Here is a 113750-nt window from a genome sequence, read left to right on the forward strand (position 1 = left end):
TCTGACGGCGCTTGTTGCTGAACTCGCTGTCGGCAAATGTAAGTTGCTGATCCATCGGTGCGTCCTCAATCGTGTGCAGCGGGCATTATCCCATGCGGCGGACTTATTCGCAGCTTCCTTAGGCGAGCAGGTCTGAAGGTCGCCCGATGCTATAGCGGCTTCAGAGGCTATCCGACCGCTGTCAGAACGGACCCGAGACCTGAATTTACTGGCAAAGCACTGGAGCAATGGGTCTATGAGAATAAGGTGAAACTGAAGCTTATATAGCCTGAAAAGCTGGTGTAAAACGGGTATATCGAGAGCTTCAATGGCAAATTCAGGGATGAATGCTTGAGCAAGCATTGGTTCGGGGGACTGCACATACCTGAAAGCTAATCAGTGAGTGGCGAATTGATTACAATGAACCAAGACCGTACTCATCACTGGGCTACCAAACTCCGCTGGAGTTTGCATCTGCGTTCTGAAAGCAGAAAACAGACTCAGCAACCAACGATATCACTAGAAGCCGACTAGATTAAATGTCGGGGGGGAGTACCGCTTCGTTCAGTCAGAAGCGAGTGCTTCACCCGTTTGAAGTCCTCAAAGTAATGGCATGTACTAGGCCTTCGTGAGGCGTTTAAACTGGACCATGTGTATCTGAAAGTTCTTCCTGGTGCTGCGACTGTTATGACCAGGTTGCCGAAATGGATCGAGGACCATAATCGCAGCCACCCATATCTGGGATTGAAAATGAAATCTACCTGGGAGTAGCGGGCGGAGCTGGCATCAAACGAATGAGGTGGTGTCCGGTTTAGCGGGACCTGCTACAAACAACAGCCGGAACGGTAAGCGCGTCGGGCAAAAGAAAGGGCCCGGCGCTCTCCCTGCGGCGGGCCCTGTCACTGACTTCCCTGTCAGTCGCTGCTTCAGTCCCGAAGCAGGCGATGAGGTACGAACTCCTGTCGTCTTGGTCACACCTTGTGAACCTCAGGGGTATAATAGGGGTGTGATATGAGCGGGTATATAGGAAAAACTCTTATATTGTCCGTGCAGACATTTAAATAATGATCTATGTCAAAACATGGGGGCTTTTCTGAGGGGGCTGCCCCGTATTCAAAGCGGCGTAGCCCACATACCTCTTCCCCTACGCTCAAGGTTTGTGGGGGCACGCACTTTGATGCCTGTAGTGGGCGGACTTGACCAAGGAAAGCTACAAAACTGAGCTAATTGAATACGCTTTGGTATGGTTTTCATGAACACACCCTGCGCGATGGTGTGCGCAGGAAGACTGCGCTTATGAATATGGCGGCTCGCCTCAAGAACCCGGCAGCAATCAAGCTGACACCGACAGCGTACATGAAAGATCGTCGCAAGCGTTCTGAGTCAGGGATTACCGATAAGACACTGAACAATGAGCTGACGTATATCCGTGCGGTGTATAACGAACTCTATGCACTGGACCAGGTGAAATACGAAAACCCTTTGGCCAAGGTGAAACCGCTCAAGTTGCAGCAGATAGAATTATCCTGGTTAACACAGGATCAGATACAGGAGTTGCTCGACGTTATCCGCTCCCGATCGGCAGGGGCGAACCCTCACCTGGAGCTGATTGTACTGGTGTGTTTGGCAACCGGGGCAAGATGGTCAGAAGCCGAGAACCTGAAACCGTCATCTGTACGGAATAGGGCAGTGACTTTTAGTAACACGAAAAACGGCAAGGTTAGGACCGTGCCTATCTCCCAGGAACTGGAACAGCGGTTAATACAGCATTGGAAAACATACGGACCTTTCACCAGTTCAATCGGTGCATTCCGCAGGGCATTGGAAAAGACGACGATAGAGCTACCCAAGGGCCAGGCAGCTCATGTGCTACGGCATACGTTTGCCAGTCACTTCATGATGAACGGCGGTAACATCCTGACACTTCAGAAGATCCTCGGACACTCCGCCGTAACAGTCACAATGCGGTATGCACACCTGTCACCTGATCACCTTCAGGATGCGGTTTCCTTTTCGCCCTTATCTAGTTTCTGAAGCCAGAACATGACTTTACCTGCTAACAACGCCATGAAAATTTGCCCCATTAAGGCCTCTGCCATAGCGAAAATCTTCAAGTCATTAGTTGGTTTGAAGTCTCCGTAACCAAGCGTTGTCCAAGTTACTACGCTGAAATAGAAGGCATCGTACCAGCCGGTATCCAGAACCTCGCCGTTGAGATCACAACAGATATTGAAGGATTTGTAGATGACAGCAAACATCGTAATCATGAAGCCAAGAGAAACTACATAGAAGTAGAGAGCCTCGAACTTGCTATCGCTTTTGAAGAATCTAACGCTACTAAAAGTAGCCAACCCTATCAGGAGTAGGAACATACCTATAAGAGCGGATATTCCTATTAAGGGGGTAATTCTGACTAGGAATAGAAGGGTTAACATAACTCCAATACATACCAGTACATCTGTGTATGTACTGAGTTGCAGTAGTTCTTTTTTCATCCTTTTGGCGGCTCCATCATCCATTGAAAAGAAGCATCAAGTTTAGCTAGCTGTAAGGACTTTCGACACTTTTTCGACACTTCTGGGATATTGTGAAGCCCGAAAACGAAAAAAGCCTGTAAAAACAGGCTTTTAACTTTTGCAATTTGGGGTGGCGTCTAACGAAAAGGTCATGCAACCATCAGATAATAAAGGATATTACTTCTTTCGTTATTTCAATATACCCCCATTTGTACCCCCAATTTGCAAGGGTGAAGTATTTTTCTGGCCAGTAGATAATCGGGTATCAAAACCACAAGCAAGGATGAAATCACCAATGGCGCACTTCGATGCGGACCAGGAAACAGTCGATAGGCTCAAAAGACTTGGGTGGAAGAAAGAATCACCGCTGGACATGGATTTGACCGGGGCAGACCGCGAGTTTTCGCCGGAACTCCTGGCGGAGATAGAGAGACTATCTTCTTCAGTGAAGGCGTCGAGGGATTCAGGGGCCAGGCTCAGAAGCCTGAAGCCTCCGGCACCATGACAAACGATAACAGGGAGGTTGCTCAGTGGCAGCTCAAGGAAGAGAACTCGCAACAGCCAGGCTGAACGATCAGCGCATTGATGATCTGCGCCGGTGGGTTGAACTGAATCGGCAGCAGAAGGCGCTTAACGAACGTCTACACGCCCAAAGCATACCCGGCCATGAAGCCAGCCAACAACTGGAAATCCTGTGGCATGGGAAAGCCCTGATTGCAGATCGGCTGTTGTCGGCGCTCGCACCCCAGTGGGTTGGTGATCATGGCAATGTGTACCTGCCGTTACCCTCTCACGTTGCCATACCAAAGGCCAACCCTGCGGATCACTTCGAGTTACCCCCGGCAGTCTGTTACCTGAAGGCCCAACCTGAGCCTGAGCGGCTGGATAATGGTTCGCCTTGTCAGCAGTGCGGTACTGTCGATGAGGACAAGCCCCGGCAATGGGTACACAACACGCTTACCGGCCACCAATACCTGTGAAGCCAGTCAGCCAGACATTAACCAGCCCGGCGTATTCGAGCGCTTCCTGAAGCGGTTGCACCTGTAGCGGCCTGATCGTCTTGCGCGTGGCCCTGTTGCGTTTGGGTGCAACGGTGTTGCGTTACTACTGGTTTCCGTGGATACCAGTCTGGATACCGATTCCGTGGAAACCTGTTTGGCAACTTGCTGGCGACCCTCTGTCACTACCCGCTGTATCAGTGGGTCGGAAATATATCCGAGCATGGCAGCCCGTGCGCCTGGGGGTGTTTCCCCTTCACAGTAGTAAGGGTAAATTCGTCACTATGGTAGCCCGTGCGCGTAGGGATGTTTCCTTCACTGGCAACAGTGTTTCCTTCATGCGCGTGAGCCTGTTAACTCCGGTGTTAACTTCAACTGTTAACTGGCCAGTACGCACCTAAATGCGTACCAGTTTTGTGCGCACTTCCCTGCGTACCTTGGTGCGTACCTTGCCCGGTTGGTTTGCATTCTACTGCGAACCTGAAGCCGCGAACCTCATTGCGAACCTTGCTCGCTGTGCCGGTCGGTACGAACTCCAATTCGTACCAAACTTGTTCGAACCTATATTCGTACTTTCACCCCTTATCGTTTTCGCTGGGGCCGGTGGGGCCACTGGGGCCGGTACTCTGTAGCCCCCGTCATTGCTGGCATTCAGGATTCAGGAAGGTGGCCCCAGTCTGGTTTCGGTACTGGGGCCACTGGGGCCACTGCTATTCGATAGCTGGCGCTGGCCTGTTGGTGGCAGTTAACACCTGCCCCCTTGAATCAGGGGGTCAGGACTTACCCCGGTCAGTCTGTGCTCAACTGTGCAAATCTGCATAGTTTCCCGTGTGCGCTGTCAGCAGGGTGCCCGATTCGTTCACCCCTCGATCATGTTTGGAGCCGGTCAAGCTGCCGGTAGGGTGTAACGTTTCGTTACCTCCTTCGAGGTCTGGTGTCGTGCCAGCAGGAAACTACCGGATAGCCGGTAGAATCTCTGAACACGGTGTTTCACCGTATCCAGCGCCAGCAGGGCGATAGCGGAATTCAGCTACCAGCAGCCATTACGGGACGGTCAACAGCTCCGGAGGTTAACGGTGCGCCAGCAGGTACGATCCAGCGCCAGCGCATTGCAGGTTGATAGCAGATAACAATGGTGATTTCTGCAACCTAATATCAGGCATGGTTTTTGATATGCGCCACAGGGCTTGTCAGTACTGCAACTGATACCGCAACAATCCATAAGTAAGCAAAAGCCGTGCCCATGATTTTTTTCTATCAATGTGCTGGTCGCCTGCAATGCTTGGTTCTGTTCATGGCAGGTATGGCCGTGGTGTTCGGTGCGAGCCTTTCAATCTGGCCCTGTGCGCTGCGTTCGCCTTTGATCCATGCGCCAGCATACCCGTAACAGATCGGCGCTCTAGTGACCTTCTGGTAACTTCCCCCATTGGGGGGAGTTGATCTCTGGTTGAATGATGGCCTGATACCGTCCCCCGTTGGGGGTTGGGCATTTGGTAACTCCCTGCGGTGAAGGAAGTTGGTCGGCTTCTTAACTTCCACCATTGGTGGATGTTGCCTGTGCTCTGATTAACTTCCGCCATCGGCGGGAGTTGGTTCCGGGCTTTTACTCAGGTTTAGGGAAAGGGCACTGCTGGATAATCAGCAGTGGTGGCAGGGCAGCGGTGTGCCGTTGGTGTGTCGATAGGTGTGTCACTGATTCGTTCCAGACCTTGTATATACTTGGCCTTCAGCGTGTCGTTTGGTGTGTCGGTGGGTGTGTTGCTGGTGTGCTGGAAGGTGTGTTGCTGTTCCACTCTTGGTCCCGTAAACACTTGGCCTCTGGCGTGTTGGTTGGTGTGTTGCCGGGATTCTGGTATCGGTCATTCAGCCTGAGGTAATGGACCGTTTACGTTATCTGGTGGCCTTGATCGGAATATAGGCAGAGGAGTTCCCGAAAACGGGTAGAGAAGTTCCCGAAAACGGGAACCTCATACCTTGGTTGGGGTGCTCCAGTACCCTCGTTAGAGTATTAAGCTGGCGCTGAATCTGCGCTGGCCTTGGGGCTGCTCAAATCTGAGCAAACCCATCCGGATTCCAAATCTGTGCGGGTCGCTCACCCGATATTTCGGGCCAATCACTTAGCTGAAAAACCGGCTCAGCCATTCACCTGAAAAATCATGCAAGTGATTGTTTTAAAGGGTTCACCTGAAAAATCAGGTCAATGGATCACTGCCATTTTCCTGTAGTGGACTGCTGCTCAAAAGTACCGATTCGGTAGTTTTGCCGTTGCGTACTGGTGGTGGCGTTATTGTCTGTTACTGGGAGGGGTATCGGTTACTCCATTGGAATACAGCCATGCGGGACTTCTTGCATTTTGACTTTGCAACATAGGGTCATGGATCGTGACCATGCTGTTTTATTGGCTATACTGTTTGTTCATCAAAAAACCAAGGAGGGCTCCGTGATCCGTATGCGTAAGTTTGTCGTTTCGCTTCTTCTTTTGATCTGTTCGGCACCAGCATTCGCTGGCTCATATTACACGTGTACGAACCCAGAAACTGGGAGCAAGATGTTCTCCAGAACACCATGTGGTGTTGATGCTGAAAAGCGTAGAGAAACCCGAGCCAATACGGCCAACCTGGATTCCGACAGGGACAGGTATGCTGCGTTAAAGGCCGAGGAGGAGCGTAAGAAGGCTGTTTTGGAACAGAGAAGAAACGCAGCTATTGAGCGCCGTAAGCAACAAGAGCAGCCTGTGGTGAGCACTGTTCCAAAGGGCATGGAAAAGGCTTGTGCTGAATTAGAGCGAAGATCAAACCGAATGGCGGACATGTCTTCGCGTCAACTTGAGCGGCTTGCGTGGTGTAGAGGCGGCCCTAAACCTGAGCCTCTGCGTACGCCACCACCCCCGAGTGTCATTACAAATTGCGACGCAGGCGGGTGCTGGGATAACCGAGGCAGGCGCTACAATCATGGCGGCGGCCCCACTCATATCAGACAGGATGGCAGGGTCTGTCAGAACATTGGTGGCATGATGCAATGCAACTGATGATTCGTGATCGTTACCGACTGATTCTCTGGCTGATCGTTGGTTGATTGGCTGGTGAAAGTTCCAGATTCACGGAACAAAGGTTCCGGCTACGCGGAACTATCCGACAGGTGGAGCAAGTCCTTTTGCTCTGGTCATCCCTGTTACTTGGTGGCTGGCAGGCCCATGCCATACTGTTGCATCAGGATCGCATCAACCATCGGCTTGCTCTTGGGATCGGCTTCCACCTTCGCCTGTGCGGCCATGAGCGCCTGCCCATAGGTCGGCATGTTGGAGTCGATGCCGCCAAGCGTTTGACCAGTGACCGGATCAACCTTGATCGTAGCCAGCAAGGGCGAACCTTCACGGTCGTAACCAACAACGCTCTGAGTCTCGACATAGTTCTTGCCGCCTTCGATTGCCTGGTAACGCTGCAACAGTGATTGGCGCTGCTGTGGCTGAAGGGTCGGATCATTCAAGCCCTGCAATATGCCCTGCAACTCCTGCTGTTGTTGCTGTGCGGTACGCATTTGTTCGGCGGTCATACTGGCGGTGTCGGCCTGCGCCTGCTGCTGGGCGAGACTTGCGGCAGTATCAATGCCTTCTGTGAGCGGGGATACTGGCACGTTGCCGCCTCTTCCACCTGTACCGCCACCCATACCCATCAAAGCACGGGCCTCTGCTGACAAGCGTGCGGCAGCCTTACTGCTGTTGTTCTGGGCCAGATACTCGGCACGATCAAGCATCTTCTGCGCTGTCTGCTGAAGGCCTTGATCTATGCCGCCACCGGCCCTGCTTGCGGCCAGCTCCTGTTCACGGCGGCTGCGGATATTGCCCTGCAACTGCCCGAGCCGGGTCATCTGACTGGCGTCACTGCGGTTCACCATCTGCAATGCGGTTTCGTAGTCACCGGCTGCAATGGCTCGCTCGAATGCGGCATTGACCACCTTGCCGGGGCCGCTCATATCCTGTGTGCGGGTCGTGTCGTTCGGTGTGAACTCGGCAATGTTGCTGCCTGAGAATGAGCGGTTGCCTTGGTCGTTCAGGCCACGGGTGATGCCATCCTCTCCGATTACAGACTTGTCAGGTTCCGGGGTGTTCGGTTGTTCCGTGACTCCTGCGCCAGTGGTAGGCTGCTTCTTTCCGGTCGCTGCGGTGCTTGGCTTCTGATCTGGGGTTGTGGCTGGCTGGTTCTCGATACCCAAAAGCCCCTTACCGAAGTCCAGCAGGCCGCCACCAACAGTCTTTGTGAAGCCAACGGGTATGTCGACAGCATCCAGAATCAGTGGGCCAGCAACGCCTGATACCGCTCGGCCTGCTGCCTGCGAGTAGTTCCCATCGTTCGCAAGCTGCTTGGCATCCTGCAAATACCCCGGCGTCAGGTCTGCAATCTTGTCTAGGTGAAGCGATCGAAGCACGTTACCGGCAAACGATCCTTTGTCCCGAGCGGGTGCCTGATTGATCGGTGTCGTTCCGGTTGCTGAGGTCAATCCCGAGTCTATGCCTCCTGTCTCACGCACCACGTTCAGCGCACCGGTGGCGGTGACTGGCGGTTGCTGTGTCTGCCCCTTCAGCCGATTGGTTTCGGTGGTCAGTGCGCCACCTACTGCCGGTGAAAGGCCAGCAGTGATGCCGCTCGGTCTGGCCGTGTTACCCGAGAAACTGCGGTTGCCCTGGGCGTTCACGGTTTCATTGATGCGAGTGACCGGCCTCGCCGGTGATTGCTGTGATGGTTGATTGAGACCGGCGTCAATGCCTTGGCTGCCCGGTGTGCTGTTCGCCTGCGGCTTGGGTGTGCTGGTCGGTCGCTGGTAGCCAGTGAATGATTTATTGCCCTGCTCGTTGGTGGTTTGTGTGAATGCGGGACCGCGTGCGCGGGTGCTTTCCGCGTGTCGAATGTCGCCATCTATAGCGCCAGATAATGCCATTGGGTATACCTTACTTTTTAATTCACGTGAGCTTTACAGAGAATGTCTCCGACAGGCTGGGATCAAGTATTTAGGCATATAAATTGAGCAGAATTATCCAGTTCAGCAGCGCCAGCAGGTTTGTGACACGGTGTCTCAAACTACCGTGATGCCGGTATTTATTGGCGCAAGTATTCCAAGACCCTTGTGAACCAAGATCTCTTCTCTAAGCGCCGTTTCGACCTGACCTGAGCGAGTGATAGCAGCTCGGGCGAGGTGAAGTCTTCATCCTTGCTGGTGTATCGAATCTCCATCATTCGGCAGGTGTCCGGCTCGAAGGTATCCATGACCGGCAAGGTGGTTGATTCCGGCTGTGGTGTGCCGTTGCTGGCGCTTTGTGTGCTGGGCTTCAGCTTTGCCTTGAGTCTCTGCCAAAGGCTGCTTGGCGGCTTCCTGTTGGGTGTTGCCATGATCGCTCCCTGATTGCGCGGTATGATCCTGTAAGGGTGCGGCAATGCGACAGGATGAGCAATAGCAGGTCAGGCTTTGGCCGGGTGCCGGGTGTGTCGGCTTTGCTGCTGTTCAGGTGTCGGCTTCTGTGTCGGGGCGAGGTGTCGGCTTACGGCATAATCAGATTTGAAATCCAGAATGGGTAAACGGAATGAGCAAGCCAACAGAAAAGCCGGAAGGCAAGCAGCAGGAACGGCAGGGCGGTGTGCGGTGCTTAACGCTCATGCTTCAGGATGAGGACCGGCAACCGGTAGAGAAGGAGGCCCCGAAACAGGGCACCCCAGACCAGCCGCCAGAACCTGAAGTGCCAGCTCGGTAAGCAATGGTCAGATTTGAAAACCAGCCATTACCGGCTTGGTCGCATTTGAAGTGTGATCAAGATCAGCAGGCCACTCTAAGCCCTGTGGCGGGCTTTCGTGTATGCGGTAAGGCCAACGATGGGGCCAACTGAAAACGGCGCTCCTGCTGGCGCTGCGGCTGATTCAGGGCCAAGGGTAGGGCCAGCAAAGGGCCAACGCTGGCAAGGTTCAGGCAAGGGCCACCATCGGCAGCCCTCCTGGGCGGTGTATTACGCGCAGTCCACTTCGTCAGGCTGCGAGGCCAAGTATGCGGCCTCATCCAGATTCAGCCCGTTGTTGGCTTCAGCCAGCAGATCGGCATGACGTAGGGTATCCAGTGAGGCGCCAGCATTACGCGCACCGATTGCCAGCCACGGCTCCAGTGCTTCCATAAATCCGACTATCTGCCCGTGGAGTGAGCCCATTTCGGTCGGCTTCAGACTATGCTGCTCCAACATGCCGGTTACTATGTGCGCCAGCGCACCACCACGGATAGCGCCGTGCTCTCTGAGGTTCTTCAGGTAAATGCGGCCCAGTGCCGTGCCGGTCATACAGCCGCCAGTGTAGCCGCCAGTCTTCGGCACCTTCCAGAACGATAGACCAACGCCATCAGCAGCAGGGCCAACGAACGGCAGCCGATGAATGGGCAACTGTTTGCGATTGTTAAACTTCAGGATCGGCGTGCCCGGCTTGATAAATGCCTGGGTGTTCAGTGCGCTGCTCATGCCTCAACCTCCTTCTTGATCTCAAAACAAGCTTGTTCCATTTCCTCAATCCGGCCCTGAAGGTCAGCCAGCAGAATTGATTGCTGCTTCTCGGTCAACTCCCCAGCACGGGATGCCAGTTGTACAAACAGGTTCATCTGCTCAAGACCGATAGCGATAATGTCCAGATTGGCAGCCGTGCGGTATGTGAAAGTGCTCTCGCTCATGCCCGAACCTCCCGAGCTGGTGCCCAGCCTACGACAACAGCGGCAGCAGGAAGCAGCCCACGGGCCTCTCTCAGGCTGAAAGCAGTCACGGTAAGGCGGTTGATCGGGTTCAGGGTAGAAACGGCGTTGAAGCGTTTCAGAGTACGCGTGCGGTGAAGTGTTGGCATGATGCCTCCGTTGTAATTTCTTCGAAGTACCCATAAACCGTATGGGTGCCGGGAGGTTCGAAACGGCTACAACAACCGCGAGCTTATTCCCCCGAAGGGTATTGTATTCACTGCCCTCCCGACTTAACGGGCTTGCGCCTTGGTCTGGCGGATTTCAGGCACAAAAAAACCAACGCTTACGGGGTTGGATCAGTCCGGTTGTATAGAGGTTTCGACGCCTCGAATCTGCAAGTTATCGGATTGACTGGTGCCGGTCAAGGGGGCGGTGATTTGCAGCCCCCTTGAAGCTGGTCCTGAATCGGGACTACCTTCAGGCTATCAAGCGGGTTCCATGCTGGAGCTGGTTCCAGATCGGAGTCAGTTACAGATCAGGCGCTGGTGCTCGCTTCAGCTTCGGGTCGAGTGCTGTACGCCAGTCGCTACCTCGCTGCCTGCGCTTCTGTACCGTTCTCCACTTCAGGCCCAGCAGTCGGGCAAGGATACCGGCAGTCTCTCGGCCCTTCAGAGCGGTCTGTTCACGCCCATTGATCTTGATAACGACCTCAATGTCGAGCTGCTTGTTCCGTGATGCCACACACTGATCCGCGTTATCTCGCATTGAGGCCGCTCCTGTTCGCTGGATGGTTGGCGGATATTCTAAGTCTGGTTGGAGCTGTCAGCCAGTGATCCAGCGCCAGCATACCCGGAAGGTTTGGCAGCAGCCGGGTAATGATCTGGTCATACCCAAACATGCTGCCGATTCTGAATCATTGATGCCCGGCCAGTGGGTCAACGTTGATGGTTGATCTGCTGCTGAGTGCCGTATGCTGATCGGGCGTCGATGTGTTTGTGCCCTTGGTAACGGTGCCCATTGTCATGCCCTCCCTATGGTAAATATATAAAGGTCACCAGTTTTTGGTGTAGTGCCCCCCCTGAAAATGCCACTTACAGCACCAGAAATTGGTGTGGTCAGCACCAGAAACTGGTGTAGTGATTCCGTTCACAGCACCAGTAATTGGTATAGCCAGCACCAGAAATTGGTACAGTGGAAATTTAAGCAACCTCCTTGAATGATCTGTACGCTGCCTTGGTCGGCGGCATATCAAGCTTGCCCCCGCACTCGTGTATTGGCTGCCATGTTAGGGCGTACAGGTGCGGACCAGCATTAAGGCCGCCAACCTTTGTCTGAACCAACAGCCCGGCGTCGATCAATTCATTCAGTGCTTTGGTGCGGGTGGCGTTCGAGTTCCAGCCTCGCTCTTTCAGCACTGATTCTGTTGCGCACAAATCACCGTTGTTGTGCCCGTTGTACTGCGCCCCAACGTCCAGCAGTAGAGCCTTTGCTGAATAGCTCAGGCCAATAAAGTCTGGATGGTTGAGCACTGCATCTGGCAATGCAAAGTGGCCCTTGTACGTAATAGACAGGCTCGACTTACCCTTGCCGGGCTTCTTGCGCCTGGTGATGGTTGCTGCCATATGTGAACCTCCCATGCAGCCGGACCCGAAGGCCCGGCTTCTCCTATCAGGCAGCGGTATCTGGTAGATGCATCTGCTGCGGTGAAAGGTGGGAAGCACGCTTCTTGGCAAGTGCAATCCGCTTGGTGAAAGCCGAACGTGCTCGCTCGACTTCGACAGCAAGTGCAGTTTCCCGGTCAGGGAGGAGGTCTGTTACCTGAACTGCATCAGCAGACACCCACGGCAGCGGTGACAGGTCAACACGGCCAAGCAGGCGATAACAGTCACCGTCACCTGAGAAGTGGGCGGTTGCGATAATCAGGCCGAAAGCTCGCATATTGGATACAGGCTTCCGGGTATCTGATACTCCCTTGAGTGAGCGGATCGGCACCCACTGCCAAGATGCTAGCGCCAGCAGAATATCGGCTTCACGCTGCGTCAGGTACACCCGGTAACCTGCATCGGCAGCAGGCGGCCAGTAAATCACCTCTCGGTAACCGGCCTTGATCTGGCGATTGTGATTCATCTCTGCGGCCAGTATCGGATTGGTGCTGCCGGTGTTCAGCTTGGCGTTATCCGGCAGGGCTTCGATCTGGTCTTTCCAAGGTAGCGGCTGCTGCAACGCATTGTGCTTAATCAGAGTGCCATCGCTCATGATGAGAACCCTCCGATTGCAGCCAGGAAAACCAGAATCAATGCCAATATCGCAGTCTCAATCAGGGATATGGTATGCTGACGTTCTTCTCGATTGGCGGTGGCCTGCTCGCAACAGGCCGTTGCTTTCTTGCTCATATCGCTACACCCCTCAGGCCACACGGTCAGTTCTGTTTGACTCAATCCACCGTTCAACATCCGACTCGAGCCAGCCAACAGAATTGGCAGACAGGCGGATAGTGGCCGGAAACTTACCGGCAGCCATCAGCCGATAAATTGTGGATCGGGAAAGGGTGGTCATCGCCTCAACTTCGCGGCGCTTGAGAATCTGAACCTTACGGCTCTGGGTGATCTGGTTGGTCGCCTTCATGGCAGTACCTCATTTCAATTCGATAAAGAGAAAAAAGTCGAAGTGAAACGGGCACGGGCGGGCCTGCCGGGGTGGTGGCTTTGTGGTCTATACCAAGGGCGATATAGGGGCGATCTGGATCAGGGTCAGGGTCGGGTTCGTCAGGGCCGCTTAATGAGCGCCCCGACAGGGTGGAGGATTTTTTTCTCGCTCTACCGGCCCTGATGCCGCGAATTTGAACAGCAAGTGATGGAATGGATACACTGCCCGATAGGCGGCTGTTGATCCTTTTGATCTGCCTGTCTCGGAACAGGTGGAGCAAACAAGCCGCTTCGAATTTTCGGCTGAGTGCCCTTGCCTTGGTGTTTCGCTGGGGAATCTTGCCGGTTAGCTCGCAAGCAAGCACAACGGCTTTCAGTGTCAGGTCTTCAGCTTCTGTCTCATTGCCAGCCCGTCTTGCTGCGTCAGCGGCTTGCTCGAGCTTGTCGATAGCCTGATATATTTCGAGGGCGGCGGCGTTTGCTTCCTGCTTCAACTGGAACAGGTGCGTTGGCAGGAACGAGCGATAGCTGTCCTCTGTCTCGGCCAGAACATCGTTTAAGAGATCTGTGTAGTAACCCATTCGATACCTGTTCGCTTATCCAGTGTTTCTGGCGTTCCCACATATGGTATGCCCGGCGCACATGAATGCAAGCATAAATATTTCCAGTGAACGAATGGCCCCAGTGGCCCCAGTGCTGCCCCAACGGTGGGGCCGGGCAGTATGGCAGTGGAACCCCAGTAAATACGGGGCTTTGAGGGGTGTGGCCCCAATGGCCCCAGTGGCCCCAGTGGCCCCACTGAAAATGGTAATGCCGTAATTGTTCGTCAGGCTGATCGGCTGCCAAAGCTGGCCCCTCGATTTAAGGGATCAGCCTGCCTGTTTGCCAAAGCTGGCGCTGATTACGTTGCTGGTGCTGGCTGCCGTGCGTAGCTGGTCCAGATAATCGGCCCAGTGTTGCATCATCTTCCGGCGCTGCTCTAAGTGCTGTGTTCGGTTGTAGCTCCTGCCGTTGGCATCCTTCACCTCATGCGCCAATTGCTGTTCGATCCACTCAACACGGTAATTCAGCACTTCATCCAGCAGGGTGCGAGCGGTGGCTCTGAAGCCGTGGGCGGTGTGTGTTTCCCGGTCGTAGCCCATGCCCCGCAAGGCAATGCGAACAGCTCCATCAGACATTGGGCGGCTGGCTCCTCGGGCGCTGGGGAATACGTACTCGCTGCGGCCTGTAATCGGTTGCAGGTTCTCCAGTATCTCGATGCTCTGCTTGGCAAGCGGGATAATGTGTTGCTGGAATGTCTTTTCGGCGGTGATCTCTATCCGCTTTTCCTCCCAATTGATCTGATCCCAGCGAACGTGGCGAAGCTCTCCGGGGCGGCAGAACCAAAGGGCTGAACACTTCAGGGCAGCGATTACAGCAGGAGTGCCGTGGTATTCATCAATGGAAACCAGCAGGCGGCCAAGCTCCTTCGGATCGGTGATAGCGGCAAAGTGGCTTTTCTTGGCAGGTTTGAGTGCGTCTTTCAGGTCGGCGCTGGGGTCACGTTCACAACGGCCAGTCACAATGCCATACCTGAATACCTGCCCGGCTACCTGCTTCACTCGATGCGCGGTTTCTACATGGCCCTTGTCCTCGATCTTGCGAAGTACCGGCAGCAGGTCGAGCGCACTGATCTCTGAAATGGGGCGGTTGCCGATTGAGCCGAACAGGTGCTTTTCCAGTGCTCGCATTGTCCGGGCTTGATGACCTTCTGATTTATCGCTCATGCGAACAGAAAACCATTCACGGGCGATCAGCTCAAAGCTGTTTTCGGCAGCAGTACGGCCTGCCTGCTTCTGTGCCTTCTTGGCTGCGCTGGGGTCAATGCCCTGGGTGAGCTGTTGTCGAGCGGAGTCTCTGAGTTCACGGGCGGCGGCCAGGCTAACATCTGGGTACACACCGAAGGCGGCCAGTTTCTCCTTGCCGTGGAATCGGTACTTCATGCGCCAGTATTTTGAGCCGTTGGGTCGCACCTCAAGATACAGCCCTTTCTCGTCAGCGAGTTTGTACTTCTTCTCTTGCGGCTTGGCGGCCTTCACTTGTCGGTCAGTCAATGGCATGGATCACCCCCTGTTCAATTCGGGTTGGGGGTATCAGTTTGGGGGTATCGCTTGTGGGGGTATCGAATGTCCCCCCGATTATACCCCCAATGTACCCCGGCTTTGCTGGGTACGGTTGGGAACCGTTGGGAACCATTATGGGCCGGAAGGCCCGTGGTTTCTAGTGTCTAGGGAAGTGTTGGGTCTGGGTGGGAAGGGTAGTTGGTGGAGGTGGCGTCCCCCTCTTTCGAACTTTAGCCGGTTTCAGGCCGTTGCAATCAGTATTATTTTTCCCTTTTACCTTCAATGGCTTATGTCCGTTTTTGCCCTTCCGATTGTCGCATCCAATAGCATGAAATAGCGCCCAATGATAAGGTTTTATGTGGGGCAGGATGTGGGGCTGATTTTAGAGTTCGATTTTCAATTATGGGGGAGGCGAAACAGTGCCCAAAAAAGCACGGGAATTGAGCGCCGCAGAGGTGCGCCGATTGACTGAGCCGGGCCGGTATCCGGTCGGGGGTGTTGCCGGTCTGCTGATGCAGGTAACGCCCAATGGTGCCCGGTCGTGGCTGTTGCGTATCAAGGTCGGGGACAAGCGCCGTGATTTTGGTCTGGGAGCCTTTCCTGATGTGTCCCTTGCTGGCGCACGTGAAAAGGCCCGTGATCTTCGGGAGCGGATCGCCGCAGGTGTTGACCCGGTTGCAGAGCGCCAGCGCCTGAGGGACGCCATACGAGCAGCGCAGGCAAAGGCCATAACCTTTGAGGAGGCCGCCCACCGTTGCCATGATGCCCGGAAGGATGAGTTCCGCAACGTCAAGCACCGGGCCGACTGGATCAACAGCCTGGAGCGCCACGCCTTCAAGCATATTGGATCGCTGCCGGTCGATACCATAGAGCTGCCGCATATCCTGGCACTGCTGGAGCCGATCTGGAAAACCAAAACCGAAACCGCCACCAGAGTGCGCCAGCGTGTTGAAACCGTGTTGAGCTGGGCCACCGTTGCAGGCCACCGCAAAGGCGATAACCCCGCCCGATGGCCCGATAACCTGGATCAACTGCTGCCCACCCCGTCCAAAATCCGCAAGGTGAAGCACCACAAGGCGTTACCCTGGCAGGACGTGCCCGGCTTTATGGTCGATTTGCGCCAGCGTGAAGGCATGGCCGCCCGTGCCCTGGAGTTCGTCATACTGACCGCCGCCCGGTCGGGTGAAGTGCGTCATGCCACCTGGGATGAGATCGACCTGGCCGCAAAGGTCTGGACTGTACCGGCTGACCGCATGAAGGCCCACAAGGATCACCGTGTTCCGCTGTCTGATGCCGTTCTGGAGCTGTTGCAGCGTACACCCCGCATGGAAGGGAGCAACCTGCTATTCACTGCTCCCCGTGGTAATGCGCTGTCTGATATGAGCATTTCCGCCGTGTGCCGCCGCATGGAGGTGGACGCCACCCCGCACGGCTTCCGGTCGTGCTTCAAGGACTGGGCACGGTCCCGCACGGCATACCCTGACGAAGTTTCCGAGCTGGCGCTGGCGCACGTTAACTCTGACGCCACCCGTGCCGCTTATGCCCGTGATGAGCTGTTGCCGCAACGTGCCCGGATGATGGCTGACTGGGCCAAATTCCTGAGCGAACCAGCGCCAGCCGGGGAGGTTGTGCCGATCAGGGGAGAGGTGCAGGCATGAGTCGGGGAAAGGTGCGCAAGCAGAGCCTGTTTTTTGAGAAGACTACCACGCCAGCCACTGAGGCTGAGGCCGCCGCCTTCACCAGCGCCAGCGCAACAGGTGCCCGTGTTGCGGATGCCTATTACGGTTGGGCTGACCAGGCCCGGCAGGTGCTGGCGCTTTATGCAGAGTGGGCCGGGGTGCAACCCGCCGTGCCTGAGTGGCTTGATACTGAATACCCGGATCATTCTTGGCACCTGATATGCCTTGTTGCGCAGGGACTACCCAAGCATGCCCCACCAGCAGAGTGCAACCTGACAGCAAGCGAGCAGCGAGCAGCTGAGGTGTTGCTGAGGCTTTCACGGGTGCAGGAAGCCGCCCGTCCGTTGGCTGACCGGCTGGAACTGGTGTTCCCGCTGATCGAGGCGTGTATATCGCTTGGAACTGAGGTCGTGGCCGCCACGGTTGAGCCATACGAGAAAAACGCAGCTATCCACCACAATGCAGAGCGCCGTCTGATCGAGTCAAACAAGGGTACGCCGGTTGGTTCACCCAATGACCGCAGGCGTGCCGACAATGACCAGCGCAACAGGGAGATCAAAAGCCTGGCCGCTGACTATATGCGGAGAGTGGGCAGCAATAGCGTCAATGGAGCAGCAGAGCATATTGCAAAAAAGCGCCCTGATTTTGGATTAAAGGCCCGGCAGCTACGCAGGATCATTGCTGAATAGAGCCACCTTCAAAAAAGTTGGCCATGCCTGATAGTGGCCAACTGCCCCGCCTTCCGATACTGGCCCCGTTGCGATTAATTAAAACGAGGTGCCTTAAATGGAAACCACCACCTATCTGACTGACAAACAAGTTGCCGCCCGTTTCGGTGTTGATAAATCAACAATCTGGCGCTGGGTGGAAAAGGGACACTTTCCGAAGCCGGTCAAGTTGTCGCCGGGCTGTACCCGCTGGCGCTTGCATGATGTGGAAGGCTGGGAAGCAGAGAAGGAGGCCGCAGCATGAGGAAGGAAGCGACCCACACCACACAGGCCGCCACCCGTTTGAAGCAGCGCAAGCATAGCATATACCCGCCACTGATCGAGGCCGGGCTGGTGCTGGCACTACTGGTTATTTGGACAGTAGGAGGGCTGGCGCAATGAGCTACGGCACAATGAGCAAACACCAAGCATTGCAGCAGCCGCTGCCCTGGCGTGACCTGATCGAGGCGCTGCCGGACAATGCCCGGCTTAATATCACCAGCACCAACCCCCTGAGCGCAGCAGAGCGCCACCGGAAGCGCCAGCAGTGCGCCGGTTACAGTCTGGCGGTCTATTACCCACCGGCTGATGATGCAGGTTTTCAGGTGTACCTGAGCCGCCGTGAAGTCGAGATACTGCTGGCGCTGATGCCTGGCAAATGGGTGCCCACGGCAACCCTTAAAGGCACTGCCGAAACCCGCCGCCCGCTGGCTACGCTTCGAGAGTTCGGCATGATTATCGCCACTTGCCACCGGCAGGGGGAGGGTGATTGTTACCGGCTGTTGGGCTGTATCGACTTGGAGCCGCTGCCGCCGGTTGTGGCCGCAGCAGTGCAGGTAATCGACCGGCTGCCGGATCGCACCACCGCCGCACGGATGGAGCGCCAGCGAGCTACAGCAGCCTTTGCAAAGCGGCTGGCGCTGATCGAGAAACGATCCGTCTATCTGAGCCCTAACCCCCCGCAGCAGTTGCCGCTGCCGGAAACCGCCGCCTGAGGATGCGCCGGGCCATAGTGCCCGGCTGGAGGTTGAACCAATGGCAGAGCGCCGCAAAAAGAAAAGCACGTTTTTGGGGATTCCTCGGCATGTGGCTCAATCGGAGCAGTTTACAAAGCTATTAGGAAACGAGCTGAGGCTGCTGATGGAGTTGCTGCTGCAATACCGTGGTTTTAACAACGGCAATCTGACAACGGCTGAGTCTGTACTGAGTAAGCGAGGATGGGCAGCAGGGTCTATCTATAACGCTTCGACTGGATTGCAGCGCAAAGGCTGGATAGTAGTGACCCGGCAGGGCTACAAGGTGCGAGGCATGGCAACGCTGGTGGCGATAACCTGGAACGGGATTGATGACCCTCCAAAGGGGGTGCGATATGACGAGGGTGTAAAGCCTTCACCCGTGCCCCTTGGATACTGGTGCAAGCACCCGGATACATGGGAGCTGATCCCCCGTTGCTTGCAGAAAAACTCCTCAAAAACTGAATAGGTCGGGCCGGTTACTCCTCAAAAACTGAATGGGTGATCTATTAAAACCGGCTGATCCATTCAAAAACTGAGGGCTATACCGGGGTTTTCGGGCTTCGATCCATTCAGTTTCTGAGAGTCTTATATAAAGCCATACCCTGGGAGGTATAACGATGAATATACGCAATGTGATAATGACCATTACCCGGCAGCAGTACAGCAGCATCGAGGGTGCCGCCGATCTGGTGCGGACAGATGTTATTGAGCTGTTGGGTGTGGAAGGGCTGGACCAGGACACCCGGACCAAGATCAATCAGTTGATGGCTGACGTTGACCAGATGTGCCAACAGATGCATTACTTGGCAGAGGTGAGTGCCTGAGGGTGCAGATGATGAGAGAGTGCCGGGAGCAATCTTCCGGCAATACTACAAAGGAGGTGTACCGTGTTGGATGAAGTGACCGTGAAAAAGCAGGCCAAAAAGCTGATCGAGGCCGGGGAATTTATGCTGGCAGTGCAGGCAATACACGAGCAGCACGAGATTGCCCAAATGGATGACGAAGGAAGCCCCTATAATGATCGTACGATTGCCGGGCTGATGAACGGCTTGAAGCTGGTCGGGGCTGAGTTGCTGTCGCAGGGTTTTGATACCCTGGAGCGGATCGAAAAGGCCCCGTCCGCCCGCTGAACGTTGCCGTGCTGGTCTGGCGCTGTTGTACCGGCTGGAGAGCGCCAGCCAACTACCCGCCCCACCGCTTCAAACTACCCGTTTTCCGGGGAGAGTGATCCCTTCACGTGCTCAAGCCCCGCCCACCTACCCAAGCGCCAGCAGCAGGCACCCACCAGGCATACCGCCACCCCTTCCGATAGAAGCCCGAAACCGGGCCGATGACCGTCACAAGTTAGAAGCAGGAATTCCGGCTACTAACTGCCCGTGCCACTTGATACCCGAAAGCCTGGGGAGTGCCCGGAACGCTTGTCCGTGGTCGATACCGGAAAACCGGCAACGCTGATGCTGATGCAGGTTGAGCGGGTGCACTGCCGCAGCAGGACGCCACCACAACGCCGTTCTGTTGCGGCTATGCTGGCGCATGGATCAGCAGCGAACGCAGCGCAGAGCGCAAAACGGAAAGCCTGTTGAACTGTTGAGAGCCTGGGGCCCCAGCACCTACCGGCAACCGCGGGACGGGAGCAACCACGCGGTTTGCGGCAGTTTTTCGGGTTTTTATGGCCGTCACCACCAGTGCAAGGCTCTAACCCGCATGGTTATTGGGTTTTAGGGTGCCGGAGGTGTCGAAGGTGCGGAAATCAACCGGCAGTGTTTTGAGTAAATTCCCTTTAATAACAATCGGTTGTGGTGTTCAAGGTGGTGAAATAGTCCCCAGATGGGCTACAGGCCAGAGAATACGGGGCTTTCAGGCGGTTCTAAACCCACGTTCTGGGGGTGCAGGTGTTGACGGGAAGGGTGCAGCCGGTTGCCGGATCGCTGGTTTTGGTTCGGTAGAGAATAGCGGCTTCGAATTGGTGCTGATTCGTTAGAGAGGCCCGGCTTCGAATTGATGCAGGTGCAGGCCGCCGCCCGATGGTTGACCGTCACCGCCGCCACCAGGACAAAACCCCTCGAATCTGAGGAGTAACACCACCGCTGCCGCCAACCGCCCAAACGGCTGAAATCGCTGGTGTAGGTGTCCGGCAGGATTGATAGAAAAATATCATGGGCACGGCTTTTGCTAAGTGCTGGATTGTTGCAGGTGAAAGCTGCCGGATGGCGCAGTGTACAGGGGAGGTCAAAAAACATGCCGGAAATCAGGTTGCAGGGATCGCAATTGTTATCCGCTATCAACCTGCAATGCGCTTGCGCTGGTATCACCCTGCTGGCGCAGGTTTGAGGGCTGGAGCTTCCGCCCGTCCCGTAATGGCTGCCGGTAGCGGAATCCCGCTATCGACCCGCTGAGAGTCGAGAAGGCCAAACTGACCGCCTGGGATTCCACCGGAAAGCCGGTAGTTTCCTGTTGGGCTGATCTACCTGTTGATGACCGTCACCGCCTTGGCAAAGCGCCAGCCGGGTGCAGGTATTCAAGTGCAGGTGTTGTGTTAAGGGAAAAACCACCGGGCTGCTACCGCTGAAAACCCGGTTTTACCACTTTTGCCAATGTGGGGCAGGTTGTGGGGTTTTGGAAAATCAGCCTTGTAAGTTGCTGATTTTATTGGATGTTTGGTGGAGGTGGCGGGTTTCGAACCCGCGTCCGCCAATCCTCTGCCTCAAGATCTACATGCTTAGGCATCTCTATTCAATTAACCCGTCGCGACCCGAGAGCCAGGGTGCTATGGGCGAGCTCTTTTAGTTTTAACCGTTCAGCTTAGAGCAAAGCATCCAGGCGATTCTGTCTCGTATGACACCGCGAACCTCTGAGTTACAGACACCTTAGAGTGCGGCGCTAGCCGACTTAAGCGGCTAGAGCGTAGTTATCGTCGTTTGCAACTATAACTGTGTGATGAGGGATTAACGAGAATCATCACGTTCTCGGCATGCACCCAAGGGTTCGTAATCAGCGTCGAAGCCAAGTCACCCCCAGATATGTAACGAGTCATTGTACCGGCATTGTAGACCGGAAGAAAGTGAAAAGGTTCAACGGGCTGCAACAGACATTTCGCGATGTTTCTGTCGATTCCAGTCTTTTTCTTTCTCGTCAGCGCGTTTGTCGTGCAGTTTCTTTCCCTTCACAAGCGCAATTTCACACTTGACCATGCCGTTCTTCCAGTAAAGAGCCAATGCTACACAGGTGTAGCCTTTGGCCTCGACGGCGGTAGTCAGCTTTTCAATCTCGCGTCGATGCAGCAGAAGCTTTCTATCACGCCTAGGCTCGGTGACAAAATGTGTTGAGGCTGAGATCAGGGGTGTGATGTGTACGCCTACAAGCCAGGCTTCATCATTTTTGAAGACAACGTATGAGTCGACCAGTTGGCCACGGCCTTCGCGCAGGCTTTTCACCTCCCAGCCGCTGAGAGACACACCGGCCTCGAATCGGGTTTCGATGGTGTATTCGTGCTTGGCACGCTTGTTCAGGCAGATGGTGTTTCCGCCGGGGGACTTCTTCTTTTTCGCCATGGCGCGATTATATAGAGCGACTGTCCGCATTGAAAGCGGGTGATATAGCTGTCCCAGAGTAATTAATCTCGTGTTTGAGCGTAGAGATGCAGCAAAAGGTTGTCACCCTTGTCCGAAATATGAACAATTGCGGTTCATGAAATTTTTAACCTGAGAGCACTATGCAGTCAAAGCAGTCTATGCACGGTTCATGGGCGAACCGTTGGATCTTCATTCTGGCAGCAACAGGATCTGCAGTTGGCCTGGGTAACATCTGGAAGTTTCCCTATATCACGGGTGAAAATGGTGGCGGCGCGTTTGTGCTGGTCTATCTGGTTTGTATTCTTCTGGTTGGCATACCGATCATGATGGGTGAAATTCTGGTCGGCCGTCGTGCCAGGCAAAGCCCGATCAACGCAGTGCGCGAAACCGCTGTGGAAGCTGGCAGGGATCCTCGCTGGGGCTTGATTGGCTGGCTGGGTGTGCTGGCCGGGTACATCATTTTCTCTTTTTACTCGGTGGTGGCTGGCTGGGTTCTGCACTACATCGCAGGTATGGGTACGGGGCAGTTTGTTGATATAGGCAGCGACCTTGCCGGTAAGAAATTCGAGTCGCTGCTGGCAAGCCCGGATCAGATGCTGATTTGGCACACTGTCTTTGTGTTGATGGTGGTCGTGGTTGTAGCAGGTGGTGTAAACAAGGGGCTGGAGCGGGCAACCAAGATCATGATGCCCGCCCTCTTCCTTTTGCTATTGGTGCTTCTTGGATACTCACTCAACAGTGGCAGCTTCGCCGAAGGCTGGTCATTCCTGTTCAGCTTTAACCCTGATGCACTGACATGGGATGCGGTACTGGTGGCTCTGGGACATTCCTTCTTTACCCTGTCGCTGGGTATGGGGGCAATTATGGCCTATGGTTCCTATATGGGTAAAAAGGATTCAATTGGCGCCACAGTCCTGACAATAGGGGTACTGGATACGGTGGTTGCACTGGTTGCAGGCTTGGCCATCTTCCCAATTGTGTTTGCCAACCAACTGGACCCGGGGGCAGGTCCCGGGCTGATGTTTATCACCCTTCCGGTTGCGTTTGGTCAAATGCCGGGAGGACAGGTCTTTGGCTTTCTGTTCTTTCTCTTGGTAGGTGTTGCAGCATGGACCTCGGCCATCTCCCTGCTAGAACCGGCAACAGCCTGGGTTGTGGAGCGTTTTGGATTCAAGCGTCTTCACGCAGCCGCTTTACTGGGCTTCATCATCTGGCTGATGGGGATTGCATCACTGCTGTCGTTCAATCATTGGGCGGATATCAAGATATTCAGCATGGGTATCTTTGATTTCCTGGATTTTATTACTGCCAATATCATGCTGCCGTTGAGTGGGTTGCTGATAGCAGTCTACGTGGGTTGGGTTTTGACACAGAGGATGACTCGCGACGAACTGGCATTGGGTAGCTCTGGTGCTTACAGTGCATGGCAGTTCACCATTCGGTTCATCGCCCCGGTTGCGGTTGCAGTGATTTTTGTGGTCAACCTGTACGACAAGCTGGCCTGAGTCGCTGATCACCATGAGGATGCTATGACACAGGTAAACCGCAGCGCTTTGGTGCTGCATTCAGCTGAGCAAATGTTCGATCTTGTAAATGATGTGCGTAACTATCCGGCATTTCTGCCTTGGTGTGCGTCGACCGATGTTGTTTCTGAGTCTTCTCAGGAGCTGGTTGCTACTCTGCATCTTGCAAAGAGCGGGCTGAAGTACAGCTTTACCACGAGAAATTTCCTGCAGCGCCCAGACTCAATGGAGATTACTTTGGTTGAGGGGCCGTTCTCGTCTTTCAGGGGTAAATGGACCTTCACCCCCCTGAGTGAGGACGCTTCGAAAGTAGAGTTGCAGATGGATTTTGAATTCAAGGGCAAGCTCACCGGGCTTGCCATGTCCAAGGTGTTTAACTCGGTGGCGACGACATTGGTCGATGCGTTTGTGATGCGTGCCGATACAGTATTGGGTCAGGAGGCGTAATGATTAGTGTCGAAGTAGCCTATGCGTTACCTTACGAGCAGAAAATCATTGCACTGCAGGTAGATGAGGAATGTACGGCCTACCAGGCTGTTGTTCGCTCTGGAATTGCTGAGCTGTTTCCCGGTGTTGATCCTGCGACCGCGTCGATGGGAATCTTCGGCAAGGCGATAAAGGACCCTGCTACGACAGTGTTGAAGGATGGTGATCGGGTTGAAATATACCGGCCGTTAATTGCGGACCCCAAGGAAGTCCGTGCTCGTCGAGCTGCTAAAATGAAAGCGGAAAAGGCATCAGAGCAAACGAAACAGGGGGGCGGGGAGTGATTCCCCGCATCGTATAACCGACTAGCGAGACTGATCCTGCGCTACCCCGGGACGAAAGTCGCCGCTAAGGCGAGTCAGCTTGCCATCTTCAAAGAAAACGCTGACCCGCTCTTGGTAACGCTGGCCATCCCCCTCCTTGATGCTGTACAGGTAGTCCCAGCGCCCCTCGCTGAAGGTGTCGCTGATCAGTGGCGTACCCATGACATAGCGCACCTGAGAGTGCGTCATGCCGGGGCGCAGCTGGTTGACCATCTCCTGAGTAACCACGTTACCCTGAGGGATATCGATCTTGTAAACGCCTGGGAACTCGGAGCAGCCGGCGATCATCAGGGCAAGTGTTGTGCTGAGAAGAACCTTTCGCATCAGTAAATGGCTTCCGTTTTCATGCCTAAACAAAGATAATGGAGTCTAACATTGCAAATCCCGAACAGCATAGTGATTGAGACCTAATATGGCACTGGAAAATCAGGAACTGCGGAAAGCCGGACTGAAGGTGACTCTGCCGCGGGTCAAAATTTATCAAATTCTCGAACGTGCCGGCGAAGGTGACCACTTCAGTGCGGAAGATATATACAAGCTGCTGATGGAGCTTGGCGAAGATGTCGGCTTGGCAACGGTATATCGTGTTCTGACTCAGTTCGAAGCAGCCGGTCTGGTGTCGCGTCATCACTTTGAAGGTGGGCATTCTGTCTTCGAATTGGCGCGCGACGAGCATCACGACCATGTGGTCTGTGTAAAGTGTGGCCGAGTACGCGAGTTTACTGAGCCCAAGGTATCCGAAATCCTCGACAAGGTTGCGGACCAGCTTGGCTTTACCATTACTGACCGTACGCTTTATCTTTACGGTGTCTGCAAGGGCGGTTGTGAAGAAGACGACAAGAAGTAGGCAACCTTGCTGTCAGCCGCTCAGGCTGACAGCATTTCTCGTGCATGCTCCATTGACGTCCGCGTAATATCGACACCGCCCAGCATGCGGGCAACTTCTTCTACCCTTTGGGCCTCGCTCAACCTTGATACCCGGGTCTGGGATGTACCTTTCTGTCCCTTTTTGCTTACAAACAGGTGCTGATGCCCTTGTGCCGCCACTTGGGGTTGGTGTGTTACACACAAAACCTGCACCCGTTCACCCAGTTCACGCAGCATCCGACCGACCACTTCAGCAATGGCGCCACCGATACCCACATCGACTTCATCAAATACCAGTGTTGGGGTGCTGGATGTCTGTGCCGTAACCACCTGTATCGCCAGGCTGATTCGGGACAGTTCACCACCTGATGCAACTTTTGCCAGTGCACGGGCTGGCTGGCCCTCGTTGGTGCTAATCAGGAACTCGACCTCTTCAAGGCCGCTAGCACTGTAGCGCTCAGTATCCAGTGGCGTCAGACACGCACTGAAACGGGCGGCAGGCATGCCAAGGGCATGCAGCTGAGCGTCCACCAAGCGGTCCAAGTGCTCGGCCTGTTGTTGCCGTGCAAGGCTGAGCTCAGCGGCGGTTTTGAGGTAGCTCTGCCAGGCCGATTCTACTTCGTCGGCCAGTAATTCAATTTCGTTGTCGGATCGGGTCAGGCCCATCAGCTCCTGCTGTAGAGATTGCTGGAACTCAATAAGCTGCTCAGGCAATAAGCGGTGTTTGCGCGCTACATCGTAGATGGCCGTCAGGCGTTCTTCCACCTCCTGCTGGCGTTCGGGGTTGATTTCTACTGCTTCCAAAAAATGACGGACCTCGCGACCGGCTTCTTCCACCTGTATCAGTGCGCTGTTAAACATTTCATTGGCCTGTTGCAGACGCGAATCTTCCGTGCCGAGCTGCTGCAGCAGCTGAAGGCAGTGATGCAACATGGACTGGCAGTTGAGACTATCATCCTCATGGCTGATATTGAGCAATTGCTGACCTGTGCTTAACAGGCTACCGGCATTTTCCAGCAGTTGCTGCTCATGTTCCAGCTGCTCCAGTTCTCCCTGCGTCAGCGCAAGTTGCTCCAGCTCTTCGACCTGGTAGCTCAATAGTTGCATGCGTGCATTGCGCTCGTCCGATACTTGGGTAAGTTGTTCAAGCTCGGCATGCTGGCGGCGCCATTTGTGGTACAGGCGGCGTGCTTCTTCAGTCAGCTCGGTATGGTTTCCGAATTCGTCCAGCAGCACCCGGTGATGATCCTTTTTCAACAGCCGTTGATGCTCGTGCTGGCCATGAATGTCGACCAGGTACTGGCCGAGTTCGCGCAGCAATGCCAGAGGGGTGGGGCGACCATTGATGTAGCTTCGACTGCGGCCTTCACGTGTGATGACACGGCGTAAATGGCATTCCTGAGGGTCACCCTCCAGGTCGTGTTCGCTGAGCCACAGCCTGGCCTGTGGGATTGTGCGGATATCAAAGCTGGCCGTGAGCTCGGCGCGCTCTGAGCCGCTGTTGACACTGTCACTGTCAGCTCGATCACCCAGGCAGAGTCCGAGGGCGTCCAGCATGATTGACTTGCCGGCGCCGGTTTCGCCGCTGATGACGGTCATCCCTCGATTCAGCTCGACTTCAAGGTCGCTCACGATGGCGAAGTTGCGAATGGTCAGTTGGGTCAGCATGATAATCACACATGGTTATTTATACAGTGTTTACTGTATAAGCCATTTGATCGATACCTGCAATCCCCAGCTGAAAAAAATCTTGCTGCCGGTTGAATCCATCTGAGAGAGCCCCATATAGATGCCATCAACGCCAATACTCAAGTGTCAGTTGGAGAGACCTGATGTCGAAAGAGCAGCAGAATCAGAATGAAGCCGTCGAGCCGGTTCAAAACGAACCTGAAGTGCTGGTCGCCGAAGGTGAAGTTGTAGAGCCAGGTGCTGCCGAAGAGACGGAAGTCAGCCTGATCCAGCAGCTGGAAGAATCCCGCGCTGAGGTTGAAGCCTTGAAGAAGGAACTGGTTGAGCTCAAACCGCGTGCGCAGGCCGAAATTCAGAACATTCGCCGTCGTGCCGAGCAGGATGTGGAAAAGGCACACAAGTTTGGTCTGGAAAAATTTGCGACAGAGTTGCTGCCGGTGGTGGATAGTCTTGAGCGTGCAATTGAAGCAAGTCAAGGCGATGAGGAGAAGGTCAAGGCGATTCGTGAAGGTGTCGAGATGACACTGGGGCTGTTCCTCTCCAGTCTGGAAAAATTCAATGTGGAGCAGCTGAATCCGCAGGGTGAAGTCTTTAATCCGGAGCACCACCAGGCGATGTCCATGGTGCCGGCAGAAGGTGTTGAGCCTAACACGGTCGTCACAGTTGTACAGAAGGGTTACCTGCTGAATGGCCGTCTGGTACGTCCTGCCATGGTGATGGTAGCAAAAGGCTGAAGCCGGAGTTGAAAAACGCGCTGCCGTACCCATATAGATGCACAACGGCTAATTGAACAGTTTTTGACCCAGTACGGGTCACAGAAAGATCGGAGTAAGACATGGGCAGAATTATCGGTATCGACTTGGGCACCACCAACTCCTGCGTGGCGATCCTTGATGGCGACAAGACCAAAGTGATTGAAAACGCGGAAGGTGATCGCACCACTCCGTCCATTATCGCCTATACCAATGACGGCGAAACACTGGTTGGCCAGCCGGCCAAGCGCCAGTCCGTTACCAACCCGGACAACACACTGTATGCCATCAAGCGTCTGATTGGCCGCCGCTATGATGACAAAGTGGTTCAGAAAGACATCAAAATGGTGCCTTACAAAATCATTGCGGCCGACAACGGTGATGCCTGGGTTGATGTAAAAGGCAAAAAGATGGCTCCGCCGCAGGTATCGGCTGAAGTGCTGAAAAAGATGAAGAAGACCGCTGAAGACTATCTCGGCGAGCCGGTCACTGAAGCAGTGATCACCGTACCGGCCTACTTCAATGACTCTCAGCGCCAGGCCACCAAAGACGCAGGCCGAATTGCCGGTCTGGAAGTGAAACGCATTATCAACGAGCCGACAGCGGCTGCGCTGGCCTATGGCATGGACAAGTCCAAGGGCGACAAGACCGTTGCCGTATACGACCTCGGTGGTGGTACGTTTGATATTTCCATCATCGAGATTGCCGATGTGGATGGTGAGCACCAGTTTGAAGTGTTGGCAACCAACGGTGACACCTTCCTCGGTGGTGAAGATTTCGACCTGGCGGTTATCAACTACCTGGCGGATGAGTTCAAGAAAGAAAGTGGAATCGATCTGCACAACGACCCGCTGGCGCTGCAGCGTCTGAAGGAAGCTGGTGAGAAAGCGAAGGTTGAATTGTCTTCCGCACAGCAGACCGACGTCAACCTGCCGTACATCACGGCTGATGCGACCGGTCCGAAGCACCTGAACGTGAAACTGACACGCTCCAAGCTGGAATCACTGGTTGAAGAGCTGGTCGAGCGCTCCATCGAGCCTTGCCGCATTGCGGTAAAAGACTCTGGTCTGTCCGTGTCCGAGATTGACGAGGTGATCCTGGTCGGCGGTCAGAGCCGCATGCCGCTGGTACAGAAGAAAGTGGCTGAGTTCTTCGGCAAGGAGCCGCGCAAGGACGTTAACCCGGATGAGGCGGTTGCCATCGGTGCTGCCATTCAGGGTGCGGTGTTGTCCGGTGATGTGAAAGACGTACTGCTGCTGGACGTCACTCCGCTGACTCTGGGTATTGAAACCATGGGCGGTGTTGCGACTTCCCTGATTGAAAAGAACACCACTATCCCGACCAAAAAGTCACAGGTGTTCTCGACAGCGGACGACAACCAGACGGCTGTGACTATTCACGTGGTACAGGGCGAGCGCAAACAGGCGAGCCAGAACAAGTCTCTGGGTCGTTTTGATCTGGCCGATATCCCACCGGCACCGCGTGGCATGCCGCAGATCGAAGTGACCTTCGATATTGATGCCAACGGTATTCTGAACGTGTCCGCCAAGGACAAGGCTACCGGCAAGGAACAGTCCATCGTAATCAAGGCCTCTTCCGGCCTGAATGATGATGAGATCGAACAGATGGTGCGTGATGCCGAAGCGCATGCCGAAGAGGACAAGAAGTTCGAGGAGCTGACCACTGCGCGTAACCAGGGTGATGCGATGATCCACACCGCACACAAGACCCTGAAAGATGCCGGTGACAAGGCGACTGCGGATGAAAAAGAGAAGATCGAATCGGCTATCAAGGATCTGGAAGAGGCGCTCAAGGGCTCTGACAAGGAAGCCATCGAGAGCAAGACTGAAACTCTGACCGAAGCGCTGTCAGCGGTGGCTCAGAAAATGTACGCCGATGCGGCTCAGGCTGAACAGGCCGGTGGCGAAGCGGGCGAAAAGGATGCCGCGGACGATGTCGTTGACGCCGAGTTTGAAGAAGTCAAAGACGACGACAAGAAGTAAGCGTTCGCGAGTGTCGATCGTTGCAGTGTGACAACGCGGGCTTCTGCCCGCGTTGTCATGTCCGGCTCTTTGGAGTCAAACCTGACGGGTCAGATTCGGATCATGGCAAAACAGGATTACTACGAACTTTTGGGCGTATCGCGCGATTCCTCCGATCGCGATATCAAAAAAGCCTATCGTCGGCTGGCGATGAAATACCACCCGGACCGCAATCCGGGCGACAAGGAAGCTGAAGACAAGTTCAAGGAGATCAGCGAAGCCTACGAAGTACTGTCGGATGCCCAGAAAAAAGCGGCTTACGACCAGTTCGGCCACGCGGGAGTAGATGGCCAGGGTGGTATGGGCGGCTTCGGAGGCGGTGGCTTTGAAGGCAACTTCTCCGATATTTTTGGTGACGTTTTTGGTGACATCTTCGGTGGAAGCGGTGGCGGACGCCGCCGTTCCAGCGTACAGCGTGGCGCCGATTTGCGCTACAACCTCGACCTGACGCTTGAAGAGGCGGTGCGCGGTTGTGAGAAAACGCTGCAAATCCCCACCTACGTCAGCTGCGAAACCTGTGATGGCAGTGGCGCCAAGCCCGGTACCAGTGCCAAGACCTGCTCCACCTGCGGTGGCATGGGACAGGTGCGGATGCAGCAGGGTTTCTTCTCGGTACAACAGACCTGCCCAACCTGCCGCGGTGAGGGTAAGGTCATTTCCGACCCCTGCGACAGCTGCCACGGTCAGGGCCGGGTGGAAAAAACCAAGACGCTGCAGGTCAAGATTCCGGCCGGTGTTGATACAGGTGATCGCATTCGACTGGCCGGTGAAGGTGAAGCCGGCTCGCATGGTGGCCCAGCCGGTGATCTGTATGTACAGGTACATGTGCGTGAGCACGCGATTTTCCAGCGTGATGGCAAGCACCTTTACTGTGAAGTGCCGATCAGCTTTGTGGATGCGGCGCTGGGTGGTGAGCTTGACGTGCCGACACTGGATGGCCGCGTCAAACTGAAGATCCCGACCGAAACCCAGACCGGCAAGCTGTTCCGCCTGCGTGGCAAGGGCGTGACCCCGGTTCGAGGCGGCAGCGTGGGTGATTTGATGGTGAAGGTAATCGTCGAAACACCGGTTAATCTGAACAGTCGCCAAAAAAAGCTGCTGCGAGAATTTGCTGATGCCACTGAAGAGGGCAACAGCAAGCACAGCCCGAAGAAACACGGTTTCTTCGATTCGGTGAAAAAGTTCTTTGAAGATATGACCTGATCATCACACAATCAGGTATATGGATACAGACCAGCGGGGCAGGTGCATGATCAGAGTAGCGGTGACCGGCGCAGCCGGCCGTATGGGAAAAACCATTATTGAGGCACTGCAACAGGCTGAGGATGTCAGCCTCAGTGCTGCCATCGTTGAGCCCGGCAGCTCACTTATCGGTGCCGATGCCGGCGAGCTGGCGGGAGTGGGCAGGCTGGATGTCAAATTGGCTGGCAGTCTGGACGATGTGGCATCCGATTTTGACCTGTTGATCGACTTTACCACGCCGGAAGTCACCCTGCAGAACCTGGCGTTTTGTGCTGCCAACGGCAAGAAAATGGTGATCGGAACTACCGGCCTGAATGAGAGTCAGAAAGAAGAGCTGAAACAGGCTGCGGAAAAAACGGCGCTGGTATTCGCTCCCAACATGAGTGTGGGAGTAAACCTTTGCTTTAAGCTGCTTGAGATCGCTGCCAAGGCACTGGGTGATGACGGTGGCTACGATATTGAAGTGATCGAAGCGCACCATCGACATAAGGTTGATGCGCCGTCCGGTACCGCTCTGCGGATGGGAGAAGTCGTTGCTGATGCGCTCGGACGTGATCTGAAGACCTGTGCCGTATATGGTCGTCAAGGGCAAACCGGTGCTCGTCCTGCAAAAGAGATCGGCTTTGAAACCATCCGGGCCGGAGATGTTGTCGGTGATCACACTGTTCTGTTCGCGACAGAAGGCGAACGCATTGAGATCACGCACAAGGCTTCCAGTCGCATGACCTTTGCCAAGGGCGCAGTCCGTGCCGCAGGCTGGTTGGGCGATAAGAAAATCGGACTGTATGACATGCAGGACGTACTGGGCCTGCACTGAACCCAACACGTTGTTGTTCCCTCTGCCCGCTCCAGTAGCGGGCTTTTTTATGCCTGCGCGCAATGTTTGTGTCACCTTGAGCTGGCATCCTGATTTCGATGCTTGCTGCGGCTGCACAGTTGGCGCTATGGTGTAGATTAATGAGGTCACTTGGCAGGGAGGCAGCATGTACAAACTCTGTTTTTTCGTCCCTGAAGCCAACTGTGAAGCGGTTAATCAGGCTTTGTTTGCAGTTGGCGTTGGCCATATCGGCGATTATGATCAGTGTTGTTGGCAATCTCTTGGTACGGGGCAGTTTCGTCCGCTTGATGGCTCCAACCCCCACCTGGGCCAGCAGCATCAGCTGGAACGAGTAGCCGAATGGAAGGTAGAAATGGTCTGCAGTGATGAGCTGATAGAGTCGGCTGTGGCAGCACTGAAGCAGGCGCACCCCTATGAGGAAGTCGCCTACGAGGTCTACCCGCTGGCCGCATTCTGAGTGTGATGGCAAATGAGAGGGAAGTCGGTGTGACACAGTTGTTGGTTCGCTACTCGCGCATTCTTGAGATCGTGGGTGATATCGTCAAAGTCCACGTGCCTGAGCCTGAAGAGGGCGAGGTTGCCGCCATCGGTTATGGCGATCTGGCGTTGATCGAAAATATCCTCGACCCCGATCAGCCTCCGTACATGGCGCAGGTGATTCAGCTGGATCGAGACAGTGTCTCACTGCAGGTATTTTCCGGCACCAAAGGTTTGTCCACCAAGGCCGGGGTTCGTTTTCTCGGTCATCCGATGCAGGTGACCTTCTCGCCGAACATCATGGGACGCGCCTTTTCCGGTTCCGGGCGCGCCATTGACGGCGGTCCCAGTCTGTCCGAAGAAACCCGTATTGAAATCGACGGCCCCACCGTCAACCCGGCCCGGCGCATTTTGGCGTCACGTATGATCCGCACCGATGTGCCGATGATCGATGTGTTCAATTGCTTGGTCGAGAGCCAGAAAATTCCCATCTTCTCGGTGGCAGGTGAGCCATACAACCGCCTGCTGGCGCAGATCGGTGCCAACGCCGATGCGGATGTGGTGGTCTTTGGTGGTATCGGCCTGATCTTCGATGACTATCACTTTTTCCGTCGCGCTTTCGAAGAGGCCGGTGTAAGCGCTCGCACCGTGATGTTCGTGCACTTGGGTTCTGATCCTACCGTAGAAGGCCTGCTGGTACCGGATATGGCGCTGGCAGTGGCCGAGCGCTTTGCCGTGGAAGAGGGCAAGCGGGTGCTGGTGTTGCTCACCGACATGACCGCCTATGCCGATGCGCTGAAAGAAGTGGGCATCTCCATGGAACACGTGCCCTCCAACCGGGGCTATATCGGTGACCTTTACTCTCAGCTGGCGCGTCGCTACGAGAAGGCCTGTGACTACAAGGGCGCCGGCTCGGTGACGATCCTGTCGGTGACCACCATGCCGGGTGATGATGTGACCCACCCGGTGCCGGACAATACCGGTTATATCACCGAAGGCCAGTTCTATCTGCATAACGGCGTGCTCGATCCGTTCGGCTCGCTGTCGCGTCTGAAGCAACACGTGATCGGCAAGGTGACCCGTGAAGATCACGGTCAGATCATGAATACCATGGTGCGCTTTTATGCCGAAGCGCGTGATGCGCAGCAAAAGCAGGCGATGTCCTTTGATCTGACCGAGTATGACGAGCGGCTGTTGAAATTTGGGGACCTGTTCCGCGATCGTTTCATGGACATCAGTGTCTCCATGCCGCTGGAGCAGGCGTTGGACCAGTGCTGGCAGACCCTGGCTGAATGCTTCAAGCCGGAAGAGCTGCTGATGAAGCAGCAGCTGATCGACAAGTATTTCCCACAGCAGCAGGCAGGCTGAATCGGTTATGGCAAAGCTGGCGCTCAACAAGAGCACGCTCAACCATGAAAACCAGCGGTTGAAATCCTTCCGCCAGTTCGTTCCGGCACTGGATCTCAAGCGCAAACAGATATTGGCGGCGCGGATGAAGTCTCGCCGTGTACTGGAGCAGCTGCAGCAGGATGAGCATCAGATCAACGCCAGTGTAGCTGAGCAAATTCCCATGCTGGCCCAGACGCGGCTCGACCTGAACAGCCTGATCAGGATTCAACGGGTTGAGCACCAGCTGGATAATCTGGTGGGCATTGAATTACCTCGCGTGGCGCGTGTTGAGCTGGACAGAGCGCAGTACTCACGACTGGCAATGCCGCAGTGGGTCGACCGTGCAGTGGATTTGATGGGCCAGATGCTTGAGCTGAAAGTGCTGCAGCAGGTTGAGCGGGTACGGCTTGAACGCCTTGAGGCGGCGCTGCAAAAAACGACACAGCGCCTTAACCTGTTTGATAAGGTCCTGATTCCCCGTACCGAGTCTAATATCCGCCGTATTCGCATCGCCCTTTCGGATGCCGAGCGTGCCGGGGTCGTGCGGGCCAAGATTGCCAAGGGGAAACGGGCCAGGGTGGCACTGCAATGAGTATTGTAACGCTGCAAAAGGCGACCCTGATCGGGTTGACCGAGGACAAGGCTCAGGTGCTGGACCAGCTGCAGGCGCTGGGGCTTGTGCATGTTATTCCGCTGCGCCATGAATCGCAGGAACCTGAGGTGGCGTTACTCGATGGTGTACACCCCGAACAGCTGCAGCAGGCTATTCGGTATCTGCTCAGTTGTCCGCAGAAGCGCAAGCAAGTGACCACGGAGCGCCATTTCAGCCTGCGACAGGTACTTGAGGGTGTCCTGAAAAATCGCAAAAAACGACTGGAATTGAACGAGCAGCGCGACTTTTTGCGCAAACGTATCAAGGATCTGGAACCCTGGGGCAGCTTTAATCTCCCCGGCGAGCAGGGCCTGTATGGCCAGCTGCTCTGGTTCTATCTGGTGCCCAATTATCGTATGCATGAGCTGGAAGGCAATGTGCTGCCCTGGGCTGTCGTGCACCGTGACAACCGCAACTCCTATGTGGCTGTAATCTCTCGAGAAGAGCCCCGCAGTAACCAGATGCCGGTACCTCGGACTCACACCGGCTCGGTCCCGCTTGAGCAGCTTGATGCCCAACTGGAAGACCTTGAAATTGAGCTGGAAGCTCTGGACGCCGAGCGCGAGGCATTTACCCGTTGGTTGTATCTGCTGCAGCGTTCACTTGCCGGCAATGAAGATGAGGCCGAGCGTGAAGAGGTCAGTCGGCAGACGCTGGATACTGAAGAGGTGTTTGCGCTGCAGGGTTGGTTCCCGGCGCAGCAGCAGGACGCACTGGAAAGCTTTGCCCGCCGACAGGGGCTGGCGCTGGTGGTTGAAGCACCTGCCGAAGACGATCTGCCGCCCACGCTGTTACAGAACCCTGATCGCATCTCCGGCGGCGAGGATATTGTCCGTTTCTACCAGATGCCGGGTTACCGCAGTTGGGATCCATCGCGGGTGATCTTTTTCTCGTTTGCCATCTTCTTTGCCCTGATCATCTCGGATGCCGGCTATGCGCTTCTGTTGGCAGCGGTGCTTGGATTTTATTGGCGCCGCATGGGCGAAAGTGCCACCGGTCGCCGTCTGCGGGCGCTCGGGGTAACGCTCACTCTGTTTTCAGCTGCCTGGGGTGCGCTGGTGGGCAGCTACTTTGGTGCCGCTCCGCCTGAACAGCTGGAGGGTTTGAAGCTGTTTGATATGAATGATTTCGACAGCATGATGAAAATATCAGTGATCATGGGAGCCGGGCACCTGGTCTTGGCAAACCTGATTACGGCCTGGCGCAGTCGAGGCAGCACTGTCATGTTGGCCCCGCTGGGCTGGATTGTACTGATTCTGGCCGGTGTTAGCGCCTGGCTAAGGCAGCAGGTCGATATTGAATGGGCCATGCTGGCCGCGGGCGTGCTGGCGATTCTGCTCTGCTCCAGCCATCGTCCATGGCAGGGGGCGAAGAACTGGATGTGGCGGCTGATTGATGGCCTGATGGCCTTGACCGGACTGTCAAAAATGTTCGGTGATGTACTCAGCTATCTGCGTCTGTTTGCACTTGGGCTGGCCAGCGCTTCGCTGGCCATCACCTTCAACCAGCTCGCCAGCGACGTTGCGGCTGCCGTTCCCGGCATGGGGCTGCTGCTGGAGGTGTTGATCCTGTTGCTGGGGCACCTGCTCAATTTTGTACTGGCCGTTGTCAGTGGTGTGATTCACGGACTGCGGTTGAATTTGATCGAGTTCTACAACTGGAGCCTTGCGGACGAAGGCTACGCATTTCAACCTTTCACCAAGCGGGAGGTGAACCCTTGGACAACCTGATACTGGCACTGGGATGGGCGGGGCTGTATGGCCCCATGGCATTGGGTGCTATTGGCAGCATCATTGGCTGTGCACTGGCGGGGCAGGCTGCCTGCGGCGCGCTGCTGGAAACGGAAACCGGACATGGGCGATACGTCGGCATTGCCGCCATGCCATCGTCACAGACCATTTATGGCATCGTGGTGATGTTCTCGCTTAACCGTGAGGTGAATATCGACAATGCGCCGGGTCTGTTTGCCGTTGGCATTCTGGCGGGTCTGGCGCTGCTGTTCAGTGCGGTCCGGCAGGGGCAGTGCTGTGCCAGCGCGATCAACGTTTCCAAAATCAAGCCGGAAATATTCGGTATGTCGATTGCGCCAGCCGCCATAGTGGAAGGCTTTGCCGTGTTTGCCTTCATTTTTGCTCTGGTGATCAGCGCCGGCATTCCGGCCTGAGGAGGTAGACCATGACCGAGCAGGTTAAGGGCCATGCAGCATCCGGCGTTGAAGAACTAATCGAGCGCCTGCGTGAGCAAGGCGTCGAGCAGGGCCAGCAGCGTGCAGCCGAGCTGATAGAAGAGGCCGAGCATCGCGCTGACTGGCTGTTGCAGCAGGCGCGTCAGGAAGCGGATGAGCTCAGGCGCAAGGCGCATGACGAGGCTGAGCGCATGAAGCGTGCCGGCGAAGATGCATTGAAAATGGCCGCTCGCGACATGAATCTGCAGGTGCGTGAAATGCTGTCACGCACCTTTGCCGACCGGGTGAAGCTGCTGATCAGTGAGCAACTGGACAGCCATGCGTTCATGCGCGAACTGATCCGTGAAGTGGTACTGCAGGCCTGTGGTGATGCTGATCTGGCCAGTATGGAGAAGATGGACCTGCTGTTGCCGGCTGATTTTATCGGTCTGGAAGAGCTGCGGCGTCATCCTCAGGCCTACAGGGCCAGCCAGCTGAGCCAGTATGTGCAGGAGCAGCTCAGCGTGTTGCTGCGCGAGGGGATAGTACTGGATACCCATGATGGCAAGGGGATCAGGATTCGGACCAATGGCGAGGCTACCGAGATAGACCTGAGCGACCGTGCGCTGGCAGAATTGCTGCTGCGTCACCTGCAGCCACGCTTCAGAGCGATACTGGAAGGGGTGATCCGCTAGTGTCCTCGTCTTCCTACTACACGCTCATTCCTGCACTGCCGGCCTTGCCGGCACGCATGGATCAGCTCAAGGAGCTGCCGATCTCGATTCTGCAGTTGGAAAAGCGGCTGGGCATGCTCGAGGCAGCGGATCAGCGGCAGCTGGCACTGGCGCTGCGCCTGTTTCAGCGTGAGCGTGATGGTGATGAAGAGTTGTCGGACCGGGATGAAGTCCAGCACTGGCAGCAGGAACTGTCACAGATTCAGGACCACACGCTGAAGCAGTTGCTGGAGCAGCACCTAATCTGGCGTACCCTGATTGCCGCTCAGCGCTATCGGCTGGCGGGGCAGTCGGAGGGTAATGGGTTTCAGGGCTTCGGTGATTTGGTGTGGCTGATACGGCGCCACTGGCAGGAGTCCGACTTTTCCCTTGGCGGGCGTTTTCCATGGTTGGTTGAAGCCCAGAGTATGCTTAAAAAGGGTCAAAGTGCTGAGCTGGAGCAGCAGTTGCTGGTCTGGTTCTGGCAGCAGCTGCGTGAGCTTGAGCAGTGTAACCCCTTCAGTTTTACCGCGGTGGCCGCCTACCGCCTGCGCTGGTCGATTGCCGAATACCGGCTGCGCTGGCAGGGTGAGCAGGCGCAGGAGCAGTTCAGCCGGCTGGTAACCAGCGCGTTGGCAGGATTCAAACAGGATGAGACTCTCCACTCAGTGACAGAGGCAGGATAATGAGTTCAGCGAATACCGTGACCGCACGTGTAACCGGCGTGCATGATGATATTGTCAGTATCCGCATGCTGCGTGATGCAGAGGGAGAGTTTTACCCTCTGACCAAAAATGAAGTGGTACTGATCTGTCCGCAGCGGAGTGAGGCTGGCCGTACGGAAAAGCTGCAGGCCGAAGTGCTTCGAGTACGCCATGGCGAGGCTGATGTGCAGGTGTTTGAGACCACGCGTGGTGTGGCCATCGGTGATGCGGTTGAGCAAACCGGACAGATGCTGTCCGTAGCGCTGGGGCCGGGCCTGCTGGGGCAAGTTTATGATGGCTTGCAGAATCCGCTGGAACTGATCGCCGGCCAGCACGGCTTTTTTCTGCCGCGTGGCTTGGCCGTTGACGGTATCGATCAGAATCAGAAATGGTCGTTCCAGCCAGTGGTTAAAGTGGGTACCCGGGTCAAAGCCGGTGATCTGCTGGGACGTGTGCCTGAAGGCAAGTTCAGCCACAAGATTATGGTGCCGTTCAATTTGCGCGGCGAAGCAGAAGTCAGCTGGGTGCAGGAGGGCAGCTTCAGTGTTGCAACCCCGGTGGTTCGGCTGCGGCTGGCTAATGGTCAGGAGCGTGAAGTCAGCATGCAACAGCGCTGGCCGGTGCGTGTACCGGTTAACCGTGATCTGTTGCGCGAAGGCTACAACCAGCGGCTGTTTCCACAACAGCCCATGCTGACCAGCATTCGCCTGATCGACACCTTTTTTCCGGTGGCGCTGGGTGGTACTGCCTGCATCCCCGGCCCCTTCGGTGCCGGCAAGACGGTATTGCAGGGACTGATTTCGCGCTACTCCAACGTCGATATCGTGGTGATCGTGGCCTGCGGCGAGCGCGCCGGTGAGGTGGTGGAAACCATTACCGAATTTCCCAACCTGCCCGACCCGCGTGGCGGTACGCTGATGGACCGTACCGTTATTATCTGCAACACCTCATCAATGCCGGTGGCTGCCCGCGAAGCATCGATCTATACCGGTATTACCATCAGCGAATACTACCGTCAGATGGGCTATAACGTACTGGTCATTGCGGACTCAACGTCGCGCTGGGCACAGGCTATGCGTGAAACGTCAGGCCGCCTTGAAGAGATTCCCGGTGAAGAGGCTTTTCCTGCCTATCTTGACTCGGCCGTGAGAGCACTTTACGAAAGGGCGGGTATGGTGCAGACCAACGACGGCAGTACCGGTAGCCTGACGCTGATAGGCACCGTATCGCCCGCAGGCGGTAACTTTGAAGAGCCGGTGACCCAGTCCACCCTGCGTACGGTGAAAACCTTCCTCGGCCTCAGTGCCGAGCGCGCTTACAAGCGTGCCTATCCGGCGGTGGATCCGCTGATCTCCTGGTCACGCTATCTGGATCAGTTGGAAGACTGGTTTACGCGCGAGCTGTCCGACGGCTGGGTCGGGCAGGTCAAGCGCATGATTGAGCTGATCCGTGACGGCGAACAGGTTCAACAGATGATGCAGGTAACCGGTGAGGAAGGGGTAACCCTGGACGATTATCTGACTTTCCAGAAGGCTCAGTGTCTGGATCAGGTGTATCTGCAACAGGATGCCTTCGACGACGTCGATGCTTCCACCTCGCTCAGTCGTCAGCAGGAGTTGTTCGGATTACTGGTGCGCTGTCTGGACCACCCGCTGAAGCTGGAGGAAAAGGAGCAGGTGCGTGAGCACTTTGTCCGCCTCAGTGGTCTGTTCCGCAACCTGAACTACAGCCGCCAGGACAGCCCCGACTACACTCGATTCCTGCAGGAGATCGAGATGGTCGGCCTTTCGGCGGCAGGATAATCAGGGTTTGAGCAGCAGGCTGTCGGTACCGGGCTCCATCTCAATATGGCGCAACGGGAAATGGTTCTCGCGCCGGTCCGCAAAGTAAAAGCGCAGGGCGTTCCGAATGGTGGTAAAAGCCAGCTGGTCCCAGGGGATTTCATCTTCACTGAACAGGCGGCTTTCCAGCGTCTCGTTACTGATGCCGAATTCGGGGCGCTCCAGTTCTGCCAGATAAATCAGCTGCACCTGATTGACATGGATAATGGATGTCAGCGTGTAAAGCTGCTTAAGCTGCACCCTGGCCTGGGCCTCTTCCAGCGTTTCCCGCAGGGCGGCCTGCTCGGTGGACTCGCCGTTTTCCATAAACCCGGCCGGCAGCGTCCAGTAGCCATAGCGTGGCTCGATGGCGCGGCGACACAGCAGCACCTGGTCGCCGTACACCGGCAGGCAGCCGGCGATGATGCGCGGGTTCTGGTAATGAATACGACCGCAGCTTTCGCATACGTGTCTTGGTCGGTTGTCGCCTTCGGGTACTCTCAAGCTAACGCGTTCGCCGCAGTGGCTGCAGAAGTTCATTGGCGGTGCCTGTTCCGGTTCAGAGTTGGCAGGGTAACGTCCCGCAATGGCGGGGTGCAAGCAGGGTCGCTGATGCCTGTCGTGCAGGGTATTATAGTGATCCCGTCCACAAATGGATCGTTTCATGTCTGACCCGCTTCACCAACTGCGTCATCGCTTGCAACGACATCGCCCCTGGCGGCTGCGTACGGTTGGGCGTGAAGCCGGAGTGCTGCTGGCGCTCACGGATAGCGCCGACCCGGAAGTGATTGTAACCCTGCGTTCGCCCTACCTTTCTACTCACAGTGGAGAGATGGCGTTTCCTGGTGGCAAGCGAGATCCTGAAGACCCTGATTTGCTGGCAACCGCGCTGCGCGAGGCTGAAGAAGAAATTGCCCTGCCGCCGGGACAGGTTGAAGTGATCGGCTCACTGGGGCAAGTTGTCTCAAAACACCTGTTGCAGGTGACCCCTTGGGTGGGAGTGATTCCATCGCGTCTGCCGCTGGAACCCAATCCCGGCGAGATTGACAGCATCCATCGGGTACCACTCAGCTACCTGCTTGACCCGGCCAACCGACGCCTTGATCAGATCGATTTTGCCGGCAAGGTGCGCTACGTACCCGCCTGGCACTGGCAGGGTGAGGTGATATGGGGTCTGACAGCCTATATTCTGGCGGAGCTGCTTAATGTGGGTTTTGATGCCGACATTCCGATGCGGCCCCGCCCCGAACACCGCGAGACCGAGCATGAATAAATATGCCGATGAAAAACCGGTGCCGAGCCCCTGTGTCAGTGTGTGCGCACTGGGTGAGGGTGATATTTGCATTGCCTGCCACCGCAGCGGCGAGGAGATCAGCCGCTGGGGGAGCATGAATAATGACGAGAAGCGGGCGGTCTGGGCGCTGATTCGGCAGCGGGAACAGGGTGAGATGCTGTGATCTCGCCAGAGTTTAGAAGCTTTCCAGGGCCTTGGCTGTCTTGGTAATGCGCACGGTTTTGACCAAGTTGTCACAGATCTGCAGGGTTTCCATTCGATAGCCAGATACCTCCAGGCAGACGTTGGCGTCCGGAATCGACTCCAGAATTTCCGTGATCAAGCCATTCAGTGTCTTGGGGCCGTCAGTCGGCAGGCTCCAGTGTAGAGCCTTGTTGACTTCACGGATGTAGGCGCTGCCATCGATAAAAAAGCTGCCGTCTTCCTGTGGGTGTATCTCCTGGTTCAGGTCATCATGGTCATTGGACATCTCTCCCACGATCTCTTCCAGAATATCTTCCAGTGTCACGATCCCTTCAACATCCCCGTATTCGTCCACCACGACACCGATGCGGCGGCTGTGGCGCTGGAAGTTGAGCAACTGAGTCTGGAGGGGTGTGCTTTCTGGAACAAAGTAGGCTTCATGCACAACCTGCATGATGGCCGGCTTGGTCAGATTGCCCTGCTGAATAAGCTGGGCGAGATTGCGCATGTGCAGGATGCCGACAATGTTGTTGATGTCGCCGCGATAAACCGGAAGACGCGTGTGCCCGGTTTTGGACAACAGCTCCAGAATCTGATCCATCTCCAGATCCAGGTCGATTCCTTCCACTTCGTTGCGCGGAATCATGATGTCGTTGACGGTCACTTCGTTCAGCTCCAGCACGCCCAGCAGCATTGACTGGTTGCGGTGGGGCAGCAGGGAACCGGCTTCGTGCACGATGGTCCGCAGCTCCTCGGTACTCAGGTGTTCGTTGCCGGCATCATTGACGTTGACGCCAAATAGACGCAGGAAACCATTGGTAATCCCGTTAATGACCCAAACCAGCGGGTAAGCCAGCTTCAGCAGCGGCTTCAGAATATAGGAGGCGGGAAAAGCGATTCTTTCCGGGTGCAGAGCGGCCATGGTTTTGGGTGATACTTCAGCGAAAATGAGTATCACCAGCGTCAGTCCAGCGGTGGCGATGGCAATGCCGGCGTCCCCCCAGAGGCGGACGGCAATCACGGTGGCAATGGCGGAAGCGAGAATGTTGACGAAGTTGTTGCCGATCAGAATCAGGCCAATCAGCCGGTCCGGTCGTTCCAGCAGACTATTGGCCCTGCGTGCTCCGCGATGACCGCTCTTGACCAAATGGCGCAGTCGGTAGCGGTTGAGGGACATCATCCCGGTCTCGGAGCTGGAGAAAAATGCTGAACAGAAGATCAGCAGAACCAGGATGGCGGTAAGTGTGCTTATCGACGCGTCGTCCAAGGGACAGGAACCTTTGTTTGCGGATTTGGGCGTTCATTTTCTGGTCAGCCACAGGGGCTGTCAAGCGAGCGGGCTACATCTTGAGTAGCATCTCCAATACCAGTTTGGAGCCAAAAAAGCCCAACATCAGCAATACGAAGCCACCCAACGTCCAGCGTACAGCAGTTTGGCTGCGCCAGCCCAAGAAGTGTCGCCCCGCCAGCAGAAGGGCATATACACTCCAGGCGATCAGCGAAAACAGCGTCTTGTGGACCAAGTGCTGGGCAAACAGGTTGTCAACAAACAGGAAGCCGCTGATCAGGGCGGCGGTCAGTAGCAGGAAACCGGCCCAGAGGCTCTCAAACAGTAAGCGCTCCATGATTTGCAGCGGTGGCAGCGAAGCAACCAATCCGCGGGTATGGTGTTGCTTCAGGGCGCGTTCCTGACGCGACAGCATCAGGGCCTGTACGGTAGCGATGGTGAAAAGGCTATAGGCCAGCAGTGACAGCAGGATGTGCGCCAGCAAACCGCCGGCGTAAGGTTTGTGTATGTTGGCTTCGGGTGTGACTGCTGTCAGCAGTGCCGTGATGGCGGCCAGAGGAAACACACCTACGAACAGGTTATCGAGCCGGTGTCTGAGGCTGCTGATAAGTACCAGTCCTGCCACGACCCAGGCGATGAGAGAGCCGACCGGGAAGAAACTGAGGTCGATGCCATTCGGGTGGTGCAACTCCAGATACACGGCATAGCCTTGCAGCAGAAAACCGGCAAGGCCCAGGATGCGAATGGGGGTGCGGAGCTGTTCATGGGCCGTGGACGACAGCCGACGACACTGCAGTACCGTGGCAATCGCATAGCAGAGTACAGCAACGAGTGTCGTGGTGATCAGCATCCATATCCTCCCTAAAGACCGCCAAGTGTGGCACAAATGCGCAGAGGAGGAAATATAAGGTGCCGCCTGGGCGGGGGGTCCTGTATAATATGTCGCCAAAGCGTTTTAAAAAGGTGGCTGCCGGGAGTGCGGTCGCCGGCAGATAGAGGTATGCGATGTTTGATAATCTGACAGAACGGCTTACACAGACACTGCGCAGTGTAACCGGTCAGGCAAAGCTGACTGAAGACAACATCAAGGGCACGTTGCGTGAAGTGCGCATGGCATTGCTCGAGGCGGATGTCGCCCTGCCTGTGGTGAAAGATTTCATCAACAGCGTGAAGGAACGCGCTGTAGGTCAGGAAGTCAGCAAGAGCCTGAGTCCTGGGCAGGTCTTCGTCAAGATCGTTAATGAGGAACTGGTCCGCGTCATGGGTGAAGCCAACGCGGAACTGGATCTTGCGGCAACGCCTCCAGCTGTGCTGATGATGGCGGGTCTGCAAGGTGCGGGTAAAACCACCTCGGTGGCCAAGTTGGCGCGCTTTCTCAAGGAACGCAAGAAAAAGAAAGTGCTGGTGGTGTCTGCAGACGTATACCGTCCGGCTGCGATTCGTCAGCTGGAAACACTGGCCGGTGAAGTGGGTGTCGAGTTCTTCCCCTCCAGTGCTGACCAGGATCCGATCTTTATTGCTGAGCAGGCGATTCAGCACGCTCGCGTCAAGGCGTTCGATGTTCTGATTCTCGATACTGCGGGTCGTCTCCATGTCGATGAAGACATGATGCAGGAGATCAAGCGTCTGCATGCCGCCGTTAATCCGGTCGAAACTCTGTTTGTCGTGGACTCGATGACAGGTCAGGACGCGGCCAATACAGCGCGTTCTTTCAATGAAGTGTTGCCGCTGACCGGTGTGATTCTCACCAAAACCGATGGTGATGCCCGTGGTGGTGCCGCTCTGTCTGTGCGTCATGTCACCGGCAAGCCGATCAAGTTCCTGGGGATTGGCGAAAAGACCGATGCGCTTGAGCCGTTTCACCCGGATCGTGTTGCCTCACGCATTCTCGGCATGGGTGACGTACTGTCGCTGATCGAGGAAGCCGAGCACAAGATCGACAAGGAAAAGGCCGAAAAATTTGCCAAGAAGATCACCAAGGGCAAGGGCTTTGATCTTGAGGACTTCAAGGAGCAGATCCAGCAGATGCAGAGCATGGGCGGCATGATGTCGATGCTGGAAAAGCTGCCGGGCATGGGCCAGATGGCACAGGCGGCGCAGGCTGCACAGGCCGAAAAGGGTGTGTTGCAGATGGTTTCTATCATTAACTCCATGACACCGCATGAGCGTCGTCATCCTGATATTGTGTCGGGGTCACGCAAGCGTCGTATCGCCCAGGGTTCAGGCACACAGGTTCAGGATGTGAACCGTCTGCTTAAACAGCACAAGCAGATGGCGAAAATGATGAAAAAATTCGGTTCCAAGTCTGGGATGGCCAAGCTGGCACGTGGCATGAAAGGCATGATGCCCCCAGGCATGGGCGGAGGCGGCGGCTTTCCGCGCTTCTGAGCTGATTAAAAACTGATCTTTTTGCTTTCAACGGGCGGTGGTTTCACGTAAAATCACCGCCCTGTTTAGTTTGGCCTTCGTTTATCTGGGCAGTTTGGCCGGGGAAGCGAAGAAACAAGAATGATGGGCGATCCTAAAACCCATCCAGCGAAATAAAGGGGTCCAGCGCATGGTCACTATTCGTTTGTCTCGTGGTGGCGCTAAAAAGCGTCCGTTTTATCACATCACTGTAGCCGATTCGCGCAATGCGCGTGATGGCCGCTTTATCGAGCGGGTCGGTTTCTTCAACCCGGTTGCACGTGGTCAGGAAGAGCGTCTGCGCGTTAACCTGGAACGTGTTGAGTACTGGGTTGGCAAGGGTGCTCAGGCTTCTGAGCGTGTTGCTCAGCTGCTCAAAGAAGCACGCAAGGCAGCAGAGTAAGGTCGGATTCGGGCCGTGTCAGTAAATAGTGAAAAACAGGAAGGCCTGGTTGTACTGGGACGCTTCACTGCACCTTATGGGATCAAGGGCTGGATCAAGATTCATTCCTATACCGAGCCCATGGAAAACATACTGAACTACAACTCATGGCTGGTTGAGTCAGGCGGGCAGAAAGTGCCTGTCAGGCTGGAAGCTGGCAAACGCCATGGGAAAGGCCTGATCGCCAAATTGGCCGGTGTGAATACTCCGGAAGAGGCAAAGCTCTGGCACGGGCGCGAGATTATGGTGCCCCAGACTGAGTTGCCTGATCTGGAGGCCGGTGAGTATTACTGGAGCCAGCTGGAAAACCTGTTGGTTTACACCGAATCCGGCGTATTGCTGGGACGGGTGAGTCACCTGATGGAAACCGGTGCGAATGACGTGCTGGTGGTGAAGGGTACGGCCGAGAGTATTGATCGCGAACAGCGCTTGATTCCCTGGCTGCCTGATCAGGTGGTGAAAGAGGTTGATCTTGATTCAGGATTGATGCGGGTCGATTGGGATCCGGATTTCTGAGTGATGTGGTTCGGGATCGTCAGCCTGTTCCCGGAGATGTTCGAGGCGGTTACCCGCTATGGCATCACCGGACGGGCGGTTCGTAACGGCCTGCTGCAGGTGGAGTGCTGGAATCCCCGCGACTTCACCCATGATCGGCATCGCACAGTGGATGATCGCCCGTATGGCGGTGGCCCTGGCATGCTGATGAAAGTGCAGCCGTTGCGTGATGCGATTCTGGCTGCAAAAGAAACCGCCGGTGAGGGCGCTCGGGTGATCTATCTGTCACCCCAGGGGCGCCGCCTTGATCAGGCGGGTGTGTGTGAGCTGGCAGCAGCGGAAAAGTTGATTCTGGTGGCCGGACGCTATGAAGGCATTGATGAGCGTCTGTTGCAGAGCGAAATTGACGAAGAGTGGTCACTGGGCGACTTTGTCCTCAGTGGCGGCGAGCTGCCGGCCATGGTGATGGTGGATGCAGTGGCAAGAATGATACCGGGTGTACTCGGTCATCAGGACTCTGCAACCGAGGATTCCTTCTTTGAGGGTCTGCTTGACTGTCCCCACTACACCCGGCCCGAAGAACTGGCGGGGCAGCAGGTGCCCGCAGTGTTGCTCAGCGGCAACCATGCCGAGATTCGGCGCTGGCGACTGAAGCAGCAGCTGGGAAGGACCTGGGAACGGCGTCCGGACCTGCTGCAAAAGATTGATCTGAACCCCGAGCAGCAGACGTTGTTAAGCGAATATGTCCGCGAGGCCCAGGAGGCCAGCGGTAGAAATACTTAGGAGCGAGCGATGAGCAACAAGAGCCTGATTATTCAGCAGATTGAAGCTGAACAGATGAGCAAAGAGATCCCGGCATTTGCACCGGGTGATACCGTAGTGGTACAGGTACGCGTAGTAGAAGGCACTCGTAGCCGTCTGCAGGCGTTTGAAGGTGTAGTGCTGGGCAAGCGTAACCGCGGCCTGAACTCCGCTTTCACCGTGCGCAAGATCTCCCACGGTGTGGGCGTTGAGCGTACTTTCCAGACCTTCAGCCCGACTGTTGAACAGATCGAAGTGAAGCGTCGCGGTGACGTACGTCAGGCCAAGCTGTACTACTTGCGTGAGCGTAGCGGCAAGTCTGCACGCATCAAGGAAAAACTGGGCTGAGGTACGCCTCACCCAACGATCCAGAAAAAGGCAGCCATTGTGGCTGCCTTTTTTGTTGATCTGGATGCTCGCCATTTGTATGGTCAGGTCCTAGAATTCTTCTCTGAACGGAAACTGAATGGGTGCAGGAGTGTCGCCATGCGCAAGCTGGGAACGGGAGTGGTGGTTCTGATACTGATCGCAGCGGCCTCGTATGGCTTCTATTGGTATCAGGTCAAAAGCAAAGCCGATGAATTGTCGCAGCAGATGGCACCTTTTGCTGAAGTTAGCTATGGGTCCGTCTATGCTCACCCGGATGGCACTGTTGGCGTCAATAATCTGGTGATATCGCCCCGTCAGATGCATGCACCTGTCAGTATCGATGCAGTGCGTATCCGTGCAGGTAACCCTCTTTTCTTTCTCTTTGGTGGTGATGCTCCGCCCGAACAGCTTAACGTCAGTTTGAAGCGGATGAGACAGGGGCTGGACTCGGAGCTGTTCCGTATGGCTCAGCAGCAGTCCGACCTGATGCTTGAATCCAATCCGCTCTATGTCAGCCCTAATGCATTGGGGTGTGGCAATGTACGTCAGTTTGATATCAATACCATGAAACGGATGGGATTCAGCGAAATGCTGATGGATATCAACCTGGACTATCGAGGCGACAACCAGGCGCGCAAGGTGCATCTTGACCTGTTCGTGGATATACAAGACCTGGCTGAAACGCGCATGGAAATGGCCATTAGTGCTGATCCAAGCCAGTTGCAGAATCCGATGATGGCCAGCGGCAATGCGCGCCTTGAAACACTCTCGTTCAGCTATGCGGATCAAGGCTATAATCAGCGGCGTGATCGTTTTTGCGCTGCTGAGTCGGGTATAAAACCTGACGAGTATCGGCAGCAGCACCGGCAGCTTTTCGTTCAATGGCTGAATGCCAGTGGGGTTGAACTGCCCGACAGCCTGTTGACGGCCTATTTTGACCTGCAGCAGCCAGACGCTGACATGGCTTTAAGTCTGCGTCCGGTGGGTGGTGTTGGTGCTGCCGAACTGATGATGCAGGATCCGATGACGGTGTTGCAGTCACTCAATCTGCAGTTCAGCATCAATGGTAAGCCGCTGGCGCTTGACGGCATCAACTGGCCTGAATTAATGACGGGGCTGGCTATGGCCGGTAACCCCGGTCGCATGGAGTCTGGTGCTGAGCCTGAAGAAGACGCAGCCGTCGCGGAGGCTGAAGCGGAATTATCGGGTAGCGTAGAGGCCCTACAGGCAGTAGAGTCTGATTCAGCTCCAGGACAACGGGTCCGGGCGAGGCCGGTGATAAAACGATATCAGCCAACGCCATTGGCAGAACTGCCAGCCTATCTGGGCTCTCCTGTACGCATTTTCACCTACTTCGGCAACGATGTGGAAGGTCAGCTGGTACATGCTGACGGGCAGGGTGTCAGAGTCATACAGAGATTGAAGCAGGGTGTCGCCGAGTACCCTCTGGATAACGACCGTATTCAGCAGGCTGAGGTCTGGCGTTGAGTGCAGATCGTCGTTGTACCGCAGTAACCGTTGCCGCAGAGGATGAACAACAGATTGATCTGTGGCTCGACAGTCTGTGGCTGGAAAAGGGGTTGAGTGATAACTCGATCGCCTCATATCGGCGCGATCTGCGCCAGTATGCGCACTGGTTGAGCCGCCGTGGTGAGCACCTGCTGCAGGCGGGTCGAAACAGTTTGCAGCAGTATCTGAACTGGCGCCTGCAACAGCAGCTGCGCAGCAGTTCAACCTCTCGCCTGCTTTCCTGTTTACGTGGGTTCTACCGTTACCAGTTGCGCGAGGCGCGCATTGTCGAGGATCCGACACTGAATCTGGACAATCCGCGTATGGGGCGGCCACTGCCCAAAACCCTGACCGAACAGGATGTGGAATCTCTACTGGCTGCTCCGGATGTGAGTGAGCCGCTGGGCCTCAGGGATCGAACCATGCTGGAACTGCTGTATGCGACCGGCCTGCGTGTGACCGAGTTGATATCACTGCAGCTGGAGCAGATCAACAGTCGGCTTGGCGTTATTCGAGTGGTTGGCAAGGGTGACAAGGAGCGGCTGGTACCGGTCGGTGATGAAGCGCTTCACTGGGTGGGGCGTTATCTGGACCAGGCTCGGCCGCTGTTGACCGACAACCCGCGGGAAGAAACCCTGTTTGTCAGTCGTCGCGGTCAGGCCATGACCCGACAAACCTTCTGGTACCGGGTGCGCCGCTATGCCATCGAAAGCGGGATCGACAAACCGCTTTCACCACATGTGCTGCGCCATGCCTTTGCCACCCACCTGCTCAATCATGGCGCAGATTTGCGCGTTGTACAGATGTTGCTGGGCCATAGTGATCTGTCCACAACCCAAATCTATACCCATGTGGCCAGCCATCGCCTGCAGCAGCTGCACCAGGCGCATCATCCACGTGGATAGGAACCAATTAACGAATTCGTGTTCTACCTGAAACGGTTCACCTGAAAATAGAGGTTTACATGCGATCAACAACACTGACTTCCGCCCTGATGCTGGTACTCACGGGCTCGGTCTGGGCAGCTGATGAAGCTGCCGAAAAAATCCGTCAGCAGCTCAACAGTGTGGACAGTCGGCTTAAGGTGCAAAGCGTGGAGCCAGCACCCATGGCCGGGCTGTATGAGGTGGTGCTGAGCAGCGGTGAAACCCTGTACGCCGATAGTGAGGGCACGCACCTTTTGGCAGGGCAGCTGTATCGGGTGGATACAGAGCAGGGGCTGGTCAATCTGACTGAACAGAAACGTAACGAAGCCCGTCAACTTGCAATGCAGGGCGTTGAAGAGGCCGATATGGTGGTCTACAGGCCGGCAGGTGAGATCAAGGCGACTGTCAACGTATTCACGGATGTAGATTGCCCTTACTGCCGCAAGCTCCATGACGAGGTGCCGGCACTGAATCGCATGGGGGTGCAGGTGAACTATCTTGCCTTCCCGCGTGGCGGTCCCCAGTCCAAGACTTTCTCCCGAATGGAATCGATCTGGTGTGGCAACGAACAGGAGCGTCGTGAGCGCATGGATGAAGTCAAGGCCGGTGATTCAATCAGCCAGCAGGAGTGCGACAATCCGGTGCAGGCACAGTATGAACTGGGCCAGAAAGTTGGTGTCACGGGCACTCCTGCTCTGGTACTGGAAGATGGCTCACTGCTGCCCGGCTATGTGCCTGCCGCACGTCTGCAGCAGATGCTGGGACTGAACTGATTGGGTCAAACCGGGAATACCGAGGCGGGCGTGCATAGTGCATGGCCCGCCTTTTCGCTATAATGGAGCCCATTTTTTAACCGCCAGCTGGCGGCTGTCTGATCTGACCGAACAATCTGTGAGGTGTTGGCTTGAAACCTGTAAAAGTAGGGATCTGTGGTCTGGGTACCGTTGGTGGCGGTACATTCAATGTATTGACTCGAAATGCCGAGGAGATTTCCCGGCGTGCCGGTCGGAAAATCATCATTGAGCAGATCGGTACACGCAGCGAGAATCCAGCCTGTGACACCTCTGGCATGCAGCTGACTACTGATGTGTTTGAAGTGGCCACCAACCCCGAGATCGACATCGTGGTTGAATTGATCGGTGGCTATGAAACGGCACGCGAGCTGGTGATGACCGCCATCGAGAACGGCAAACATGTCGTGACAGCCAACAAGGCACTGATTGCGGTGCACGGTAACGAGATATTTGAAGCCGCGCAGGAACAGAACGTGATGGTGGCGTTCGAAGCATCCGTTGCCGGCGGTATTCCGATCATCAAGGCGATTCGTGAAGGGCTGGCCGCTAACCAGATCAACTGGCTGGCGGGCATCATTAACGGCACCGGCAACTACATCATGACTGAGATGCGTGAAAAGGGTCGGGCCTTTGCTGACGTGCTGCAGGAAGCACAGGCGCTGGGTTATGCTGAAGCCGATCCTACCTTCGATGTCGAAGGGATCGATGCAGCGCACAAGCTCACGATTCTGTCATCACTGGCGTTTGGTGTGCCGTTGCAGTTCAACAAGGCCTTTACCGAAGGCATCAGCAAAATCACCCCTCAGGATGTGCAATACGCCGAAGAGCTTGGCTATCGTGTCAAGCATTTGGGTATTACCCGTCGCACCGACAAGGGCATAGAACTGCGTGTCCACCCGACGCTGATTCCGCGTGATGTGCTGCTGGCCAATGTGAACGGTGTCATGAACGCGATTCTGGTGGACGGCGATGCAGTTGGCCAGACCCTTTACTATGGTCCGGGTGCTGGCGCGGAAGCGACCGCATCTGCGGTTGTAGCCGATATCGTCGATGTTGTGCGTACCCTGACCGCTGACCGTGACAACCGCGTGCCACACCTGGCGTTCCAGCCCTCCGAGCTGTCCGATGCGCCCATTCTTCCGGTGGAAGAAACCACCAGCGCCTACTACCTGCGTCTGCAGGCCGTGGAGCGCCCGGGCGTGTTGGCCCATGTAACCCGTATTCTGGGTGAGAAGGGGATCAATATCGAAGCGATCATCCAGAAACAGACCACCGAAGCTCAAGTGCCGGTGATCATGCTGACCCAGCGGGTGGAAGAACGGATGATGAATGAGGCGATTCGCGAGATCGAAGCGTTGCCGGATATCCTCGGCGAGATCATCCGCATCCGTGTTGAGCTGCTGGCTGATTGAGGAACGAGCAATGAATTACATTTCTACCCGTGGCCAGGCGCCTAAACTGAAGTTTGCGGATGTGCTGCTGGCAGGTCTTGCCAGTGACGGCGGCCTGTATGTGCCGGAAACCCTGCCGACTTTCAGCCGGGACGAGATCGCCTCCTGGGCCGGTCTGTCCTATGCCGAACTGGCCTTCAAGGTGATCAAGCCGTTTGTGGATGACTGCATCACGGATGCCGATCTGAAGCGGATGATCGACGAGACCTATGACGGTTTCAACCACAGTGCCGTGGCACCACTGAAAGAGCTGGGCACCAATGAGTGGGTGCTGGAACTGTTTCATGGTCCGACCCTGGCATTCAAGGACTTCGCCCTGCAGCTGCTGGGCCGCTTGATGGACCATGTGCTGGCTGAGCGCGGCGAGCGTCTGGTCATCATGGGCGCCACCTCCGGTGATACCGGTTCTGCCGCCATCGAAGGCTGCCGTCACTCGAAACATCTGGATATCTTTATCCTGCATCCATATAACCGTGTATCGGAAGTGCAGCGCCGTCAAATGACCACCATCAAGGCCGACAACGTGTTCAACATCGCGCTGGAAGGCAACTTTGATGACTGTCAGGAGATGGTGAAGGATAGCTTTGCCGATCAGGGCTTCCTCAATGGCCTCAAGTTGGGTGCTGTTAACTCGATCAACTGGGCCCGCATCATGGCCCAGATCGTCTACTATTTCTCGGCTTCACTGGCTGTTGGCGGCCCGCACCGTCCGGTCTCCTTCTCGGTGCCCACCGGCAACTTCGGTGATATCTTTGCCGGTTATCTGGCCAAGCAGATGGGATTGCCAATCGAGCAGCTGGTGGTCGCCACCAACCGCAACGACATCCTGCACCGCGTGATCAGCGGTAATGACATGTCCAAAGGCGAACTGGTGCACACCCTGTCACCCTCCATGGATATTATGGTCAGCTCCAACTTCGAGCGCCTGCTGTTTGATGTCTATGGCCGTGACGGTGCCGAAATTGCCGATCTGATGGCACGTTTCAAGAAGGAATCCGTGCAGCTGGATCCGGCGCGTTGGGAGAAGGTGCGTACGCTGTTCGACAGCCACGCCATTGATGACGCCACTACCTGTGACGTGATCCGTGACGTGCATGCCGAAACTGGCTACCTGCTCGATCCACATACCGCGATTGGCGTCAAGGCTGCTCGCGAATGCTGGCGTGACAAATCGGTGCCGATGATCACCTTGGCGACTGCACATCCAGTCAAGTTCCCGGAGCCGGTCGTCAAGGCGGGGCTGGAATCGCCTCAGCTGCCGGCCCATATGGCAGACCTGTTTGAGCGTGACGAACGCTTTGAAGTGCTGGCTAACGATCTGTCCGTGGTTCAGCAGTATATCGCTGATAACGCCCACCGCGGCTGAGCCTGCCATACCTGGTCCGCTCGGGCCGGGCACGGGGCCCGCTGCATTGACGGCGGGCCTTTTTGTTTGTGCATTTCCCGCATGTCACAGAGGTTGATATGGCACTATGACTGAACCGGTGATTCAACAGCGTCCCCTGCAGGTTGATCCCAGCCACCCGGGCCTGAAGGCTCTGCATCCGGTGCTGGCGCGCGTGTATGCCGCGCGTGGCATTGAGGATCCAGAACAGCTGGGCCGTCGCTTGCAGGAACTGCTGCCGGACAACCGCATGAAAGGCATGGCCGCAGCAGTGGAACGATTGGTGCAGGCGCTGGAGCAGCGCCAGTCAATCGTGATTGTGGGTGACTTCGACTGCGACGGGGCTACCAGTACTGCGGTGGCAATGCTGGGGTTACGCATGCTGGGCGCTGCTGAAGTCGATTATCTGGTGCCCAACAGGTTTGAATATGGCTACGGCCTGAGCCCCGAAATTGTCGATGTGGCGGCAGTGCACAAGCCAGACCTGCTGATTACGGTGGATAACGGCATTTCGAGCATTGAGGGTGTGGCTCGGGCCAACGCCCTTGGCATCGATGTGATCGTAACCGACCACCATCTGGCGGGTAATGAGCTGCCTGCGGCCTGTGCCATCGTCAATCCCAATCAGCCTGGCTGTGAATTCATTGCCAAGTCCACCTGTGGAGTGGGGGTGATTTTCTATGTGCTGATCGCGCTGCGTCGTGCCCTGCATGAACGCGGATGGTTCAAGGCACAGGCGCCCAATTTGGCCAGCCTGCTGGATCTGGTGGCACTGGGCACCGTAGCGGATGTGGTACCGCTGGAGCGCAACAACCGGGCGCTGGTCTGGCAGGGGTTGCAGCGTATCCGTGCCGGACAGGCACGCCCCGGGCTTTTGGCGCTGATCGAAGTGTCCGGGCGCAACCGTGAACGACTGGTGGCCGGTGATCTGGGCTTTGCCATCGCCCCGCGACTGAACGCGGCGGGGCGGCTGGAAGACATGTCGATCGGTATCGAGTGTCTGCTGGAGGATGATTACGAGCGGGCACTGGAAATGGCCCGGTCGCTGGATGATCTCAACCGTGAGCGGCGTGGCATCGAACAGGAGATGCAGCAGCAGGCACTGGAGTTGCTGGGTCGGCTGAGCCTGAATGATCAGGCGCTGCCCTTTGGTCTGTGCCTGTATGATCAGAGCTGGCATCAGGGCGTAATCGGCATTCTGGCCTCCCGCATCAAGGAATGGGTTCATCGCCCGGTGATCGCCTTTGCCCCCGGTGATGCCGGCGAGGTCAAGGGCTCGGCCCGTTCCATCAACGGCTTCCACATCCGTGACGGGCTCGATGCCGTGGCAGCCAAGCATCCGGGGCTATTGAAGAAATTCGGTGGCCACGCCATGGCCGCAGGGCTCACCATAGCGGAAGATCAGCTGGATGCCTTCCGCGACGCCTTTGATGCCGAGGTCAGGCGTCAGCTGGACGCCGAGGATCTGACCCAGCGCATTCTGACCGATGGCGAGTTGCCGGAAAGCGCCTTCAGCATGGAGCTGGCCGAGGCTCTGCGCAACGCCGGCCCCTGGGGGCACCATTTCCCCGAGCCGCTGTTTGAGGGCCGCTTCCATCTGCTGCAGCAGCGTATCGTCGGTCAGCGTCACCTCAAACTGGTGGTGATGCCCGAAGGTGGTGCTCAGGCACTGGATGCGATCGCCTTCAATGTAGACACCCTGCGCTGGCCCAATGAGTCGGTACAGAAACTGCGTCTGGTATATCGGCTGGACGTGAACGAGTTTCGTGGTCAGCGTACCCTGCAGCTGATGGTGGATCAGCTGCAGCCCTGTTAATGCCATTTACACACTGGAGATACTCCCATGCACGAACTGACTCTGGAAGAACTGACTGCCCTGCTGAATGTATTCAACCGCGCCGGTGCCAGTCAGGATGCCGTCGAAGCCGATCTGCTCAGCCGCATCAAGACGCAGCATGCCGAAAAGGAAGAACTGGCGTCGATGGACTTTGACGACTGCCTTGGCGGCGCCTGCAAACTGTAAGGGGACAGCATGTACTACATCGGAGCCCATGTCAGCGCAGCCGGCGGGGTGGAAAATGCGCCGCTGAATGCGGCCAAAATCGGTGCCAACGCCTTTGCCTTGTTCACCAAGAACCAGCGCCGCTGGGATGCAAAACCGCTGACAAGCAAAAGCATCAAGGTGTTCAAAGCCAACTGTGAGCGGCTGGGGTTCAGTGCCGACCAGATCCTGCCCCACGATAGCTATCTGATCAATCTCGGCCACCCGGAAGCCGAGCCTCTGGAAAAATCCCGTGCAGCCTTTCTGGACGAAATGCAGCGCTGTGAGCAGCTGGGGCTGAGACTGCTGAACTTCCATCCCGGCAGTCATCTCAGAAAAGTCGATGAGACAACTTGTCTGGCGACCATTGCTGAGTCGATCAACCTGGCGCTGTCCAAGACCGAGAATGTTGTAGCGGTTATCGAGAACACCGCCGGGCAGGGCTCCAACCTGGGCTTTCGCTTCGAGCAGCTGGCGGCGATCATTGACCAGGTTGAGGACAAGTCCCGTGTGGGTGTTTGCCTCGATACCTGTCACACCTTCGCTGCCGGGTATGACCTGAGAACCCCAGAAGCCTGCGAGCAGACCTTTGCCGAGTTCGAACGTATCGTCGGTTTTGAATACCTGCGCGGCATGCACTTGAACGATTCCAAGGGGACGCTGGAGAGCCGCATCGACCGCCACCACAGTCTGGGGCAGGGGGAGATCGGCTGGGCGCCGTTTGAATACATCATGCGTGACAGTCGTTTCGAGGGTATACCGCTGGTACTGGAAACCATCGAGCCGGAAATCTGGGAGGATGAAATTCAGCAGCTGAGAGCACTGGCTGCTGCCCAGTCCTGAGTCTGAAGCAGCGATCCAGACTGTCATTCAAGTGTCATCAAGATGCAATAGGCTTGCCCGGCTATCATTACGATCGACCGGGGAGCCCAATGTCCACACCGCCACCCTTACCATCCGCCACGCTGCTGGCGGCAGAACGGGCCGAGCTTGAGCAAATTCTGCGTCTGGAATTGCTGGAGCCCGTATTCCAGCCGATCATGGACCTGCGCAGCGGGACGGCGATTGGTCATGAAGCACTTATTCGTGGCCCCCGCGGCAGCATACTGCATGCACCTTCGCGCCTGTTTCAGGCCGCTATCCGTCATGACCATCAACTGCAGCTGGAGCTGCTCTGTCGCAAGTGCTCGCTGGCCCGCTTTGCTGAATTGAAGCCGGGTGGGCTTTTGTTTTTGAACGTAACCGCGTCCCTGCTCAGCTCACCGGACCACCAGCATGGTTTTACTGCCGACTTGTTGCGTCAGCTGGATATTCCGCTGGAATCGATCGTAATCGAGCTGTCCGAGCAGCATCCGTTCGACCATCAGGGGTTGACGCGGGCGGCGGTGGAACACTACCGCAGCATGGGCTTTCAGATTGCGATTGATGATCTTGGAGCCGGCTACTCCGGTCTGCGCCTCTGGTCCGAGTTGCAGCCAGAGTTCGTCAAAATCGACAAACATTTCATCAGTGACCTGGATCGTGACCCGGTCAAGCGTGAGTTCGTGCAGTCAATTGGCCGGATCGGGCGTAATCTGCGCTGCCAAATACTGGCGGAAGGCATTGAGCGGTATGAAGAGATGCGCGCTCTGCAGCAGATGGGGATAGGCCTGGGTCAAGGGTTCCTGTTGGGCATGCCTTCTACATGCCCACAGCCGCTGCTGCGACCGGATCAGATCCGACGTCCGCTGCATGTGCGTTCGGGACAGGCCGCGCTGCAACTTTTCCAGCGCATGCGTCAACCGAAGCTGCGCCTTCGCGGTTGAATCCCGGCAGGGCTGGGGTCTGCTGTCTGCCGGTGGTATAGTCGCGTATCCCAACAACGCGAGCTGAGGTGGAGTAATGGCCCCTGTCTGGCAACCCGCATTCAATCTGACCGATGTCCGTCTGGAGCAGGATGAGCCGCTGTATCAGGGATTCTTTCGCCTGCATCGGTTGACGCTCAGTCACCCTCGTTTTGAGGGTGGACGGGTACGTATTCAGCGAGAACTGCTGGACCGTGGTGATGCAGTCTGTGTACTGCTGTACGACCCGGCCCGTGATGCAGTTGTTCTGGTGGAACAGTTCCGTGCCGGTGCACTGACCAAAACGGATGCCCCCTGGCTGCTGGAACTGGTGGCCGGCATCGTTGAGCCGGGAGAGTCGCCGGAAGATGTGGCCCGGCGTGAAAGTATCGAAGAATCTGGCATCGAACTGGGTGAGTTGATCCCGATCACAGGTTATCTGCCCAGTCCCGGTGGCTGCGATGAGTGGATCGAGCTTTTCTGCGCATTGGTGGATGCTCCCGAATCGGGCGGCGTATTCGGTCTTGATGAAGAGGGTGAAGACATCAAGGTGCATGTGATTCCGGCCATTGAAGCCTTTGCGCTGGTGCAGCAGCGGGTGGTCAACAATGCGGCCGCAATTATTGCGCTACAGTGGCTGCAGCTCAACCATGACCGTTTGAAAGGGTCGGGAGTGGGTCATGAAGCGTAAGTATGTCCCCAACCTGAAACGTCAGCAGGCCGTGGGCGAGGGCAACTACATGCGCTTGCTCAAGCTGCTGCCTGACCTGGATTACTGCGACAAACGCGAGTTTCAGCTGGTGCATGATGGCCACCGTGCACTGGTGCGGCTGCAGGTGGAAGAGCGCTTTACCTATACCACCACCGTGCTGGTCTCCCACCAGTACGAGAATGTCTCCGAATGGCTGGAGGCACCGCGTCTGGTGGTCAGGCTCTACCACGATGCCCGCATTGCGGAAGTGATCTGCATGCGTCGGAGGCAGCTGTCCGGGGTATATCCCTACCCCAACCGGCAGATGCATCAGCCGGATGAAAAGGCACAGCTCAATACCTATCTGCACGAATGGCTCAGCCACTGTCTGGCTCACGGCCAGTTACTGGAAGAGGTGTTTGCCGAATGACTCGGCTGTTGCAGCTGAGTGACTGCCATCTGCCGCCGGTGGCCGGTGAGCTGTTTCGTGGTCGTGATGCAGATCAGTGCCTGATCCGGCTGGTACAGTGGCTGCAGTCCGAGTTTGCCCCCTTCGACCATCTGCTGCTGACCGGTGATCTGGTACACCATGGCGGACCGGATGCCTATGAGCGTCTGCTGCAAATTGTGGCGCCACTGAGCCTCTGTGTGCACTGGATCCCCGGCAATCACGATGTAACAGCCGCGATGCAGCTGGCTGACCACACGGGAAAACTGGGACATAAAGTTATCCACAGCGGAAGCTGGACCCTGCTGTTACTCGACAGCACCTCGGAACCTGATGGCCGCGGCAGCGGTAGTCTGAGCCGGTCCGAGCTGGACTGGCTGCAGCGGCAGTTGGCACAGGCACCGCAACGACCCACACTGCTGGTACTGCATCACAATCCGACCCCCACCGGCAGTGTGTGGCAGGATGCGATCCGTCTAGGAAATTCGACGGCGCTGGCTGATCTGGTTGATGCCGCTCCTCATGTACGTGGTGTGATCTGTGGCCACCTGCATCAACTGCAGCTGCTGAGCTTTGCCGGACGTCCACTCTGGTCGGCGCCTTCGACCGTGGTACAGTTTCGTGCCGGCTGTGAACAGTTCGAGCTGGAAACAGATCCGTCGCGTGCCACTCCGGGCGCGCGCTGGTACAGGCTCCATCCTGACGGTCAAGTGGATGCCCATTCGTTGCAGCTGCCACACGAGTTAACCTCATGAACGCGCCGGTTTTTATATACGTGCATGGCTTCAACAGCTCGCCCCAGTCCTGGAAGGCCCGCTGCCTGCAGGCAGCATTTGAGCGGCAGGGACACGCAGCTCAGCTGAGAGTGCCAGCCCTGTCGCACTGGCCGGCCGAGGCGATTGAGCAGCTGGAAGCCGAGATTGCAGCGGCCAATGGGCCGGTCACGCTGATCGGCAGCTCACTGGGCGGTTATTACAGTACCTGGCTGGTGGAGCACAATCCGGCGCTGCGAGCGGTGCTGGTCAACCCTGCAGTCTATCCGTATCGGCTGCTGGAAGAGTGGCTGGGACAAAACACGAACCTCTATACCCGCGAACAGTATCAACTGACAGAGCGTCATCTGGAGCAGCTGCTGGTGTTGGATTGCCCGCAGTTGCAGGACCCGTCGCGCTACCTGTTGCTGGTACAAAGTGGTGATGAAACACTGGATTACCGCGAAGCTGTGGATAAATATGCCGCTTGTGCGCAGTTTGTGCAGCCGGGCGGCAGTCATGGATTTGAACATTTTGAGGCGCTGATTCCGGCCGTACAGGCATTTGCCGAGGGCAGAGTTGAACTGCCCGTGCCTGTTGCGCTGCCGATTGCGGCCCCCTGAACAGGAACACCCGATGTCGAAGCAATATAACGCCGATGCGATAGAAGTGCTCAGTGGCCTGGATCCGGTACGCCGCCGGCCGGGTATGTACACAGAAACAGACCGCCCCAACCATCTGGCACAGGAAGTGATCGACAACTCGGTCGATGAAGCCCTGGCCGGACATGCCAAACAGATCGATGTCATCCTGCATGAAGACGGCTCTCTCAGTGTGGCTGACGACGGTCGCGGCATGCCGGTGGATATCCATCCGGAAGAGGGCGTCAGCGGGGTAGAGTTGATTTTGTGCAAACTGCACGCCGGCGGCAAGTTCAACAACGATAACTACAACTACTCCGGCGGTCTGCACGGGGTTGGTGTGTCGGTGGTGAACGCTCTGTCCAAGCTGCTCAATGTGGAGATCAAGCGCGACGGTCAGGTGTACCGCATCGGTTTTGCCGATGGCGACAAGGTATCCGAGCTGGAAGTGATCGGCAGCTGCGGCAAGCGCAATACCGGCACCAGCCTGCGCTTCTTGCCTGATCCCAAGTATTTTGACTCGCCCAAATTCAGTGTCACCCGGCTCAAGCATAACCTGCGTGCCAAGGCGGTACTCTGCCCTGGCCTGAAGGTGACCTTTACCGACCACAGTGGCGGCAAGAAGGAGCAGGAAGAGTGGTATTACGAAGATGGGCTGATCGCCTATCTGCGCGGCACCACTCAGGTGTATGAAACCCTGCCCACCGAGCCGTTCAGCGGCAGTCTGCAGGGGGAAGAGGATGCGGTTGAATGGGCGGTGCAGTGGCTGGCCGATGGTGGCGAAGTCACGGCCGAAAGCTACGTCAACCTGATCCCCACCGCTCAGGGTGGTACTCATGTCAACGGCATGCGCACTGGTCTGCTGGAAGCGATGCGCGAGTTCTGCGAATTCCGCAATCTGCTGCCGCGCGGCGTCAAGCTGAGCCCGGATGATATCTGGGACCGTTGCTGCTATATCCTGTCGGCCAAGATGCGCGACCCCCAGTTTGCCGGTCAGACCAAGGAGCGTCTGTCTTCACGCCAGATTGCGGCCTTTATCTCCGGCGCGATCAAGGATGCCTTCTCTCTGTGGCTTAACCGTCATGTTGAAGAGGGTGAGAAACTGGCTGAATTGGTCATTGCCAGCGCACAGCGCCGGCTGCGTGCCGGACGCAAGGTGGTGCGTAAGAAAGTGACCCAGGGCCCGGCGCTGCCCGGCAAGCTGGCGGACTGTTCCGGTGCTGATGCCAGCCAGTCGGAACTGTTTCTGGTGGAAGGTGATTCCGCGGGCGGTTCCGCCAAACAGGCCCGCAGCCGTGAGTTTCAGGCGATCATGCCGCTGCGCGGCAAGATTCTGAATTCCTGGGAAGTGGATCCGGCCGAAGTGCTGGGCTCACAGGAGATCCATGACATTTCGGTAGCGATCGGGGTCGATCCCGGCTCTGACAAGCTGGATGGCCTGCGTTACAACAAGATCTGTATCTTGGCGGACGCCGATTCCGATGGGCTGCACATCGCCACGCTGCTCTGTGCACTGTTCGTGCGTCATTTTCGTCCGCTGGTGTCCGCTGGCCATATCTACGTTGCCATGCCACCACTGTACCGCATCGACTTCGGCAAGGAGGTGTACTACGCCCTCGATGATGCAGAGAAAGATGGTATCGTGGAGCGGATCCGTGCCGAGCGCAAGAACGCCAAAATCGGCGTACAGCGCTTCAAGGGGCTGGGCGAGATGAACCCGTTGCAGTTGCGTGAAACGACCATGTCGCCGGATACGCGCCGGCTGGTACAGCTGACACTGGACAGTGGTGACGACACCATGGAGATCATGGACATGCTGCTGGCGAAAAAGCGCTCACCCGATCGCAAGCGTTGGCTGGAGCAGAAGGGCAATTTGGCGGAGGTGGTGTAAGCCCGAGCTAAATGGACAGCCAAAACAGAAACGCCGGGCAATTGCCCGGCGTTTTGCATGGTGCACAAGTCTGGTTATTCCGGGATGTAGTGCAGCAACGTTTTGCCCTGCTCGCCGTCGAACAGGCAGCGGAAGCCATTGTCAGTCGAAATCAGCAGGCATTGTGAGTTGGTCGCTTCGGCCGGCGCCCACTCTTGGGCACAGCTTTCACGGCTCTGTGCATCAATGGTGTTGATCTTCATTGTACGGCCTTCAATGCTCCAGTTGTAATTGCTCTGGTAGAGCTCGCAGTCGGTGTCGGCATAGACATAGCGGCCTGTACCATCTTTGCGAATCTCTTCGTAACCAGCCTCTTCACCCACTTCACATTCGAAGGTTTTGTCGACCACTACAAAGTTGCCGACGGGGTCGATGGCGTCACGGTTTCCTGTTGCCAGGCGCATATCCATATCGGTCACCCAGCCCTGAGCGTTGATATCGGAGTGGTAACCAATACTGCCGGCTTGAGCACGCAGCAGCTCGGACAGTTGCACCTGAGAAACACAACCGGTTTCTGTACCGGTATCCATTTGTGCAGCGATGGGGGCTGGAATCTGATCTACCAGATCTGCCAGACGAGGATAATTGATGCTGAGGCTGTTGAGCCCGTTGGCGTCCAATGACTCTGCCCCGATCTTATCCACGGCCTGCTGAGCCTTTTCACCCTTGAACACGACAATGTGGTTGCCCTGAATACCAGCATTGACGCTCATGCCAGGGGCAACAAACGACAAATCCAGCTCTTTCAGGCTGCCATCCTGTGGAATGCTGATCATACGACCAAATGGCGTGCTGCTGAGCAGGGACAATAACGGCTGAGGGTTGGCCGTGGCGATACTGAGCAGGAAGTCATATTGCTCAGGAATCGGTTGGGTCGGGCTCAGTTGCAGATCATATAGCGAGAAACCGGCTCCAGATGTGCCTTGTGCCATGCCGGCAAACAGTCCCATCATTGCCGGGCTGACATTCGCCATCTGCTGTTGAGCGCTGACCAGTTGAGGGCAGCTGAAGTCGGCTTGGGTAAACTGATTCCATAGAGCAGTCGTGGCAGGGACCAGGTTATCAATGTTGAGACCGAGGCCCAGTCCGAGAATCTGGTTGTCGACCTCACGGCTGTGTGCCGGGATATGGCCTCTGAGCTTGCTCAGGTTCTCCACAACGGCACCGTTTTTCAATTCCAGTACCGAACGACTGTTCAATTCGCTGCCGGATGTTGGACCCATATTGCCCGCCACCAGGCGTGGCATCTGTGCAATAAGCGCCACCAGCTCGTTGCGACAGCTTGCTTCCAGCTGCTGCTCGATCGACTTGCCGGATGAGGCTTGAATGACCGGATGCAGCTGGTGTGCCAGCGAGTTGCTGCCAGGTTCCAGAATGCCACGGGCCAGTCGTTCCAGGTGGATGAAGGCGGTCATGCTCTCGTCAAGACCATATGTTTTTTGAATTTCCTGGAGTTCGCCGCTGTCAGCCAGTGATTGCTCAGGCAGATCCAGAGCCATGCGCAGGCGTTTGGCGGCCAGGTCGTCGCTATAGATGAAAAAACTGATCGTGGCAACGCCGTCTTTGACACGAATAGCCAGATCCACGCTGCGATCATCTTCGGGATTGAGTCGCCAAGTGCGTACGGTAGTGTCACCCAGTTGTGTGTCAGTGGACGAAAGCCCACTGGCGGCCGAGGCTTCATCCAACGGTGCCCAGAAGGCAGCTTCGTCCGTTACCCCTATGCGGATCACTGGTACCAGGCCGTCCATGTAGATCGCTTGTGGACTGGCCAAGTCAAAGCCGTAGTGGTCCACCAGTGTACCGTAGGTGGTGGAGTGGGTAAGCAGATCGGCCAGCAGGTGGCGTGCAAAGCGGGCGGCGGGACTGTCTTCCCCTGCGTTCTGCAGCTCCTGAATCAGTTCGCTCAGCTCACTCTGTGAGACCGGCATCAGCGGGATATTGCGCATTTGCTGCACCAGTCCCGGATCGGCACTGCCGCCAAGGTACATAACGGTATCAGCCGGTACGTGTGCCGCCATCTCGGTCGGGCCTCCTCCGGCGCCCCCCAGCCAGCCCTGCTGCCAGGCCAGTCCACCGCTTGCAACCACGACCAGTACACCAGCCCCTATCCATTTCTGCATCTTTGACTCCTTCAATTACGGCTTGCGTGAAAATAACCGCCAGAACCCTCGGGTGCCGGGGTATGTAAAGGTGTATTAGCATATCACTAACCGAAAACAGGCTATAGTGATGAAAGGCAAATACCGGGTGAGGTTGAGATGCTGCGAGCTGTGAGTCCACATCTGTCTGCACTAATGCTGTTGTGTGTGATCGCAATGCCGTTACAGGCCGCAGAGTCGGTTGAAACGCATTTGCAGCAGCTGCTGCAGGCGGGGGCTGCGGGTGAGCTGCCGGCAACCGACAGACTTGATTGGCCGGTGCTGCAGTCTTTGTATGAACGCTCCGGCGGGCAACTGCTGTGGAGCAACATGCGTGGCGAAGCGAAAACGATGATGCAGCAAGAGCTGGAGCACTGGATTCGAGCATCACTGCAACATGGGCTTGATCCGTCAAATTATCAGTATTCGCGGCTGCAGCAGCCGTTTTCGGCCGGATCAGCCATGAGCCCGGAACCGGTATTGAATGACCTTCTGTTGAGTGACAGTTTCATGCGTCTGGCGCGGGATTTGGCCGGCGTAACCCCTTCTGCCGAGGAGCATGATCGGTTGTGGCGTTTCCAGCCACGTACGCTTGATGCAGTCGACCTGTTGCTGCAGGCATCCGCGACAGAAGAGGTGGAGGCAACCCTGCAGGCACTGCTGCCCCGGTCAGCCGAATATCAACGTCTGGTTGAACACTATACACAGTTGTTACAGCGGACTGATCGCGAGGCATGGGTGGCGCCGGACTTGAGCATGAATGGCCTGCTGCGCACGGGGGCGAGCCACTCTGTGGTTGTGGGAGTGCGTGAGTTGTTGATTCGCAAGGAGCTGTTGAATTCGGCAGAGAGTTCGTTTGAACCGCAGGAGGTTTATACCCCACTGGTTGTGGAGGCGGTAAGGGCGTTCCAGCAGCAGCAGGGACTGGAACCCGACGGTATTCTGGGACCTGCGACCCGCGCAGCGCTACAGCGCTCGCCGGAGCAGCAGCTGCAACAGGTACGGGTCAACCTGCAGCGCTGGCGCTGGCTGCCAAGGGAGCTGGGCGAACGTTACCTGCTGGTCAGAACCGGGACCTACTCAATGACACTGGTTGAGCAGGACAGGGCGGTACAGCAATACCGAATCATCAGTGGTCGTCCGCACCGTCCTACCCTGTCGTTCGAGTCGGACGTGGACCACCTCATCATGCACCCACCCTGGACGGTGCCCTTCCGCCTGGCGGTTGAGGATCTGTTGCCCAAGCAGCGAAAGGATCCCGACTATTTTGCTCGCCAGCAGATCGAGGTACTGCAGAAGGTGGATGGTAGCTGGCAACCGGTTGACCCTGAAGGGATAGACTGGGAGAGCCTGTCGAGCCGAAATTTCCCGTACCTGTTGCGGCAGCGTCCCGGCCCCTTGAACAGCCTGGGGCGTATACGCTTCGGCATGTCAAACCCCTACAGTATTTACCTACACGATACCCCGCAGCAGACGCTGTTCGAGTCCACCGAGCGGGCGTTCAGCTCAGGCTGTATTCGAGTGGACGAAATTGAAGACCTTGCCCAGCGGCTGCTCGGTGAGCGTTCTCTGGAGCAGGCGCTGAATACCTCCCGTACCCACACGCTCAGGCTTGAGCGGCCACTGCCGGTATATCTGGTCTATCTGACCGTCTGGGTGGATGAGCAACAGCAGGGACACTATCACCCCGATGTGTACGGGCTGGACTGGCAGTTGCAGCAGGCATTGGGGCCTCTGCCGGAGGTGCTTGATCCGAAGATTGAACAGGGTGCACTGGCACAAACTGTGCTTAAACAGTAGCCAATGGCAGGACTATTGGGTAAAATTCAACCAGATTTGTTTATTAATCATACAGTTGTCAGTTTTTTCCGAGGTGCTGCATGCTGTTCACCCCACGCCAGATCAGATCGGGTGCCGAAACGGCGCCGGAATGTCGTCAACGTCGCCGTCTGTTGACCGGGCTGGCACTGACGGCAGCTGCCCTCCATGTGCCACAGGCGGCAGCCAATATCCGCCCTCTGTTCGAGCGTAAACTGCAGTTCAGCCATCTGCATACCGGTGAGCAACTGAAAACCACGTACTGGGCAGAAGGGCGCTACCTCAGCTCCAGTCTGGATGAGATCAACTACCTGTTGCGTGATTTCCGCACTGGCGAAATTCATCCAATTGATCCTCGGCTGCTGGACCTGTTGCACACCATCAGGGTGGAGAGCGGCAACATCAACAATCCGTTCGAGATCGTGTCCGGCTACCGATCACCGAAAACCAACAACCAGCTGCGCAGCAACGGTAATGGGGGCGTGGCCAAGAAGAGCCTGCACATGCAGGGCAAGGCGATTGATATTCGCCTGCCCGGAACATCGCTGAAAGAGCTGCACCGAATCGCCTGCGAGGCGAAGGCTGGTGGGGTAGGCCTCTACACCAGCTCCAATTTTGTTCATATCGATACCGGCAACGTGCGCTACTGGGGTAGCTGAGCGCGAATGACGGTCAGCTTGTCCCTCAGGCTGGCCGCTGACAGCTCGCCCAGATGAGAATCCTGTAACCGTCCCTGTGCATCAATGAACAGGGTAGTGGGCAGCGCCCGAGAGCCATAGTGCGCCCCAAGCTGGTTCTGCTGGTCCAGCAGCACGTTGTCCAGCTCGATATTCAGCTGCTGCAGAAATCCCTTCACACTCTGTGCATCTTCTCCAAGATTGGCGAACAGAAAATGTACATCCGGTAATGACCTCTGGGCTTCGGCCAACACCGGCATCTCACGCACACAGGGAGGGCACCAGCTGGCCCAGATGTTGATCACGATCGGTTGACCGCTGAACTGCTGCAAGCTCACGGTCTCGCCACTGAGGGTGTTGAAGCTCAAGGGCGGCAGCGCTTCAGTCGTTTTGTGCAACAACTGCAGCGGCAGTGCAGTGGCGGCCCAGAACAGTGCGCCGCTCACCAGCCCGATGCTGAGCGGGCGACGCAGTGCAGGCTGGCGCAGCCCGAAAAACAGGGCGCAGGCCAACCCGGTGAGCAGACCACTGACCCACCAAAACCCACCGTCGCGAATATCGAGGATCTGCACAGGCTGCGACAGATACTCATCGGCATACCGCAGCACAAATCCCAGTCGAGCGCCGATCAGTCCCAGCAGCAGGGTGATGAACAGGGTGCTTTCCGGATTTCTGCCAGCGCGGCGACTGCTCACCCAGCCGGCAAACAAGGCAACCAGAAAGGCGATCAGCAGGGCAAGGCGGTCTGCCGAGATGGCAAAGGGACCGATGGACAGTGACAGCATCGCAGACTCCATGGCAAAAAGGACTGGTACAGTGACCCGTCAGGATCCGGAAGATTCCGTTTTTCTATGTGAAGACTGCAGCTCAGCACAGTAATCGCGCTCGGCAATGGCATCGGTGAACAGCAGATAGTCAGCGGCTGCAGGTGCTCCGGGATAACTTTCCGGCAGATAGTCATAGGGTTCCTGGCGTCCCTCCTGCACTGATGTCAGCAACACAGTAACCGCCGGCTTTTCAAGCCAGAGCGGAATCCCCAGGTCATTTCGGGCGTGAATGGTGCCGGTCAGCATGACACCGCTGAGTGCCTTAAGCTGTGCCTGATCAAGACGCTCGGCCATCTGCTGGTCCCGGGCCAGTTGCACCTGCCGCATCCCCTCCAGCGAGTCTTTGGGAAGCTGACCACAATGGCTCTCGAACAGCAGTCGACGCATGTAGTTGGCGTGCAGTTCTCCCATGTCACCGGAGGGTGCGCCCTCTTGATAGGCACTGCGTTGCTGTTCACGGGTCAGGTCGGTGCCGATGACGGCGGGTGCTCGGTCGAGTGACAGGCGGACCACATCGGCATACAGCGCCCAGTTCCAGCCCGCATTCCAGTTCAAGCTGTCTGGTGTGGTGGTGCTGCCACGCATCAGCGCCTGATCCAGCAGGGGCTGTTGCACTGTTGTTGCCATCTCCAGAGCGACGGCGCCCAGCTGGCCACGATCGGCAAGACTTGCTATCCAGCGCCGTTGCAGCTGATGGTGGTGCGGATTGTCGTGCTGCTCGCCCAGCAGTAACCAGCCATCCGTGGGCAGTTGAGCGAAAAGCTCAGCCTCGGATACAAAGCGTTGCTCGGACAAGCGCCAGAGCTTGCCACTCAGCGGATGCTCAGCCAGTGCTGGCAACGACAGACCAAGGGCCAGCAACAGCATGATGAGTCGACGCATTACTGCCCCCGGCTCTTCACATCCAGATAATCCCGCTGAATAACGGCTTCGAGGGCGTTCATGGCCGCCACCAGCTCATCGAAGTGTTCACGGCAGGCTTTCAGCTGCTTGATCTGGTCAGATGACGGTGCGTTACCGCCACTGATGTTGGCGATGTCGATCAATTCGCTGATATAGGCCGCACGGGCATGCGCTACCATCGACAGTACGGGCTTCAGGCTGTCCAGACTCAGCTCGGGAATCTTCGGGTTGATGATTTCACGGTTGATGTCGCGGCGCTGTTTTTCCAGCTCCAGCAGCAGGCGATTGTTGTCCTGTGACATGGGCGGTTCCTCGGTGGTTGTTCTTTTCTATTATCCTATACGCAAAAATGCACGGACGGGAGCGCTCAGGATGCGCTTTTCCTGTCGAGCTGGCATACTCCCTGCCAATCTGCAGGCTGGAACAGCTGCCTGCGCTAACGGAATCCAGTGTTCAAGGATCAGTTGATGAGTGTAGAGACCACCTTTGACGGTGATACCGAAAAACTGTCACTGCGCGACTTTACCGAGAAAGCCTATCTCGACTATTCCATGTACGTCATCCTCGATCGGGCGCTGCCCAATATCGGCGATGGCATGAAGCCGGTTCAGCGCCGTATCGTTTATGCGATGTCGGAGCTGGGGCTGAAGGCCACGGCCAAGTACAAGAAGTCAGCCCGTACCGTGGGTGATGTGCTCGGCAAGTTTCACCCTCATGGTGACTCGGCCTGCTATGAAGCGATGGTGTTGATGGCACAGCCGTTCAGCTACCGCTACCCGCTGGTGGATGGTCAGGGCAACTGGGGCTCGCCGGATGATCCCAAGTCATTTGCCGCCATGCGTTATACCGAATCGCGGCTGGCACCCTATGCTGAGCTGCTGCTGAAGGAGCTGGCGCAAGGCACGGTAAACTGGGTTCCTAACTTTGACGGCACCATGGACGAACCGGAAGTGCTGCCGGCACGGCTGCCCAATGTGTTGCTCAACGGCGGTACCGGGATTGCCGTTGGCATGGCGACCGATATCCCTTCGCACAACCTGCGTGAGGTGGCCTCCGCCTGCTGTCATCTGCTGGATTATCCTCAGGCTACGCTGGAAGACCTGTGCAATATTGTGCGTGGTCCGGATATGCCCACCGAGGCAGAGATCATCACGCCAGCGACGGATCTGCGTCAAATCTATACCACCGGCCGCGGCAGTTTCCGCATGCGTGCGATCTGGAGCCGGGAAGATGGTGAAGTTGTGGTGACGGCGCTGCCGGCACAGGTATCGGGCGCCAAGGTGCTGGAACAGATTGCCGCCCAGATGCAGCAGAAAAAACTGCCGATGGTGAGTGATCTGCGTGACGAATCCGACCACGAAAATCCGACGCGCTTGGTGATTGTGCCGCGCTCCAACCGGGTCGACTGCGACCAGTTGATGGCGCACCTGTTTGCCACCACGGATCTGGAGCGCAGCTACCGCGTCAACCTGAACATGATCGGCATTGATGGCCGGCCTCAGGTCAAGGACCTGCGCCAGATCCTCACCGAATGGCTCAGCTGGCGGACCAGCGTGGTACGTCGACGACTGGAATACCGGCTGCAGAAGGTGCGCGATCGCCTGCATATTCTTGAAGGCCTGATGGTGGCCTACCTCAATATTGATGAGGTGATTGCCATCATCCGGGAGGAGGAAAAGCCGAAAGATGAGCTGATGCGCCGTTTTGGCCTGACCGATGTGCAGGCCGATTCAATTCTTGATCTCAAGCTGCGTCACCTGGCGCGACTGGAAGAGATGAAGATCCGGGGCGAGCAGGACGAACTGAGTGAAGAGCGCCAGCGTCTGGAGGAAACCCTGGGCTCGGATGAGTTGATGCGCAAACTGATCCGGGAAGAGATCGAAGCGGCGGCAGAGGAGTTTGGTGATGCCCGCCGTTCGCCTCTGGCCGAACGCGGCGAGGCGCGTGCCTTCAGTGAAAAGGATCTGCTCAGCGCCGACCCTGTCACGGTGGTACTGTCCAAGCAGGGCTGGATTCGCGCAGCCAAGGGGCATGATATTGATGCATCGGGGCTCAGCTACAAATCCGGTGATGGCTTCAAACTGGCCTGTGCCGGGCGGATGAACCAGCCGACCGTTTTGCTGGACTCGACCGGGCGCAGTTATACGCTGGATACCCATGCGCTGCCTTCGGCACGGGGACAGGGCGAGCCGGTGACCGGTCATATCAGCCTGCCCAAGGGCGCGGTGGTGGATGCACTGGTCTGTGGCCGTGACGAAGACGCGGTGCTGCTGGCCTCGGATGCAGGTTACGGCTTTGTCACCCGGGTTGATCAGCTCACCAGCAAAACCAAAAACGGCAAGGCCGCCCTGACTCTGCCCAAGGGAGCGAAGGTGCTGCAGCCGGTGCTGGTACCGAGTGGTGATGCATTACTGGCGGCGATCAGCAGTGAAGGGCGGCTGCTGGTGTTCCCGGTATCAGAGCTGCCCGAGCTGGCGCGCGGCAAGGGCAACAAGATCATCAACATTCCTTCGGCGCGTGCCGCCAGCGGTGAAGAGCTCATGACCCATATCATGCTGCTGGGGCCTGAGGATACGCTGATGGTGCATGCCGGTCGCCAGCACCTGAAGCTCAAGGGAGTCGAACTGGAGCACTATCGTGGTGAACGCGGCCGTCGCGGCAACAAGCTGCCGCGGGGGTATCAGCGGGTTGATGGCATGGAGGTCATCAGCGACTGATAGCTTGCCAGCCAGCCTCCTCAGGAGGTCGGCTGGCTGTTCTGTGCCCCCTGCTGACGTTCATTCAGCTTGCTCAGCAGGTGTCTTGCCTGTTTCTCCAGCAGGGCCTGATAGGATTCGCTGACGCTGAGAATCAGCACCTTGTCTTCATCCTCGCGCCGAATATCCGCTTTCTGCAGCAGGCTCTCCTTCAGCAGCGGCGCTTCGGTCAACGCCGTATGGCTGATCAGCTCATTGCTTTGAGTGGTGCGGGTGAGGAAGTGGGCTTCCTCCTGCATCCGTTCGATGCGATCATGTGCGCCACGCACCAGGGCCATGTGCAGGTTCATGACCGGCTGGAAAGCGCGAATCTGACTCTGGTTGTACTGCTTGTAGAGATGGGTGAACAACATGGCACAGCAGAGTGCATTGATGCCATGACTGTCCTTGTCATCCGCGTTGGTGAACAGTACGCGCAGGTTGCCATCGCTCATCGGCTCGATGCTGCCGCTGTAGATGCGGGCCACAGAGTTGGCCAGGGTTCGGTAGTTTTTCAGCAGTGCATTGCGCTCGTCATCCTCCACATTGTCGGAGTGGGCGCTTCGGGTGTCGATCAGCAGCAGGTAACCTGCCTCATCGGGAGTCAGCATCAGCTCCAGTTCGTGTTCGAAACTGTACAGGCCCAGTTGTTCCTCGTTGCTACCGAGCTTCAACGGGTTGGGATGCAAGGGGGTATACTCTTCCTCTTGTCCCGTGTGCTCCTCCAACTCCATCTCATCGGTGTCGGGCACCATCGCCTCGTCACTGTCATCGGCCAGATCACTAATGTGCGGTACCTGAGGGATGAAGCTGGGCATGCGGGCATCATCCCGTTCCGGCTTAAGCAGTGACACCAGCTCATCTGTATCAAAACTGGGCTCGCGGCGGTCATCTAACGGATATGCAGCCTTCGGCTCGGTTTCCAGTTCCTGTTCAGGCTTTAGAGGGGCGGACTCAGCCGCCATATCGCCCTGCGAGTCCTGATTCGGTTGTGCGGGAGAGGGTTTGATTTCGGCTTCAACTTGAGCTTGCTCAGGTGGCTGCCTCTTGGTCACAGGGTCTGTATTGTTTGACGCTGCCGGTGTTGGTGAACGGGGCTCCGTACCCGTGTTGTCCATGTCGTCGAAGCTGAAAGCCGGAATGGAGTCTCGGGAAGCGGCAGGGGTCAGTTCACTGACCAGTTCACGGAAATCGGGCTTGGCTTCGGTCTGGTCCGAAACAGGCTGGCGGCGCAGGCTGAGGCCCAGCAGCAATGCAGTCAACAGTAGACTGCCACCCAGCAACAGTGCTGTTTCCAGCAGCTGTCGGTGCAGTAACTGTTCGAAGGGAGTCGGGTTGGTCCAGTAGGTCAGCTGGCCAATGACTTCGTCCCCCTGCACCAGGTCAAGGCTGTGGCCACGCCCCTGAGGCTGCCCCGCCAGCGCGATCAGGGTCTGGTCTGGAGCGGTCAGTCGTAAACCGCTGATCAGGGGTTGTGCCGCAAGTTCGTTGAACATGAAGTTCAGGCTGATACGGTCATCGGATAGTACCAGCGGCTGGATCAGGATGGCGCTGCTGCGGCCAAACATCATACCTACTTCATTGGCCTGCTGGCGTGCAAGGTCGCTGCTGCGCAGGTACTCGAGTACACCGCCCAGGGACAGGCTCAGCAGCAGAATAAGGGCGACCGAGAGCAATGCGCGCAGGGACAGCGTGCGAGGGCTGTGGTGAGTGTCGTCTTGTGGCTCCATGGGGGCTTCTTGCATCGGGTGACTGATAGCGAAAGATAGATGTCCGATGATAGCAACAATCATCTCAAGGTCACAGCAATACCCCCGCAGCATAAACCAGCTTTTTGCAGCACCAAAAGACCTTTTGTGTCACTGGCGTTATACTGTGCGGCTGACAATGTCCAAGCGGATAGACGATGATGGATGTAGCACAGTATATGACCCAACTCGGTGAACAGGCACGCGCGGCTTCACGTCTGATGGCCCGTGCTGACACCGACAGTAAGAACAAGGCTCTGCTGGCCATGGCTGAGGCGATTGATGCCCGCCGTGAAGCGCTGGCAGAGGCAAACCGTACCGATATGGAAAACGGTCGCGACAAAGGGCTGGATGACGCATTGCTGGACCGGCTTGAGCTTACTCCGGCCCGTATTGACGGCATGATCGAGGGGTTGCGCCAGGTCGCGGCGCTGCCGGACCCGATCGGCGCGATTCGCGACATGAGCTATCGCCCGTCCGGCATTCAGGTTGGCAAGATGCGCGTACCCCTGGGGGTTATCGGCATCATTTACGAGTCGCGTCCCAATGTGACCTGCGAGGCGGCAAGCCTGTGCCTGAAATCCGGTAACGCGGCGATTCTGCGCGGTGGGTCGGAAGCGATCCATTCCAATCAGGCGATTGCGACTTGCATCGCAGAAGGACTGAAAGCTGCTGGCTTGCCTCATGAAGCGGTACAGGTGGTCGAAACCACAGACCGTGAGGCCGTTGGTCGTCTGATTGCGATGCCTGAATATGTCGACGTCATCGTGCCACGTGGCGGTAAGGGCCTGATCGAACGGATCAGCAACGATGCCCGCGTGCCGGTGATCAAGCATCTGGACGGTATCTGCCATGTGTATATTGATGCCGAGGCCGACCGTACCAAAGCGCTGAATATCGCCATCAACGCCAAAACGCATCGCTATGGCACCTGCAACACCATGGAAACCCTGCTGGTTGACGCGGCCGTGGCCGGTGAGCTGCTGCCGGAGCTGGCGGAGCACTATGAGCAGCTGGGCGTTGAATTGCGGGGCTGTGCACGTACTCTGGCGCTGCTGCCACGACTGAATGCGGCAACCGATGCTGACTGGGACACCGAGTACCTGGCACCGATTCTGTCGATTCGGATTGTGGACGGCATGGATGAAGCGATTGCACACATCAATCGCCACAGTTCACAGCACACCGATGCCATTATCACCGAGAACTACACCAAGGCGCGTGCGTTCCTGCGCGAGGTGGATTCCAGCTCGGTGATGGTGAATGCATCGACCCGTTTTGCCGATGGTTTCGAATATGGTCTGGGCGCCGAGATCGGCATCTCCACGGACAAAATCCATGCGCGGGGTCCGGTGGGGCTGGAAGGGCTGACATCGGAAAAATACATCGTGCTGGGTGACGGTCAGGTTCGCAGCTGATGCCGCCGCTGGTGTTCATGGGTGGAACCTTCGACCCTGTTCACAATGGCCACCTGCGTACGGCGCTGGAACTGCAGCAGTGGCTTGAAGTCGAACAGGTCTGTCTGATCCCCTCCGGCGAGCCGGTACACCGTGATCGGCCTGGCTGCACAGCGCGTGAGCGGCTTGAAATGGTGCAGTTGGCGGTGGCAGACGAACCGGCACTCTGTGCCGATGCGCGAGAAGTCGAAGCGGATGAGCCTTCATACTCACTACTGACGCTGCAGTCATTGCGCCAGGAGCGCGGGCCCGGTTGCCCCATTGTCATGACCATGGGTATGGATGCCTTTCAGACGTTGGAGCGTTGGCACCGTTGGCAGGCGTTTCTGGATTATGCCCATATTCTGGTTATTGCACGGCCGGGCTATGTTGACAGTGATCTCAGCCCAGTGCTGCAGGCGCTGTTGCAGCAGCATCGAAGCCGTGATCATAAGGAGCTGCTTGGATTGCCCTCAGGGCGTATTCATATTCAGGAATTAACCCCGCTGGGGATATCCGCCACCCAGATCAGGCAGTTGATAGCGTCCGGACAGTCGCCGCGCTATCTGTTACCTGAGCCGGTGTGGCACTATATCAGCCAGCATGAACTTTATGGTTTTCACTCAAAAGAGAAGGTACAAAGCGCTAATGCAAACTGAGCAACTGCGTGAACTGGTGCACAGTGCACTGGAAGATATCAAGGCCCGTGACATCACCGAAATTGATGTGCGCGGCAAGTCCAGTGTGACCGATTACATGGTTATCGCCAGCGGCACTTCCAAGCGGCACGTGATGTCCGTGGCACAGGAGGTGCTCGACAAGGTCAAGGCGTCTGGTCTGCAACCCGTGGGCACTGAAGGCCAGGCGGTGGGTGACTGGATACTGGTGGATCTGGGCGATGTGATCGTACATGTGATGATGCCGGATGCACGCAGCTTCTATGACCTGGAACGTCTGTGGCGGTTTGATGCCGAAGACAGCGCAGAACCTGTGCAGGAGTAAGCACTGAAGTATGCGTATTCGCCTGCTTGCCGTTGGTAACCGCATGCCTGCCTGGGTTGAGGAGGGCTATAACGAGTATGCCCGTCGCCTGCCGCCGGACTTCCAGCTGGAGTTGGTGGAGCTGACGCCGGGCCATCGAGGCAAGAATGCCGACATCGCCCGCGCCATTCGCAGTGAAGGTGATGCCATGCTCGCGGCCATCGGCAAGGGGGACCGGGTGGTGGCGCTGGATGTGAAAGGTCGCCCCTGGTCAACTCCACAGCTGGCCGAGCAGTCCGAACAGTGGCGCATGGACGGCCGCAATATCAGCCTGCTGATCGGTGGGCCTGATGGCCTTGATCCGCGAGCCCTTGCATTGGCCGATCAGAAGTGGTCGTTGTCTGCACTTACGTTGCCGCACCCGCTGGTGCGAGTGGTACTCGCTGAACAGCTCTACCGTGCCTGGACCATTCTCCAGGGCCACCCTTACCATAAATAGTGGCGCACCATGGCACCCTTTGAGCGCTTGAAGGACTATTCTCAGGAAAGCATCACCTTTACCAACCGGGCCGCTTTTGCCTTCGGCTGTGTACTGTTGTTGATGCTGATACTGATTGGGCGCGTCTACTATCTGCAGGTGATCGAGTTTGACCGCTATGCGGCCATATCCGAAAAAAATCGAGTGCAGCTACAGCCTGTTGCCCCTCGTCGAGGGCTTATCTATGATCGCAACGGGGTGCTGTTGGCCGATAACCAGCCCAACTTTTCGGTCACTCTGCTGAAAGAGGAAGTGCAGGATCTCGATACCACACTGGCTGAACTGGCCGAGCTGATTGAATTGAGTGAACGTGATATCGAGCGTTTCGAGCAGCGTCTGCAACAGCGCCGGCGGCCGTTCGAAACGGTTCCGTTACGTTTTGGTCTGAGCGAAGACGAAATCGCCCGCATTTCACTGAATTACCATCGGCTCCCAGGTGTGCAGGTTGAAGCCGACCTGATTCGACGCTACCCCTACGGAGAATCCCTGGCGCATGCGCTGGGCTATGTAGGCAGGATAAACGAGCGTGAGTTGGGGCAAGTCGACCCGATCAATTATGCCGCTACACACTATATTGGCAAGCTGGGTATCGAGCGGTTCTATGAAGACCTTCTACACGGGCAAGTGGGTTTCCAGAAGGTAGAGACCAATGCCCGAGGGCGTATTCTGCGCGTGCTTGAACGGGAAGACCCGGTGCCGGGACAGAATATACAGCTGAGTCTGGATCTGCGCCTGCAGCAGTTTTCCGAGTCCCTGTTAGAGGGACGGCGAGCTTCCATTGTGGCGATTGAGCCGGGCAGCGGCGAAATACTGGCACTGGTCAGCACACCGGGTTATGACCCCAACCTGTTCGTGACCGGTATATCCAGTCGTGACTACAGCGCTTTGCGTGACTCTATTGATCTGCCATTGTTCAACCGTGCTCTGCGTGGTGGTTATCCACCTGGCTCCACCATCAAGCCGGTCATCGCGCTGGCGGCACTGGAAACGGATACGATTACGCCAGAAAAAAGAATTTGGGACCCAGGCTTCTATCAGATCAATCAGAATGGCCGCCGCTATCGTGACTGGAAGCGTAGCGGCCATGGCTGGGTTAATCTCAATGATGCCATGGCTGAATCCTGCGATGTCTGGTTCTATGAGGTGGGTCACAAGATGGGCGTTGACCCGATGTCTGACTTCCTCGGTCGTTTCGGAGTGGGGGCAGATACCAGTCTGGATCTGCCGGAAGCCATTACCTCCTTCCTGCCCTCAAGGGAGTGGAAAGAAAATGATCGTCGTTTGCCCTGGTACCCTGGTGACTCTATCAACCTGAGTATAGGACAGGGCTTTCTGGTTATGACGCCACTGCAGCTGGCAACGACAGCCTCCGTGTTGGCCAACCGTGGGCGTTGGGTACAGCCGCATATGCTGCAGGGGCTGGTGCCGGAGTTGGGAGACACCCCGGTACCGTTTAATCCGATCTACCGACGCAAGCCAAAGCCGGCTGATGTTGTACTCAAGAATCCTAACCATTGGGATCACGTGATTGGTGGCATGGTGTCGGTCATGCATGGCGCAAAAGGTACTGCTCGCCGCTCCGCCCAAGGGGCGCAGTATCGTATCGCGGGCAAGACCGGTACGGCCCAGGTGGTTGGTATTGCGCAGGATGCGGAATACGATGCTGAAGCACTGGCAGAACGGCACCGTGACCATGCCCTGTTTATTGCGTTCGCGCCAGCGGATAATCCCCGCATAGCTGTGGCCGTCGTGGTCGAAAATGGGGGCGGCGGGTCGAGTACCGCAGCTCCCATTGCACGTGAAGTGATGGATGCCTGGCTCGTAGGCGATTACAACAATGACCTGCAGGTGAAACCATGAGTAATCGTGACTTTCAACGCACCATGCCAGGCAGTAACGTGCACCTTCAGCGGCCGGATGGGCTGTGGCGCTATACCCACCTGGATGGTTGGCTGTTGCTGTTACTGCTGCTGCTGTGTGGGTTTGGTCTTTTTGTGCTCTATAGTGCCTCAGGGCAGGATTTTGGCTATGTGAATCGCCAGGCCGTTAGGATGGGTGCCGGCTTTGTGGTCATTCTGGTGTTGGCACAGATCCAGCCCAGAACCTATCGGTTTCTGGCTCCTCTGGCCTATATAGCCGGGGTTGGTTTGCTGCTGGGTGTGCTGTTCTTCGGTGTTGGTGCCAAGGGCGCGCAGCGCTGGCTGGAACTGCCGGGATTTCGCTTTCAGCCTTCAGAACTAATGAAGCTGGCGGTGCCTTTGATGGTTGCCGCCTGGTTAACGAGACAGCAGTTGCCACCCACTTTCCGGCATCTGCTCAGTACCCTGGTACTGTTGGCAATCCCCACTGCTTTGATCATGAAGCAGCCCGACCTTGGGACTTCATTGTTAATCGCGGCTTCAGGTGTGTTCGTTATTCTGCTTTCAGGTGTCTATTGGCGCTGGATTTTTATTGCCCTTGGACTGGTTGGAGCGGCCTTGCCGGCGCTCTGGGCCATTATGAAAGACTATCAGCGTCAGCGGGTACTTACTTTCCTGGACCCTGAAAGTGATCCGTTGGGGGCAGGCTGGAACATTATCCAGTCCAAAACCGCCATCGGCTCCGGTGGCCTGCCGGGCAAGGGTTGGCTGCATGGCACCCAGTCACAGCTCGATTTCCTGCCGGAGTCACATACCGATTTCATTATTGCGGTGATTGGTGAAGAGCTGGGAATGTCCGGCGTATTGATTCTGCTGGCGCTATACCTGTTGATCATTGCACGAGGGTTGATTATTTCGGTGCAGGCACAGGACAGTTTTTCTCGCCTGCTGGCCGGCAGTATTACGCTGACTTTTTTTGTATATGTGTTCGTGAATATCGGAATGGTGACCGGGTTGCTACCGGTGGTGGGGGTACCCCTGCCAATGGTCAGTTACGGCGGGACCTCAATTGTGACGCTGATGGCGGGGTTTGGCATACTGATGTCCATCAGGACACATAGACAGATGCTGACCCGCTGAGGGAGAGATGGAATGCGCAAGAAGATCGGAACACTGCTGCTGGCAGGGCTGATGCTGGCCGGAGCAGGCACAGGTTATGCGGCTGACGGATATGACACTCATCCACTCGCCGACGACGTCGTAACCAGGCTCGCTGAACAGGGCTTTGATGCTGATGAAGTGCGTAAGGTACTGGCTGAAGCTCAGCGACAGGAGTCGATTCTGGAAGCCATTTCGCGCCCTGCGGAGCGCCGCCTGACCTGGGGTGAGTATCGCAAGATTTTTGTGGAACCGAACCGGATCAGTCAGGGAGTCAGCTTCTGGAATGAGCATGAAGATACCCTCAAGCGAGCAGAAGAAACCTACGGTGTCCCGGCGGAAATTATCGTTGCCATTATCGGTGTCGAGACTCGCTACGGCCGTATCATGGGGCGTTATCGAGTACTGGATGCCCTGGCGACACTCGGCTTTGATTACCCCAAACGGGCTGATTTCTTCAGGGGACAGCTGATCGAGTTCATGCAGATGGTGCGAGAGGAAGATCTCGATCCCACTGAGCTGGTGGGTTCCTATGCCGGTGCCATGGGCTATGGCCAGTTCATCCCCTCGAGTTTCCGCAACTACGCTGTGGACTTCGATGCCGATGGCAAGCGCAATATCTGGAGCAACAAGGTTGATGCCATTGGCAGTGTCGCCAACTATTTTAATAAGCATGGCTGGAAGGCCGGTGAACCGGTACGTTCCAACGTGGTCATGAATGAACCGGCTGACCCTCAATGGGTTAATGCTGGTCTTAAGCCCGAAGTCAGTCTGGCCGAGTGGGAGGCGCGAGGCGTCTCCACGCGACGTGACCTTGATCCGGAACAGAAGGCGACCCTGATGGAGCTGACCATGGATGATGGTGAACATTACTGGCTCGGGCTGCATAACTTTTATGTCATTACCCGCTACAACCATAGCCACCTGTATGCCATGGCGGTGTATGAGCTGAGTCAAGCGATTCGTGAAGCACGTGAATCACAGGGGCGTTGAGATGAAAAGGCTGATGTTGCCGCTGCTGGCAGTAGCACTGACCCTGGGCGGTTGCGCTTCCAAGGACAGCGGCAGCAGCAGTCGTTACAGTATGAAGCATGATCGTGGGCCTGATCAGGCGATCAGTATGGCTCATGTGCCGGATGCCGTGCCGCGCTACGAGCCGGTCAGCCGCTGGGGCAACAAAAGCCCCTATGAAGTGCTTGGCAAGCGCTACTACGTATTGCCGAATGCCGAAGGTTATCGTGTGCGGGGCAACGCCTCGTGGTATGGCAAAAAATTCCATGGCCACACCACTTCGAACGGTGAAATATACGACATGTACCAGATGACAGCGGCGCACAAATCGCTGCCGTTACCCAGTTTTGTTCGAGTGACGAACCTCGACAATGGCCGTCAGGTGGTCGTGCGGGTTAACGACCGCGGCCCGTTTCATGATGACCGAGTAATCGATCTGTCCTACGCGGCGGCCTACCGTCTGGACATGCTGCAGAAGGGCACGGCCCGAGTTGAAGTGGAGGCAATCATTCCAGGCAGTACCGGTGCCGTGCTGGCGCAGTCCAGAGAGCAGGAAGGGCGCAGCCTGGTCAGTGCTGATCAAGCTGCGATCACTGGACGCATGTTGCAGATCGCGGCATTCTCAACCGAGTCTGGTGCTCGGGATGTTGCGGAACGTCTGCGTGGTCTGCTGCAAGAGCCGGTTCAGATCAACCCGGTGCAGCGTGAAGCGCGAACCCTTTACCGGGTTCATCTGGGTCCACTGACTGGCAGTCATACACTGAGCTGGATTCTGGATCAGCTTAAGGCAGCGGGTTATCCGGGCGCACACTTGGTGGACTTGCCCTGAACCGGCGGGTAGAGTTGAACCTTTGTACGGGCAGCGGGTCACTGCTGCAAGACTTCACTTCCACGATGTAACGAGACTATGGCGCAACGACTCACTCTTCAACACTTCTTCGCTCTTTCTGTCCTGCTGGTGCTGATGCTGATGGCGAGCACAGCCCAGGCGGTTTCAGCCCTGATTCCGGCTCCGCCCCAGATTGCAGCGCGTGCCTATCTGGTGATGGATGCCGATACGGGACATGTCATCGCCGCGGACCGTGAAGATGAGCGCTTCCCGCCCGCCAGTCTGACCAAAATGATGACCAGCTATGTGGTCGAATACGAGATTGCCAAGGGCAATATTGCACTTGAAGACATGGTTCTGGTGAGTGAAAAGGCCTGGCGTACTGGTGGCTCACGCATGTTTATCCAGGAAGGAACGCAGGTCAGCGTGGATGATCTGCTGCACGGCGTTATTATCCAGTCAGGCAACGATGCCTCAGTTGCATTGGCCGAGCATATTGCCGGCAGCGAGCGGGCATTTGCTGACTTGATGAACCAGCATGCGCGCCTGCTGGGGATGGAAAACACCCATTTCGAGAATGCCACTGGCCTGCCGGCAGAAGACCATTATTCAACGGCGATCGATTTGGCAAAACTGGGCAAGGCCCTGATTAACGAATTCCCCCAGCACTACGCTCTCTATTCACAAAAGTACTTTACCTATAACAATATACGTCAACCCAACCGCAACAAGCTGCTGTGGCGTGATGATAGCGTGGATGGCATCAAAACCGGTCATACTGACGAAGCCGGCTACTGTCTGGTGGCCTCGGCCGAACGTGATGATATGCGCCTGATCTCAGTGGTAATGGGTAGCAGCAGTGAAGAGGTAAGGGCACAGGAGAGCCAGAAGCTGCTGTCTTACGGTTTCCGTTACTACCGAACCCACGCGCTGTACGAAGCGGGACAGGTGCTGCGTGACGAAAAAGTCTGGGCTGGCAGCCGCGACCAGATTCGACTTGGCGTGGCCGAAAACCTGGCCGTGACCGTTCCGCGTGGCCAGACCGACCAGCTCGAAGCCAGTATTGAACTGGATAAGGTGATTAAGGCCCCGGTGGCCAGCGGTGATGTGTTGGGGCAGGTTCAGATAACTCTTCAGGGAGAACGCGTGGCATCGGTTCCCCTGGTTGCGCTGGAAGCCGTTCCTGAAGGTGGGCTGTTCAAGCGTATCTGGCACGCGATACTGCTTTTCTTCATTGGCCTGATCGGCTAAAAATCAGACAAAAACCTTGAATCCGGTTTATGCTGCCCACATCTACTACTGATGTGGGCAGTTGCGTTTTATGAATAAAGATATCGTCTACCTCAACGGTGAATACCTGCCGGCGGATCAGGCACAGATCTCTGTGTTTGATCGCGGCTTTCTGTTTGCTGACAGTGTGTATGAAGTGATCCCTTACTATCAGGGGGTTGGCTTTCGCCTACAGCAACATTTAGATCGTCTTGCCTACAGCCTGCGTGCTATCCGAATCGAAACAGAGTATGACTGGGCGGCTATTTTGGATGAGCTTGTCAGTCGGAACGGAGGCGGTAACCTCTCGGTCTATCTACAGATCAGCCGTGGCAGTGCCGGTTACCGTACCCACGCCTATGACGACCGGATGCAACCAACCGTGTTTGCCTGCTGCTCTCCGATCCGCGACATCTATGCCGATGGCCCGGAGCAGGTTCAGGGCTTCAAGGTAATCGTGACTGCTGACCTGCGCTGGCATCGCTGTGATATCAAGTCCACCGGCCTGCTGCCCAATATTCTGGTACTGCAGCAGGCACGCGAAGCAGGCGCTGATGAAGCTTTGCTGGTACGCGATGGTCTGTTGAGTGAGGGTACCTCCTGCAACCTGTTTCTGGTACGTCAGGGCGTGATCTATACGCCCAAACGCAGTTCGGAAATTCTGGGTGGTACCACGCGGGAACTTATTCTGGAACTGGCGGCCGAGAATGGCATCCCCTATCAGGAAGTTGATTTACGACCGGATGAACTGGCTGGTGCGGATGAGGTCTGGATTTCCAGCTCCACCCGTGGCGTTGTGCCGGTGCTGGAGATTGATGGATGTCCCGTTGCCGATGGCGCCAGGGGCCCGCTGTGGCAGCGCATGTTTACCCTGTTTACCCGTTTCCAACACCGGTTGATGACCGGAGAGAGCTCATGAGTACAGAACCCAAAGCACCCAAAATTGAATTTCCTCACCCCGACTATCCGATCAAGGTGATTGGTGACAATGCGCACGACTTCAAGGGAATGGTGGTCGAAATCGTGCAAGTCCATGCACCGGATCTGGATATTGAACAGGTCACCGTTCAGGAAAGTGGCAACGGCAACTACAGCTCGGTGCGTATGAGAATTACCGCGACCAGCAAGGAACAGCTGGAAAATCTGCATCAGGATCTCAAAGCGACCGGCCGTGTGAAGATGGTGCTCTGATGACGTTAGCTGACCAGCTGATTGTGCGTGAGCTGGGGCTTCAGCCCTATGCCCCTATCTGGCAGCGGATGCAAACGTTCACCAACAATCGTACAGCGGACAGTCGCGACGAGATCTGGTTGCTTCAGCATGAACCGGTCTTCACACAAGGGCAGGCAGGTAAGGCAGAGCATCTGATTAACCCCGGCAGCATACCTGTGGTACAGGTGGATCGCGGTGGTCAGGTAACCTACCACGGCCCCGGCCAGCTCATCGCTTACCTCTTGCTGGACCTGCGTCGACGCAAGTTGGGAGTACGTGATCTGGTCGATATTATTGAGCAGTCAATCGTGGCCGTGTTGGCTGACTACGGTATCAATGCCTACCCGAAACCGGATGCGCCGGGCGTATATGTCGATGAGCGCAAGATCTGCTCGCTTGGACTCCGTATCCGCAGGGGTTGCTCGTTTCACGGCCTGGCACTTAACCTGAACATGGATCTGGAACCTTTTCTGCGCATAAACCCCTGCGGTTACGCGGGGCTTGAAATGACTCAGGTGCAGACCCTGGTGCCCGACGCCGATCTGGCGCAACTGCCCAATAACCTAGTAAATTACTTGGTTAAAAAATTGGGGTATAATCAGATCACCCGCACACCAATACTGGAAGACTGAATCAGAATGGCTGAATCCACCGAAAAAAACAGCGGTAGAGTCGAGCAGGGCGTCAAACTGCGTGGCGCTGAAAAGGTTGCTCGTATCCCGGTCAAGGTGATCCCGACCGAGAAGGAGGAGATGCAGCGCAAGCCGGACTGGCTGCGGGTTCGCATGGGCTCCAATGCTGAAGTTAAGCGGATCAAGGACAAGCTGCGCAAGCACAAGCTGGCGTCTGTCTGTGAAGAGGCCAGTTGCCCCAATCTGGGTGAATGTTTTAGTCATGGCACAGCGACTTTCATGATCATGGGCGATATCTGTACCCGTCGTTGCCCATTTTGTGATGTGGCCCATGGTCGTCCCAACGCACTGGCACCGGAAGAGCCGCGTGAGCTGGCCGAAGCGATTGCCGATATGGGACTGCGCTATGTGGTGATCACTTCGGTGGACCGTGACGATCTGCGTGATGGTGGTGCCCAGCATTTTGCCGATTGCATCCGTGAGACCCGTCAGCGTATTCCGTCGATACAGATTGAGACGCTGGTGCCTGACTTCCGTGGTCGCATGGACGTGGCACTGGAAATTCTCGAACAGACCCCACCTGATGTGTTTAACCACAACCTGGAAACCGTTCCTCGTCTGTACCGTAAGGTACGGCCGGGGGCTGACTATCAGTGGTCACTGGATCTGCTCAAGCGCTACAAGGCACTGCGACCTGAAGTGCGGACCAAATCCGGCCTGATGGTGGGCTGTGGCGAAACAAATGACGAGATCATCGAAGTGATGCGTGATCTGCGAGCACATGACGTTGACATGATTACCATCGGTCAGTACTTGCAGCCAAGTCGTAACCATCTGGCGCTGGAGCGTTATGTGACGCCTGACGAATTTGCTGAATTTGAGCGGATCGCGAAGGAGCTGGGCTTTACCCATGTGGCCAGCGGCCCGTTGGTACGCTCTTCCTACCATGCGGATCTGCAAGCCAAGGGTGAACGTGTAAGCTGAAGGCTCCTTGTGGGCGGACTGCCTCGCGGTGATAAAAGCAAAAGAGGAGGCATAGAGCCTCCTCTTGCGTTTCAGCACATGCCTGAATTACTTGGCAGCGTCCAGCATATACTGGATGGCGGACTTCATTTCCTCATCCGAGCAATCCATGCAGGTGCCCTTGGGCGGCATGGCGTTAATGCCGGTCAGAGAAGTTGCCAGCAGTGCATCAATACCTTTCTCGGCACGGGGTGCCCAAGCGGCAGCATCACCGAACTTCGGAGCACCGGCAACACCGGTAGCGTGGCATACGGAGCACTTGGTTTTGTAGAGTTCTTCACCGCTGCGCTCGGCCATGGCGGCAGTCGAGGACAGCGTCAGGGCCGCGGCAGCGACCAGCAGAGTTTTTTTCATTGCAGGCTTCCTTTGTTATGGCCGGCAGCAAGGGCCGGAGTATAAAAAACCGTCAGAGTGTAGAGCGGCCTTTGACCCGTTGTAAATAGCGCAAAGGTCGTTAATCCCGGCTTAATATCAGTGTTTACGCATGGAAGCCCCAACTGGATTTGTCAGTGTCGGCCAAGGCGCATGGCAAACTCGGCCTGGCCCTGCAGCAGTCGGTCATGACGTCGGCTGTGTTCCTGCAAGTGGTGCTCGTGGATAGCCTGTTCCAGTACTTCATGCGGAACGGTCACCAGGTTGCGGACATCATCGATTGAGTAGCCGCGGTTTAGTAGCTGTTTCAGCTGTGCTGTCAGGTGAATGGTGCTCATGCTTTGATCCTCCGAATATGTCATGGGATCATTGAACCTGACGTTCGTTGCAGAAACATGTCAATCAGCGTTGCAGTAGGCTGCGGATAAGGCCGATGAATGCCAGTGGTACAAACACCAAACCTGCACCGGCCAGCAGCTCGGCCATGGTCAGACCGCCCAGCATTTCCGGTGTATAGCCGCAGGACTCCCAGATCTCGAACATCCAGGGCCACCAATGGTCCGGTGCAAACCAGTCAGGCAGTCCAGAGTCAAAACTGCAGCTGCCCTCAATCCAGTTGCGCTCAATGGCCAATAAGCGCCAGCTGCGTTCGGTAAAGCCCAGCGCAATAGCGGCAGTCAGAAGGTGACAGACCTTTTGCAGATGAGTGCAACGCTGTGCCAAAAGGCCTGTTATTGCAACCAGAACAAGAGCCGCAACCCAGAGGCGGATATGGATGCAGAGCACGCAGGGGCCGTAGTCCAGCCCATACTGGAAATATAGTGCCACGCCCTCAGCCGATAGGCTGCCGACCAATAGAATTGACCAGTAAATGCCGGGCCTGAATACATGATTCAGAAATGACTCAACAGCTGGTGTGCTCATCTGAGGTGCTCACGATAACGTTCAGAGAAAAGGTGTTGCAGGAGAGTAACGGGGCAGGAAACTTGAAGCAAGCGACAGAGGCTCTGAGAGAGCCTCTGTCGGGATGTTTCAATCAAACGGTTGAGGTTTCGGAGTCGCATCCACCGATGGTGGCAGAATCGGCATCAGGAACTGGGGCTGGTCACCGGTCAGAGTTTTCATGAAGGCCACTATCTTGGCGTTTTCTTCATCGGTGAATTTACGGCCCAGCTGCAGGCGACCCATGATGTCGGTGGCTTCGGTCAGGGTGGCCGCCTCACCGTCGTGGAAGTACGGATAGGTCAGCTCCACGTTGCGCAGGGTCGGTACCTTGAAGGTAAAGCGATCCGCATCCTTGCCGGTAACCGCCGCGCGGCCTTCAACAGGGTTGTTGGTTTGGTAGGGCTCAATCAGGCCCATTTTCTGGAACGAGTTGCCGCCGACTGCTGGGCCGTTGTGACAGGCGACACAGCCGCTGGTTTTGAACAGCTCGTAGCCTTCACGCTCAAACGGGGTGATGGCATCCTGATCGCCCAGCAACCACTGGTCAAAACGGGCGTTTGGTGTCACCAGCGTATTTTCGAACTCGGCAATGGCATCGGTGATCTTGTCGATATTCACCTCTTCATCACCGAATACCAGGCGGAATTCACGTACATAGCCTGGAATGCTTTGAATGACATCGACGGCCAGCACGTGAGTGAAACCCATTTCGGCCGGGTTGGCGATCGGACCACCGGCTTGCTCCTTCAGGTCAGCCGCACGACCGTCCCAGAACTGTGCCACGTTGAGGCTGGAGTTAAGAACAGTGGGCGAGTTGATCGGACCCTGTGCCCAGCCATGTCCGATGGACGTCTTGATATTGTCGGTGCCGCCCATGCTCAGGTTGTGGCAGGAGTTGCAGGAGATGAAACCTGACTTGGACAGGCGTGGGTCGAAGTAGAGTTTCTTGCCCAGTTCGGCCAGGGCCAGGTTCACGTTCTTGAGCGGTTCGATTGGCTGGATCGGCTCATTGGCAATGGCCGAGTGGCTCACAGTGCCGATGGCAAGTGCCAACAGTGAATGTTTCAACAGACGTGTAAGTGTCATGGCTTGTGCCTCTTTCAGTGGGCTTGAGTTCCATCATGGCCTTGTTAATCTTCGGTCGCGTTGACTGGGATCAAGTAATGCGCCGGGCTTCTCTGGGTTGAAGTGCCTGACCAAAAAATGAGTGTAGATGTTTATCGCAACAGCATGTTGCACAAATATAGTGCAAGGCACCACATTAGTGCTTTTGTTGCACCAGTGTGGTGCTGTATAATACCAAGCTTTTTTCCGGCGGGTGTCCCGGTTCTGCCTGTTCAACTGGGGTGTTTCTGCCAGTTGTCATTCTTTCATCGACTCTGGTGTTGCCCGTGAAGCTTTAATCCATTCATCAGAGGTACATTGATGTCCTACATCCATAACACCATCACGCAGCTGATGGCTTCCAGCCCCGCCCAGGCAGAGTTTTATCAGGCTGTTGAAGAGGTGCTTGAGTCGCTGGAACCCTTGCTGGAGTCAGAAGCGCGCTACCGGGACAGCGGTATCATTGAGCGCATGGTAGAACCAGAACGCCAGATCATGTTCCGCATTCCCTGGGTTGATGACAAGGGCAAGGTGCAGGTCAACAAGGGCTACCGCATCGAATTCAATTCGGCTCTGGGCCCGTATAAGGGCGGTCTACGATTTCACCCTTCCGTAAACGCCGGCATCATCAAATTTCTCGGTTTTGAACAGATATTCAAAAACGCCCTGACCGGCTTGGCAATTGGTGGTGGCAAGGGCGGTGCCAACTTCAATCCCAAAGGGCGCTCCGATCAGGAGATCATGCGCTTCTGTCAATCTTTCATGAACGAGCTGTACCGTCACATCGGCCCGACGACTGACGTGCCGGCGGGTGATATTGGTGTGGGTGCGCGTGAGATCGGCTACCTGTTCGGGCAATACAAGCGCTTGACTGGCCGTTATGAAGGAGTTTTGACCGGCAAGGGGTTACTGTGGGGCGGTTCACTGGTACGCAAGGAAGCCACGGGTTACGGCTGTGTCTACTTCGCCCAGAACATGTTGCAGGCCCATGCCGACTCGCTGGCGGGCAAAACCTGTCTGGTGTCCGGTGCCGGCAACGTGGCGATCTACACCATCGAGAAACTGTATCACCTTGGCGCCCGTCCGGTTACATGTTCTGACTCTACCGGTACGCTGTATGACTGTCACGGTATCAATTTGGAAACCCTCAAACAGATCAAGGAAGAGCGTCGTGGCTCGCTGGCCGAATATCTGGAAGAACATCCGAAAGCGGAGTTTACCCCGGTTGAGGCCTACCCTGAAGATGGCCATGTCGTATGGCGCTATACGGCCGATGCTGCCTTCCCATGCGCAACTCAGAACGAGTTGACCGAAGCGGATGCGCGCGCACTCATCGGTAATGGCGTGCGCTGCATTAGTGAAGGTGCCAACATGCCTTCAACGCCTGAGGCGGTGGAAGTGTTTATCGCCGAGCGTATTCACTATGGCCCGGGTAAGGCGGCCAACGCAGGCGGCGTTGCTACCAGTCAGTTGGAAATGGCACAGAATGCCAGCATGCAACAGTGGACCTTCGAGCAGGTCGATGAACGCCTGCAACAGATCATGGCTGGTATCTACCAGCGCTGCAGTGAAACGGCCAAGGCATTTGACCAGCCACATAATTTGGTACTGGGTGCCAATATTGCCGGTTTCCGCCGGGTGGCGGATGCCATGCTGGAGCAGGGTGTGGTTTAATCACCTGAACCGGTTTTGCCATCATAGCCCGGGCCCTGTGCCCGGGCTTTTGCTTATTGGAGTCTAAGGATGCGGTCTCTGGCCCCTGAATTTGTTGTGATGTTGGCAGGTATCACGGCTGCCCTTCATATCGGAAAACTGCCACCAGCCATTCCGGTGCTGCAGGATGCTCTTGGTGTCACTTTGGTTGAGGCCGGATTCCTGCTGTCTCTGGTGCAGCTGGCCGGCATGCTGGCAGGGGCCCTGATTGGGCTGCTGGCGGACAGTGCCGGCTTGCGCCGCAGTGTGCTGCTGGGGCTGGGTATTCTGGTGCTCGCCAGCCTGATCGGCAGCCAGGCACAGAGTGCGGCCATGCTGCTGTTGCTGAGGGGTATTGAAGGTTTCGGTTTTCTGCTGGTGACGCTATCCGGTCCGGGGCTGATTCGGCACCTGGTGGTGGCAGAGAAGCTGAGCCTGCGGCTTGGCTGGTGGGGGTGCTATATGGGGTTGGGCACCGGCACGGCCTTGTTGGCTGGACCATGGGTAATGGCACAGGTGGGCTGGCAAGGCTGGTGGATATTGATGGCACTGTTGTCGCTGCTGATGCTGTTATGGGTCTGGCGTGCCGTGCCACCGGACCAGCAACTGCATACGCGCCAGGAGGGGCCGGTAGGCAGTGCGTTGGGACGTGTGCTGGGGCGACTAAAATTGACCCTGAGTCATCCGGGCCCCTGGCTGGTGGCGATGATTTTTGCCACCTATTCCGGTCAGTGGCTTTCAGTCATCGGCTTTCTGCCCTCAATCTATTCCGAGGCGGGCATCAGTGCCGGGCTGGTGGGTCCGCTGACAGCTCTGGCGGCGGTGGTCAACATCATTGGTAATGTCCTGTCGGGGCGTTTGCTGCATGCGGGGGTAGGGGCAAGGCAGTTGCTGTATGGCGGTTTCGCTGTGATGGCAATGACCACGTGGTTTGCTTTCTCGGCTCTGACAGCTGACTTCCCTTGGCTGCGTTACCTTGCTGTACTGCTGTTTTCGGCCATCGGCGGCATGGTGCCAGGAGCGTTGTTCTCGCTGGCGGTAAGGTTGGCACCGGACAGTTCTGTGGTGTCGACCTGTGTTGGCTGGATGCTGCAATGGTCGGCTTTTGGTCAGTTTGTGGCGCCGCCAGCCATCGCCTGGCTGGCAGCTCAGGCTGGTGGCTGGCACTGGACCTGGATGGCAACCGGTGCAATGTCACTGCTGGGTGTCGTGCTGGTGACCAGGGTCAGCCGTCTGCCGGGGTTCGCTGCTGCTCACTGAGGATGCTGTTTACCAGGCAGAGCGGTGCAGGGTCAATATCGCCTGGCTTGGCGCCTGCCTGCTGCATGGCCCACTCGACTCGCGCCTCGGGGGTCAGGTGAGGACGACGCAGTGCCTCAACCGCCTGCAGGCGTGGCAGCAGGCCCTTGCCATTTGCAATCTGGATGGCTAGCCCGGGGCGGGCATTCAACTCCAACAGAAGTGGGCCACGCAACGCGTCGACGACCAGGTCCACCCCCATGTAGCCAAGCCCGGTGGCTTCATAACAGCTGCTGGCCATGTTCAGCAGGTACTGCCAGCTTTCGATCTCGATGCTGTTGAGTTCAAGGCCGGTATCGGGATGCAGCGTCAACGGACGGTCGAACTGTACGGCGTTGCGGGCGCGGCCGTTGGCAAGATCCAGCCCGACACCCACTGCACCCTGATGCAGATTGGCCTTGCCATCTGAAGCACGCGTTGCCAGCCGCAGCATTGCCATTACGGGATAGCCCTGGAACACAATGATGCGAATGTCCGGTACACCTTGAAAAGAGTGGCGTGCAAGGCCTGGTTCGGAGCGTACCAAAGCCTCAACGATGGCTACATCGGGGGCGCCGCCCAGTGAGTAGAGCCCCGCCAGAATATTGGACAGGTGGCGCTCGATTTCCTGCAGCGAAATTTCCATCCCGGATGCTTTGATAAAGCGCTCACCCTCATGCGAGCCGATTACCAGAATGCCCTTGCCGCCGGAGCCCTTGGCCGGTTTGATCGCAAAGCCATCGAAGCCTTTAACCCGCTCCATGAAGTGGCCAATTTCGTGCTGCTCACGCACCACCTGCAGCAAGGCAGGTGTGGCGACGCCGTACTCTGCCACGGTCTGTTTGGTTAGCAGCTTGTTGTCTACCAGTGGGTAGGCACTGCGGTCGTTATAGCGCGCAATATAGTCAATATTGCGCTTGTTCATATTGAGGATGCCGAGCCGGTTCATGCGGCGCGGGCTGATCCAATCGCCCCACCAGCCCATTAGTCGTACCTTTTCATCGGGGTGAATCGGCGCAGTTCGGTGAGCTTGTAACCGGTATACTGACCCAGCAGCAGGATTAGCCCCAGTACTACAAGGTGTAGCTCGGGAAAATTGAAGCTGAGGTGCTCTGCCAGCGGCGCGCGCATCACCAGGAATGCAAAAATGGCGACCAACAGGCTGCCAAAGCCCTGAGTAACCACCTCGCGAGCACCTTCTTCTTCCCACAGGATCGACATGCGCTCAATGGTCCAGGCCAGAATGACCATCGGGAAAAATGTGACGGTCATGCCGGTGCTGTAGCCCATTTGGTAGCCGATAATGCTGATGCCGGCGGTGATAAACAGCACCAGTACAATCAGAGCCGATATGCGTGATACCAGCAGCAGGTTCAGGCTGGATAGATATCCTCGCATCAAGAGCCCCAGTGTGACCACGCCGATAAAGGCCGCTAGGCCTGGCAGTAGAGAGGTTTGCACAAAGGCCACAGCAATCAATACCGGCATGAATGTGCCGGAAGTCTTGATGCCAACCACTATTCGCATCAGGCAGACCACCAGTGCACCAAACGGAAGCAACAACAGCATGCGGAACATGCCTTGCTGCTCAACCGGGAGTTGATGCAGGCTGAAGGCCCCGAACGCCTGCCCGTCAGCCTCGGCGCGGATGATCTGCAGGGCGGGAACTGTCTGACGCAACATTGAGAAGCTGACCACCGAGTTGCTGCCTCCGGTTACATCCAGTAATGAACTGGCCTCCTGCCGCCAGAGCAATACATCATCCGGCACCCCTTGCTCAGCGGTACGTGGGTTGAACGTGAGCCAGCGCTTGCCGTCATGTACCTGCAGCCAGGGTAGCAGCGATTGCTGTCGGCGAGCGTCCTCAAGTCGCAGTCCTTCGGCGATGCGAGCCGGTGTGCCGCTGTGGTTGATGAGAAGGTAAAGTGCCTCGGCGCGGGTTCTGTCACTCAGCAAAAGTCGCGTATTCTGGTCCGGTGTTGGGCTGTTAAGCAGGGTGATCAACTCGCGTGTGAAGCTGGCCGGATTGCTGGAGCGACTGCCCGCCAGCTCAATCGCCGCGCGTGCGGCCGCAATGTCCGGTCCCTCCAGAAAAACTTCGCTGGCGGTGACTGGAGTATTGTCGGGCTCAGTGTCGGTCTGTGCGGAAGCGATCAGTCGGCTCTTGAAGTAGAGTGTCTGTGGGCCGTTTGCCTGGCGGATTGTCCACTCCGCACGGCGATCATGGCCACGTTGTGTAATGGCAAAACCGTAACCGGGTGAGGCTGCCTGCTCGGACAGTACCGAAAACCCCGGCGGACTGTCCGGCAGGTTGAGGCTGACCGTGACGGGCTCGCCCCAGGCACGAAAATCGACCCGTGCTTCGACCAGCCAGACAGGCTGTTGCTGGCCTGGTAGCCAGGGAACCCCCAGCTGATAATGACGCAGAACGGCCAGCAGGACGCCGGCCAGAATCAGCAGGCCCGTTGCAATATAAAACGGGGCTTTTGAATGTCGGCTCAAGGTGTTTTGGCTCCCTGTTCAGTATTGAGGCCTTCGGGCAGCTCGGTCACGAACTCCTGGCCCACATCAATCAGCATCACATCACGCAGGATGTTGCGTCCAACCAGTACTGGGTAGGTCAGGTGGCTGCGATCGCTCAGGGTAAATTCAGCCAGGTCACGGTGATCGCCAATCATGAACGGCAGCTCTACGACAATGCGTCGTTCGGGGTCATCGGTGTTTGATTGTATGATGCGAGCACGTCGGGAAATTTCATGCTCCATGGTCAGGGTTTCATCACGGCCGGGTACACTGATATCAAACCGGACCCAAGGCTGTCCGTTGCGTTCAAAACGCTGGATATTGAGTGCATGCAGGGAAGAGGTTGTGGCTCCGCTGTCAATGCGTGCAGTATAGACTAGGCCCGGATCGGCAATGTAAATCGGTTCCGTCTCACCCACTACCAGTTTGCCCTTGAGACGGGCGGACGGCTCGCTGGTGGTTGGCTGCGGTGGCAAAATGCTTGCCTGCTGTTGCGGCAGTGACTGAATCAGGTCCTGTTGTCGGCTCAAACGGTCGAGCAGTGCCTGCTGGCGCAGCTGCTGGCGCGTTTCCATAACATCAAACTGCTCAAGAGTGCGTGTTTCAAGAGCTTCAAGAGCTTCAATGCGCTGCTGTTGCAGTTTGTGCTGTTGCTCCAGTTGATCCAGCTCGGCACGCTCCAGAAACAGGTAACGATCGTGGCTACAGCCTGACAGCAGTACGGCAAGGCCCAGCAGAAAAGTAAGACGGGTGATCCTTGATCGGGACGAACGAGTAGAAAGCATGGATAACTCCAGCCAGCAGATAAAGTAAGGAACCTGACAGTGTCAGTTGACTCTGATGTGGGTGCCGACTCTGCAGTAGCGCAGCTTAACAGACGGTGAAAAGTTCACCTGAATATGTTTTGCTGCAGCGTGCAACGTGACGTGGGCATGATAAGACCGCAAAGGATCGTCTGTCACTAACCCGGGCAATAGAGGGAGAAAAAATTCGTGAAACAATGGCTAACAGGATTGTTGATCATGGTTATGACGGCATTGGCGGCTCTTGCCTGGCATCAGCTTGCCCCCGTTGAGCAGCAACAGGGGCGGGAAAAACGTCCTCAAGCCGTACACGTGGTCCAGCCAGAAGTACAGACAGTCAGGGATAGAATTGAAGCGGTTGGCACCTTGCGCTCGCGCGATGAAGTTGCGGTGACCAGTGAGGTTACCGGGCGGATTGTAGCGATTGATTTCACCACCGGTCAGCAAGTGAAAAAGGGGCAGCTTTTGGTGCAGCTGGATGATCGTCAGGCTCAGGCTGATCTGGCGGTAGCTGAGGCACGATTGGCCGATGCTCAGCGTCAATTGCGCCGAGCCCAGCAGCTGCGCAACAGCAACAGCATATCTCAGGCTCAGGTGGATGAACTGCGTACAACCGTCAATGTGGCCGAAGCCGAGCGACAGGCAGCCAGAGTCAGGGCAGCCAACCACCGTATCGTGGCCCCCTTTGCAGGCGTAGTCGGGCTGCGTGAGTTCAGTCCAGGTGCCTATATTGAAAGCGGAGACCCGCTGACCACTCTGGATGCAAGCAGTGAGATGGAGCTGACCTTTGCCGTAGCTGAGCGTTTTGTCGGCCAGTTGCAGTCAGGGCAGCCTGTAAACAGTGTTACCTCGAGCTGGCCTGGCGAAGTGTTTCAAGGTGAACTGGCGGAGCTGGATACCCGAATCGACCCGCTTAGCCGAACGCTAAAGGTCAGGGCACTGATCGACAACAGTGAAGGACGTCTGCGTCCGGGGCAATTTATGTCGGTTCGGTTGACACTCAGGCAGCGCGAGGCGCTGGTCGTACCTGAGCAGGCAGTGCTGTTGCAGGGGGATGAGCGCTATCTGTTCGTCGCCACTGGCGACAATACGGCCGAACGCCGTTCGGTACAGCTGGGCAGTCGTGAGCCGGGCAAGGTCGAAATTCTCTCGGGCATCAACACGGAAGATCGGGTTGTGATCACGGCTCAGGATCGGCTTTCCAGTGGTGATGCACTGCAGATTCTTGAAGGTACGGATAATGCCATTCCGGCGTCTGAGTTGATCCGGCAGGAGTCCTGAACATGGTGTTGTCCGATATTTCCATCAAGCGACCCGTGTTTGCCACGGTCATGAGTCTGCTTATTCTGGTGTTTGGATTGGCGGCCCTGAATCAGCTGCCGGTGCGTGAATATCCCGACATCGATCCGCCGGTAGTGTCTGTTTCGACTGACTATACCGGTGCCGCCGCCGAGGTTGTGGATACCCAGATTACGCAGGTGATCGAGGGTGCAATCAGCGGTATTGAGGGTATTCGCTCCATTGAATCCAGTACCGAGCAGGGCGAATCACGCACCACCATCGAGTTCACCACCTCGCGTGATGTGGATGTGGCGGCCAATGACGTGCGTGATGCCGTGGCCCGTGTGATTAACCGATTGCCGGATGAAGCAGATCCCCCGGTGGTTCGCAAGGCGGACTCCAATGCACGACCGATGATGTGGATTACCCTGAGATCCGATATCTGGGATTCCGCACAGCTGAGTGACTTTGCTGACCGGGTACTGAAAGACCGTTTGGCGGTGGTCGATGGTGTGGCGGAGGTACGGATTGGCGGCGAGCGTCGTTATGCCGTGCGTGTCTGGCTGGACCCGGAGCGGTTGGCGGCGCGTGATATGACGGTGGCTGAAGTGGAGCGGGCACTGCGGGCCAACAATGTCGAGTTACCCGGTGGTTCGGTGGAGTCGGTCAGTCGTGACTTTACCGTGCGCACGGAGGGGCGGCTCAACCGGGTTGAAGAGTTCCGTGAAATGGTGATTCGCCGTGACGGTAACGTGCTGTTGCGACTGGGCGATGTGGCCGATGTGCAACTGGGTGTTGAGTCTGATGTCAGTCGTTTACGTGCCAATGGACAGACCGCCATAGGCATGGGGATTACGCGTCAGTCGAAGGCCAACACGGTCGCGGTCTCAGACCGGGTGAAGGAAGAGCTGAGTCGGATTCGGGAGAGTCTTCCGCCTGAAGTAAGCATCACCGAAAGCTATGACGAATCGATCTTTATTCGCGCATCCATCAAGGAAGTTCTGGTCACGCTGGCGATCTCGGTATCACTGGTGATACTGGTGATCTTCATCTTCCTGCGTTCCTGGCGGGCTACTCTGATACCGGCCGTGACCATACCGGTCGCGGTCATCGGTGCGTTTATCGGTCTTGGCTTTCTCGGCTTCTCCATCAACGTGTTGACACTGCTGGCGATCATTCTGGCGATCGGTCTGGTGGTGGATGATGCCATCGTCATGCTGGAAAACATTCAGCGTCGTATTGATGAGGGTGAGAAACCTCTGGTGGCCGCCTATCTGGGGGCGCGTCAGGTTGCCTTTGCCGTGATCGCCACCACGCTGACACTGGTGGCGGTATTCGTGCCGATCTCATTTATGGGCGGGAATATTGGTCGCCTGTTCAGCGAATTCGGCTTCACACTGGCTTCGGCAGTTATCGTGTCAAGTTTTGTGGCACTGACGCTGGCCCCGATGTTGTGCTCCAAGTGGCTTCAACACAGTCCAGAGCAGGAAGAGGGACACCGGATCTGGATGGCAAGCGAACGTGTATTGGGGGCGCTTAACCGAGGCTATGAACGGTTGCTGCGCTTCTCATTGCGTCAACCCGGTCTTTTGCTGGGGATTGGCCTTGCTGGCCTGGTGCTGGCAGCCGTGATCTTTCCGCGCTTGCCGCAGGAGTTGGCGCCGACCGAAGATCGGGGTGTCATTATCATGCCCAGCAAGGCACCGCGTGGTTCCACAGCCGACTATACCGAGCATCATGTGCGCCAGGTCGAACAGCGACTGCTGCCCTATCTTGAAGACGGAGTCGCGGAACGCTTGCTGTCGATTGTCGGTTTCCGTGGTGAAGCTGACAACGCTTTTATTATCTTGGGTCTTAGCCACTGGGATCAGCGTGATGTGAAACAGCAGAGCATTGCCGCTGAGTTGTTTCCAAAACTGGCACAGGTACCCGGCGTGCGCTCGATTCCGATCAACCCGCCTGGTCTTGGGCAAAGTGGCTTCAGCCAGCCTGTCTCCTTTGTAATCGGAGGGCCAGACTATGAAAGTGTACAAAGCTGGAGCCAGGAGATCCTGCAGCGAGCGCAGGAAAACCCTAACCTGATCAACCTTGAAACCGACTTTGAGCTGACTCGACCAGAGCTGCGCGTAAACATCGACCGCCAGCGTGCGGCTGATCTTGATGTCACGGTTGAAGATGTGGGGCTGACCTTGCAAACCGTACTGGCGTCACGTCAGGTTACCACCTACATGGATCGGGGCCGTGAGTATGATGTGATCGTACAAGCGCAGGATGCGAGCAGGGCGACGCCAGCTGACCTTGGGCGGATCTATCTTCGCCCGCGTGAAGGGGGCGGCCTGATTCCGCTGCAGTCACTGGTGGATGTAGAGGAGGTGGGGGCGAACCCAGACCTGCGGCGCATCGACCGCTTGCCTGCCGTCATTATCAGTGGCTCACTGGCGCCCGGCTATGACCTGGGTACGGCACTGAATTACCTTAACGGGCTGGCGCAGGACTATTTGCCACCTGAAGCCCGTGTCAGCTATCAGGGACTCAGCCGTGAATTTCAGGAATCTTCAGCGGCGATCTATCTGACGTTTGCACTGGCATTTGTCATTGTCTTCCTGGTGTTGGCGGCTCAGTTCGAGAGCTGGATTCACCCCCTGATTATTATGCTGACCGTGCCTCTGGCTGTGACGGGAGCACTGGCTGCGCTTTGGGCATCGGGGATCAGTCTCAATATCTACAGCCAGATCGGCATCATCATGTTGCTGGGGCTGATGGCCAAAAACGGCATCCTTATTGTGGAGTTTGCCAATCAGTTGCGTGATAAGGGTCTGGACGTACATGAGGCGATTCTCCAGGGGGCGATCATGCGCTTCAGACCGGTATTGATGACCACCATATCCACCATCTTCGGTGCGATACCACTGGTGCTGGCGACAGGAGCGGGGGCGGAAAGCCGTGCCGCTATTGGTGTGGTCATTCTGGGCGGGTTGTTGTTTGCCGCCACGCTGACTCTTTTCATCATTCCGGTGCTGTATAACTTGCTGGCACGCTACGCCAAGTCAGCGGGTGCGGTTGAAAAGGCACTAAGCCGAGAGTTGCCAAAAGGACGAGAAGATGAGGTCAAATAGGAACGCGATTCGAGAGGCCTGAAGTCTATTACGGGACAGGTAGCACGGAAATAAGGGTAGGGCGAATCTCTCTTTCGGTAGCCAGGCAGTCTCATCCATTGCAGACCCTAGGCTTTGCGCCCACTGCGAACAGTGGTTGCCCTTTCGGGAGAGATTCTTTCGCTGGAAAGCGGGAAAGGCCATACATCAAAGCCAAACCTGATTGCATACTAGCAATATTAGTGTGCGTTCGCCAACCATAAGGTTTTGAGTCGGATCAATAAGAACGTGGGCCATGATACACTTTAACTTGATGTTTCCTTCCTACGGGCCATGGAGTGATCATGCCTCGCTTTTCGACCGAGCAATTGTGTACAGAGTGGACTGCAATCAATCAACGCTTCAGTGCAGAGGTTCAGCAGTTTGTCATCGACCTTTCCCAGCAGCACGCGAGCTCATTGTCAGAGCACTTTTATCGCGAGATGCTGGGTGATCCCGCTGCATCACAGTTTCTGTCAAACGATGAAGTACAGAGTCGTTTGGGTCAGTCCATGCAGCGTTGGGTTGCGGGCCTGTTTGTTTCGACCACTGAAGATGATGTGCTGCGATTGATAGCGGAACAGCGCAAGATCGGTGAAGTGCATGCTCGCATTGGCATACCTGTTCACCTGGTGCTGAGAGGTGCGCGTTGCCTCAAGGATCGCTTTGTTCAGCTGCTGCATGAAGTGCCGAATCTGCCAGATGAAGATCAGTATGCGGCGATGCGACTGGCATCGGATACCATCGATCTGACAATGGAAGTTATGGGGCACGCCTACTCCCTGTCACACGATCGAAATTCGCGATCTGAAGAGGCCTATCGACTTTTTGCCATCACCCAGAATATTGCCAGCGAGAAAGAGCAGCAGAGGGCGGCTCTGTTCGACTGGGAAAATCAGTTGATGTTCAGTCAGGCGGTTGGTACTCAACTGAGTGAACTGCCGCGCATACAGTCGTCGGACTTTGGTTTATGGTTCCGTCACAAAGGCATTCATGCCTTTGAGGGCTCGGCTGAGGCCGGCGCGGTGATGGATACCATGGAAGAGATTGACAGTGTGCTGCTGCCGCTTTTCGGATCGGATGGCGGCAACACCATCGCCATCAGCCAGGATTCACGCGTACACCTGTTGCGAGACCTGCGGGATAAGGTGAAAAGCATACGCTTTCACCTCAGCAATTTGTTTGAGCGCAACGATGAATTGGAATCCGGTCGAGATGTGCTGACGCGGCTGTTGAACCGGAAGTTCATGCCGGTCGTGTTGAGCAAGCAGGTCAGCCAGTCCCGCACTCAGAAAACAGCCTTCGCTGTCCTTGCTATTGATATTGATCACTTCAAGCAAGTGAACGACATTCACGGGCATCAGGCGGGGGACAGTGTCCTGCAACAGCTGGCGTTGATATTGCTGAACAATAGTCGTTCCGGTGATTACCTGTTCCGCTTGGGTGGTGAAGAGTTTTTACTCATCGCGGTGGATATGGATGCCACGCGTGCCAGGACTGTGGCGGAGAAGCTGCGTAAAAGCGTCGAGCGGGAAAGTTTCCTACTGTACGATGGCAAAGAGCTGAAAGCCACCATCAGCGTGGGTGTGGCCTGCTTTGATGGTCACCCCGATTATCAGAGGGTGTTGCGCAAAGCCGATAATGCACTTTATCAGGCCAAAAACAGTGGCCGCAACAGAGTGGTAGTGGCGATGGGTGGTGGGGCGTCAGAAGCTGATTGATGCCAAAAAGACTGGTGCCCCAGGCAGGACTCTAACCTGCGACCTGCCCCTTAGGAGGGTAATTTTTGCAATTCCATGGGGTTTCAGTAAGTCCCATTATGTGCCATAAAAGTATTTAAATACAACAAGTTATAGTTATTTATTGTCTCATGGCGTCTCAGCAGATTTCGCTCTATACTAGGTAAAACCTTGGTGCGCACCTTGGTGCACTTTTGGCCTTTTTTGAGGCGTAAATAAGGGGCAGGTCAGTGAGAAAAGCGATCACCACCTCGAAGGAAATTGCAGCACTGCGTCTTGATGAGGGACGTAATGTTCAGCGCGTGCGTGTTCACACTCCGATGGGGCACGGACTGTTTATCGAGGTGCGTAAAGGTAGAAATCAGAAAGTGTGGTTGTATCGCTTTTCCATCGCGAATAAGTCTGCAGACTATCGGATGGGTGAGTACCCTGCGATCAGCTTGAAGAAAGCCCGAGAGCTCCATGCTGACGCTGTACAGCTTGTGAAGAAAGGAATCGATCCCCGTACATACCGCGCAGCAGAAGTCGCTAAGAACACCCAAGCCTGGACCATGCGAGAAGCTTATCAGCGCTGGATGAAGCATTTCGCATCCAGCCCTACTCGAACAGGCCGCCTCCCCACTGAGCGCACTATCAAGCAACGCGAACGGCGCTGGGCTCTCCATCTTGAAAAAGAGTTGGCTGCCATGCGCGTGCAGGATGTCACACGAGCCAAGCTGATTGAGGTGTTGAGTGATGCTGCGACGAAAGCCAGGGAGGAAGCCCGGCAGTGCCTGATCATGCTAAAAGGTATTTTTGCGTATGCCGAGGATCTGGAGCAGATTGAAGAAAGTCCAGCAGCCAGCATTACGCCAGCCAAAATCAAGGCACGTCCGTCCCCGCCCAAAGATCGTCACCTCTCGCTTGAAGAGCTCAAAGAGCTGCTAGAAGTCTTGAATGACTCGACAAGCCGTACCAGCCTGACTGTCAGGAACGTGATGCGCATGCTCATCTCGACCGGTGCAAGGCGCAGCGAAGTTTCTCAGATGCAGTGGTCAGAGGTGGATTTGGAGTCAGGGATATGGACTTTACCTGCTGACAGGACCAAAACTCGGCAACAGCGACGAGTTTCTCTGTCATCATTCAGCTTGGGTATCCTGAAACAGCAGCAACAGTTGAGCCGTTCAGCATTCGTGTTTGAGTCACCGGACGTACCCGGGCAGGCTATTGGTCTGGATGCTCCTACACAATCCCTGAATCGATTGCAGGGCAGAAAACAAAAAGAGCGAGATGCTTCGGCTCCATTGGGGAAAATGAATCTATTTTCGATTCATGACCTACGACGGACTGCGACAACTGCTTGGACAGAGCACTTGGGTGCCGACAAGCTTTTAGCTGATGTCATGATTGGTCATGCAGAACCAAAACTGATTGCAACCTACAACAGAGCAGACCGTTGGCCACTGCAGGTGCGTATTTGGGAGCGTTGGGGCGAGTTGCTAATCTCTCTGAGTGCTGAGCAGAAAGTCGATTCAGCACCTTCTGATAACGTTGTCTATGTGCAGTTTGGTAAGCCTTAGTGTAGCGTGAAACGTGCTGATATTTGATGAGGTTGCCAACAAACCAACTTCATCAAATTGTGCCCACGGCACACCCTCTCCCGGACGAGAAGGTTAACAGGTAACCCCTATTTGCAATTACCTGCCTTCCGAAATCCTGCTGCCTGTGCCTCAGCTTCTGACTGAAACTCAACAATGTTTCGTTCACTTACACGGTCATAGCTTGGGCAGCCTTCTGGCAAGTGATAGACCTTGCTGTTTCTGTTACCACGAATGACTTCGGTGCAGCTCACAGCCCAGACACCAGCCCTCCGTGCCCAGGTAGGCCGCGATGGGGGCGTAGCCGTCATGCCCCTTGTAGGTGTAGGCCACGCCTTCTTTTTTACTGTTGCTGTTGTCCATGGGGAAGACGTCTATATCCAGCGGCGCGTGACCGGTGGCAAGCGTGCCGACAGGTACAGACGCCTTGCACAGAAACTCGACACTGGCTTCATCCAACAACGGGATCAGTGCCCTGGCATCTTCATCGAAACGCTGACGCAGCCGAGCGGATGAAGGTGATTGCTTGATGCCCATGGCCGCTTTAAAGAAGGGATCATGGCGTGCGTGCTCGACGGCTTCGAAGTCGCTCTTGCCCAGGCAAATCAATCCCAGGTAGGTGCGAATGAGATCGATGTTGGCGATGCCATGGCGCTTGACGATGGTGCGCGAGGTCTTGGCCAGGGAGGTCATTCTGTTGACACTGTGGCCAACCAGCGCCAGACCGCCGTGGGGTGTGATAATCTCGGTTTTGGACTGTTCCAGCTTGAAGGTACGCATATTAACCTGGTGGCAATTTAGGTCTACCAAATCCGGCTGAAAGCCGCATGGTTACTGGCTCCTTTTCGACAGAAACTGCCGCCGGGTTAATAGTAAGATATCACTGTCTGGGTGAATCGAGAATGGCGTCCATTTTACCGCCGCAGGCCGCGTGGTTACAGGTGTGTGGAGATGCGAGCTGAGTTTTAAGTCACGGAGTCAGGGCTAAGCTATACAATTCAAATCCTATTTAAATCATTTTAAAGTATTCGGTTTTGATATAAATCAGGGATAACGTATAGCACATACGTATTTTCAGCATATAAAAAGTTAATTGACAGCTAAAGTTATAATGACTTGTTTTAATTAGTACGGGCTATAAAATATTGCATTGGTTGTTTTTGGTAAAAAAATAGGTTTCTATATGTATAAATTAGGTGTTGGAAAGGGAGCAATAGAAGATTCTATTGTAGATTCTGGAGTAAAAGATGGATGTGTAATTTCGTTCCAGCATCACTTAAGAAATGGAGACTTGATATTAATAAAAGTGCTAAAAGCATTTAAATTACTAGGAATAAAAGATATAACATTGGCAGCATATGCAATAATGGATTGTCATGATGAACTTATAGACTTTATTGAGGATGGAACAGTTAAAAAGATTTATACAAACTTTCTAAGTGCAAAAGTAGCAAGGTTTATTTCTTATGGCTACATGAAAGAGCCTGCTGTTTTACAGACTCATGGAGGTCGAATTTCCTCAATAATGAGTGGTCGACTCAATATTGATATTACCTTTATTGCAGCACCTTGTGTGGATATTAATGGATCGATTATCTGTCAAGCAGAAAAATCTTTGGGGCCACTAGGATATTCTATCGATGACGCTATTTACTCAAAATATACTGTTGCTGTTACAGATAGCATATTGAGGGAACCCGGTAGATATATCGAGGTAAATAATAAGCATATTAACTTTGTTGCTTTTGTCGATAAAATAGGTGATTCAAAAAAGATAAGCTTCAAAAATACAATTCCTGCAGTTGACGAAAAGTCATGTAGAATAGCAGAGAATACTATTAAAGTGATAGGTGCTACACCTTTATTTAAAAGTGGATTTAGTTATCAAGCAGGGGTTGGGGGAGTCTCGCTAAGTATAATAAGATCTCTTCGTGATCTAATGATATCAAGAAGTGTGAAGTCTTCATTTTTACTTGGAGGAATAATGAAATGTCACGTTGATATGTTACATGAAGGGTTGGTTGAAAGGCTTTATGATTTTCAATGTTTTGATAGTTGTGCAATTCAGTCGTATAATACTGATAGCTCTCATTACAGATTAACAGCAAAATCTTATGTCAATCCGAATGATAGTGATGCGTTTGTCAAAAAGTTAGATTATTCAGTACTAGGTGCAAATGAAGTTGATATGAACTTTAATGCTAACCTAATTACAGGTGAAGATAACTTGATAATAGGGGGGGGCGGTGCCCATTTGGATATATGTGCTGGTTCGAAAATATCTATAGTAACAACAAGACTTACTACAAGGAAAACTCCTAAAATAGTAAGTTCTGTGAATACAATAAGCACTCCAGGTGAAAATATAGATGTTGTTGTTACTGAATGTGGTATTGCGGTTAACCCCATTCGAACAGATATAATTCGTATTCTTAAGGATAAAGGAATCAAAATAGCCACAATGGAAGAGCTTAAAAAACTTGCAGAAAAAAAATCCGATAAAAAAATAATTACGGAAAAAGGTAAACAGGTTGTGGCGATTGTAGAAGATCAATTTGGTAAAGTGATTGATTATGTATACTCAAAAAATGAATAGATATTTTTTTGAAATTTTGGTTGTATGAATAAGTATAATGCAAACTACGATATCACGCCATTAAAAAATGATCTTAAAAGACATCACTTCATCCTATAATATTTTTAATTATTGATTGGAGATAGATCTAGTATCCAATTTCTGAATATATCAATTTCTTTCTTGAATGAAGACTCTTTCGGTGATACTAAGTAGTAGCCAGGTTTTCTTGATAAATCCATTTTTAATTCGAATGGAATTATAAGCTCACCGCTTTCAAGATGATCTTGAATTAAGTGCTTGTTTATTAATGCAACACCCACTCCATTTAATGCCGCTTCGAGTGTATGAATTGAATTTAGAAACCATAATTTATTTCTTATCGGGATCTTTTCATATCCAGCAGATGCAAGATAATTATCCCATTGAACAAGGCGCCTCTCAGTGTAGATAAGTCTGAAGTTCACAAGATCACTAGGCTCTAATAATTTGTATTCTCCTTCAATCAATTTTGGACTGCATGCAGGACATACATCCTCAGGAAAGAGGTAGTCTTGCTGTAAATCATCCCAACCTCCCAAGCCATACCTTATGGCAAGATCTATTTGTTCCTTTTCGAATTCAAGGTAACGCAAAGTGTCTACGAATCTTATATTAATGTTTGGATAAGAGGAGTAAAAATTCTTAATGTTTGGAATTAGCCAGCTCTTTAAAAGAGTGGGTGGGGCAGCAAAAGAAATGACAGATGCTTCGCCTTTCTGCATCACATCTCTTGTAGCATCTTCGATATCATCAAATATAAGACGCATTCTTACTAAATACTTTGTTCCTGCGTCAGTCAATTCAATCCGACGGTTGAAGCGTTTAAAAAGCCTTACACCCAGGTACTCTTCTAGTTTGTGTATTTGATTACTTACTGCAGCTGGCGTTACGCACAGCTCATCTGCAGCTTCTTTGAAGCTCATCAGGCGAGATGCGGCTTCGAAAACTCGCAGGCTGTGCATCGAGGGTGTTGTACGCATTTTGTACTCGGATCACTCAAAATTAACTGACAACTGGAATTATAGTGGTTTGTATGGTTGTGCGCTATCCAGCAAACTAGCTGAAGTTAGAGGCACACGCAGAAGAGCAAGTAGCTCACTCGTCGGCTTCAGATACATGAAGGTGACAGCAAAAATGGACTTTTAGAGCAATGCAAATTGCGTGATTGAAAACTCTTTCTATAGAAGAATAAGTTATAAAGAAGGAATTAAATATAATGAAAAAGAAGATTTTCTCTGCATGCTTTGCGGCTGCAGTGTCGTTCGCACCCTCATTAAGTGCTGCTCCAATAGAGATCAAGTTTTCACATGTCGTTGCTGATGATACGCCCAAGGGGCAAATGGCACTAAAGTTTAAGGAGTTAGCTGAAGAGCGATTGCCTGGCAAAGTCGAGGTAAAAGTTTACCCGAACTCCCAACTTTTCACTGACAACAAGGTGTTGGAAGCAATGCTTCTGGGCGATGTGCAGATGGCTGCCCCTTCTTTGTCAAAATTTGAGTCATACACCCCCCGGTTGCAAATTTATGATCTTCCATTCCTTTTTCGTGACATGGAAGCTGTTGAAAGGTTTCAGCAAGGCCCAGTTGGGCAAGGTATGCTGACCTCAATGGCAGATAAAGGTTTGTTTGGTTTGGGTTATTTACACAATGGGCTTAAGCAGCTGTCTGCTAGTGAACCACTACGCGTGCCTAGCGATGCCGCAGGTAAAAAATTTCGTATCCAAGCCTCTGATGTACTACATGCTCAATTTGAAGCAATAGATGCTGTTGCTCTAAAAAAACCTTTCTCAGAGGTTTTTACTCTTTTACAAACCCGTGCTATTGATGGTCAAGAAAATACGTGGTCGAATATTTATTCACAAAACTTTTACGAAGTGCAACCTTATATAACAGAGTCTAATCACGGTGTTATAGACTATATGGTTGTTACTTCAACCGATTTTTGGGATGGGCTGGATGATGAAGTCCGGTTAGAGTTGAAGAAGTCCTTAGACGAAGCACTCGTTTATGGTAACAATTTGGCTGAAAAAATTGCAGAGCGAGATAAACAAAATATTATTGATTCAAAACGATCAAAAGTTATCGAGCTATCTGAAGAAGAGCGCCAGCAGTGGGTTGATGCTATGAAGCCAGTATGGAACAGCTTTGCTGACGATATTGGTCATGATGCACTAGAAGCAGCTGAGCTGGCCAACTCTAATCAATAATATATTTATCAGGGGCTAGGGCTAAATAGCCCTGCCCGCTTTTTTTAAAATAATTAATTTAGAATAAAACATGTGCTTTAAGTACTTTAAGTACTTTAATTGCTTTGTAATGAAATTTTAATTATTCAAAGGGTGGGGGGAGCTTGATGGTGCGCAAGCTATTTTCAAATATTGAAGAGGGACTTATCTCCATTCTTCTTATTGCTATGACACTACTAGTATTCGCTGAGGTTATTGCTCGATTTGTATTCAATAGTGGTATTAGTTGGGCTCAAGAAATAACCCTGCTAAGCGCGGGGTGGTTTGTTTTATTGGGAGCTTCATATGGTGTTAAAGTTGGTAGCCATATAGGGGTTGACGTGTTTGTAAAATTGTTACCAAAAAATGTACATCGTGGGTTTACCCTTCTGGCTATAGCACTATGTTTAATCTATTGCGGACTTTTTCTTTATGGTGGTTGGATGTATGTGGCCAAACTAAAATTGATAGGAATAGATCTAGAGGATGTTGAATTTCCTCGTTGGGTGGCTACTAGTGTACTAGTGGTTGGCTTTGCCTTATTAGCATTCCGGTTTTTGCAGCTTGGTATAAAAGTATTACGTAGTGAATCTGATGGCTTCCACTTCACCGATGAGGCAGAAGAGTCAATGCATATTGCTGAAGAGCTGAAGAAAAATGCTGAAAATCAAGGGGCTAAAACATGACTATAGCAGTGCTCTTTATAGGATTATTCGGGTGCATGCTTATGGGAATGCCTATTGCAATTGCACTTGGATTGTCATCTATTACAACTATTTTACTTTTCTCTAATGACTCGCTTCCATCAATAGCTTTGAAGTTGTTCGAGGCTACATCTGAACACTATACGTTATTAGCTATTCCGTTCTTTATTTTATCATCTGCATTTTTGTCTACAGGTGGAGTGGCAAAACGGTTAATAAATTTTGCAATTGATAGTATTGGCCATATTCGTGGTGGTTTGGCTATGGCATCTGTCATGGCCTGTATGCTATTTGCAGCTGTTTCTGGTTCATCTCCCGCTACAGTAGCAGCGATAGGAACGATTGTAATCGCTGGTATGGTTCGTTCGGGATATCCAGAATCATTTGCTGCTGGTGTCATTGCAAACGCAGGTACCTTGGGAATCTTAATTCCGCCTTCGATTGTAATGTTGGTTTACTCAGCTGCAACACAAGTGTCTGCTTCTCGTATGTTTATGGCTGGTTTCATCCCTGGAATAATGATGGGGTTGATACTAATGGTGGCTATTTACATCGCAGCACGTGTAATGAAATTACCGTCTCAGCCGTTTCCTGGCTTTGCAAAACTAGCCAGGTCAGGTCTGCTCGCTCTGGGTGGCCTAATGCTAATCATTATAGTACTCGGCTCAATTTACGGTGGTGTGGCTTCGCCTACTGAAGCCGCAGCAGTAGCGGCGGTCTATGCCTACCTAGTTGCTGTAACCGGCTATCGTGATATTGGTCCACTTAAAGGAGTACCTTGGCGCAGAGATAATGAAAATCTGGGCCGTGCCATCGCGCGCAACAGCCTACAGATGCTCTGGGCATTGCCGCAGTCGGTTAATAACCCAGAAGTACGCCGGGTGATTCTTGATGCTTCCAAAGTATCAATTATGCTTTTGTTTATCATTGCTAACGCAATGCTTTTTGCCCATGTTCTGACCACAGAGAGGATTCCTCATCATATCGCCGAAACCATCATGGAATGGGGCTTACCGGCATGGGGTTTTCTGATAGTTGTCAATATACTGCTGTTGCTTGCAGGTAATTTTATGGAGCCATCAGCAATTCTGCTGATAATGGCCCCCATTCTGTTTCCGATTGCAATGCAGTTGGGGATAGATCCAATCCATCTCGGCATCATCATGGTGGTGAATATGGAAATTGGCATGCTGACACCGCCTGTGGGGCTGAACCTTTTCGTTACTGCAGGTATTACAGGGCGTAATATTGTTTGGGTCATCAAGGCTTGCTTACCTTGGTTGGCATTGCTGTTGGGCTTCCTGATGCTTATCACCTATGTGCCCCAAATATCGCTTTTCCTACCGGAATATATTGATCAATTGAACGGCTATTAGGGTTGTACCTGATCCAGGTTTGACTGAGTAATGATGTTTATCACAGAGCAACTTGTACACCATATACGGCGAAAGTGTATTGCTGTTGATGACATGGAATATGCGTCACAGCTTGTGTTGGATAGCTTGGCCAACGCCATAGCCGGCTCTGTGACCGACGCTGGCCGAAAAGTTATACAGTGGGGACGTGAGCAAAGCAGCATGGATGCTGGTCGCTTGGCCTTCTTGATGAGTGTGCTCTCACAGCTTACTGAGTTGGATGATATTCATGCGAATTCGTTGACTCACCCGGGAGCTGTCGTTGTCCCTGCTGCTCTCGCTGCTTCGCTTAAGGAAGGTGTTACTGGTGAAGTATTTCTAAAGTCCGTATTGCACGGGTATGAAGCGACTTGCCTTATTGGTCAGGTGCTCAAGGAGTCTGAATTCCGGAGTATTGATCACAGTAGTATTTGTGGCTCATTAGGAGCCGCTATGGCAGTTACATCGATTCTACAATTGTCAGATCTAGAAACGGCAGCAGTCCTAGCGAACTTGATTGCGAGAGAGGTCAGGCATTGGGATGTATCTGATGCCGGTACTCTAAGTAAATACTTCAATATAGCACGCGCCTCTGAGTTGGGAATAACAGGAAGTTATCTCGCTCAAGTTGGAGTGTTCGATGGTGTCAGGAATCTAAACGTAGATCAGGATTTTTATGTGGCGGCAGAGCGCGAGCTCGCGTCAGTTGAAAGTTATTGGGCGTTGACACAGACCACAATTCGTACATTGCCTTGCTGCAGACACGTTCATCCTGCTATCGAAGCGGCCTTAGCATTACGCGAACAACTGACGGGTAAAGCGATTCGAAAGATAAGGGTGATCACATATAAAGGCGCGAAAGAGCTGTGTGACCGGCCGGATCCGATAGATGAATATGATGCTAGATTTTCTATTCAGTATTGTGTTGCCCATATGCTGTCATTTGGTCACATAGGGTTAGCATCTTTCGAAAATTATCATTGTGCAACGCTAGCGAAAATTAGACAGAAGATATGCGTTGAAATCTATGACCAGTTCACACAAAGATTTCCTGCGGAGTTGGGTGCAAAGCTTGTTGTCAGTACGGAGGAGGGAGCAGACTTTTCTTCTATGGCGTACTGTCATAAGAACAATAGTGATATAGATGTGCTCAAACGTATTGTTACAGAAAAAGCACGACTGCTTTTGGCAACGGCAAACTTAGATGAGTTCGACTATAACAATTTTCTGGAAATAACAATGAGTATTTATAAGGCAGAAAAATTGATGGATGTGACTAGTTGGTTTTATTAATCCTGTATGAAAAAAGTTTTTGCAATATAAATATTGTAAAGCATTTTTTATAATAATAATTATTCAGATAATTGGAACTGGTCATGTATTTTGATCTTAAAGACCTTCAGCTTTTTGTTTGTATCGCCGAATCTGAAAGCCTTACATTGGGGGCAAAAAAGGCCAATATTTCTCTAGCAGCCGGGAGTAATAGGCTAAAAGGGTTTGAGGAGCAGTTAGGTAGTCGCTTGTTCTACCGTGAGAACAGGGGTGTTAGTCTGACACCTGCAGGTAATCAGTTACTGCGTCAGGCCCGTTCCATATTGAAACTGGTCGATACTGTTAAAAGTGACTTTTCTACACCAGATGATGATAGCTCTGGCCACCTTAGAATATCTGCTAACACAACTGCCGTTACTGAAATTATGCCGAGTGTGCTTGCTGATTTCCTGGCGTGCAGGCATGGCGTCAGTATTGATCTTCAGGAGGCGCTTAACCGAGATATTGTTAAAGCTGTTATCGATGGTTCTGCGGACCTGGGTATCGTTTCGGATGAGGTCAGAGGTAGTGGTCTAGAAGTCATCCCTTTCGCGACGGACAAACTGTTATTGGCTGTGCCCAATGATAATAAGCTTGCTGGGAAAGATCAGGTTAGTTTCTTTGAGACTCAGACAGAACCCCATATTAGCTTACATGAGGGAAGCAGTCTTTTTTCCTTTTTGGAAGGAATTGCACGTGAAGCCGGCGGAGAATTCAAGCCCAGAGTCCAGGTGTTTGGATTTGAGGCTGCCTGTCGTATGGTGGAGTCTGGCGTTGGTGTAGCCATAGTTCCAGAGAGCTGTGCTGTGCGTTATATACGCACAATGAATATGAAACTAGTAGAGCTTTCTGATACTTGGGCGATACGCAGGCGTTGTCTTTTGCTGAAGGATCGCGACTCCCTGCCCAGATGTGGCCAGAAGCTGATAGAAACCATTATTGAGCAGTACAGAAGTTAGATATTGAAACAAGCCCATGACTTGGTGTCGTAACCTGCCTTATTCTGTGTTCTTAAAAGGTTTTTATTTTTAAAAGTGAGGCTATCAATTAATAAAATTCACAAGATCATAACTTTGATGCATCTTATTAAAAAAGATAATGTGAGATGAGTTATGAAGGCAGAGTCACCTGAAAGTTGGGTTGGAAGGAAAAGTCGCACTCTGGATAATATATCTGAGTCTTTATGTAATCGTATGGCAGCAACTTTCAGTAATTCAAGGCTGAAAAAATACGATGATCTTCCTACGTTATGGCATTGGGCTTTCTTTCAGGATGCTGTTTCTCAAGACTGTTTAGGGGCGGATGGCCATCCAAGCGTCAGTATGTTTATTCCTGGTGTTGAAGGTTGTGCCCGAATGTGGGCTGGCGGTCGCGTTAGCTTTTTGGAACCGCTCAAGGTTGGGCTCGATGCTGCACGTGAGTCCAGCATTATTAAAGTAGAGGAAAAGCAAGGCCGATCAGGCAAGCTGATCTTTGTAACTGTGCAGCATGACTTTTACCAAGAGGGCGCGCTGTGTATCAGTGAAGAGCAGGATCTTGTTTATCGCCCACCAGGCCCCGTGAAGGTTGAGGCTAAGCCCTTCGGAGAGGCGCTTGAATGGGTCGAAGATATTGAGCCTACCCCAGCACTACTGTTCCGCTATTCCGCTGTGACATTTAACACTCACAGAATTCATTACGACTGGCTTTACGCGACACAACAGGAGTCATATCCAGATCTTGTCGTTCATGGGCCTCTGATTGCCACGCTGATGGTACGAGCTTTTACAACCGCTAACCCTGGCCGGCGGCCGACATCCCTGTCTTATCGAGGCGTTCGCCCCCTCACAGCTGAGCAAGACTTCAAGGTTTCCGGAAGGCATATAGGGAAAGGCAAGGCACGGCTGTGGGCCTTTAACAGTAATGGCCTTGCTCATCAGGCTGAGTTGCATTTCGCATAAAGCAGCTGTAACCCCAGCAGTTATTTGAAGGTAAATACGTGGTTCTTATCAAGCGGGCTTGTTAGTCGACGGCGTCATCAAGGTCGCGACGATTGTATAAATGAGAGGAGAATAGAATGAATAACACAAGTATTGGCGTGGGCTATGAGGATATTCGTGATGCTGTTCGTTCACTTTGTGCAGAATTTCCGGCCGAATATCACCGGAAGGTTGATGAAGAGCGGGCTTATCCCGAGGCCTTTGTTGACGCACTGACCAAGCATGGCTGGATGGCAGCGCTGATCCCTGAAGAGTACGGCGGTTCAGGGCTTGGTCTGACGGAAGCTTCAATCATCATGGAAGAAATCAACCGAGCCGGCGGTAATGCTGGTGCTTGCCACGGGCAAATGTACAACATGAATACCCTGATCCGTCATGGTTCGGAAGAGCAGCGCAAGTTGTATTTGCCCAAAATCGCAAGTGGTGAGCTGAGACTCCAATCTATGGGCGTAACAGAACCAACCACGGGCACCGATACAACCAAGATCAAGACCACGGCTGTGCGTAAGGGTGATAAGTATGTCATCAATGGGCAGAAAGTTTGGATCTCCCGCGTGCAGCATTCGGACCTGATGATCCTGTTGGCACGAACAACTCCGCTTGATCAGGTCAAACGTAAGTCTGAAGGCCTATCGATTTTCCTAGTTGATCTGAAAGAAGCGATTGGAAATGGGATGAGTGTTCAGCCAATCACAAACATGGTCAACCATGAGACGAACGAGCTCTTCTTCGACAACCTGGAAATTCCTGCTGAAAATTTGATTGGGGAAGAGGGGCAAGGTTTCAAATATATCCTGACAGGGCTAAATGCCGAACGTGCTCTAATTGCCGCGGAATGTATTGGCGATGGTTATTGGTTCGTCGATAAAGTAACTGATTATGCAAAAGAACGCATTGTTTTTGGACGTCCCATCGGCCAGAACCAGGGTGTTCAGTTCCCGATAGCGGAGAGCTTTATTGAGGTTGAAGCGGCTAACCTGATGCGTTTCGAGGCATGTCGTCTTTATGATGCTGGCGAACATTGTGGGACTCAGGCGAACATGGCGAAGTACCTGGCAGCTAAGGCCTCATGGGAAGCTGCCAATGCTTGTCTTCAGTTCCATGGCGGTTTTGGATTTGCCAGTGAGTACGATGTTGAGCGCAAATTCCGTGAGACGCGTCTGTACCAGGTGGCTCCGATCTCGACAAACCTCATCCTAAGCTACGTTGCTGAGCACGTCCTTGAGCTGCCACGCTCATTTTAAAGGAGATGACCATGGCGAACAGCACTCGAGAGTTGGCCGATTTCTTGGCGGAGCTGCGATACGATGATCTTTCAGAATCGGTCGTCGCCCGTTGTGAAGAGCTATATCTAGACTGGCTGGGTTCAGCCCTTGCTGGCAAGGGATATGCCCCTATCCCGAAGTTTGAGCGTTATGCGCAGCGTATGGGGCCCGCTAGTGGGGGCAGTGAAATCCTCACTTGCCGTCGCCAAACGACCCCCTACTTTGCAGCTTTCGTGAATGCGGCAGCGTCTCATGTGGTCGAGCAGGATGATCTGCACAACTCATCAGTATTGCACCCGGGTACTGTAGTATTCCCGGCGGCTTTGGCCACCGCGCAAGCAGAAGGACGCTCAGGTCGGGATCTTATCTTGGCGGCAGTGGCGGGCTATGAGGCAGGCATCCGTATTGGTGAATTTTTAGGTCGCTCCCATTACACCATTTTCCATACTACCGGTACCGTAGGAACGCTGGCAGCGGCTGTTACTGTAGGTAAGCTGCTCAACTTCTCTGCGGATGAGTTCATGCATGTATTGGGTAGCGCGGGTACCCAGGCTGCCGGTCTATGGGAGTTTCTGCGCGATGGTGCTGACTCCAAGCAACTCCACACTGCCAAGGCTGCAGCCGATGGTTTGCTGGCGGCTTATATGACTGCTGACGGCCTTACAGGGGCGCAGCATATTTTTGATGGCCATCAGGGTATGGCTGCAGGTATGTCGCATGATGCAGACCCCGCCAGGTTGAATGACCGTCTGGGCACCCGCTGGGCACTGAGTGAGACCTCTTTCAAGTTTCACGCTTCCTGTCGCCATACTCACCCGGCGGCCGATGCCTTGCAGCACATCATGCGCGAGCACGATCTGCAGCATGATGAAATAGATTCGGTTGTCACTCATGTCCATCAGGCTGCCATTGACGTCTTGGGGCCGGTGGACGTGCCCTGTACCGTGCATCAGGCCAAGTTTTCCATGGGGACTGTGCTTGGGTTAATCGCAATATATGGCAAAGCTGGACTCGAAGAGTTCCAGCACCATGCACTGCAGGATCCTAAGGTGGCAGATTTCCGCTCTCGGGTGACTATGTGTCTTGATTCGGAGGTTGATGAGGCCTACCCGGCCAAATGGTTAGGTAAGGTTGATGTTACCACGCGTGATGGCCAAGTATTTCAGGCTTTGGTGCGCGATCCCAAGGGCGACCCGGAAAACCCGTTATCTCGCCTTGAGCTGGAGAATAAGTTCACACGTCTGGTGAAGTTTTCCAATGCCGTTACCGAAGAGGAAAATCGACACCTGATTGATGTCGCCTGGGGACTGCGCGATTTGGAACATGTTGGCTTCCTGCTCTCATCGACTTATCACTGACTCATAGCATCTATAGCGCTTGAGGAAAAATTATGACTGATTATTCACAAGACTCCGGGGCAGCTCCGCGCCCACTGGACGGCATCACTGTTGTTAGTCTGGAACATGCTATCGCCGCCCCCTTCTGTACTCGACAATTGGCCGATTTGGGCGCAAACGTCATTAAGGTTGAAAGACCCGGTAGCGGTGATTTCGCGCGTGGTTATGATCAACGTGTTCACGGGCTTTCGTCCCACTTTGTCTGGACCAACAGGTCCAAGAAAAGCCTGACTCTGGATCTGAAATCAGATGAAGCAAAGCCAGTCATGGATGCTCTGTTGGAAAGTGCCGATGTACTGGTACAGAATCTGGCACCAGGCGCAGCTGCCCGTCTCGGGCTGTCGTTTGATCAGCTTCA

114 protein-coding genes, 1 other RNA gene, 3 pseudogenes and 1 riboswitch (1 of these 119 running past the window's edge) are annotated in these 113750 nt (G+C 55.0%); of the genes and pseudogenes, 83 read left to right on the plus strand and 35 right to left on the minus strand.

All coding sequences use genetic code 11. The features are described from left to right. Nucleotides 1–153: 153 nt before the first annotated feature. From ABIE61_RS08810 to ABIE61_RS08820, 3 genes and pseudogenes are all read left to right on the plus strand, one after another. Nucleotides 154–464: pseudogene (locus ABIE61_RS08810) on the plus strand (integrase core domain-containing protein); the annotation flags it as partial. A 110-nt stretch (nt 465–574) separates the two neighbouring features. After that, a pseudogene (locus tag ABIE61_RS08815) lies at nt 575–750 on the plus strand (IS3 family transposase); the annotation flags it as partial. 456 nt (nt 751–1206) lie between these two features. Next, entirely contained in the window at nt 1207–2013 is an 807-nt protein-coding gene (locus ABIE61_RS08820; protein ID WP_354408622.1) for a phage integrase, read from the plus strand. Here the strand turns inward: ABIE61_RS08820 and ABIE61_RS08825 are convergent. Next, nucleotides 1974–2474, minus strand: coding sequence for a potassium channel family protein (locus tag ABIE61_RS08825; protein ID WP_354408624.1), 501 nt, complete (start codon nt 2472–2474; stop codon nt 1974–1976). The two genes, ABIE61_RS08820 and ABIE61_RS08825, sit on opposite strands and share 40 nt — an antisense overlap. Nucleotides 2475–3025: 551 nt before the next feature. On the opposite strand from ABIE61_RS08825, the gene ABIE61_RS08830 reads away from it, so the two are divergent. Next, nucleotides 3026–3475, plus strand: a complete 450-nt coding sequence (locus ABIE61_RS08830) for a hypothetical protein (protein WP_354408626.1) — start codon at nt 3026–3028, stop codon at nt 3473–3475. A 3189-nt stretch (nt 3476–6664) separates the two neighbouring features. Here the strand turns inward: ABIE61_RS08830 and ABIE61_RS08835 are convergent. Further along, complete coding sequence (locus ABIE61_RS08835; protein WP_354408629.1) at nt 6665–8428, minus strand: hypothetical protein; 1764 nt, start codon at nt 8426–8428, stop codon at nt 6665–6667. A gap of 255 nt (nt 8429–8683) precedes the next feature. Between ABIE61_RS08835 and ABIE61_RS08840 the strand changes: the two genes are divergently transcribed. After that, nucleotides 8684–8890 (plus strand): hypothetical protein, encoded by a 207-nt coding sequence (locus ABIE61_RS08840; protein WP_354408631.1) that lies wholly within the window; start codon nt 8684–8686, stop codon nt 8888–8890. 178 nt (nt 8891–9068) lie between these two features. After that, complete coding sequence (locus ABIE61_RS08845) at nt 9069–9236, plus strand: hypothetical protein (protein WP_354408634.1); 168 nt, start codon at nt 9069–9071, stop codon at nt 9234–9236. A 249-nt stretch (nt 9237–9485) separates the two neighbouring features. Here ABIE61_RS08845 and ABIE61_RS08850 read toward each other — a convergent pair whose 3' ends face one another. The 10 genes from ABIE61_RS08850 to ABIE61_RS08895 all read right to left on the minus strand — a co-directional run bounded on the left by ABIE61_RS08850 (nt 9486) and on the right by ABIE61_RS08895 (nt 14930). Next, nucleotides 9486–9980 carry a hypothetical protein gene (locus ABIE61_RS08850; protein WP_354408637.1) on the minus strand — a complete coding sequence of 165 codons (495 nt, stop codon included), beginning with the start codon at nt 9978–9980 and terminating at the stop codon, nt 9486–9488. Continuing rightward, nucleotides 9977–10186 carry a hypothetical protein gene (locus ABIE61_RS08855; RefSeq protein WP_354408639.1) on the minus strand — a complete coding sequence of 70 codons (210 nt, stop codon included), beginning with the start codon at nt 10184–10186 and terminating at the stop codon, nt 9977–9979. Before ABIE61_RS08855 ends, ABIE61_RS08850 begins: the two co-directional genes overlap by 4 nt. Beyond that, nucleotides 10183–10353, minus strand: a complete 171-nt coding sequence (locus ABIE61_RS08860; protein ID WP_354408640.1) for a hypothetical protein — start codon at nt 10351–10353, stop codon at nt 10183–10185. The genes ABIE61_RS08855 and ABIE61_RS08860 overlap by 4 nt, the downstream gene beginning before the upstream one ends. Nucleotides 10354–10714: 361 nt before the next feature. Then, nucleotides 10715–10951 (minus strand): hypothetical protein, encoded by a 237-nt coding sequence (locus ABIE61_RS08865; protein WP_354408643.1) that lies wholly within the window; start codon nt 10949–10951, stop codon nt 10715–10717. A gap of 434 nt (nt 10952–11385) precedes the next feature. Next, nucleotides 11386–11808: a hypothetical protein gene (locus ABIE61_RS08870; RefSeq protein ID WP_354408644.1), complete on the minus strand. Its 423-nt coding sequence runs from the start codon at nt 11806–11808 to the stop codon at nt 11386–11388. Between the two features lie 46 nt (nt 11809–11854). Then, complete coding sequence (locus tag ABIE61_RS08875) at nt 11855–12442, minus strand: hypothetical protein (protein WP_354408646.1); 588 nt, start codon at nt 12440–12442, stop codon at nt 11855–11857. Further along, complete coding sequence (locus ABIE61_RS08880; RefSeq protein ID WP_354408648.1) at nt 12439–12579, minus strand: hypothetical protein; 141 nt, start codon at nt 12577–12579, stop codon at nt 12439–12441. Before ABIE61_RS08880 ends, ABIE61_RS08875 begins: the two co-directional genes overlap by 4 nt. 13 nt (nt 12580–12592) lie before the next feature. Next, nucleotides 12593–12811, minus strand: a complete 219-nt coding sequence (locus tag ABIE61_RS08885; RefSeq protein ID WP_354408650.1) for a helix-turn-helix transcriptional regulator — start codon at nt 12809–12811, stop codon at nt 12593–12595. After that, nucleotides 12777–13412: a hypothetical protein gene (locus ABIE61_RS08890; protein ID WP_354408652.1), complete on the minus strand. Its 636-nt coding sequence runs from the start codon at nt 13410–13412 to the stop codon at nt 12777–12779. Before ABIE61_RS08890 ends, ABIE61_RS08885 begins: the two co-directional genes overlap by 35 nt. A gap of 288 nt (nt 13413–13700) precedes the next feature. Next, entirely contained in the window at nt 13701–14930 is a 1230-nt protein-coding gene (locus ABIE61_RS08895; protein WP_354408655.1) for a tyrosine-type recombinase/integrase, read from the minus strand. Between the two features lie 422 nt (nt 14931–15352). Here ABIE61_RS08895 and ABIE61_RS08900 point away from each other — a divergent pair, with 422 nt between their 5' ends. The 8 genes from ABIE61_RS08900 to ABIE61_RS08935 all read left to right on the plus strand — a co-directional run bounded on the left by ABIE61_RS08900 (nt 15353) and on the right by ABIE61_RS08935 (nt 19465). Beyond that, on the plus strand, nt 15353–16591 hold the full coding sequence (locus ABIE61_RS08900) for a tyrosine-type recombinase/integrase (RefSeq protein ID WP_354408656.1): 1239 nt from the start codon (nt 15353–15355) through the stop codon (nt 16589–16591). After that, a complete protein-coding gene (locus tag ABIE61_RS08905; RefSeq protein ID WP_354408658.1) occupies nt 16588–17301 on the plus strand; it encodes a hypothetical protein in 714 nt (237 codons plus the stop codon). Before ABIE61_RS08900 ends, ABIE61_RS08905 begins: the two co-directional genes overlap by 4 nt. 97 nt (nt 17302–17398) lie before the next feature. Continuing rightward, on the plus strand, nt 17399–17584 hold the full coding sequence (locus tag ABIE61_RS08910; protein ID WP_354408661.1) for a helix-turn-helix transcriptional regulator: 186 nt from the start codon (nt 17399–17401) through the stop codon (nt 17582–17584). Then, nucleotides 17581–17721: a hypothetical protein gene (locus tag ABIE61_RS08915; RefSeq protein WP_354408664.1), complete on the plus strand. Its 141-nt coding sequence runs from the start codon at nt 17581–17583 to the stop codon at nt 17719–17721. Before ABIE61_RS08910 ends, ABIE61_RS08915 begins: the two co-directional genes overlap by 4 nt. A gap of 11 nt (nt 17722–17732) precedes the next feature. Continuing rightward, complete coding sequence (locus ABIE61_RS08920) at nt 17733–18314, plus strand: hypothetical protein (RefSeq protein WP_354408667.1); 582 nt, start codon at nt 17733–17735, stop codon at nt 18312–18314. Between the two features lie 40 nt (nt 18315–18354). Beyond that, complete coding sequence (locus ABIE61_RS08925) at nt 18355–18801, plus strand: hypothetical protein (protein WP_354408669.1); 447 nt, start codon at nt 18355–18357, stop codon at nt 18799–18801. 151 nt (nt 18802–18952) lie between these two features. Beyond that, on the plus strand, nt 18953–19159 hold the full coding sequence (locus tag ABIE61_RS08930; protein ID WP_354408672.1) for a hypothetical protein: 207 nt from the start codon (nt 18953–18955) through the stop codon (nt 19157–19159). A 63-nt stretch (nt 19160–19222) separates the two neighbouring features. Continuing rightward, nucleotides 19223–19465, plus strand: coding sequence for a hypothetical protein (locus ABIE61_RS08935; protein WP_354408675.1), 243 nt, complete (start codon nt 19223–19225; stop codon nt 19463–19465). Nucleotides 19466–20167: 702 nt separating this feature from the next. Here the strand turns inward: ABIE61_RS08935 and ABIE61_RS08940 are convergent. From ABIE61_RS08940 to smpB, 3 genes are all read right to left on the minus strand, one after another. Continuing rightward, nucleotides 20168–20575, minus strand: a complete 408-nt coding sequence (locus ABIE61_RS08940) for a hypothetical protein (protein WP_354408677.1) — start codon at nt 20573–20575, stop codon at nt 20168–20170. 418 nt (nt 20576–20993) lie between these two features. After that, nucleotides 20994–21351, minus strand: a transfer-messenger RNA (tmRNA) gene (gene ssrA / locus ABIE61_RS08945). A gap of 55 nt (nt 21352–21406) precedes the next feature. Beyond that, nucleotides 21407–21886 carry an SsrA-binding protein SmpB gene (gene smpB, locus ABIE61_RS08950; RefSeq protein ID WP_354408680.1) on the minus strand — a complete coding sequence of 160 codons (480 nt, stop codon included), beginning with the start codon at nt 21884–21886 and terminating at the stop codon, nt 21407–21409. Between the two features lie 161 nt (nt 21887–22047). Between smpB and ABIE61_RS08955 the strand changes: the two genes are divergently transcribed. The 3 genes from ABIE61_RS08955 to ABIE61_RS08965 are packed head-to-tail and all read left to right on the plus strand — an operon-like array spanning nt 22048 to nt 24200. Further along, nucleotides 22048–23412: a sodium-dependent transporter gene (locus ABIE61_RS08955; protein WP_354408683.1), complete on the plus strand. Its 1365-nt coding sequence runs from the start codon at nt 22048–22050 to the stop codon at nt 23410–23412. Between the two features lie 24 nt (nt 23413–23436). Further along, nucleotides 23437–23877 carry a type II toxin-antitoxin system RatA family toxin gene (locus ABIE61_RS08960; protein ID WP_354408686.1) on the plus strand — a complete coding sequence of 147 codons (441 nt, stop codon included), beginning with the start codon at nt 23437–23439 and terminating at the stop codon, nt 23875–23877. Then, a complete protein-coding gene (locus ABIE61_RS08965; RefSeq protein ID WP_206838646.1) occupies nt 23877–24200 on the plus strand; it encodes an RnfH family protein in 324 nt (107 codons plus the stop codon). The genes ABIE61_RS08960 and ABIE61_RS08965 overlap by 1 nt, the downstream gene beginning before the upstream one ends. Before the next feature lie 21 nt (nt 24201–24221). On the opposite strand, the gene ABIE61_RS08970 is transcribed toward ABIE61_RS08965, so the two are convergent. Beyond that, a complete protein-coding gene (locus ABIE61_RS08970) occupies nt 24222–24563 on the minus strand; it encodes an outer membrane protein assembly factor BamE (protein ID WP_206838649.1) in 342 nt (113 codons plus the stop codon). Nucleotides 24564–24651: 88 nt separating this feature from the next. Between ABIE61_RS08970 and fur the strand changes: the two genes are divergently transcribed. Beyond that, nucleotides 24652–25086 carry a ferric iron uptake transcriptional regulator gene (gene fur / locus ABIE61_RS08975; protein ID WP_206838659.1) on the plus strand — a complete coding sequence of 145 codons (435 nt, stop codon included), beginning with the start codon at nt 24652–24654 and terminating at the stop codon, nt 25084–25086. Nucleotides 25087–25106: 20 nt separating this feature from the next. Here fur and recN read toward each other — a convergent pair whose 3' ends face one another. Continuing rightward, entirely contained in the window at nt 25107–26774 is a 1668-nt protein-coding gene (gene recN, locus ABIE61_RS08980; protein ID WP_354408690.1) for a DNA repair protein RecN, read from the minus strand. Nucleotides 26775–26938: 164 nt separating this feature from the next. On the opposite strand from recN, the gene grpE reads away from it, so the two are divergent. The 12 genes from grpE to ABIE61_RS09040 all read left to right on the plus strand — a co-directional run bounded on the left by grpE (nt 26939) and on the right by ABIE61_RS09040 (nt 39570). Further along, nucleotides 26939–27529, plus strand: a complete 591-nt coding sequence (grpE, locus tag ABIE61_RS08985; RefSeq protein ID WP_354408692.1) for a nucleotide exchange factor GrpE — start codon at nt 26939–26941, stop codon at nt 27527–27529. 101 nt (nt 27530–27630) lie between these two features. Continuing rightward, nucleotides 27631–29550 carry a molecular chaperone DnaK gene (gene dnaK / locus ABIE61_RS08990; protein ID WP_354408694.1) on the plus strand — a complete coding sequence of 640 codons (1920 nt, stop codon included), beginning with the start codon at nt 27631–27633 and terminating at the stop codon, nt 29548–29550. A gap of 102 nt (nt 29551–29652) precedes the next feature. Continuing rightward, a complete protein-coding gene (gene dnaJ, locus ABIE61_RS08995; RefSeq protein ID WP_354408697.1) occupies nt 29653–30792 on the plus strand; it encodes a molecular chaperone DnaJ in 1140 nt (379 codons plus the stop codon). A gap of 46 nt (nt 30793–30838) precedes the next feature. Further along, on the plus strand, nt 30839–31648 hold the full coding sequence (dapB, locus tag ABIE61_RS09000) for a 4-hydroxy-tetrahydrodipicolinate reductase (protein ID WP_354408700.1): 810 nt from the start codon (nt 30839–30841) through the stop codon (nt 31646–31648). A 166-nt stretch (nt 31649–31814) separates the two neighbouring features. After that, complete coding sequence (locus ABIE61_RS09005) at nt 31815–32126, plus strand: YqfO family protein (RefSeq protein ID WP_354408701.1); 312 nt, start codon at nt 31815–31817, stop codon at nt 32124–32126. A 29-nt stretch (nt 32127–32155) separates the two neighbouring features. Continuing rightward, nucleotides 32156–33514, plus strand: a complete 1359-nt coding sequence (locus ABIE61_RS09010; RefSeq protein WP_206838701.1) for a V-type ATP synthase subunit B — start codon at nt 32156–32158, stop codon at nt 33512–33514. Nucleotides 33515–33521: 7 nt separating this feature from the next. After that, nucleotides 33522–34127, plus strand: a complete 606-nt coding sequence (locus ABIE61_RS09015) for a V-type ATP synthase subunit D (protein ID WP_354408704.1) — start codon at nt 33522–33524, stop codon at nt 34125–34127. Then, entirely contained in the window at nt 34124–35917 is a 1794-nt protein-coding gene (locus ABIE61_RS09020; RefSeq protein ID WP_354408706.1) for a V-type ATP synthase subunit I, read from the plus strand. The genes ABIE61_RS09015 and ABIE61_RS09020 overlap by 4 nt, the downstream gene beginning before the upstream one ends. After that, nucleotides 35905–36351, plus strand: a complete 447-nt coding sequence (locus tag ABIE61_RS09025) for an ATP synthase subunit C (RefSeq protein WP_091822756.1) — start codon at nt 35905–35907, stop codon at nt 36349–36351. The genes ABIE61_RS09020 and ABIE61_RS09025 overlap by 13 nt, the downstream gene beginning before the upstream one ends. Nucleotides 36352–36362: 11 nt before the next feature. Beyond that, the gene (locus tag ABIE61_RS09030) at nt 36363–37046 is read left to right on the plus strand and encodes an ATPase (protein ID WP_354408708.1); all 684 of its coding nucleotides are present in this window, start codon (nt 36363–36365) and stop codon (nt 37044–37046) included. Then, the gene (locus tag ABIE61_RS09035) at nt 37046–37750 is read left to right on the plus strand and encodes a hypothetical protein (RefSeq protein ID WP_354408710.1); all 705 of its coding nucleotides are present in this window, start codon (nt 37046–37048) and stop codon (nt 37748–37750) included. The genes ABIE61_RS09030 and ABIE61_RS09035 overlap by 1 nt, the downstream gene beginning before the upstream one ends. Next, nucleotides 37750–39570: a V-type ATP synthase subunit A gene (locus ABIE61_RS09040; protein WP_206838710.1), complete on the plus strand. Its 1821-nt coding sequence runs from the start codon at nt 37750–37752 to the stop codon at nt 39568–39570. Before ABIE61_RS09035 ends, ABIE61_RS09040 begins: the two co-directional genes overlap by 1 nt. Here ABIE61_RS09040 and ABIE61_RS09045 read toward each other — a convergent pair whose 3' ends face one another. Next, on the minus strand, nt 39571–40128 hold the full coding sequence (locus ABIE61_RS09045) for an NUDIX hydrolase (protein ID WP_206841842.1): 558 nt from the start codon (nt 40126–40128) through the stop codon (nt 39571–39573). 124 nt (nt 40129–40252) lie between these two features. Here ABIE61_RS09045 and ABIE61_RS09050 point away from each other — a divergent pair, with 124 nt between their 5' ends. Both ABIE61_RS09050 and ABIE61_RS09055 read left to right on the plus strand, forming a co-directional pair. Further along, nucleotides 40253–40861, plus strand: coding sequence for a CoA pyrophosphatase (locus ABIE61_RS09050; protein WP_354408711.1), 609 nt, complete (start codon nt 40253–40255; stop codon nt 40859–40861). Next, nucleotides 40854–41045: a DUF1289 domain-containing protein gene (locus ABIE61_RS09055; protein ID WP_091822743.1), complete on the plus strand. Its 192-nt coding sequence runs from the start codon at nt 40854–40856 to the stop codon at nt 41043–41045. The genes ABIE61_RS09050 and ABIE61_RS09055 overlap by 8 nt, the downstream gene beginning before the upstream one ends. Nucleotides 41046–41057: 12 nt before the next feature. On the opposite strand, the gene ABIE61_RS09060 is transcribed toward ABIE61_RS09055, so the two are convergent. Together ABIE61_RS09060 and ABIE61_RS09065 are read right to left on the minus strand one after the other, a co-directional pair. Beyond that, the gene (locus ABIE61_RS09060; RefSeq protein WP_091822739.1) at nt 41058–42332 is read right to left on the minus strand and encodes an HlyC/CorC family transporter; all 1275 of its coding nucleotides are present in this window, start codon (nt 42330–42332) and stop codon (nt 41058–41060) included. A 73-nt stretch (nt 42333–42405) separates the two neighbouring features. Beyond that, nucleotides 42406–43203, minus strand: a complete 798-nt coding sequence (locus ABIE61_RS09065) for a cytochrome C assembly family protein (protein ID WP_091822736.1) — start codon at nt 43201–43203, stop codon at nt 42406–42408. A 155-nt stretch (nt 43204–43358) separates the two neighbouring features. On the opposite strand from ABIE61_RS09065, the gene ffh reads away from it, so the two are divergent. The 19 genes from ffh to parE all read left to right on the plus strand — a co-directional run bounded on the left by ffh (nt 43359) and on the right by parE (nt 61217). Further along, nucleotides 43359–44741: a signal recognition particle protein gene (gene ffh / locus ABIE61_RS09070; protein ID WP_091822733.1), complete on the plus strand. Its 1383-nt coding sequence runs from the start codon at nt 43359–43361 to the stop codon at nt 44739–44741. A 169-nt stretch (nt 44742–44910) separates the two neighbouring features. Further along, nucleotides 44911–45162 carry a 30S ribosomal protein S16 gene (gene rpsP, locus ABIE61_RS09075; protein ID WP_091822730.1) on the plus strand — a complete coding sequence of 84 codons (252 nt, stop codon included), beginning with the start codon at nt 44911–44913 and terminating at the stop codon, nt 45160–45162. A gap of 15 nt (nt 45163–45177) precedes the next feature. After that, complete coding sequence (gene rimM / locus ABIE61_RS09080; protein WP_091822727.1) at nt 45178–45717, plus strand: ribosome maturation factor RimM; 540 nt, start codon at nt 45178–45180, stop codon at nt 45715–45717. Nucleotides 45718–45720: 3 nt separating this feature from the next. After that, entirely contained in the window at nt 45721–46479 is a 759-nt protein-coding gene (gene trmD, locus ABIE61_RS09085; protein ID WP_091822724.1) for a tRNA (guanosine(37)-N1)-methyltransferase TrmD, read from the plus strand. Between the two features lie 9 nt (nt 46480–46488). Next, nucleotides 46489–46845 carry a 50S ribosomal protein L19 gene (rplS, locus tag ABIE61_RS09090; RefSeq protein WP_091822721.1) on the plus strand — a complete coding sequence of 119 codons (357 nt, stop codon included), beginning with the start codon at nt 46489–46491 and terminating at the stop codon, nt 46843–46845. 138 nt (nt 46846–46983) lie between these two features. Beyond that, a complete protein-coding gene (locus ABIE61_RS09095; protein ID WP_354408714.1) occupies nt 46984–48354 on the plus strand; it encodes an aq_1923 C-terminal domain in 1371 nt (456 codons plus the stop codon). Further along, nucleotides 48351–49280 carry a site-specific tyrosine recombinase XerD gene (gene xerD, locus ABIE61_RS09100; protein ID WP_206838714.1) on the plus strand — a complete coding sequence of 310 codons (930 nt, stop codon included), beginning with the start codon at nt 48351–48353 and terminating at the stop codon, nt 49278–49280. Before ABIE61_RS09095 ends, xerD begins: the two co-directional genes overlap by 4 nt. 59 nt (nt 49281–49339) lie before the next feature. Further along, nucleotides 49340–50074, plus strand: coding sequence for a DsbC family protein (locus ABIE61_RS09105; RefSeq protein WP_206838715.1), 735 nt, complete (start codon nt 49340–49342; stop codon nt 50072–50074). A 131-nt stretch (nt 50075–50205) separates the two neighbouring features. Next, a complete protein-coding gene (locus tag ABIE61_RS09110; RefSeq protein ID WP_206838716.1) occupies nt 50206–51507 on the plus strand; it encodes a homoserine dehydrogenase in 1302 nt (433 codons plus the stop codon). 10 nt (nt 51508–51517) lie between these two features. Continuing rightward, the gene (gene thrC, locus ABIE61_RS09115; protein ID WP_354408717.1) at nt 51518–52912 is read left to right on the plus strand and encodes a threonine synthase; all 1395 of its coding nucleotides are present in this window, start codon (nt 51518–51520) and stop codon (nt 52910–52912) included. Nucleotides 52913–53018: 106 nt separating this feature from the next. Continuing rightward, nucleotides 53019–54746: a single-stranded-DNA-specific exonuclease RecJ gene (gene recJ / locus ABIE61_RS09120; RefSeq protein WP_354408720.1), complete on the plus strand. Its 1728-nt coding sequence runs from the start codon at nt 53019–53021 to the stop codon at nt 54744–54746. A gap of 27 nt (nt 54747–54773) precedes the next feature. Next, a complete protein-coding gene (locus ABIE61_RS09125) occupies nt 54774–54953 on the plus strand; it encodes a hypothetical protein (RefSeq protein ID WP_091822701.1) in 180 nt (59 codons plus the stop codon). A 9-nt stretch (nt 54954–54962) separates the two neighbouring features. Further along, nucleotides 54963–55814, plus strand: a complete 852-nt coding sequence (gene nfo, locus ABIE61_RS09130) for a deoxyribonuclease IV (RefSeq protein WP_354408722.1) — start codon at nt 54963–54965, stop codon at nt 55812–55814. 89 nt (nt 55815–55903) lie between these two features. Beyond that, on the plus strand, nt 55904–56776 hold the full coding sequence (locus tag ABIE61_RS09135) for an EAL domain-containing protein (RefSeq protein ID WP_206838728.1): 873 nt from the start codon (nt 55904–55906) through the stop codon (nt 56774–56776). A gap of 76 nt (nt 56777–56852) precedes the next feature. Then, nucleotides 56853–57485, plus strand: a complete 633-nt coding sequence (locus ABIE61_RS09140; protein ID WP_091822692.1) for an NUDIX domain-containing protein — start codon at nt 56853–56855, stop codon at nt 57483–57485. Continuing rightward, nucleotides 57475–57915, plus strand: coding sequence for a DUF1249 domain-containing protein (locus ABIE61_RS09145; RefSeq protein WP_354408727.1), 441 nt, complete (start codon nt 57475–57477; stop codon nt 57913–57915). Before ABIE61_RS09140 ends, ABIE61_RS09145 begins: the two co-directional genes overlap by 11 nt. Next, nucleotides 57912–58688 carry a metallophosphoesterase gene (locus ABIE61_RS09150; protein ID WP_354408729.1) on the plus strand — a complete coding sequence of 259 codons (777 nt, stop codon included), beginning with the start codon at nt 57912–57914 and terminating at the stop codon, nt 58686–58688. The genes ABIE61_RS09145 and ABIE61_RS09150 overlap by 4 nt, the downstream gene beginning before the upstream one ends. Beyond that, a complete protein-coding gene (locus ABIE61_RS09155) occupies nt 58685–59308 on the plus strand; it encodes a YqiA/YcfP family alpha/beta fold hydrolase (RefSeq protein ID WP_091822685.1) in 624 nt (207 codons plus the stop codon). Before ABIE61_RS09150 ends, ABIE61_RS09155 begins: the two co-directional genes overlap by 4 nt. 13 nt (nt 59309–59321) lie before the next feature. Beyond that, nucleotides 59322–61217 carry a DNA topoisomerase IV subunit B gene (parE, locus tag ABIE61_RS09160; protein WP_091822682.1) on the plus strand — a complete coding sequence of 632 codons (1896 nt, stop codon included), beginning with the start codon at nt 59322–59324 and terminating at the stop codon, nt 61215–61217. Nucleotides 61218–61291: 74 nt separating this feature from the next. Here the strand turns inward: parE and ABIE61_RS09165 are convergent, their stop codons facing one another. After that, entirely contained in the window at nt 61292–63379 is a 2088-nt protein-coding gene (locus ABIE61_RS09165; RefSeq protein ID WP_354408731.1) for a hypothetical protein, read from the minus strand. A 138-nt stretch (nt 63380–63517) separates the two neighbouring features. Between ABIE61_RS09165 and ABIE61_RS09170 the strand changes: the two genes are divergently transcribed. Continuing rightward, on the plus strand, nt 63518–65197 hold the full coding sequence (locus ABIE61_RS09170) for a L,D-transpeptidase family protein (protein WP_354408733.1): 1680 nt from the start codon (nt 63518–63520) through the stop codon (nt 65195–65197). An 80-nt stretch (nt 65198–65277) separates the two neighbouring features. Further along, nucleotides 65278–65874: a peptidoglycan L,D-endopeptidase MepK gene (mepK, locus tag ABIE61_RS09175; RefSeq protein WP_354408736.1), complete on the plus strand. Its 597-nt coding sequence runs from the start codon at nt 65278–65280 to the stop codon at nt 65872–65874. On the opposite strand, the gene ABIE61_RS09180 is transcribed toward mepK, so the two are convergent. Genes ABIE61_RS09180 through ABIE61_RS09190 form a run of 3 tightly spaced genes read right to left on the minus strand, consistent with a single transcriptional unit; the run spans nt 65859 to nt 67924 of the window. After that, the gene (locus tag ABIE61_RS09180; RefSeq protein WP_354408739.1) at nt 65859–66677 is read right to left on the minus strand and encodes a prolipoprotein diacylglyceryl transferase family protein; all 819 of its coding nucleotides are present in this window, start codon (nt 66675–66677) and stop codon (nt 65859–65861) included. The genes mepK and ABIE61_RS09180 overlap by 16 nt on opposite strands. Nucleotides 66678–66716: 39 nt before the next feature. After that, nucleotides 66717–67601, minus strand: a complete 885-nt coding sequence (locus tag ABIE61_RS09185; protein ID WP_354408740.1) for a ChaN family lipoprotein — start codon at nt 67599–67601, stop codon at nt 66717–66719. Then, nucleotides 67601–67924, minus strand: coding sequence for a hypothetical protein (locus ABIE61_RS09190; protein ID WP_354408742.1), 324 nt, complete (start codon nt 67922–67924; stop codon nt 67601–67603). Before ABIE61_RS09190 ends, ABIE61_RS09185 begins: the two co-directional genes overlap by 1 nt. A gap of 165 nt (nt 67925–68089) precedes the next feature. On the opposite strand from ABIE61_RS09190, the gene parC reads away from it, so the two are divergent. Further along, on the plus strand, nt 68090–70339 hold the full coding sequence (gene parC, locus ABIE61_RS09195; RefSeq protein ID WP_354408745.1) for a DNA topoisomerase IV subunit A: 2250 nt from the start codon (nt 68090–68092) through the stop codon (nt 70337–70339). 20 nt (nt 70340–70359) lie between these two features. Here the strand turns inward: parC and ABIE61_RS09200 are convergent, their stop codons facing one another. Then, nucleotides 70360–72087, minus strand: a complete 1728-nt coding sequence (locus tag ABIE61_RS09200) for a hypothetical protein (RefSeq protein WP_354408748.1) — start codon at nt 72085–72087, stop codon at nt 70360–70362. 179 nt (nt 72088–72266) lie between these two features. On the opposite strand from ABIE61_RS09200, the gene ABIE61_RS09205 reads away from it, so the two are divergent. From ABIE61_RS09205 to lipA, 13 genes are all read left to right on the plus strand, one after another. Beyond that, nucleotides 72267–73523 (plus strand): glutamate-5-semialdehyde dehydrogenase, encoded by a 1257-nt coding sequence (locus tag ABIE61_RS09205; protein WP_354408751.1) that lies wholly within the window; start codon nt 72267–72269, stop codon nt 73521–73523. After that, complete coding sequence (gene nadD, locus ABIE61_RS09210; protein ID WP_354408754.1) at nt 73523–74200, plus strand: nicotinate-nucleotide adenylyltransferase; 678 nt, start codon at nt 73523–73525, stop codon at nt 74198–74200. Before ABIE61_RS09205 ends, nadD begins: the two co-directional genes overlap by 1 nt. Further along, nucleotides 74190–74543 carry a ribosome silencing factor gene (rsfS, locus tag ABIE61_RS09215; RefSeq protein ID WP_091822659.1) on the plus strand — a complete coding sequence of 118 codons (354 nt, stop codon included), beginning with the start codon at nt 74190–74192 and terminating at the stop codon, nt 74541–74543. The genes nadD and rsfS overlap by 11 nt, the downstream gene beginning before the upstream one ends. A 10-nt stretch (nt 74544–74553) precedes the next feature. Next, nucleotides 74554–75021 (plus strand): 23S rRNA (pseudouridine(1915)-N(3))-methyltransferase RlmH, encoded by a 468-nt coding sequence (gene rlmH / locus ABIE61_RS09220; RefSeq protein WP_206838753.1) that lies wholly within the window; start codon nt 74554–74556, stop codon nt 75019–75021. A 9-nt stretch (nt 75022–75030) separates the two neighbouring features. Continuing rightward, complete coding sequence (mrdA, locus tag ABIE61_RS09225; protein ID WP_354408757.1) at nt 75031–76920, plus strand: penicillin-binding protein 2; 1890 nt, start codon at nt 75031–75033, stop codon at nt 76918–76920. Further along, on the plus strand, nt 76917–78059 hold the full coding sequence (rodA, locus tag ABIE61_RS09230) for a rod shape-determining protein RodA (protein ID WP_354408759.1): 1143 nt from the start codon (nt 76917–76919) through the stop codon (nt 78057–78059). Before mrdA ends, rodA begins: the two co-directional genes overlap by 4 nt. Before the next feature lie 12 nt (nt 78060–78071). Further along, entirely contained in the window at nt 78072–79070 is a 999-nt protein-coding gene (gene mltB, locus ABIE61_RS09235; protein WP_354408762.1) for a lytic murein transglycosylase B, read from the plus strand. A gap of 1 nt (nt 79071) precedes the next feature. Continuing rightward, complete coding sequence (locus ABIE61_RS09240) at nt 79072–79917, plus strand: septal ring lytic transglycosylase RlpA family protein (protein ID WP_091822646.1); 846 nt, start codon at nt 79072–79074, stop codon at nt 79915–79917. A 78-nt stretch (nt 79918–79995) separates the two neighbouring features. Further along, nucleotides 79996–81168, plus strand: coding sequence for a D-alanyl-D-alanine carboxypeptidase family protein (locus ABIE61_RS09245; RefSeq protein ID WP_354408764.1), 1173 nt, complete (start codon nt 79996–79998; stop codon nt 81166–81168). A gap of 70 nt (nt 81169–81238) precedes the next feature. Next, entirely contained in the window at nt 81239–82105 is an 867-nt protein-coding gene (locus ABIE61_RS09250; RefSeq protein WP_354408766.1) for a D-amino acid aminotransferase, read from the plus strand. After that, nucleotides 82102–82377 carry an HP0495 family protein gene (locus tag ABIE61_RS09255; protein ID WP_206838767.1) on the plus strand — a complete coding sequence of 92 codons (276 nt, stop codon included), beginning with the start codon at nt 82102–82104 and terminating at the stop codon, nt 82375–82377. Before ABIE61_RS09250 ends, ABIE61_RS09255 begins: the two co-directional genes overlap by 4 nt. Next, entirely contained in the window at nt 82377–83030 is a 654-nt protein-coding gene (lipB, locus tag ABIE61_RS09260; RefSeq protein WP_206838769.1) for a lipoyl(octanoyl) transferase LipB, read from the plus strand. The genes ABIE61_RS09255 and lipB overlap by 1 nt, the downstream gene beginning before the upstream one ends. Before the next feature lie 6 nt (nt 83031–83036). Next, on the plus strand, nt 83037–84014 hold the full coding sequence (gene lipA, locus ABIE61_RS09265; RefSeq protein WP_091822633.1) for a lipoyl synthase: 978 nt from the start codon (nt 83037–83039) through the stop codon (nt 84012–84014). 87 nt (nt 84015–84101) lie between these two features. Here the strand turns inward: lipA and ABIE61_RS09270 are convergent, their stop codons facing one another. From ABIE61_RS09270 to ABIE61_RS09285, 4 genes are all read right to left on the minus strand, one after another. Further along, the gene (locus ABIE61_RS09270) at nt 84102–84407 is read right to left on the minus strand and encodes a c-type cytochrome (protein WP_206838771.1); all 306 of its coding nucleotides are present in this window, start codon (nt 84405–84407) and stop codon (nt 84102–84104) included. 152 nt (nt 84408–84559) lie between these two features. Beyond that, entirely contained in the window at nt 84560–84763 is a 204-nt protein-coding gene (locus ABIE61_RS09275; protein ID WP_091822627.1) for a hypothetical protein, read from the minus strand. Nucleotides 84764–84827: 64 nt separating this feature from the next. Further along, complete coding sequence (locus ABIE61_RS09280; RefSeq protein ID WP_206838775.1) at nt 84828–85349, minus strand: disulfide bond formation protein B; 522 nt, start codon at nt 85347–85349, stop codon at nt 84828–84830. Nucleotides 85350–85457: 108 nt separating this feature from the next. Further along, nucleotides 85458–86456: a cytochrome-c peroxidase gene (locus ABIE61_RS09285; RefSeq protein WP_206838777.1), complete on the minus strand. Its 999-nt coding sequence runs from the start codon at nt 86454–86456 to the stop codon at nt 85458–85460. 339 nt (nt 86457–86795) lie between these two features. Between ABIE61_RS09285 and gdhA the strand changes: the two genes are divergently transcribed. Both gdhA and ABIE61_RS09295 read left to right on the plus strand, forming a co-directional pair. Continuing rightward, complete coding sequence (gene gdhA / locus ABIE61_RS09290) at nt 86796–88148, plus strand: NADP-specific glutamate dehydrogenase (RefSeq protein ID WP_354408771.1); 1353 nt, start codon at nt 86796–86798, stop codon at nt 88146–88148. Between the two features lie 69 nt (nt 88149–88217). Continuing rightward, complete coding sequence (locus tag ABIE61_RS09295; protein ID WP_354408774.1) at nt 88218–89426, plus strand: MFS transporter; 1209 nt, start codon at nt 88218–88220, stop codon at nt 89424–89426. Here the strand turns inward: ABIE61_RS09295 and ABIE61_RS09300 are convergent. From ABIE61_RS09300 to ABIE61_RS09310, 3 genes are read right to left on the minus strand one after another with little or no spacing between them, the layout of a single operon-like run. Beyond that, a complete protein-coding gene (locus ABIE61_RS09300; protein ID WP_206838781.1) occupies nt 89392–90429 on the minus strand; it encodes an alpha-L-glutamate ligase-like protein in 1038 nt (345 codons plus the stop codon). The genes ABIE61_RS09295 and ABIE61_RS09300 overlap by 35 nt on opposite strands. Continuing rightward, on the minus strand, nt 90429–91946 hold the full coding sequence (locus ABIE61_RS09305; protein WP_354408775.1) for an inactive transglutaminase family protein: 1518 nt from the start codon (nt 91944–91946) through the stop codon (nt 90429–90431). The genes ABIE61_RS09300 and ABIE61_RS09305 overlap by 1 nt, the downstream gene beginning before the upstream one ends. Continuing rightward, nucleotides 91943–92752: a putative ATP-dependent zinc protease gene (locus ABIE61_RS09310; protein WP_091822612.1), complete on the minus strand. Its 810-nt coding sequence runs from the start codon at nt 92750–92752 to the stop codon at nt 91943–91945. The genes ABIE61_RS09305 and ABIE61_RS09310 overlap by 4 nt, the downstream gene beginning before the upstream one ends. A 237-nt stretch (nt 92753–92989) precedes the next feature. On the opposite strand from ABIE61_RS09310, the gene ABIE61_RS09315 reads away from it, so the two are divergent. From ABIE61_RS09315 to ABIE61_RS09330, 4 genes are all read left to right on the plus strand, one after another. Then, nucleotides 92990–94051: an efflux RND transporter periplasmic adaptor subunit gene (locus tag ABIE61_RS09315; RefSeq protein ID WP_354408778.1), complete on the plus strand. Its 1062-nt coding sequence runs from the start codon at nt 92990–92992 to the stop codon at nt 94049–94051. Nucleotides 94052–94053: 2 nt separating this feature from the next. After that, nucleotides 94054–97167, plus strand: a complete 3114-nt coding sequence (locus ABIE61_RS09320; RefSeq protein ID WP_354408781.1) for an efflux RND transporter permease subunit — start codon at nt 94054–94056, stop codon at nt 97165–97167. 73 nt (nt 97168–97240) lie between these two features. Next, nucleotides 97241–97318: riboswitch (cyclic di-GMP riboswitch) on the minus strand. A gap of 172 nt (nt 97319–97490) precedes the next feature. Next, complete coding sequence (locus ABIE61_RS09325; protein WP_354408784.1) at nt 97491–98906, plus strand: diguanylate cyclase; 1416 nt, start codon at nt 97491–97493, stop codon at nt 98904–98906. Nucleotides 98907–99154: 248 nt separating this feature from the next. Continuing rightward, nucleotides 99155–100483: a tyrosine-type recombinase/integrase gene (locus ABIE61_RS09330; protein ID WP_354408786.1), complete on the plus strand. Its 1329-nt coding sequence runs from the start codon at nt 99155–99157 to the stop codon at nt 100481–100483. Nucleotides 100484–100590: 107 nt separating this feature from the next. On the opposite strand, the gene ABIE61_RS18850 is transcribed toward ABIE61_RS09330, so the two are convergent. Both ABIE61_RS18850 and ABIE61_RS09335 read right to left on the minus strand, forming a co-directional pair. After that, nucleotides 100591–100812 carry a sunset domain-containing protein gene (locus tag ABIE61_RS18850; RefSeq protein ID WP_502915049.1) on the minus strand — a complete coding sequence of 74 codons (222 nt, stop codon included), beginning with the start codon at nt 100810–100812 and terminating at the stop codon, nt 100591–100593. Next, nucleotides 100748–101281 (minus strand): annotated as a pseudogene (locus tag ABIE61_RS09335) (transposase family protein); the annotation flags it as partial. The pseudogene ABIE61_RS09335 and the gene ABIE61_RS18850, both read right to left, overlap by 65 nt. 403 nt (nt 101282–101684) lie before the next feature. On the opposite strand from ABIE61_RS09335, the gene ABIE61_RS09340 reads away from it, so the two are divergent. Continuing rightward, nucleotides 101685–103097 carry a citrate lyase subunit alpha gene (locus tag ABIE61_RS09340; protein ID WP_354408789.1) on the plus strand — a complete coding sequence of 471 codons (1413 nt, stop codon included), beginning with the start codon at nt 101685–101687 and terminating at the stop codon, nt 103095–103097. A 104-nt stretch (nt 103098–103201) separates the two neighbouring features. Here the strand turns inward: ABIE61_RS09340 and ABIE61_RS09345 are convergent, their stop codons facing one another. Beyond that, nucleotides 103202–104098, minus strand: a complete 897-nt coding sequence (locus ABIE61_RS09345) for a LysR substrate-binding domain-containing protein (protein WP_354408791.1) — start codon at nt 104096–104098, stop codon at nt 103202–103204. A 236-nt stretch (nt 104099–104334) separates the two neighbouring features. Here ABIE61_RS09345 and ABIE61_RS09350 point away from each other — a divergent pair, with 236 nt between their 5' ends. The 9 genes from ABIE61_RS09350 to ABIE61_RS09390 all read left to right on the plus strand — a co-directional run. Continuing rightward, the gene (locus tag ABIE61_RS09350) at nt 104335–105324 is read left to right on the plus strand and encodes a TRAP transporter substrate-binding protein (protein ID WP_354408792.1); all 990 of its coding nucleotides are present in this window, start codon (nt 104335–104337) and stop codon (nt 105322–105324) included. A gap of 146 nt (nt 105325–105470) precedes the next feature. Further along, nucleotides 105471–106028 carry a TRAP transporter small permease gene (locus ABIE61_RS09355; RefSeq protein ID WP_354408823.1) on the plus strand — a complete coding sequence of 186 codons (558 nt, stop codon included), beginning with the start codon at nt 105471–105473 and terminating at the stop codon, nt 106026–106028. Further along, complete coding sequence (locus tag ABIE61_RS09360; protein WP_354408794.1) at nt 106025–107422, plus strand: TRAP transporter large permease; 1398 nt, start codon at nt 106025–106027, stop codon at nt 107420–107422. Before ABIE61_RS09355 ends, ABIE61_RS09360 begins: the two co-directional genes overlap by 4 nt. A gap of 30 nt (nt 107423–107452) precedes the next feature. Continuing rightward, complete coding sequence (locus tag ABIE61_RS09365; protein WP_354408796.1) at nt 107453–108733, plus strand: MmgE/PrpD family protein; 1281 nt, start codon at nt 107453–107455, stop codon at nt 108731–108733. Between the two features lie 83 nt (nt 108734–108816). Then, nucleotides 108817–109710: a LysR family transcriptional regulator gene (locus tag ABIE61_RS09370; RefSeq protein ID WP_354408798.1), complete on the plus strand. Its 894-nt coding sequence runs from the start codon at nt 108817–108819 to the stop codon at nt 109708–109710. Nucleotides 109711–109944: 234 nt separating this feature from the next. Continuing rightward, nucleotides 109945–110691, plus strand: coding sequence for an HTD2 family dehydratase (locus ABIE61_RS09375; RefSeq protein WP_354408800.1), 747 nt, complete (start codon nt 109945–109947; stop codon nt 110689–110691). A gap of 116 nt (nt 110692–110807) precedes the next feature. Then, a complete protein-coding gene (locus ABIE61_RS09380; RefSeq protein WP_354408803.1) occupies nt 110808–111974 on the plus strand; it encodes an acyl-CoA dehydrogenase family protein in 1167 nt (388 codons plus the stop codon). An 11-nt stretch (nt 111975–111985) separates the two neighbouring features. Then, complete coding sequence (locus ABIE61_RS09385) at nt 111986–113353, plus strand: MmgE/PrpD family protein (RefSeq protein WP_354408805.1); 1368 nt, start codon at nt 111986–111988, stop codon at nt 113351–113353. Between the two features lie 32 nt (nt 113354–113385). Then, on the plus strand, nt 113386–113750 hold the beginning of the coding sequence (locus ABIE61_RS09390) for a CaiB/BaiF CoA transferase family protein (protein WP_354408808.1). It continues 853 nt past the right edge of the window; the window shows 365 of its 1218 coding nt (coding positions 1–365); it begins with the start codon at nt 113386–113388; the stop codon falls past the right edge of the window.

The sequence above is a fragment of the Marinobacterium sp. MBR-111 genome, assembly GCF_040547585.1.
In the GTDB taxonomy this organism is placed as follows: Bacteria; Pseudomonadota; Gammaproteobacteria; order Pseudomonadales; family Balneatricaceae; genus Marinobacterium; species Marinobacterium iners.

Coding starts and splice junctions, on each gene's coding strand:
- ABIE61_RS08960 (WP_354408686.1), top strand. CDS start 23,437: ATGACACAGGTAAACCGCAGCGCTTTGGTGCTGCATTCAGCTGAGCAA.
- rpsP (WP_091822730.1), top strand. CDS start 44,911: ATGGTCACTATTCGTTTGTCTCGTGGTGGCGCTAAAAAGCGTCCGTTT.
- ABIE61_RS09200 (WP_354408748.1), bottom strand. CDS start 72,087: ATGGAGCCACAAGACGACACTCACCACAGCCCTCGCACGCTGTCCCTG.
- ABIE61_RS09325 (WP_354408784.1), top strand. CDS start 97,491: ATGCCTCGCTTTTCGACCGAGCAATTGTGTACAGAGTGGACTGCAATC.
- ABIE61_RS09105 (WP_206838715.1), top strand. CDS start 49,340: ATGCGATCAACAACACTGACTTCCGCCCTGATGCTGGTACTCACGGGC.
- ABIE61_RS09030 (WP_354408708.1), top strand. CDS start 36,363: ATGACCGAGCAGGTTAAGGGCCATGCAGCATCCGGCGTTGAAGAACTA.
- ABIE61_RS09125 (WP_091822701.1), top strand. CDS start 54,774: ATGCACGAACTGACTCTGGAAGAACTGACTGCCCTGCTGAATGTATTC.
- ABIE61_RS08885 (WP_354408650.1), bottom strand. CDS start 12,811: ATGAAGGCGACCAACCAGATCACCCAGAGCCGTAAGGTTCAGATTCTC.
- ABIE61_RS08870 (WP_354408644.1), bottom strand. CDS start 11,808: ATGGCAGCAACCATCACCAGGCGCAAGAAGCCCGGCAAGGGTAAGTCG.
- ABIE61_RS09300 (WP_206838781.1), bottom strand. CDS start 90,429: ATGGGCTGGTGGGGCGATTGGATCAGCCCGCGCCGCATGAACCGGCTC.
- ABIE61_RS09015 (WP_354408704.1), top strand. CDS start 33,522: ATGGCAAAGCTGGCGCTCAACAAGAGCACGCTCAACCATGAAAACCAG.
- ABIE61_RS09040 (WP_206838710.1), top strand. CDS start 37,750: ATGAGTTCAGCGAATACCGTGACCGCACGTGTAACCGGCGTGCATGAT.
- ABIE61_RS09315 (WP_354408778.1), top strand. CDS start 92,990: ATGGTTATGACGGCATTGGCGGCTCTTGCCTGGCATCAGCTTGCCCCC.
- ABIE61_RS08845 (WP_354408634.1), top strand. CDS start 9,069: ATGAGCAAGCCAACAGAAAAGCCGGAAGGCAAGCAGCAGGAACGGCAG.
- ABIE61_RS08860 (WP_354408640.1), bottom strand. CDS start 10,353: ATGCCAACACTTCACCGCACGCGTACTCTGAAACGCTTCAACGCCGTT.
- smpB (WP_354408680.1), bottom strand. CDS start 21,886: ATGGCGAAAAAGAAGAAGTCCCCCGGCGGAAACACCATCTGCCTGAAC.
- ABIE61_RS08940 (WP_354408677.1), bottom strand. CDS start 20,575: ATGTTTTTTGACCTCCCCTGTACACTGCGCCATCCGGCAGCTTTCACC.
- ABIE61_RS09020 (WP_354408706.1), top strand. CDS start 34,124: ATGAGTATTGTAACGCTGCAAAAGGCGACCCTGATCGGGTTGACCGAG.
- ABIE61_RS09360 (WP_354408794.1), top strand. CDS start 106,025: ATGACTATAGCAGTGCTCTTTATAGGATTATTCGGGTGCATGCTTATG.
- ABIE61_RS08895 (WP_354408655.1), bottom strand. CDS start 14,930: ATGCCATTGACTGACCGACAAGTGAAGGCCGCCAAGCCGCAAGAGAAG.
- rlmH (WP_206838753.1), top strand. CDS start 74,554: ATGCGTATTCGCCTGCTTGCCGTTGGTAACCGCATGCCTGCCTGGGTT.
- ABIE61_RS08905 (WP_354408658.1), top strand. CDS start 16,588: ATGAGTCGGGGAAAGGTGCGCAAGCAGAGCCTGTTTTTTGAGAAGACT.
- ABIE61_RS09190 (WP_354408742.1), bottom strand. CDS start 67,924: ATGTCACAGGACAACAATCGCCTGCTGCTGGAGCTGGAAAAACAGCGC.
- mrdA (WP_354408757.1), top strand. CDS start 75,031: ATGGCACCCTTTGAGCGCTTGAAGGACTATTCTCAGGAAAGCATCACC.
- lipB (WP_206838769.1), top strand. CDS start 82,377: ATGACGTTAGCTGACCAGCTGATTGTGCGTGAGCTGGGGCTTCAGCCC.
- ABIE61_RS09285 (WP_206838777.1), bottom strand. CDS start 86,456: ATGACACTTACACGTCTGTTGAAACATTCACTGTTGGCACTTGCCATC.
- ABIE61_RS08925 (WP_354408669.1), top strand. CDS start 18,355: ATGGCAGAGCGCCGCAAAAAGAAAAGCACGTTTTTGGGGATTCCTCGG.
- ABIE61_RS08880 (WP_354408648.1), bottom strand. CDS start 12,579: ATGAGCAAGAAAGCAACGGCCTGTTGCGAGCAGGCCACCGCCAATCGA.
- ABIE61_RS09005 (WP_354408701.1), top strand. CDS start 31,815: ATGTACAAACTCTGTTTTTTCGTCCCTGAAGCCAACTGTGAAGCGGTT.
- ABIE61_RS09170 (WP_354408733.1), top strand. CDS start 63,518: ATGCTGCGAGCTGTGAGTCCACATCTGTCTGCACTAATGCTGTTGTGT.
- ABIE61_RS09270 (WP_206838771.1), bottom strand. CDS start 84,407: ATGAAAAAAACTCTGCTGGTCGCTGCCGCGGCCCTGACGCTGTCCTCG.
- nadD (WP_354408754.1), top strand. CDS start 73,523: ATGCCGCCGCTGGTGTTCATGGGTGGAACCTTCGACCCTGTTCACAAT.
- ABIE61_RS09145 (WP_354408727.1), top strand. CDS start 57,475: ATGAAGCGTAAGTATGTCCCCAACCTGAAACGTCAGCAGGCCGTGGGC.
- parC (WP_354408745.1), top strand. CDS start 68,090: ATGAGTGTAGAGACCACCTTTGACGGTGATACCGAAAAACTGTCACTG.
- ABIE61_RS09380 (WP_354408803.1), top strand. CDS start 110,808: ATGAATAACACAAGTATTGGCGTGGGCTATGAGGATATTCGTGATGCT.
- dnaK (WP_354408694.1), top strand. CDS start 27,631: ATGGGCAGAATTATCGGTATCGACTTGGGCACCACCAACTCCTGCGTG.
- ABIE61_RS09375 (WP_354408800.1), top strand. CDS start 109,945: ATGGCAGCAACTTTCAGTAATTCAAGGCTGAAAAAATACGATGATCTT.
- ABIE61_RS09155 (WP_091822685.1), top strand. CDS start 58,685: ATGAACGCGCCGGTTTTTATATACGTGCATGGCTTCAACAGCTCGCCC.
- rodA (WP_354408759.1), top strand. CDS start 76,917: ATGAGTAATCGTGACTTTCAACGCACCATGCCAGGCAGTAACGTGCAC.
- ABIE61_RS08920 (WP_354408667.1), top strand. CDS start 17,733: ATGAGCAAACACCAAGCATTGCAGCAGCCGCTGCCCTGGCGTGACCTG.
- ABIE61_RS09055 (WP_091822743.1), top strand. CDS start 40,854: ATGAATAAATATGCCGATGAAAAACCGGTGCCGAGCCCCTGTGTCAGT.
- ABIE61_RS09185 (WP_354408740.1), bottom strand. CDS start 67,601: ATGCGTCGACTCATCATGCTGTTGCTGGCCCTTGGTCTGTCGTTGCCA.
- ABIE61_RS08970 (WP_206838649.1), bottom strand. CDS start 24,563: ATGCGAAAGGTTCTTCTCAGCACAACACTTGCCCTGATGATCGCCGGC.
- nfo (WP_354408722.1), top strand. CDS start 54,963: ATGTACTACATCGGAGCCCATGTCAGCGCAGCCGGCGGGGTGGAAAAT.
- ABIE61_RS08835 (WP_354408629.1), bottom strand. CDS start 8,428: ATGGCATTATCTGGCGCTATAGATGGCGACATTCGACACGCGGAAAGC.
- mltB (WP_354408762.1), top strand. CDS start 78,072: ATGCGCAAGAAGATCGGAACACTGCTGCTGGCAGGGCTGATGCTGGCC.
- mepK (WP_354408736.1), top strand. CDS start 65,278: ATGCTGTTCACCCCACGCCAGATCAGATCGGGTGCCGAAACGGCGCCG.
- ABIE61_RS09355 (WP_354408823.1), top strand. CDS start 105,471: ATGGTGCGCAAGCTATTTTCAAATATTGAAGAGGGACTTATCTCCATT.
- ABIE61_RS09345 (WP_354408791.1), bottom strand. CDS start 104,098: ATGCGTACAACACCCTCGATGCACAGCCTGCGAGTTTTCGAAGCCGCA.
- rsfS (WP_091822659.1), top strand. CDS start 74,190: ATGCAAACTGAGCAACTGCGTGAACTGGTGCACAGTGCACTGGAAGAT.
- ABIE61_RS09295 (WP_354408774.1), top strand. CDS start 88,218: ATGCGGTCTCTGGCCCCTGAATTTGTTGTGATGTTGGCAGGTATCACG.
- ffh (WP_091822733.1), top strand. CDS start 43,359: ATGTTTGATAATCTGACAGAACGGCTTACACAGACACTGCGCAGTGTA.
- ABIE61_RS09205 (WP_354408751.1), top strand. CDS start 72,267: ATGGATGTAGCACAGTATATGACCCAACTCGGTGAACAGGCACGCGCG.
- ABIE61_RS09275 (WP_091822627.1), bottom strand. CDS start 84,763: ATGAGCACCATTCACCTGACAGCACAGCTGAAACAGCTACTAAACCGC.
- dapB (WP_354408700.1), top strand. CDS start 30,839: ATGATCAGAGTAGCGGTGACCGGCGCAGCCGGCCGTATGGGAAAAACC.
- ABIE61_RS09240 (WP_091822646.1), top strand. CDS start 79,072: ATGAAAAGGCTGATGTTGCCGCTGCTGGCAGTAGCACTGACCCTGGGC.
- ABIE61_RS09045 (WP_206841842.1), bottom strand. CDS start 40,128: ATGAACTTCTGCAGCCACTGCGGCGAACGCGTTAGCTTGAGAGTACCC.
- ABIE61_RS08875 (WP_354408646.1), bottom strand. CDS start 12,442: ATGAGCGATGGCACTCTGATTAAGCACAATGCGTTGCAGCAGCCGCTA.
- ABIE61_RS09245 (WP_354408764.1), top strand. CDS start 79,996: ATGGCGCAACGACTCACTCTTCAACACTTCTTCGCTCTTTCTGTCCTG.
- ABIE61_RS18850 (WP_502915049.1), bottom strand. CDS start 100,812: ATGACGGCTACGCCCCCATCGCGGCCTACCTGGGCACGGAGGGCTGGT.
- ABIE61_RS09340 (WP_354408789.1), top strand. CDS start 101,685: ATGTATAAATTAGGTGTTGGAAAGGGAGCAATAGAAGATTCTATTGTA.
- gdhA (WP_354408771.1), top strand. CDS start 86,796: ATGTCCTACATCCATAACACCATCACGCAGCTGATGGCTTCCAGCCCC.
- ABIE61_RS09365 (WP_354408796.1), top strand. CDS start 107,453: ATGATGTTTATCACAGAGCAACTTGTACACCATATACGGCGAAAGTGT.
- ABIE61_RS09280 (WP_206838775.1), bottom strand. CDS start 85,349: ATGAGCACACCAGCTGTTGAGTCATTTCTGAATCATGTATTCAGGCCC.
- ABIE61_RS09135 (WP_206838728.1), top strand. CDS start 55,904: ATGTCCACACCGCCACCCTTACCATCCGCCACGCTGCTGGCGGCAGAA.
- ABIE61_RS09165 (WP_354408731.1), bottom strand. CDS start 63,379: ATGCAGAAATGGATAGGGGCTGGTGTACTGGTCGTGGTTGCAAGCGGT.
- ABIE61_RS08855 (WP_354408639.1), bottom strand. CDS start 10,186: ATGAGCGAGAGCACTTTCACATACCGCACGGCTGCCAATCTGGACATT.
- ABIE61_RS09350 (WP_354408792.1), top strand. CDS start 104,335: ATGAAAAAGAAGATTTTCTCTGCATGCTTTGCGGCTGCAGTGTCGTTC.
- ABIE61_RS08955 (WP_354408683.1), top strand. CDS start 22,048: ATGCAGTCAAAGCAGTCTATGCACGGTTCATGGGCGAACCGTTGGATC.
- rplS (WP_091822721.1), top strand. CDS start 46,489: ATGAGCAACAAGAGCCTGATTATTCAGCAGATTGAAGCTGAACAGATG.
- ABIE61_RS08915 (WP_354408664.1), top strand. CDS start 17,581: ATGAGGAAGGAAGCGACCCACACCACACAGGCCGCCACCCGTTTGAAG.
- ABIE61_RS09050 (WP_354408711.1), top strand. CDS start 40,253: ATGTCTGACCCGCTTCACCAACTGCGTCATCGCTTGCAACGACATCGC.
- ABIE61_RS09140 (WP_091822692.1), top strand. CDS start 56,853: ATGGCCCCTGTCTGGCAACCCGCATTCAATCTGACCGATGTCCGTCTG.
- lipA (WP_091822633.1), top strand. CDS start 83,037: ATGGCTGAATCCACCGAAAAAAACAGCGGTAGAGTCGAGCAGGGCGTC.
- ABIE61_RS09320 (WP_354408781.1), top strand. CDS start 94,054: ATGGTGTTGTCCGATATTTCCATCAAGCGACCCGTGTTTGCCACGGTC.
- fur (WP_206838659.1), top strand. CDS start 24,652: ATGGCACTGGAAAATCAGGAACTGCGGAAAGCCGGACTGAAGGTGACT.
- ABIE61_RS09180 (WP_354408739.1), bottom strand. CDS start 66,677: ATGCTGTCACTGTCCATCGGTCCCTTTGCCATCTCGGCAGACCGCCTT.
- trmD (WP_091822724.1), top strand. CDS start 45,721: ATGTGGTTCGGGATCGTCAGCCTGTTCCCGGAGATGTTCGAGGCGGTT.
- ABIE61_RS09255 (WP_206838767.1), top strand. CDS start 82,102: ATGAGTACAGAACCCAAAGCACCCAAAATTGAATTTCCTCACCCCGAC.
- grpE (WP_354408692.1), top strand. CDS start 26,939: ATGTCGAAAGAGCAGCAGAATCAGAATGAAGCCGTCGAGCCGGTTCAA.
- ABIE61_RS08825 (WP_354408624.1), bottom strand. CDS start 2,474: ATGAAAAAAGAACTACTGCAACTCAGTACATACACAGATGTACTGGTA.
- dnaJ (WP_354408697.1), top strand. CDS start 29,653: ATGGCAAAACAGGATTACTACGAACTTTTGGGCGTATCGCGCGATTCC.
- ABIE61_RS09385 (WP_354408805.1), top strand. CDS start 111,986: ATGGCGAACAGCACTCGAGAGTTGGCCGATTTCTTGGCGGAGCTGCGA.
- ABIE61_RS09065 (WP_091822736.1), bottom strand. CDS start 43,203: ATGCTGATCACCACGACACTCGTTGCTGTACTCTGCTATGCGATTGCC.
- ABIE61_RS08865 (WP_354408643.1), bottom strand. CDS start 10,951: ATGCGAGATAACGCGGATCAGTGTGTGGCATCACGGAACAAGCAGCTC.
- ABIE61_RS08965 (WP_206838646.1), top strand. CDS start 23,877: ATGATTAGTGTCGAAGTAGCCTATGCGTTACCTTACGAGCAGAAAATC.
- ABIE61_RS08890 (WP_354408652.1), bottom strand. CDS start 13,412: ATGGGTTACTACACAGATCTCTTAAACGATGTTCTGGCCGAGACAGAG.
- ABIE61_RS09095 (WP_354408714.1), top strand. CDS start 46,984: ATGCGCAAGCTGGGAACGGGAGTGGTGGTTCTGATACTGATCGCAGCG.
- recN (WP_354408690.1), bottom strand. CDS start 26,774: ATGCTGACCCAACTGACCATTCGCAACTTCGCCATCGTGAGCGACCTT.
- thrC (WP_354408717.1), top strand. CDS start 51,518: ATGAATTACATTTCTACCCGTGGCCAGGCGCCTAAACTGAAGTTTGCG.
- ABIE61_RS09150 (WP_354408729.1), top strand. CDS start 57,912: ATGACTCGGCTGTTGCAGCTGAGTGACTGCCATCTGCCGCCGGTGGCC.
- recJ (WP_354408720.1), top strand. CDS start 53,019: ATGACTGAACCGGTGATTCAACAGCGTCCCCTGCAGGTTGATCCCAGC.
- ABIE61_RS09250 (WP_354408766.1), top strand. CDS start 81,239: ATGAATAAAGATATCGTCTACCTCAACGGTGAATACCTGCCGGCGGAT.
- ABIE61_RS09370 (WP_354408798.1), top strand. CDS start 108,817: ATGTATTTTGATCTTAAAGACCTTCAGCTTTTTGTTTGTATCGCCGAA.
- parE (WP_091822682.1), top strand. CDS start 59,322: ATGTCGAAGCAATATAACGCCGATGCGATAGAAGTGCTCAGTGGCCTG.
- ABIE61_RS08910 (WP_354408661.1), top strand. CDS start 17,399: ATGGAAACCACCACCTATCTGACTGACAAACAAGTTGCCGCCCGTTTC.
- ABIE61_RS08930 (WP_354408672.1), top strand. CDS start 18,953: ATGAATATACGCAATGTGATAATGACCATTACCCGGCAGCAGTACAGC.
- ABIE61_RS09310 (WP_091822612.1), bottom strand. CDS start 92,752: ATGCTTTCTACTCGTTCGTCCCGATCAAGGATCACCCGTCTTACTTTT.
- ABIE61_RS08850 (WP_354408637.1), bottom strand. CDS start 9,980: ATGAGCAGCGCACTGAACACCCAGGCATTTATCAAGCCGGGCACGCCG.